A 103,037-nucleotide genomic window follows, 5' to 3' on the forward strand; every position below is an offset into this window, starting at 1 on the left:
AAAACCTTCACGCCATCCATTTCCATGATCACGTCGGACGGTTCGGGCGCCGAGACCAGTCCCATCATGTATTTGAAGCCGGAACAGCCACCGGATTCGACCATGATGCGGATGCCATCGACCGGGCCGGCTGCCCCTGCGATTGCCGAGCGAACGGCGTCACAGGCACTTGGCGTCAGCTGGATCATCGCGAACTCCTCTTTCCAAGAAAGGTTTGTTAGGGAGGACGCAAACACCGTGCCAAGAACGGACAGGAGGTATCGACCACTTCTCCGTACGGAATCTGTCCGGTTTACAACTTTGTCGGCTTCCTGACGTGTCCGGACGCGACAAATAAAAAAATCCCGGCTCAGGGCCGGGACCGGAATTTCCGTTGCGTTAAACGCGCGGTTCCTTATGCAACCTTGCCCGCCGCTATGCGCGCGAGCAGGCTTTCGCCGTCTTCCTCACCAAAGCACTGGTCGAAGTCGTCACATTCGTCACAGACGGGAGTGGAACAAATGCTGTAGCCCTCATCACGGCAGATGAGGCGGAAGAAGAATTTTTTCCATTTCATGTCCGCATCGTTCCGCCGCGCCAGCGGTTCGAAATGACGTTCAAGCAGCCAGGAGAGTTCTCGCCTGTGGCGCAACCCCAGATCCTGCCACAAATGATTGGGCTCCATCGCGCGGCGGGCGATCAGGGCGGAAACCAACTGCCCCCAGGCCGTATCCTCGCTGCTGTTGCCCCGGCGCAGCAGGTCGCGCAACGCGGCTTCGGTCTCATCCACCTCCGGCGCGGGCATTTCCATCAGGCGTTCGAAACGTTCCCTGGCGCCGGGCAGTGTCTTGCCGACCAGTTCGACCATGTCCTGTCCGCCCAGCCCGGTCAGTTGCGCAAGCGGGACCGACCGCTCACGCGCCTGAACCAGGGACAGCGCCAGAATGGATGCGACCACATGGGCATCGAACTGGTCGCATTCGCCCCCCGCGCTGCCGGCCATGAGCCAGCCGTAGATATCTGTGGCCTGCATTGCTTTTCTTCCGTCTTTTCGGGTTTCAGGCGGCTCCGTGCGCCTGGCAGTCGGTCGGGCATACCCGGGCGCATGCGCCGCAGCCTATGCAGGCACCGGCATCCGCCATCACCATCACGCGGCGTTCGACGTCTCCGTCATCCTCATCTTCATCATCGACGACATTCCCTTCATCATCAATTCCGCGCAGGGTCATGACACCACGGCCACAGACCTTGAAGCAGCGCCCGCAGCCGATACAGACCGCCGGGTTGATCGAGAGAAGATAATCCGGCTGCCAGGGCCGGCCGTCACGGGTTACGCAATCCATAATTATTCCCCTGCCTTTTCTTCAGCGGCTTTGAGCGCCTCGCGCTTGGCGGTCAGATCCGCATAGGCCTGATGGGCCCGTGCGGCGACCGCCGTGATTGTCTGCCAGTTGATGGGCAGATCCTCGGCCAGATCATGCAGATCCATCTTGGCCTGCGTTGCCCGCGCGGACAGCTTTTTCAGTTCCGCCTTCATGTCCGCAATCTGCACCATTATCTTCCTCCGTTATGCCCGAGCGACTTCGGGAAACTCTTCAATCTGCGCGATCGCCTGACGGACCGCCTTTTCGCCCTCACGCGCCAGCGCCGCCAGACTGTCAAATCCGAAACGATGCACATCGCGCAGTGACCTGGCCAGGACAACCAGCCGGCCGGTTGTCAGGATCACGCGACCGAAACCCTCATGGCTCATCTTCATCATCGGAGAGGCCATGAGCCCCGTCTCCTGCTCGATGGCCAGACCAACCGCCTGATAGAAGGTCTCGACCCGCGCCAGCGTGTCGGGATCCGGATCACTGATCATCGGCATGGCGCGGCGCTCTTCCTTGGTGACGATGTAATCGTCCAGCAGCGCCGTATCCTTCTTGCGCTCCCACGCACCGTACATGTCTTCCGCCCGGATACGCCCGATCAGCGCCTTCATGAACGGTGTCGCCATGGGATCATCAATGACTTCATTACCTGCCTGCGACATCGTCAGTCCTCCTCATCCAGAAAATCCATGGAACGTGGCGTCGCCGCGCCCATCGCCTTGCGCAGCCATGGCGGCGGGTTGCCGGTCATCATGGTCTGTACCCGTTCGATAACGGACGGGATGCTCTGTGCGGTGGGCAGCTTGACGGGATGAATGCGCGCACCGACAACCTTGGCCGCGGCCGGTCCGCCAATAGCCAGTACGAAAAGAAGGTTACAGCCGGTCAGGGCATCGACCTTGGGGCCGATCTTGTCGTCTCCCTCAACCTTGTGCGCGCCAGATTCGTCCGACACCTCATCAAAGCCCACGGCCTCGACAAAATGCGCCTCGTCCGGTGTGACGTCCCATACGGCAAACCGGCGCGCCGAGCCGAAATGCGCGTTCAGGGACTTCATATCCTGCGTCGCGATCGCGATACGCAGCCGGGGCACGGGTGCAGCCACAGCATCACCCGCACCGGCATCGGCTGGCGCGGGATCAATGAGCTGCAAGTGACGCGCTGTCATGCACAATCTCCTCGTTAAAAGGGGCAGTCCGCGCGGGCGCGAAATCGTCCGGCTTATGTTCATGCATCTGCCCCATGAACAGGTTGGCGACACGGAAAATCAGATCCCGCGTGCCACAATACCCGACCGTCTGCATATGAGCCGTGCCAAGGCGATCGAAAATGGGAAAGCCCACCCGCATCAGGGGGATACCCAGACGTTCGGCGGACTGCCGGCCATGGCTGTGGGTGACCAGCAGATCCGCCCCGCCCGCAGCGCGCACGGCGTCTTCCATATCCGTCAGGTCACCGATAATGACACTCTCGGTCGGAATCTGCGCCAGATTGGGGGAATTGGCGGTCGAGGACACGGCCGCCACGATTTTGGCGCCCATGCCGGTGAAGAACTGCGACAGGCTGAACAGCAGATCCGGGTCACTGGCAATGGCGATCCGCTTGCCACCGAAATAGAAGTGCCCGTCCAGCATCGCATCCAGAAGCTGGCTCCGCTGGCGCCGGTACCGCCCCGGCACCGCCTTGCCCGAAATATGCGAGAGCAGGGACAGCAGGCGGTCATTGGGCGCCAGCCCCGTCAGGGTGGGAAACACCGTGACCGGCACGCCCGTCAGGCTCCCGAGCAGATCGGCAGGCTGGCGCATGTGTTCGCCAATGGCGATGGTGTGGACGGCGCGCGCCATCTGCGCCACTTCTTCCAGCCGTGCGCCCCCCTGGGTTGTGGGGCACCAGTCCTCGGCTATGTGACCATCCAGCGAACCGGACAGATCGGGCAGGATGACCGGATACAGCCCGAAACTTTCGATCAGGTCACGCAGGTATTCAATATCGGCGGGTGTCTGGTTGACACCGGGCAGGACATTGACCTGCTGGAATGATGTGACGGCCGGGGACCATGGCGCCACGATGCCCTCGATCACGGCGCTGACGGCGGCGGCCCATCCGTCTTCCAGCGCCCCGATGTAATCGGGGGTCGATGCGAACACGACAGACGTGTCGGCCAGTTCGGGCTGCCGCGCCAGGATCAGCTTCAGATCCCCGACATAATCCTCACCGCGTGTTTCCACCAGGGCGGTGGAGGCGATCCCGATAAAGCGTGGCTTCATCCGGCGTTGCAGGTTCAGCAACGCTTCTTCCATGTTGCCCGCCGCGCCCAGGATGGTGGCGACCTCATCCATCGCGGTGGTCTGGAGGGGAATGGCCTCCTTGTAATGCCGGACGAGAAGGACAAGCGCAAAGGAAGTACAGCCCTGCGAACCATGAAGCAGGGGAACCGCCCCCTCCATGCCCAGATAGGCCAGGGCCGCGCCCAGCGGCGTGGAAGACTTGAGCGGATTGATCGAGACGGGTTTACGTGACTTGATGATTTCAGCCATTTATCCCTCCCTTGCCAAAGGTGTCAGGCGGGGCACGTTATCGTCCAGCCAGTCTTCCGTATCGCCCTCCTCCCATGGCGCCAGCCGCCGCACATCCGCCCAGACCGGATTGGACAGGGAACGATCGAGTTCCTGCACCAGCGTGACCATTCCGTCATATCCGGCATAGGCTTCGTGCCGTTCCTGATTGATGTCGAGCCATGGCACGCGCGCCTTCAGCGCGACAAACTGCGTGCGACCGCCCGACAGCAGGATATCGGCATCACCACGGCGGAGCTGGGCGTACATCTCACGCGGGGGGATGCTGTCGACCATGTGCGCGTCACCGCCCATGATGTCCTTGATCTTCTGCTTGTCGTTATCGGTGGATTTGCGGACCGAGGTGCCGACCACCACCATCCCCATTTCCTGCAGGGCCGAAACGATCGACCATGATTTGACGCCGCCGGTATAAAGCAGCACCCGCTTGCCCGCCAGACGCTGGCGGTACGGCTCGATACGTGCCCAGGCCCGGGCCTCCTCGGTGGCGACCAGTGCCTCGGTCCGCTCGATCAAGTCTTCCGGCGCGCCACGGGACACCAGCAGTTTCGCCACCGCACGCAGGGCCGTCGACGTATCGCTTATGCCGTAAAATGAACCTTCGAAATAGGGAATGCCCCAGCGTTCTTCCATCTTGCGCGCGACATTGATGAGTGCGGTCGAACACACCATCATATTCACTTTCGCGCGGTGCGCGGACGCGACTTCGCGATACCGGGCATCGCCGGTCACGCAGGCATGAACACGGATTCCCAGGGCCTCAAATAGCGGACGGACCTGCCACAGTTCACCGGACAGGTTATATTCACCCAGGATATTGATGTCGTAAGGGGTGCTGACTTCGGGCTCCATCGTGCCGATCACATGATCGAGCAGCGCCTCACCCGCCAGCTTGTTCCCCAGATTCTTGGACCCGACAAATCCCGGCGCGTCGACGGGTATGCACGGCGTGCCAAGTTTGTCGGATGCGTAGGCGCAGACCGCGCCGATATCATCACCGATCAATGCGGGAACACAGGTTGAATAAACGAAGACGGCAGGTGGCGCGTAACGTGCGATCACCTCCTTGATGGCTTTGTACAGCCGTTTTTCACCCGTCCCCATGACAATATCCATCTGGGACAGATCCGTCGTCGCACCCAGCCGGTACAGTTTGGGGCCGGAACTTGCCGCATGCCGGTTATCCCAGCCATTGCCCTCACAGGCCAGGGGCCCGTGAACAAGATGCACCACATCCGTAATCGGCTGGAGCGCGATCTTGGCCCCGTCAAACGCACAGCCGCCCGCAGCGGCGCCAGGCGTCAACGGCTTGGAGCAACCTTTTTTGCGTTCCTTCTCGCCTTTTGCCGCGTTTTTATCGCAGCCCGGCTCGTTGAACAGTTCGGCAACCTTCGCCTTCAAAGCGTCGCTCATCGTCCTCTCCAACCTATCTTCCCGCGCATCCGGGCGGCACGGGGCCGCCCGGCGCGAACATTAGCGTGTCAGATCAAAGGAATAATCCGTCACACCGGGGTCCATCGTATCGTCGTCCAGCTTGTCGAAGATCTTGTCCAGCAGCGTCACCAGAACACGCAGCGCGCCCTGATAACCCCACACCGGGAAGCGGTGATGGTGATGCCGGTCAAAGATCGGGAACATGAGACGGATCAGCGGGGTATCGGTGTCACGCTCCAGATACTTGCCATAGGAGTTGCCGATCAGCAGATCGACCTTTTCCGTCGCAAGCAGCGAACGCATGTGCCACAGATCCTTGCCGCCCCAGGCCTTGCAGCCGACGCCGAAGGGTGAGCTGTCAAACAGCTCCTGCATCTTGGCTTCCCATGCCTTGGTGCCATTGGTCGCCAGGCAGTGCTTGGGCTCGCCACCCGTTTCCATGATGAAACGCGCCATGCCGTAAACGAAATCGGGGTCACCGTAGATCGCGTAGGTCTTGCCATGCAGCCAGGACTGGCTGTCGGCCATCGCGTCGATCAGGCGGCCACGCTCCATTTCCAGCTCTTGCGGGATGGGCTTGCCGGACAGTTCGGAAATCGTCTGCAGCAGCTGGTCCGTACCCGCGACACCCAGCGGGTAGTTCAGCGCGGCTGTCTTCTGGCCAAAGCCATTGCAATATTCCAGCGTCTTGGGCGTGCAGTATTCCTGCAGCGAGATCGTGGCCGCCGCGTTGACCGCGTCACGCGCCGCTTCGATCTTGGTGCCGCCGTCATACATGCGGAACTCACCGTCCGACGGGGTATCGAACTGGTCCGACACATCCGACAGGATCGTGTATTCCACACCCATCAGGCCGAGAATACGCTTCAGTTCACGGTTGTTACCCACCGCGAAGCCGTCAAAGCCCGGAATGATGTTGATGGACGTGTTGGGAACGGCGGTCTTGCCCTTCCAGAAATGCTCCAGGATGCCCTTGAGCATGTTGTCGTAGCCGGTGACATGGCTACCGACGAACGCCGGCGTGTGCGCGAAAGGAACGTCATATTCCTTGGGCACCGAACCCTTTTCTTTTGCCGTCTCGATGAAGGCATGCAGGTCATCACCGATAACTTCCGCCATGCAGGTGGTCGATACGGCGATCATCTTGGGGTCGTACAGCTTGTAGGTGTTGGCCAGGCCATCCACCATGTTGTTCAGGCCACCGAACACCGCCGCGTCTTCCGTCATGGACGAGGAAACCGCGGAAGACGGCTCCTTGAAATGCCGTGACAGGTGCGAACGGTAATAGGCGACGCAGCCCTGTGAGCCATGCACGAAGCTCATGGTCCGTTCAAAGCCGGACGCCACGAAAACCGCGCCCAGCGGCTGGCAGGCCTTGGCCGGATTGACCGACAGCGACGTACGGGCAAAGTTCTTTTCACGGTAGTCCCAGCTTTTGGTCCAGTCCGCGATTTCGGTTACTTTCTCAGCCGGAGGCATGTTCTCCAGCTTCGCCTTTTCGGCCAGCATCTGCTTGTATTCCGGTTCACGGAATAGCGGCGCATGGTCGAGGATCTTATCAACATTTTGAGGCATGGTAATGGGAATCCTTTCACATACCCGCGTGCGCCATACGGCACGCGGGCCGCTTTATGGCCTCAGGCAGCTTTTTTCCAGGGAGCCTTGAACATGCTCCAGACCGGATTGTTGATGGCGAGATCCATGTCGCGCGCAAAGATGGCGAAACCATCATAGCCGTGATACGGACCCGAATAGTCCCAGGAATGCATCTGGCGGAAGGGGATACCCATCTTCTGGACGGGATATTTTTCCTTGATGCCGGAACCGACCAGATCGGGACGCATGCCTTCAATGAACTTTTCCAGTTCATAGCCGGTCACGTCGTCATAGATCAGCGTGCCTTCCTTAACGTAGTGGCCGGTGCGCTGGTAATCATCGTTATGAGCGAACTCATAACCCGTTCCGGTGATTTCCATGCCCAGGTCGTTATAGGCATTGACCACGTGACGCGGGCGCAGACCGCCGACATACAGCATGACCTTCTTGCCCTCGAGACGGGGACGGAACTTTTCCAGGACGGCATCGACCAGGGGCTGGTACTTCGCGATGACCCGCTCCGCACCTTCCATGATCTTGTCATCGAACAGCGCGGCGATCTTGCGCAGGGAAGCGGCAATCTGCGACGGACCGAAGAAGTTGTATTCCACCCAGGGGATACCGTACTTCTCTTCCATGTGGCGGCAGATGTAGTTCATGGAGCGATAGCAGTGGATCAGGTTCAGCTTCGCCTTGGGCGCGCGTTCCATTTCCGCCAGTGTCGCATCACCTGACCAGTTGCCAACCACGCGCAGGCCCATTTCCTCAAGCAGGATACGCGAGGACCAGGCATCGCCACCGATGTTGTAGTCACCGATCACGTTGACGTCGTAAGGCGTCGTCTCAAATTCTGGGGGGTTGTCGTTCTTGTCGAACACCCAGTCCCGGATCGCGTCGTTGGCGATGTGATGGCCGAGCGACTGGGAGACGCCGCGGAAACCTTCGCAGCGAACCGGCACGATGGTCTTGCCAGTCTCTTTCTTCTTCTTGCGCGACACGGCTTCGATATCGTCACCGATCAGGCCGATCGGGCATTCGGACTGCACCGAAATACCTTTGGCCAGCGGGAACAGCGTATCGATTTCGTCGATAATCGTTTCCAGCTTCTTGTCACCGCCGAACACGATGTCCTTTTCCTGGAAATCGGACGTGAACTGCATGGTGACGAACGTATCGACGCCGGTGTTGCCGATATAGTAGTTGCGGCGCTGCGACCAGGAATACTGACCACATCCGACCGGGCCATGGCTGATATGCACCATGTCCTTGATCGGGCCCCAGACCACGCCCTTCGAACCGGCATAGGCACATCCGCGGATGGTCATGACGCCGGGAATGGATTTCACATTCGACTTGACCGCGCAATCGCTGAGGAATTCACCCTCGGCGGTCTCTTCCTCGGTCGGGGCCTTCGCGACATTGAGATGCTTCTGCCGCCGCTTTTTGGCCTTGTCCGGGTACGCTTCCAGCACTTCCGCGATCAGGCGGGCGTGGAACTCGCTTTCGTTAACGTCTTTGTCCAAACTCATTTTCTTGGTCCCCTTCGTGGAAGCGGGAAACGATGTCCGGCGGTCTCCCGCCAGACATCCTGACAATCAGAGCGAAGCGGCGGCGGAGGCCTTGGCCTCTTTGGCTGCCAGTTCGGCAAGCGCCTGCTCGTCGGTTTTCATGATGCCGAATTCCAGCAGCATGTCTTCCAGCTCTTCCATGGTGATCGGGGTCGGGACCGTGCCCTGGCCCGAGTTCGCATGCACCTTCTCGGCCAGCGTGCGGTATTCGGCCGCCTGCTTGGAGTCCGGCGCGTACTGGATCACGGTCTGGCGGCGCAGTTCCGCATGCTGCACGATATTGTCGCGCGGCACGAAGTGAACCAGCTTGGAGTTCAGGCGCTTGGCCAGCGCGTCGGCCAGGTCGTATTCACGGTCGGTCTGACGCTCGTTGCAGATCAGTCCGCCCAGACGCACGCCGCCGGAATGGGCATACTTCAGAATACCCTTGGCGATGTTGTTGGCGGCATACAGGGCCATCATCTCGCCGGACATGACGATGTAGATTTCCTGGGCCTTGTTTTCACGGATCGGCATGGCGAACCCGCCGCAGACCACGTCGCCCAGCACGTCGTAGGAAACGTAATCGACGTCGTCATACGCGCCGTTTTCTTCCAGGAAGTTGATCGAGGTGATCACACCACGACCCGCGCAGCCAACGCCGGGCTCCGGACCACCGGACTCAACGCACTTGATGCCCTTGTAGCCGAGCTTCAGAACGTCTTCGAGTTCGAGGTCCTCGACCGAACCGGCCTCGGCCGCGAGGCTCAGAACCGTGTCCTGCGCCTTGGCATTCAGGATCAGACGGGTGGAGTCCGCCTTGGGATCGCAGCCGACGATCAGGATTTTCTGGCCCATTTCGACCAGCGCCGCGAGGGTATTCTGAGAGGTCGTCGACTTACCGATGCCTCCCTTTCCATAAAAGGCGATTTGGCGAAGCTTGCTCATGATATCGTCCTGTTTTCCGATAAATCGCATGACTGCGGACTCTTAGGCCCGCCAATAAGGACATCCGCAAACAGCGTGCCATCGTGGAAATATGAAAAAGAAAGGCTGTTTTACCTGCCAGCCGACAGTTTTTTGATTGTTTTGTCGTGCTTCATACAAAGGCGACAAAACAGGCGATCCCGTCACCCGCCCCCGTGTACCCATAAAAAAACCGCTGCGCAGGTAATATGCGCAGCGGCCTTAACAAAGCGAAAAAACCCCTCCCACCCGTCTGTTCAGGCGGCGAGCAGCTCCGTTATCGAGTCCAGGGAGATACAGACGGGGCGGATGCCGTTGATCTCCAGAAAACGTAATTCATTACGCGACATCACTTCGGGTTCCACCACGGCGTAGTACGGTCCGGCGGAGCGCTTCATGATCTGCCGCGCGTAGATGCGCAGCATCTGGTCATCAAAGCGACAACCCAGGAATACAAAGCCACATTCGGTACGCCGGAACCTGACAATGTCCGGAATCGGCGTCTGGATGTCGATTTCTGTCAGGACCTCAACATAATCGGAATCGGCAATCAGGTAATTATGGGCGGGCGTAACCGAGCCGTGCGGCTTGTACAGAATGGTCTTCCAGTTCTGCGCCTCTTCCACCGGCACTTCCTGCCCGGCCGCGTTATAGGCGCGGAACCACTGGAATTCACCGATACCCGCGCGGGTGATACCCTGGATCTCGCCCCATGCATCCGCCGGGCAACCCGTTTCCAGCGCCGTGCGCATGGCGCCGTCGTACCAGGTGTCGACAATCAGGGGCGGGGCGTAGGCGGCCAGCATTTCATGCAGGTCCACGGGCTTCACCGGCTCGGCATAGGCCTTGTCCATAAGCGCCGTAAGGGTGGAGCGATGGCGACGGCTTTCGATATACTGCGCCGCCGCCCACGGATTGCCCCGCGCCCGCTTGGGCAGGGCAACCTGGCTTCCCAGAAACGCGGCAAGATCGGCGGGGCTGGCGGGCACGTTGCTGGGTGGGCGCAATTCGCTCACGCCCGTGCCCAGGTACGGGATCAGGCGCCCGGCACGCAGGCCCGCGCTGATTTCGTGGGTGACGTCACTCATGTACCCTCCCCTTCCTCGCTCAGCTTACGGGCGTTGACCGTAATCGGCAGCCGGGGTTCCGCTTCCATTTCCGGCAGTTCAAGCACCCAGCCATTCTTGAGTTTGATCCATCCCCCCCACAGCGCATCATGCTGCTGGGCGACGACAGGCTCTTCCAGATCCTTTTTCGGTACATAAATCGACAATCCACGCGTATCCCGCCGCACCATGACCTTCATTTTACTGCCTCTGCCTCCAGGTTAAGTTCGCGCGCGCGCATGCCGACCACCGTCCCACGCTCGATAAATTCGACGGCGTAAATATAATAGCGTTGCAAAAAGACGCCGATGTCGCGCACGTAGCCGACATCGCCCTTGTGAACCAGCATTTCACCGATTTCCCGGCCCGCGAACGTCCCGTCGTTCTTCACGTAACGGGTCGCGCGCACTTTCGTGCCGGGCATGAAAACGGGCTGCTTCCTGATCTCGATTTCTTCTTCACGTCCCAGTCCCATCGGGGTGTTCCTTCCTGATATCTTCAGACAGACGACACTTGATCAGATCCTGAATGAGCGGTTCATCGTCATCGGCAAGTTCATGCAGCATGTCGGATGGCAAGCGCTCAATCGCGGTGTAACGGACGCGCAGGTCTTCATCGGTCGCCAGGATCGCCAGCAACGACGTCGGGACGCGCGTTGCCAGAATCTGGCGCACCGTAGGCTCGGGATCAGCCAGCATGGACGAAAGATAGGCCGGTGCGATACGGCGGGCGACCCACCGACGGACATCCGGGTCCACGTCCCGAACGGCTGTCAGCAGCATTTCCGGCGCAAGGCGACGCACCACCATGAGACGGACGCCCGCATCCGCATCCGCCAGCAGTTCGAGCAGTTCCTTGCCCTCCAGCCTGCTGGCCAGGGCAATCCTTACCCGACGGTCCGGGTCGGTGGACATGGGCAGAATACGTGCCACCGGCAACCGCAGGACCGCCCCCACCCTTACCTCCCCTTCCGGGTCGGCCAGCATGGGAGGCAGCCGGAATATGGTGCAGTACCTGACCGCAATGGCCCGGACTTCATCATAGGGATGATCGAGGTATTCATCCGCTACCGATGGATTATGGCGGAAGAACCTGTCCACACGCCGGGCCCGGCGGTCACGCACACAGCTACGTCCCCGCTGGCACCGGCCATCACGATGCATGGGTTCATGCCGGCAGTCGCGACAGCGTACCTGCTGCCCCTGCCAGTCCACGATTTCATTCGTAAAATCGGCAGGGGCGTCGGCTGCGTCGTGTTCCGGCGTGTCCTCATTCATGAGACAGCCCCCGGAACGGGTCAGGCCGGAATGCAGGTATTCGGGACGGGGCAGACTTCGGCGCACTGCGCCACGTCAAAATGCCCTTCGCATTCCGTGCACTTCTTGGGGTTGATCACATACAGGTCGTTCTTGAGGGTGATCGCGCCGTTCGGGCACTCAAATTCACAGGCGCCGCAAACCGTGCACTGGGACGTAACAATTTTGTAAGCCATGATTTTCTCTCCTGGGTTATGTTCAAAAGTTCCGGATTCAGGCTGTCTGCCGGATTTCCGTGCCGAAAGCGTTGGAATACCAGCCGGTGATTCCGGCCTCGATCCAGTCATGGGCATAGTCATGACTGACCTCGATCCCGGCCTCCTTCAGGCTGTCGCGCGGACAGTCGCCAACCTTGGCGCACAGCACGACGCGAACGCCCTCCAGGGCCTCGATCGTGCTGTCGAGCGTCGCGTCCTCACCCCACCCGCCTTCGCAATAGTTGTCTACCTTGCGATGGCCGGTGAATGTGATTCCGGATGCCGAGACTTCGTAGATCTGGAATTCGCGGGCATGACCGAAATGCTGGTTGATCCGTCCGCCCCCCTTGGTCGCGACCGCGACAAGGACCGGCGTTTCCGCATCAATCCCGGCCAGCATCGCCCCGGCCGCCTCGCGCTGCTTCATGTGCTCGCCGCGCTCCTGCGCCACGACCTCACGATAGGTTTCCCGGCGCGACGGATCGTAGGAGACCTCATCCGCCAACTGGTCCATCGTGAATTCCTGGCCACGATCCTCACCTAGCAGGCCGACCGCATCCGCCCGGCACTGGCGGCAGTGGCGCATGAGCTTGGTCCCGTCGGACAGGCGATCCTGCAACGCCTTGAGTTCCTGCGCCTTGGGTCCACGCTGCCCGGTCAGGCCATAATGCGTGCCATGCGCGGGGTCGGAAATGAGCGGCATGATGTTGTGCAGGAAAGCGCCCTTGGCCTTGACGACCCTGTTCACTTCAATCAGGTGCTCATCATTGACACCGGGGATCATGACGGAATTGATCTTGGTCAGGATCCCGCGCGCGGTCAGCATCTCCAGCCCGAGCATCTGGCGCTCGTGCAGGATCCTGGAGGCGTCCAGCCCCGTCCAGCGCTTGTTTTTGTAGAAAATCCACGGATAGATCTTCGTGCCGATTTCCGGATCAACCATGTTGATCGTGATCGTTACGTGATCGATGTTCATTTCCGCGATTTCATCGACATGCTCGGGCAGGGCCAGACCATTTGTCGACAGGCACAGTTTGATGTCCGGAATATCCTGCGACACCTGTGCGAAGGTTTCCTGCGTTTTTTTCCAGTCGTAACAGGCATCGCCTGGGCCGGCGATACCCAGGACGGAAAGCTGCGGCACCTCGTTGGCGACCGTAATGACCTTGCGCCGCGCCTGCGTGGGCGTCAGCTTTTCCGAGACGACGCCGGGGCGGCTTTCATTCGCGCAGTCATATTTGCGATTACAATAATTGCACTGGATGTTACACGCGGGCGCCACGGCCACGTGCATCCGGGCAAAATAATGATGCGCCTCTTCCGAATAGCAGGGATGATCCTTGACCTTTTCCCATATTTCCGGGGGAAGGTCGGACGGACCATCGGAACTTCCGCAACTGGATGAGGAACACCCGCTCTCACCGCTCAGGGCCGAACGCATATCCTGCGCATCCTGCGGTGCAAGCATATCCAGACTGATGAGCTGTGCCATTGCCATTCTCCGGACTGACTTTCGCTAATCAGGTCCGGCGCAAGAAACATGCCATGTCGGAAGGGCGGTGTTATCGGGGCCCTTCCGCCCCCCGCGTCAGGAGAGCGACAGGAATGTGCCAACCACGACAATTCCGACACTGGCTTTCCGTCAGAATTTTTTGATGGAAATCCCGTTCTTGCGCAGGGCGTAGCCGATCTGGCGCGGGGTCAGGCCCAGTATGCGCGCGGCCTTGGCCTGCACCCATCCCGCCGTTTCCATCGCCTCGATCAGTTCTTCGCGCTGTGCGCTCCATTCCCCCTGCGCGGCCGAACAGACCGAGGAAGACGGGCACGTCGCCGCCGGGTCGGGCGTTGGGGACACGGGAGGAGCGGCAACGACATCGTCAACCGGCAGGGACGGCACGGCGGGGGCTGGGGCCGGAACGTCGTCCCCGTCCATGGTATCGGGGCTGTCATGGGTCAGTTGCGGCCCGGCCGGCGGGGAGGCAGGCGTGGGATTGCGCCAGAAAATGGAGGAAAGGCACCCATCGCTCCGGCAGGCGAAATCCTGTGCGGTGATGACGTCTCCCTGCGCCAGGGTGGCCGTTCTGCGAATGCAATTTTCCAGTTCACGCACATTCCCGGGGAAATAGCAGGCAGTCAGCACGTCCAGCCCGGTGGAATCAATGGACAGGTCCATATGATTGCTCTCGTTGAAGCGACGCAGGAATTCTTCAGCCAGCAACGGAATGTCGGAAATGCGCTCACGCAGCGCGGGAAGGAAAATGGGGATCACGCTCAGGCGATAGTACAGGTCGGCACGGAAACGCCCCTTGCTGACCGCCTCTTCCAGGTTGCGGTTTGTCGCGGTCACGATCCGGACATTGACCTTGAGCGTACGGGTTCCCCCCACGCGCTCGAATTCACCATCCTGAAGCACGCGAAGCAGCTTGGCCTGGAAACTTGGCGAAATTTCGCCAATTTCATCCATGAACAGCGTGCCGCCATCAGCCAGTTCAAAACGCCCCTTGCGCTGGTTGAGCGCGCCGGTGAAAGCCCCCTTTTCATGCCCGAAAAGTTCCGATTCCAGAACGCTTTCCGGCAGGGCGGCGCAGTTCAGCTTGACGAACGGCTTGTTCTGCCGGGGCGAGGCCATATGAATGGCGCGGGCAAAGAGTTCCTTGCCCGTGCCCGATTCACCCCGCAGCAGGACGGTCACGTTACTCCGGGCCACGATCTCGATTTTCTTGAGCACGGCGCGCAGGGCCGGACTATTGCCGACAATGCCGAAATCGTTCCCGGTTTCTTCCCCTTCCGTCAGGATTTTGCGTTCATGCGCGACATCCTTCATCAGCCGTTCGCGATCACGCTGCACCAGGCGATGGAGCCGGAGCATCTGCCCCATGAGCCCCCCGACCATGGAAAGCAGGCTGACATCAATGCTGCCGACGACCGAATCCTCGGCAATGGCGGGCCGGTCCAGAATCAGGACACCGATGACCTGCTCACGGCTGATGATGGGCACGCCGATAACCCCGATGCGGCCGGGGCCGACCTCCCATGCCGGGGCCTTGGCGAAACCGTATTTGAGATCCAGCGCAACGTCGGGCACCAGCAGGGGCTGCTGGCTGGTGACGATCTGCCCGATCGCCTGTTCCGGCATGCTGTCAATATAGGTTTTCGCGGCCGTGGGGTCCGCATAGGTGCTGATGACCGTATCGTTATGTTCCGCGTCATCGAACAGGACGACGGCGGCGTTGTTCATATCAACGAAATTTTCAAGAACGGTCAGGACACTTTTGATGATTCCAGACGTTTCCGTCGGCGCGCATAAAATTTTTGAAATTTCATGCAATCCGAATAAAGCGCGCTCTGCCCATGTTGACTGGCCTGCCATGCTGACGGGCCGACAGGGAATGTGATCTGCAGGCATGTCTATTGCCTCCCCCCACTTCTCCAACTGCACCCAGATATGCCCTTTCGGAATGCATAGACATGACACTCCGGCACAAGAGTTACAACCTTCATTTTAAAAATATGAAACATATTATCATAGAATTCGATATCAAATTTCTCAGATTTTCTGTTTGCATTATTTTTCTGATGCTTACGGTCTCATCGTATATATTCGTTCTGGAATAGATATATGTTCCGTTTTATATAGACGCCCGTCGCTTTCACTCGGCATAACGTTCTTCGGGCATCCTTTCCGCCTGGCTGCGCACATGCAGATGCGCCCAGTCAAGCAGGCTTGCACTCCGGGGCGGCAGAACCGGCGCGGCATGGTCCTGACCGATAAACGCCTCCCACGCGGGCAGGTGGTTACGACTTACGACCACGACAATGGGAATGCCGCGGCAGATCGCCTCCGCTATTTCCGTGCGCAGGCCGCCGCCTTCCGCCTCACGCACGCCGAACCGGTTGACGAACAGCACATCGGGGTTCTGCTCGATCCGCGCGCGCAACGTAACGGCCAGCGCGCCCATCGCGTCCATATCCAGGGTGCAGGCGCGCGCGCCCGCGCCGCGATAGCGATCCAGCCGGATCAGGGAGCCATCGGTCAGGTCGTGCACATACATCTCATGGCGGCCATCGCTGCGCAGCCGGCCGCGCTTTTGCACGAACCCGCCCACTTCCAGCCCACGCGTCCGCAGGATGGTAATGGCATGCCACAGAGCCATTTCGACTTCCTGCGGATCACTGTCCTGCATGATGACCGCAATCGGATAGGCGTATGAACCTGCATGGTCTGGCATCCGTGTGCTCCCCTATCTTGATTGATAGCCTGGCTGCACGCAATTTTCGTGCCGCGATCTGCACCGGATTATGACAGAACTTTTTCAGTACCGAATATCACGCTGTATTTATATGTCGTTTCTATATCGTTCCGTTATATGGCATGGTTCTTGCTGGTATCCTGTCATCCCGGTTGTTTTCCGGGGCCTGTCGGGCATCCAGCGGACCTGAACCGCCACATCCCGCAGGATTCATGGCCCGGACCAAAGGTACTGCAATGCGCATACTCCGCTTGATCCTCCTTGTTCCCGCCGTCGTCATCCTGCTGTTTACCGCGCGACAGGGCGTGGCGGCCCCGCTCCGTCTGGCCGTCGCCGCGAATTTCACACAGACCGCGCAACAACTCGTGGCGGAATTTACACAAAATACTGGCATATCCGCGACAATCAGTTCCGGGTCGAGCGGACAGCTTTTCATGCAGATCACGCAGGGCGCGCCGTTCGACATCTTCCTCAGTGCGGATACGAAACGTCCGGCCGACCTGATCACCAGCGGGATGGGTGTCGCCGCATCCCGCTTTACCTATGCCATCGGTCAACTGGTCCTGTGGACGCCTACCACCCACACGCCCCCCAGTGAACAGGAACTGCGTCAGGCCACGTTCGCGCATCTGGCCATATGCAACCCCAATACCGCGCCCTACGGCACCGCCGCCATCGAGACGCTGGACAGGCTGGGGCTCTATGCCCAACTGAAGCCCAGGCTGGTCGTGGCGCAATCGGTCAGTCAGGCGCTGGAACTGGCGCAGAGCGGCAATGCCGAACTCGCCTTTGTCGCCCTGGCTCAGGTCCGTCCGCTGCAAGGGGGCGCGTACTGGCTTGTCCCTCCGGCCCTGTACACACAGATCCGTCAGGACGCGATCCTGCTCTCCACGGCGAAGGATGATGAACAGGCGCGGAAGTTCATGGTCTTCCTGCACGGCGCAAAGGCCGCAAGCCTGATCGGGGAGGCCGGTTATCTTACGGATGCGTCGACCAGAGAACCCACGCCATGAAGGTCCTGTCCCCCGACGTGACGGAAGCGGTGGTCCTGACGTTGGAACTGGCGGCCGTTACGACAACATTGCTGATTGCGATCGCGCTACCCATTTCATGGTGGCTGGCATGGCCCCGGCGGTGGTGGAAATCCGTTATCGGCGCGGTCATCTCATTACCCCTTGTCCTGCCGCCAAGTGTATTGGGGTTTTATTTTCTGGTCGCTTTCGGGCCGTCGGGGCCGGGGGGATGGGTCGCGCGGCTGTGGGGCGGCCGCACGCTTGCCTTCAGCTTTCCCGGCCTGGTGATCGGGTCACTGCTTTATGCCCTGCCCTTTGCCGTGCAGCCCATCCAGAATGCATTCCAGGCCATGGGGCGCCAGCCGCTTGAAGTCGCGGCGACCCTTGGCGCGTCACCGTGGCGGACCTTCCACAGTGTTGTCATTCCGCTGGCATGGCCCGGTATCGCAACAGCCATCGTACTGGGATTTGCCCATACCGTGGGTGAATTCGGGATCGTGCTGATGATTGGCGGGGACATCCCGGGCCATACGCGCGTCCTGTCGGTCGCCCTGTATGACTATGTGGAAAATGCCCGCTGGCATGACGCCAACATCATCGCAGCCGGTATGGTCGCCTTCTCATTCCTGACGATCATGCTCCTGTCCTCGCTCCAGCTTCGTACACGGGGGCGTGATTCATGAAGAGCGCGCAGGGTCTCCACGCCGCCTTTCAGGGCAGCATCGGCCATTTCCGTTACGATGTGGAATTTACCGCGCCCGCCCATGGCGTAACGGCCCTGTTCGGTCCCTCCGGCTGCGGAAAAAGTACGATCCTGCGTTGCGTTGCCGGGCTGGAACGGGCGCAGGGGGGATATTGTCACTTCAATGGCCAGATATGGCAGGACGGCCATCACTTCGTACCGACATGGAAACGGCCCATCGGTTTCGTGTTTCAGGACCCTTCCCTGTTCACGCATATGTCGGTCAGGCAGAACCTGCTCTTTGGCGTCCGTGGTGGCACGCATGCGCAGCAACAGGCCGATTTTTCCAAAACCGTTGCGATGCTGGATCTTGAACCTCTGCTTGGCCGCGGCGTGACCCATCTGTCCGGTGGGGAAAAACAGCGTGTGGCCATTGGTCGCGCCCTGCTGCGCCGCCCCGCGCTCCTGCTGATGGACGAACCGCTATCCGCCCTTGATCACGCCCGGAAGCAGGACATCCTGCCCTATCTCCACACGCTGTGCCAGAACGTCGGCCTCCCCGTTCTGTACATCTCCCACGACCCCGATGAAATCGCGTGCCTGACCGACCGCGTCATAACGCTGGACGCAGGCCACGTTACCGACAGGCCCACATGGGAAAACCGGGAGGCGTTCACTTACCGGCCACGCACCCCCTGTCCCGATGTTATGATGGGAATATAAAACCATGGCTACAGGTCATCGCCAGGAATTAGGCCAGCACCAGGGTCTGTTCATAAGCGTCCGCATGCGTCAGTCGCTTCAGATCCTGCAGTTCTCCAATGCGGAGCTTCAGGAATTTCTCACCAGCGAGATCGAGAAAAATCCCATTCTTGAACAGCCGCATGAGACGGAAGACGCGGCCCCGCCACCCGGGCGGAAAGAGACCGTCTCCTATTCCTCCATCCGTGAACCGGGCGCCACCGCCCAGCGCTGGACACCCGATAGCGGCCTGGATGACGATGGCATGGCCCGCATTGCCGACAACGCCCCCCCCTTGCGTGAGCGTATATTCGAGCAACTGGTGCTGTCGGGCTGCACCCTTGCCGAGCGTGAAATCGGCGCGCACCTGATCAGCGGGCTTGACGCCGTCGGTCGCCTTTCGATGCCGCCCGAAGAAATTGCCACCATGCTCGGCATTCCCGTCGCGCAGGTCGAAGCGGTGCGGCAACGGATGATGCGCCTGGACCCCCCGGGGCTGTTCGCGCAATCCCTGCAGGAATGCCTGATGGTCCAGTTGGAGGAACGGAACCGGATGGACCCGGCAATGGCGAAATTGCTGGAAAATCTGGACCTTCTGGGGCGTCATGACCTTAAACGGCTCTGTCAGGTCTGCAATGTGGACCTTGAAGACATGCAAGACATGGTTGCGGACCTGCGCGCGCTGAACCCGAAACCGGGAGCGGAGGCATTATCGGGCAATCCGGGCATCGCCATACCCGACATATTGATGGAGCATACGCCTGAGTCCGGCTGGATACTGGAACTGAACCCTGACACGACACCACGCGTCGTTATCAATAGTGCCCTCAGCACCCGTATTTCCTTGCGTGCCCATACGACGGAACGCGCCTTTCTGGCGGAACACCTGACCAGCGCGAACTGGTTGATCCGGTCCCTGCAGCAGAGAAGCATAACGATCCTGCGCGTGGCGACGGAAATCATGCGACGGCAGGAAAATTTCCTGACCCAGGGGCCGGCAGGTCTTGTCCCGTTGACATTACGCATGGTCGCGGAAAGTCTGGACATGCATGAAAGCACAGTCAGTCGTGTAACGGCGAACAAATACATTTCCACTATTCGCGGTATATTGCCGCTGAAGTTCTTCTTTGTCGCGGCCCTGTCCGGGCAGAATGGGGAAATGCATAGCAGCATCGCCATCCAGAACCAGATCAGGCAGATGATTCAGGGCGAACAGCCGACCGCCCCGCTATCGGATGACGCCATTGCCGCCCAACTGCGCGCCAAGGGGATAGAGGTTGCACGCCGCACCGTCGCGAAATATCGTGAAGGCATGGGATTTCCCAATTCGGTCCAGCGCAGACAGCGCGCCAGCAGTTCCATATCCCTTGCCTGAGCGAGGGAAACCCTCATAAAGAACTCTTTATATAAAACAATAAAAGTTTTTGGGTGCCGCCTTTTTTCAAAAAGGCGGCGTTTTCTGAAGCTTTTTGAAAAAAGCTTCACCAAAAACTTTATTTTATTTTTCGCAATTTTACTTCACCAGTACTTTTTCACACCCCTCCCGACAGAACAATTGTTCACAGTGAACATTCAGAGGTGATAGTAAATTCCGGCGCCCCCTTTATGGGGCGTAAGTCCCGGTTTTTTCCTAACTCTACTTTATGATATTTATATTGATGGAGATGCGGGGAGTATGAAATCGTCCTCGCGGTGACACATTATGCCGGGCGTTGCCCGAGCGTCCATGAGCAGGACCGATGACATGCCGATATGCGCCTTGAACTGCTCAGGGTGGAAAACCCGGATTACCGCCTTCGGCCATTTCAGAAACGCGGAACCCCTAAAGTAAATTACCTTGTTTGATGGCACTACGTGCCTTTTTATGAAAGAACAGGATTTATTCATGTCTCTTGCTACACCCGTGGCCCCGGTCCAGACAGAACAGTCCCTGCGCGAGGAACTGGCCGCCGCCTATCGTCTGATCGCCCATTTCGGCATGACGGATCTTGTGTACACACATCTGTCCGTCCGCCTGCCGGGGGGGCGGCATGAATATCTGGTCAATCCTTACGGTTTTCTGTTTGAAGAAATTACCGCCAGTTCCCTGGTCATTGTCGATGCCGATGGCCGCCCACGCCAGAAGACCTCCCACCCCATCAACCCGGCCGGATTTGTCATTCATTCCGCCATCCATGGCAACCGACCGGATGCGGCATGCGTCATGCATACCCATACGGTTCCCGGCATGGTCGTAGCCGCGCAGGACCGGAAGATTCTGCCCCTCAACCAGATCAATATCGAATTCTACGGCAATGTCAGCTTCCATGCCTATGAAGGAATTGCCGCGGATGACAATCTGAGTGAGCGTGAACGCCTGGTTCGTGATCTGGGCACCAATAATGCATTGATCCTGCAAAACCACGGTCTGCTGACCGTCGGCAGCACCGTGGCGCAGGCATTCTACCGCATGTATTATCTGGAACAGGCCTGCCGTATCCAGATTGCGGCACAGGCAACAGGCGTTCCGCTGCATATTCCATCGGAAGAAAAAATCATGCGGGCAAAAGCCCAGTTTGATGGGGACCCCGATGAGGGCCGCCTGATCTGGCAGGCGCTTCGGCGCAAGCTGGACCGCGAACAGCCTGATTATAAAAACTGATTAAACTGCCCCGTATGACAGTTCCCCTTTCCTGCGAAATGAAGGCGCTATCTTACGGGGCTGGAGCGCCGCCCTTTTGCAAAAGGGCGGCGTTTCCTGAAGCTTATTGAAAAAGCTTCACCCAAAATACCTCAATTGATTTGCGGACCATTCCTCAGGCTGGCTTTCCAAACCGCTTCCTGATGAAATTGATAGGATTTTTTCTCCTCCAGGTCCTGATTCCGCGACATGGCATGTACCAAAACCATCCATATGCCCGCGTTTTCGGGTCAGCCTGATACTTGATGGCACTTTATTTGCGTCAGGACATATGGAGCGTTGGAAATGGTTCTGTAAATGTCCTTAATCCATGCTCCAGCAGGTGAAGCATAAGCAGGGAGCGTATCGAACGGCCCATGTCAGACAGAAGCCGCTGACTGACTGCCGCACGACGCAAGGGACGAGGAGTATATACGACATCCGTAAATACCATGCCGAACATATCCGTTTGCATGGCCAGACCCGTTTTTGTCATGATTCCGACACGAGTATCGCGATGACCGTCAATACGGTCCATCAGGAAAACGGCATCCCCGACCGGCATTTTCCCTTCATTCCCTTGCCAAACAGGCACTTCAATCCGGAACACAAACGTTTTTTATGAATTTATTAATTATTCTGGAAAAGCATGGTAAGTTTGCTATCATTGCAGGGCTGCATGAATGGAGTGTGCACTTATCCCCCTCGCTTCAGTGACAATGGTCAAATGAATTTCCAAAAATCACTTTATTACAATGGATACCGGCCGTCAGATCAATAACATCCCTCGTAACGCAGGGGCGGCATGGATCACGATCATACCATCAAGAGTTTCAAACATACGTCTCCGGAGTATCCGATGCCGAATCCGCTGCGTAAAATAGCCGAAGCAGACAGAGTGAAGGCCGAAATCCTGGCCGTCAGTGAACGTCTGGAATTCATGCAGATGACACCGCAGAACTGCGCGGCGCTCCGTTCGCTCAAGGCGCTGGTTCAACGCGAATTACCCGTGGCACTCGATAAATTCTATGATCAGGTCCGCCAGAACCCCGAGACCAGGAAGTTTTTCTCATCAGAAAAAGATATTACTCATGCAAAGGAGGCCCAGGGCGTCCATTGGAGCAATATCTCGAACGGTAATTTCAATCAGGATTATGCCGCCAGAGTGCGCAAGATCGGCATGGTGCATGCACGGATCGGCCTTGAGCCCAGATGGTATATCGGTGGCTACGCCATCATCCTCGATCATCTTATCAAGGCGGCGATTGAAGCAAACTTTCCTAAACGGCGGCTGTTTTCCGAAGCGCGGATGAGTGCGGCCGAATTCGGTGAAGCTCTGGGCAGTCTGTCAAAGGCGGTCATGCTGGACATGGATCTTGCCATTTCCGTCTATATCGACGAGGCGGAAAGAGCGCGGCTGGCAGGACAGACAGACGCCACCACAAAGGAGCAGACACTCGTCTGCGAAAGCTTCGGCAAGGCCATGGCCAGCATCGCGGCCAAGGATCTGACCTGTGAACTGGCCGATGAACTGCCCGAAGCCTACCAGCCGCTACGGGCCGACTTCAACAACGCGGTCGGCACGCTGCGCCAGTCATTGCAGTCCGTGGCGCAGGTGACAGGGTCGATCGAAGGGGCGATCCGGGAAATCAGTTGTGCTGCCGACGACCTTTCGCGCCGCACGCTGCAACAGGCGGCTTCGGTTGAAAAATCCGCCGCGGCGCTGGACCAGATTACGGCCACCGTCCGCTCCACCGCGCAGCGCGCCGAGGATGTCGGCGCGCTGGTGGCCCGTTCCCGCGCCAGTATCGAACAGTCGGAAGCCATCGTTCACAAGACCATCGTCAGCATGGGGGCGATCGAACAGTCTTCCGGTTCGATCGGCAGCATTACCGATGTGATGGACGAGGTGGCCTTCCAGACGAACATCCTGGCGCTGAACGCCGGTGTGGAAGCCGCCCGCGCCGGTGACGCGGGCCGGGGCTTCGCCGTCATCGCCGCCGAGGTCCGGGTCCTGGCGCAGCGCTCCGCCGATGCTGCCAAGGAAATCAAGGCGCTGATCGCGAAATCGCGGGGCGAGGTCCGCTCCGGCGTTACCCTGGTGGGGGAAACCAGCAATGCCCTCAAGACGATCATCAGCGATGTGGGGGAAATCAACGAGCATATATCCGTGATCGTGGAAGCCTCGCAGGAGCAGGCCGCCGCGTTGCAGGACGTCAATTCGGCGGTCAGCGCCATTGACCACAATACGCAGCAGAACGCCGCCATGGTCGAGCAGACTTCCGCAGCAGGCCGGAGCCTGGCCGATGAGGCCGAACAGTTGAACGCCCTACTGGCCTCTTTCCAGCTTGAGGACAGGGGGGATGGCATAACCGGCATGATCGGGGGAAGTACCGCCCTGCATGGACGGGGAAGAGGGAGTAAACCAGCCTTACCTTCATCACGGTTTCGACTTGAATCGACCGTTGAAGGGTAACGCTGCGGTCGCGGGGCATGATCGTTGCCGGGCCCGCCATAATTCACCCTCCCTGAAATGATGACCGGCAAGGGTCTGCCTGAAAGACTGCCCAAAAAATATTCCGCAAAACATAAGGAAGTTTTTGGTGAAGCTTTTTTCAAAAAGCTTCAGGGAACGCCGCCTTTTTGAAAAAAGGCAGCACCCAAAAACTTTTATTGTTTTCCATAAATGAGTATTTCAAAGAGTATGTAAAACCGCATGTCAGGTTATTATCCTGTCCAGTGCCGCGCAGAATTTATCCATATCTGATCTGGAGCCGACCGTGATGCGCGAACAGGTCGGCCAGATTTTCCAGCTACGGCCAATAATTATCTTCTGCCTGGCAAAAGCCTCGCGCACCGGGGCGGCGGGCTTTTTCCAGTCGATGATGAACATATTCGCCACACTTGGAATATAGGCGACATTCCGCTTTTGCAGGTGGCTGAATGTCGCGGCCTGTATGGCCTGCATTTCCTTGCGCCTCTGGGCAATACGGGCGGCCTGCCCCACACTGGCAATTCCAGCCGCCACGGCCACGACAGGCAGCATGTAGGACTGGTTGAACCAGTCATAACGCAGCATTTTCTGGTGCAGGTCCGGGCGCGCCAGACTCAGGCCCAGGCGTAATCCCGCCATGCCAAACAGTTTTGAGAACGTCCGCAGCACGACAATATCACGCCCCGCCCGCACCAGGGATGCAGCACTTGGCGCATCGGCAAAGTGGATATAGGCCTCATCGACCAGCACGATGGAGCCGGCCGGTTTGTTGGCCAGCAGCCATTCAATATCTTCTAGCGGGGTCAATGTCCCGGTCGGGTTGTTAGGCGAGCAGATGTAATACACACCCGCATGCGGATCCGCCGCAAGCATGGCGCGCACGTCCGCCCTGTAACCATTACCGGGCTGCAGGGGCACTTTCTTCAGCGGTATTTTCAGCCATTCGGCTGTTTCCCATGCCGGTTCATAGGTCGGGTCCACTGTCACCAGCCCCCGGCGCGGCGAACAGAAGGTGACGATGGCGCGTGACAGGGGATCACTCGATCCCGGCCAGGCCATGATATGGTCCGCGGGCAGGTTCTCCACGGCGGCGACGCCGTCAATCAGGTTCTGACGCTGATGGAAAGGCCAGTAGCGGTTTCCCTGCGCCACCATTGCCGAACCTGCCGCGATGGCTTCCGGAAAAGGGCCGGTCCACCATTCATTACTGTCAATCTGCACATTATCAGGGGGCACCCCGTCCGCGACCAGATCTTCGGCCCGGCTGTTCCGCCCCGGCGCCATGGCCATGGCGGCGCCCAGACCAAGGAGAGCGCCGATCCGCCCGATCTGCCGCCGGGAATACCCCCGCGCCGTCAGGTCGTTCCTTGATTCGGTGGATAATGCGACGCTCATACGCTTCTCTCCTTGAAACCAGCCAGCAGCCGGGCCGGGGATCTGTTATTTATGGGTGGGCTCAGCTACGATCGAACCTGTCATCAGCCTGTAGAACGGCATGCAGAAGAACATTCGCACCCGCCGTGATGTCGTCCGGCTCCGCGCTTTCCGCCTCGTTATGGCTGATCCCGCCCAGACAGGGGACGAAAATCATCGCCGTGGGCAGGATACGGGCGACATAGGCCGCGTCATGTCCCGCACCCGAAACAATATCGCGCATGGAATATCCCAGCCCCTGCGCGCTTTCACGCACGCAGTCCACGCAGGCGGGGTCAAAGTGTACGGCGGCGGAATTCCATGTCGGCACGATCTCGACGGCAACATTGCACTGTGCGGCAACGCCCGCGATCCGGGTGCGGAAATCCGTCTCCATGGCTTCAAGCACGCGATCGGACGGGTTGCGCAGATCAACCGTAAACATGACCTCCCCCGGGATCACGTTGCTGCTGGCCGGGCGGCAGTCCACCACGCCAACCGTTCCCAACCCGTCGGGGCCATGATCCAGCGCCACGGCATGCACCGCGTCAATCATGCGCGCCGCCGCCCACATGGCGTCGGCCCGCATGCCCATGGGCGTTGTGCCGGCATGGGCATCCTGCCCGCTCACCCGCACATCGTACCAGCGCATACCCTGCACGCCGCGCACCACGCCGATGGTGCGGCCTTCCGCCTCCAGCACCGGTCCCTGTTCGATATGCAGTTCGAAATAGGCGGTTGCGGGGTGCGCGCCACATTGCTCATCCCCGACATAGCCCCCATGTTCCAGCGCCGCTTTCATGCTCACGCCGTCCCGGTCCTCACGCGCCAGGGCGAATTCCTCGGTAAAGACACCAGCGAATACGCCTGATGAAATCATGGGAGGTGTGAACCGTGCACCCTCCTCATTGGTCCAGTTGACCACTTCGATCGGGTGACGGGTCCGCATATCGGCCTCATGCAGGGCGCGCAGCAGGGCAACCCCGCCAAGGACACCCGTAATGCCATCGAATTTCCCGCCCGTGGGCTGGGTATCGAGATGACTGCCGATCATGATGGGTGGCAGTCCGTCTTCACTTCCGTTACGACGCGCGAACTGGTTGCCCATGGAGTCATGGCCAACCGTGCAGCCCAGGGCCGTACAGGTGCGTGTGAACCAGTCACGTACCTGCAAATCCTCATCGGAAAGCGCCAGGCGTCGTAGTCCCCCGCGCGGGGTGCCACCAAAAGCGGCGGTCTCCATCAGGTCACGCCACAGGGCCGCGTCATCTACCAAGAGATTACTCTGCCGCATCCGTATATTCCCGTATCCTGTCTGTTATCCGCACAAAACCTGTCATACCGACACTCAGTACCCCCGCGCCGGATCGCATATGAGGGCAGGCCGCTCATGGCGCTCCATCTGGCCGATGACATCGCGAACGTAACGGACCTGCGCCTCACGCGAGGCTTCGGAGGCCACGTGGGGGGTGATCGTTACGCGTTCGTGACGCCATAGCGCATGGTCCGCCGGCAGGGGTTCGGGGTCCGTGACATCAAGAACCGCGGCCCCCACCTGCCCTTCATCAAGCGCGCGCAGCAGGTCGTCCGTAATGACATGGTTGCCGCGCCCGACATTGATGAAGCCCGCGCCACGCGGCAGCGCCCCCAGAAGGGCATGATTGATCATGCCGCGCGTTTCATGGGTGCTGGGCAGGAGATTGACCAGTATGTCCAGTTCACCCAGAAAGGCCGGCAATGCATCATTGCCGGAAAAAACCTCAATTCCCGGCAGTTCGCGTGCCGAACGCCGCCACCCCGCCACGGTAAACCCGACATGATGGAGGTGTCGGGCCACATGCCCCCCCAGATGGCCCATGCCCATGATCCCGACCCGGGCTTCGCTACAGGTGCGTGAAATCCGGTTATTCTTCCACACGGCGCGCTGCTGCTGGACGGCCCATGTGCGGGAATCACGCAGCAGGCCCAGCGCCGCCCACAGCACGTAATCCGCCATGAGGGCCGCCGTCTGCTCACCGCCCATGCGCACAAGCGGGACATGCACGGGAAAGGCCGGGTCGTGAAGCAGGTGGTTGACACCTGCCCCGGTGCATATGATGCCCCTGAGATGCGCCATGCGGGCCAGGTCGGCCGATATGGGGTGCCAGACCAGCGCATAATCGACATGGGCCAGATCCAGCCCCGGCTCGTACCACGAGCAGACATCCAGCTCCGGCGCGATGCCGTGGAACGCATCGCGCCATCCCCCGGCCGCCGCCGGGCCGTCCGCGCTTATGACCAGCCTGACCATGTATCCCTATCCTTGCGCTGTGGCGTGTCAGCCGTTTTCGTCATCAGGCAGGATGCGTCAATATCGGCAAATCGCGAATACCCACAGGACCATTATCCGCGCCACACGTCATCCGCCCTTTATGCGGACTGCAACGACTTCCTGCGCAATGGCATGGTCATGCAATGCACGCTGCCGCCACCCTGGGAAAACTGGTTCAGTTCAGGATCGAACACCGTCAGCCCCTCGGCGCGCAGCATCTGGTTGATCCGTGTCGAGTGGTGCGGACTGACAATACGCCCCTGCCCCAATGCGAGTACGTTGCACCCCATATCGCGCATCGCTTCCTTGTAGGATACCGGAAGCAGGCGGATGCCCTGCTGGCGGAACCAGTCCAGATCCTCATCCGCGATGACATCCACCGCCGCGATTGCAAGATTTTCCGCCACCATTGTGAAAATGACATCCAGATGGAGGAAATGCTCGGGAAAGCGGATCATCCGGCAGGTCCATCCGGCTTCCTCGAACCAGCCGATGAACTCGGCGGCCCCGGCTTCATCCGTGCGGCCGCCACTGACCCCGACCGCCAGCAGTCCGGGGCGGATGATGTGGATGTCTCCGCCCTCGATATTCCCTTTGGTGCAGGTTTTCCAGATCTCGTCCGGGCTGTAGAAGGCGCGGATCTGTTCTTCCTCCCCCTTGCGCTCGGGGCGGGACAGACGCGTTACGACCGTGCCGAACGGGGTGGTCTGGGAACTGTCGCGGGTATAGACCTCATACGGCATGCCCTCCTTCGCCGTCAGGTAATGACAGCTTACCCCCGCCCCCTTCAGGGCATCGACCAGTTCGCCAAACTGCGCCTTCAGGGCCGCGCGGTCGATCCTGACGCCATTGGCCATGCTCTGGATGGCGATGTCATTGCTCGGGATCCACGAATAATAGTCGGGCGGGCACAGAAGGACATCGGCCAGGTCCCCGGTTTCACTGTCAATAAACCAGCGGTTCGCTACCATTATCTTGAAATCCTTAGCAAATGACCGGATAGATTATCCTCTGGATTTCGAAACGATACCCGAACATGCCGATCCGCCCAAATATCAATGGTTCATAGTTTACTTTGCATTTTCATTAATTTAGCCCGGCGTCATCATCCATGTGCGCCGCGCCGCCCCCATCACGATAGGCGCTGGGGGTCTGTCCGGTCCATGAACGGAAGGCGCGGTGGAAGCCCGAAACCTCCGTATAGCCAAGGGAAAACCCGATTTCCTTGATGGACCGGTTACTTTCACGCAGTAATTTGCGGGCAAGCTGGGCCTTGTATTCATTGACCAGATCCTGAAACCGCACCCCCTCCACCGCCAGCATGCGCCGCAGCGTGCGGGTTCCCATGCCCAGATCCCGCGCCACGACAGCCAGCGTCGGGCGTGGCTCAAGCGGGGAGAGGAACTGCGCGCTGATACTGTGGCGGACCCGTTCGCCAATACTGAGGCTGCCATTGATGCGCGCAAGCATGTTGTCGCAATATTCCGCCATGACATCGGCCGCGATGTCATTGGCCATTTCCGGCATGTCATCCAGATGGTTGCGCCGGATCACAATGCGGTTTTCACCACAGGCGAAGCGTACCGGGCATGAGAAATACCGCCTGTAAAGATCGGCATGGCCGGGCCGGGGGAAGGTCAACTGGATTTCAGCGAATTCAAGCCCGCTGCGTTCCAGCCACGCGCTCCAGTTTCCCAGCCATTCCTCCACCAGGTACATGGCCGTGCGCTGCGGCAGGTCCGCCAGCACATGGGAGCTGATCACGGCATGTTCCGCGTCCTCGCTCAGGCTCTGCCGCACGCGGATACCGTAGCCCAGAAGGGACTGGTAGCGGATGAACCGGCTTATCGCCTCCCGCCATGTGGGCGCGCTGATGCAGGCATAGCCCACCACGCCAAAATCGGCCGCGTTGATATGCCGCCCCGCAAGGAAGCCCAGCCCCGCCATATCGACATCAAGCAGGATGCCATCCAGGATCCGGACATAATCGCCATAAAGAATCTGTGACCCGCCCCGCCGCAGGTCCGCGCGGTCCAGGCCGAAGCGTTCGAGCACATGCGCGACCGAAAGCTGCCTGTCTTCCAGCACACCCAGCAGTTTATTAAGGTGCATGCCCGGAATCTGGATCATGACGCGATGCGGGTCATAGCCTCCGTCCGGACGCGGGGCGTGCGGATCAGGACAAAAAGGATCAACGGACAACACCTGCATCTATCACCGGCCCTCCTCTCTTCCCTGTGCCCGCAACCCTGAAAGTCGTTACGAAGCAGGATAATCAGGACAACCAATTGGCCATTTCTGCCAATGAGATTCCCCAACCATCTCCATACGCTTTGTTACTCTCCTGATAGCATCAGACGCATCCGTCTGCCTATGTCCTATGTTCGCTTACGAAGGAAACCGCCGCGCATGACACGCTCGCCATCCGTCGCATCGGTCAAGTCCTTTCCGGCGCGCCGCGCGGCGCGCGGCCACCGTGGTGGCGGCTTCAACGGCCAGATCGCCGAAGTGGACCTGCGCCTGTTGCGCGTGTTCCGCACCGTGGCGGAGCGCGGCGGTTTCTCGGCGGCGGAAATCGCGCTGGGCAAAAGCAAATCGTCCATCAGCATCGACATTTCCGCGCTGGAAAACCGGCTGAACCTGACCCTGTGCCTGCGGGGCCGCAGCGGCTTTTCCCTGACCGCCGAAGGCCGGATGGTGCTGGAAGCGACGGACCAGCTACAGGCTGACATAAGCCGGTTCCAGCAGCGCATCAACGACGCCAGCGGCGTTCTGTCCGGTCGGTTCTGCCTGTATGTGCCCGACAATACCCAGGTGCATGGCGAAACCGCGATCATCCGCGCGATCGAGACGTTCACCACCCGCCACCCCGATGTATTCATGGACGTACGTTCCGCCTCGACACGGGAGGTGGAGTTCGCGGTCCTGAACGGGCAGGCGACGGCGGGCATTACCCTGTATGCCCACCACCAGCCGGACATGCATGATACGACGCTGTTCACCGAACGGCTGAATCTCTATTGCGGCCAGCGCCATCCGCTCTTCACCGTTCCCGAGGCCGAGATCACCACCGCCACGCTGGCCGCGCAGAACATGATCGAGGTCTCGGACGCAGCCCAGTCGTTACGGTGGGAGGACATGCGCGACCGGATGACATTCGCGGCGGCGGCGGAAAACGTGGATTCCCGCGCGCTTTTGATCCTGTCGGGCAATTATATCGGTTTCCTGCCCGAAGCCTTCGCCCGCCCGCTGCTACGTGACGGGCTGCTGCGGCATATCAGCTTTGGTGACCTGCACCTGATCACCAGCTTCCATTTTCTTGTCCGTTCCTCCCCCGAAACCGGCCTGATGGTCGAAACGTTCCGGACGATTCTCGAAGATGCGTGCTAGTCCCCCTTCATCCACCCCTGACCCATCCGCCCGTTCCGGCACGGAGTAGCCTTTTCATGCCTGTCCCCCGCCCCCGCGCGTTCGTACGGAAATGTTTTCTGGTCCTGGCCAGCCTGATCACCCTGTCCCTTGTCAACACGCCTGCCCGGGCGGCGGACCAGCCGGAGTTTGTGCATGATGGCACGCTGACGGTCTGCACGAACCCCACCCTGCCGCCCATGACGTTCGTAAACGGCACGGACGCCACGGCCATGGCGGGGGTGGACATGGATCTGGCTCAGGCCCTGGCCCGGTACTGGAACGTGAAGCTGGTCACGACACCCATGGATTTTGTGGGCCTGTTCCCCAGCCTGGCCGCGCAGCGGTGCGGCATGGTCATAAGCGGCATCATCAAGCTGCCCGAGCGCGAGAAGAATTTCGACGCCATCACCTATCTGGACACGGCGCTGGTTGTGGTGGCGCGGGCGGGTACGCCCCGGATCACGTCCATGGCCGACCTGTCCGGCAAAGCCGTGGCCGTGCAGTCGGGCACCAGCTACGCGGCCCGCATCGGCCGCGAGAACGACCTGCTTGTCGCCGCCGGGCACGCGCCGATCACGATCCAGCAGTACCCGACCGAAGACGAAGTGGTCCAGCAGGTGCTGATCGGCCGGGTCTTTGCCTTTGCCAGCCAGGATGTCGAACTCTATTTTCGGCAAAAACAGCTGCACGGCAAGGTCAACATCATTCTGGAACCCGATTACCCGGAATACCGCAATTTCGCGATCTACATCCGCAAGAACGCCCATGACCGCCAGAGCGTCGAATCAGCCATCGCGACACTGGAAACCAGCGGTACGATCGCCGCGATCAAGAAAAAATGGGCCATAGGCGATAACGGCAGGGACGCGTTCACGCAGCCCGCGCAGGCGCCGGGCTTCCGCTGGGCGACCTTCCTGTCCGCCCTGGGCTCGGGCGCTTTCCTGCGCGGCGCGCTCATTACGCTGAGCGTGGCCGTGCTGTCCCATCTTACGGCCATCGTCATTTCCGTGCCGATGGCGATCACCCTTAATGGCCCGGACTCCATCCTCAAGCAGGCGCTACGGGTCTATGTCTCGATTTTCCGGGGCGCGCCGACACTGCTGCAACTGCTGTTCATCTGGAACGCACTGCCGCAGTTCTTTCCTGTGTTCCGTGAGGAATGGTTCACCCCGTTCCTGGCGACATGGCTGTCCCTGTCCATCAATGAATCGGCCTATCAGGTTGAAATCAACCGCGCGGCCCTGTCCGCGGTGGACAAGGGGCAGGAACAGGCGGCCGATGCGCTGGGCATGAACCGCAGGCAGGTCTATTTCCATGTCATTTTCCCGCAGGCGTTGCGGATCGCGCTGCCGCCCACCATCAACGAGTTCATCAACCTTCTCAAAACGACCTCGCTGGCTTCGGTCATATCGTTGCAGGAACTTCTGTCCGTAACCCAGATACAGGTCGCGCGCACATTCGAGTTTACCGAATATTATGCGGCTGCCCTGGTGTATTATCTGGCGATGGTCTTCTTCTTCCTGTTTGTCCAGAAGCGGGTCGAGCGCCGTTTTGCCTGGGCTGACCGTCACAAGGCGAGTGCAAATGAACCCTGATATTGATAACGATCCGTCCGTGATGATCTCGGTGCGCAATCTCAGCAAGCTCTACAAGGATTTCCTTGCCCTTGACCGGCTGAACTTCGATGTCCGGCGCGGAGAGAAGATTGTCGTCCTCGGGCCGTCCGGGTCGGGAAAATCGACCCTTATCCGCTGTTTCAACCGTATCGAGCCCCATTCCAGCGGCAGCCTGACCATCAATGGCAAACTCATCAATGAACATACCAGCCTGACACAACTGCGCGGCATGGTCGGGATGGTGTTCCAGAACTACAACCTGTTTCCGCACCTGAGCGTTATTGACAACTGCACCCTCGCCCCCCGGCTCGTACGCGCGACCAGCCGGACCGATGCCGAACAGATGGCGCGCCGTTTCCTGACACAGGTCAACATACTCGAACAGGCCAACAAATATCCGATCCAGCTTTCCGGTGGCCAGCAGCAGCGCGTGGCCATCGCGCGCGCGCTGTGCATGCAGCCCGATGTCATGCTGTTCGACGAACCGACGGCCGCCCTTGACCCGGAAGCCATTTCCGGTGTCGTCAGCATCGTGAACGACCTGGCCCAGCGGGGGATCACGACGCTCTGCGTCACCCACGAAATGGGGTTTGCACGGCATATTGCCGACCGTATCATCTTTATGGATCAGGGATGTATACTTGAGATTACACCGCCTGACGAATTCTTTACAAACCCGAAAACGGAACGCGCGCGCGCTTTTCTGGACCAGATGATACGTTGCTGAACAGTAACGTATGGCAAGGGACGAAAGTAAGATTTACAATATTTCAAACGAACGCCTGCGGTTTCATTGTTAAATAATAATGAAATATAACCACTGACGCTGCATCTCGGCGCACCATGCAAGGGATACCATGGCCAGGTCATTTCCCCCTCCCGCACAAGGCAGATATTTCCTGACCGGAACCAAGCCCACCATACGCCGCTTCCGCTCCCCCTCCCCCCACGACCACGCATAAGGGCTGTAGACATGAAAAGGCGTTCTCGTGCCCGGCATCTGCCGCGCCATATTTCCCTACCCCCCATGGTACAGTCCACGTATCAGCGCGCGTTGCTGGCATCGTTCCTGCTCAGTACCGTCTCGACCATTCCCGCCCTTGCCCAGTCCACCACCGCCGCAACGCACGGCGTACCCCACAGCCGGACGGCGCAACCCGGCCAGCATCCGGCGGCCGTGCGCTCCACCGCGCTGGAAACCATCCATGTCCAGCGCGCGCGTACCGCCCGGTTCCAGAACAAGGTCGGCACCGTCGATACGATGAGCGGGCAGGAACTCCAGGACCTGCACATCGTAAGCCCCAAGGAAATAGCGGCGTTCACACCCGGCGTGACCGCGGTCAACGCGACATCGGGCAGCACGCCGATCTTCTCCATCCGTGGCGTGGGGCTGGATGACTACAGCGGCACCAACATGGGGGGGATCGGCATCTATCTTGATGGTGTGTTCGCACCTTATCCCGCACTCTATAACGGGCAGATGTTCGATGTGGACAACATCAATATCGAAAAGGGGCCGCAGGGGTTCGAATCAGGCCGCAGCACGACCGGCGGCAGCATGAATATCGAATCCGTAAAGCCCACGGACAAATTCGGCGGCTATCTGGACTGGGGCTACAGCAGCTACAACACGAATACCGGCAAGTTCGCCATCAACGTACCGATTACCAAGCGCATCTTCAACCGGACCGCCTTCAGCTATGTCAACGGGGATGGCTGGCAGCATGACATCCATACGAACCAGCGCTATGGCGCGCAGGATCTGCTGTCAATGCGCAACCTGACGAAATTCGTTATCGACGATAAATCGTCCCTTCTGCTGAACCTTCATTACACCCGCGACCGTGGCACGCCCACTTCCCCGCAGGATACGGACCCCACCGTGGGCGTCGGGCCGAACCCCAGCTACAATCAGGTCAGCGTTGGCAACAATCGGGTGGGACGTAATGAAAACGGTGGCGGTGTCTCGCTGACCTTCAACCGTAACTTTGATTTCGGCACCTTCACATCCACCAGTGGCATCGATTTCTATCGTCGCTCGCTTTACGACAATTACGATGGTGAATCGGTCAATATTGGTGACTACCACTGGAATGACACCTACATCGCGCAGTCGCATGACATGCACCTGCAGACGAATATCGCCAGGATATTCCATCTGACAGTCGGCGTTTACGAATCATATGACAAGATCGATGGTGATTACACCAGCTATCGCGGTTATCTGGAAGGCGTGCCCGAGGCCAATTTCAGCGATCATTTTTCGCAGCAGAACCTGTCAACCGGTGTCTATGTAAATACCGTAACGAATATTACCAGGAAGCTCGACTTTATTGCCGCCGGGCGTTTTTCGTATGATGAGCGCGGTTTCCACGGGGGCACGACCGATGACAACGGTATCCTGAGCGGGGTGCCGGGATCGCACCTGTCCTATCTTGACCAGAACCATGAATATGAACGCTTCACCGGGCGGGTCGGCCTGCGCTACAAGATCGTTCCGGGTACGTTTGTATATGGCACCATCTCGAACGGGTACAAGGCGGGCACCTATTTCTCGGCTCCTGTCACCGCGCCCCAGGCGCTGGATTATGTGCGGCCCGAAAACCTGATCGCCTATGAAGTAGGTGTGAAATCAAGCCTGCTGCATGACAAACTGATTATCAACGGCTCCCTGTTCGATTACGAATACCATAATCGCCAGACGCTGTTTGTCGCGGAAATGCCCGGCAATGTGACATCCCTCAGCCTCGGGCCCATCCCGCGTGCGCGGACACGGGGCGGCGAACTGTCGGGCACCTGGCGCAACGTGATCCCCAACCTGGATCTGCGGGCCTCGTTTGCCTATCTTGACGCGCAGGCGATCAGCGCGGTGAGTTCAATCGGCGGCCTGCCGCTGCTGTCCAACGTCACCGCCCACTCCGCGCTGCCGTTCGCGCCACGCTTTTCATGGGACGCCGTGGTTCGCTACGGCATTGATATAGACCGTTACCGCATGACGCTGCAGGCCAGCTATACATGGAAAGACAACATGCTGGTTGACCTGGGCGACCCCAATGGCGAAAGCAGCAAGATCAGTTCGCTGGGGCTGCGCATGGAGTTCGGCCCCAAAACCGGAAAGTGGTCGGCATCCGTCTATGTGGACAACCTGATGAACAGGCATGGCGACATCTATTCCTTTACCGGAAGCGATAACAGCCGCGCCCAGTACCTCCAGACACCCCGCTGGGTTGGGTGCAACCTGCATTATAATTTCTAGGGGCGGTTACCACCTTCACTGGGCGGGACAGTATCCCGCGCCCTTTTGCTTACGAACTATTCAAAAGTTTCCGGGCGCCGCCTTTTTTCCAAAAGGCGGCGTTTCCCGAAGTTTTTTTGGAAAAAATCTTCACCAAAAACTTCCTTATGATTTATCGGGGGTCATAAGCGGTCCCTTATCTGGGAACCAGCAGGTGAAGCAGCGACGCCGCCACGAAAAATGCCGTGGTGCTCAGCGCCCAGATGGCGACAAACCATCCGATCCGCACGCCCAGATGCCGTGGCGCGCCATCTCCCCTTGCATGCATAATATCAATGATAGCCATCTGCTTCCGTCACCTTTCCCCGGAACACACGGTAGGAATAAATGGTATAGGTCAGGATAATCGGCAGCAGGATGACGGTACCGACTAGCTGAAAGAGCTGGCTCGACGGCGGGGATGAGACATCCCACAGTGTCAGCCCCGGCGGCACGGCATATGGCCAGACCGTGATCCCCAGCCCGGAAAGGCACAGGAAGAACCAGCCAAGGGCGCACAGGAACGGCACCCGGCTATGTCCGCGCCGCAACCCCCTGACAAGCAGGCCACCAAGCACGACAACCAGAACCGGCACCGGGGCGACAAGGATGATGTTCGGCCAGTCGGTCCAGCGGCGCAGATAGGGCGCATGCAGCAGCGGGGTCCACAGGCTGACCGCGACAATGCCGCAGAAGAGGCCGACCGCCAGCCATCCGGCCCAACGGCGGCAGGAAGCTTCCAGCACATCGGTCGTACGCCACACCAGCCACGTCGCGCCAAGCAGGGCGTACCCGCACATGACGGATAACCCGCACAGGACACTGAACGGCGTCAGCCAGTCGAGCGGGCTACCCGCGAAAGCGCCTTGGGTAACCGTAACGCCCTGAATGACCCCGCCAAGGATCGCACCCTGACAGAATGCCGCAACGGCCGATCCGGCCATGAAACCGACATCCCACAGCCCTTCATGCGCCCTGCCCCGGGTCATGACACGGAATTCGAATGCGACACCACGAAAGATCAGCGCCAGCAGCATAAGCACGATCGGCAGGTAGAAAGCGGGCAGAAGCGTTGCGTAAGCCCCGGGAAAAACCCCGTAAAGCACCGCGCCACCCAGCACCATCCACGTCTCGTTCCCATCCCACACCGGCGCGATCGTGTTGATCATCACGTCGCGGCGGCCCTCATGGCGTTCCAGCATGAACAGCATGCCGATGCCAAGGTCAAACCCGTCGAGAATGACATAGATGCTGATCGCGGCCACCAGAATCACGGCCCATACAATGGGGAGCCAGTATGCAAAGTCCATCATGGGTCAGGCTCCTTTGCCGGAAGAGGGGTCGATAACCGCCGGGTGCGTATGCGTCGCCAGAATGTCGGAGGCATGCGCGGGGCTGGTGACCGGCTCGCCTTCCTGCGGGGCATGCCCCAGAAGACGGACCAGAATGCCCAGGCCCGATCCGAACACGATCACATACACGACCACGAAGGCCGTTATCGTCACCGCCATGCTGGACAGGACGATGGGCGATACGCTGTCGGACGTTCTCAGCAGGCCATAGACGGTCCATGGCTGACGCCCCACTTCGGTGGTGACCCAGCCGCACAGCAGCGCCAGAAACCCGGCGGGCGCCATGCACACGACCACACGGTGGAAGGCGGGCGTGCGAAACAGAGCGCGCCTGCGCCGCAGCCACAGCGACCAGAACCCGACCAGCGCCATAAGGACACCAAGGCCGACCATGATGCGGAACGAAAAGAAAATGATCTGTGACGGCGGCCGCTGATCGCGCGGAAAGTCCTTCATGCCCGGCACCTTGCCGTCAAGGCTGTGCGTCAGGATCAGCGAACCCGCAAGCGGGATCCCTACAGCGTAATCCGTCCGTTCCGTTTTCATGTTCGGGATGCCGAACAGCAGTTCGGTGGCCCGCCCCCTGCTTTCCCAGTCCCCCTCCATCGCGGCGATCTTGACCGGCTGGTATTTCAGCGTGTTCAGGCCATGGGCGTCACCGGCCAGAATCTGCACGGGCGCGACAATGGCCGCCATCCACATGGCCATGGAAAACATGACCCGGACCGGCTCGCTTGCGATCCTTCCCTCCCGGCGCGCCCTGAGCATATGCCACGCCCCCGTGGCCCCCACGACAAACGCGACGGACAGGAAGGCCGCCAGCCCCATATGGACCAGCCGGAACGGAAAGGACGGGTTGAAAATGATGGCCAGCCAGTCAGCGGGCAGGAAACGCCCCGTGGCCGGGTCTATGGTATAGCCGCGCGGGGTCTGCATCCATGAATTCGACGCCAGAATCCATGTCATGGAAATCAGCGTGCCAACCGAGACGCAGCAGGTCGCGGCAAAATGCAGCCCACGCCCGACCTTGTTCATGCCAAACAGCATGACGCCAAGAAAGCCCGCCTCCAGAAAGAAGGCGGTCATTACCTCATAGGACAGGAGTACGCCGGTGATCGGCCCGGCCTTTCGGGAAAAGACCGCCCAGTTCGTGCCGAATTCATAGGACATGACCAGACCGGACACGACGCCCATGCCAAAGACAACCGAAAACGCCTTGATCCAGTAACGGTACAGGTCAAGAAAAACCTGGCGGTCGGTCTTCAGCCACAGCCCCTCCAGAACGGCGAGATAGGCCGCCAGCCCGATCGAGAAAGCCGGAAAGACAATATGGACGCCTACGGTAAAGGCGAACTGAAAGCGCGCAAGAACCAGCGCAAGATCATGAGCAGTGTACATCTATACTTTCCCAAAGGCGGGACACTGGCGTTTCTGCCGCACGACAGTCATCGGAAATCGATACCGTGGCGCGCTTCCGGCCACGCATGCGCCCGCAACCATATCCTGCCTGCCAGACATGCCCCGACGGTCCACGGTCCTTGCTAGGCTCGCCTGCCGCCATGCGTCCAAGACCTTCTGCTTATAATATTATGCATGCCGGTTATCACCGTGATGGATTTGTGATGGGTCCGGTTATTTTCCTGTATCCGTTACCTTGCCACGAATAATCATGCGCCTATGCTGGACGTCTCTCTATCTTGAGCGAACGCCACCTGCAGGAGTTTCAGTCCGTTGGCCACATCTCAACCCATTGATACGAAACTGACCCAGGCTGCGGTTTTTCTTGTTGCGACCCTCCATACGGACATATCGGCCAGCACGCAGGTCCGGGGGCTGCTGGGGGATCTCTCCTCTCTGGTACGTGGTGTCGGGTTCCGTATCCCCGATGGAAGGTTAAGTTGCATTACCGGCATCGGTTCGAATGCCTGGGATCAACTCTTTGGCACTCCACGCCCCAGCGAACTCCACCCGTTCGAGGAGATCCGGGGCGTGCACCATGCCCCCTCGACCCCAGGCGACCTGCTCTTCCATATCCGCGCGACGCGGATGGACCTGTGTTTCGAACTGGCCACGGCCATCGTCTCCCGACTGGAAGGGGCGGCGGACATCGTGGATGAAGTCCACGGATTCAAATATTTCGACGCGCGCGACCTGCTCGGCTTCGTGGACGGAACCGAGAACCCGTCGGGACAGGTCGCCCTTGAATCCACCATCATCGGGGATGAAGACCCCGCCTTTGCCGGGGGCAGTTATGTCATCGTGCAGAAATACCTGCACGACCTGAAGAAGTGGGACGCCATCCCGACCGAAGTGCAGGAGCACATCATCGGCCGCAGGAAGGTATCGGACATCGAGCTGGCGGACGCGGCCAAGCCCAGCTACGCCCATAACGTCCTCACCAACATCGAGGAAAACGGCCAGCAACTCCAGATCGTGCGCGACAACATGCCTTTTGGCGAAGTCGGCAAGGGTGAGTTCGGCACCTACTTCATCGGGTACGCGCGTTCCCCCGCGCGCACGGAACAGATGCTGCGCAACATGTTCATCGGCAAGCCGCCCGGCAATTACGACAGGCTGCTTGATGTCAGCATCGCTGTTACGGGCGCGCTGTTCTTCATTCCCTCCGCCGAATTCCTGGATAACGCACCGAACCTGCAAACGGACGGACAGCCCGCCGCCCCTGAACCCTCCCCCCTGCAGCAGGTCCCGCAGCCGCATGATGGCTCGCTTGGGATCGGATCATTGAAAAAGGACGCCTGACATGAACAATCTCCACAGACATCTGGCCCCCATTTCCAGCGCCGCCTGGACGCAGATCGAGGAAGAAGCCGCGCGTACCATCCGCCGCCATCTTGCCGGGCGCCGGGTTGTCGATACATCGGAACCCAGGGGAACGGACCTTGCCGGTATCGGCACCGGGCGGGGCACGCAGATCGACGCGCCCGGCGAGGGTATTCATGCCCTGCGCCGTGAAGTCCTGCCGCTGGTGGAACTGCGGGTTCCCTTTACCCTATCACGCCAGGAAATCGATTCCGTGGAACGTGGCGCGCTCGATGCGGACTGGCAGCCGGTCAAGGACGCGGCCCAGAGAATCGCCTTTTCCGAGGATCGCGCCATCTTTAACGGCTATACGGCCGCTGGCATTTCCGGCATCCGCCAAGGCACGTCGAACCCCCACCTGAAACTGCCCGCACAGGCCAGGGATTATCCGCATGTCATAGCCGAGGCCCTGAGCGCGTTGCGTCTGGCCGGGGTGAATGGCCCTTATTCGGTCGTGCTGGGGGCGCAGGCCTATCTGGCCGTCAATAGTGGTGACGAGGATGGATACCCCGTGCGCAGGCACATCGAAAGCATCATCGACGGCAAGCTCATCTGGGCCCCGGCTATCGAGGGGGCCTTTGTCATATCAATGCGCGGCGGGGATCTCGCCCTTGATATCGGGCAGGATTTTTCCATTGGTTATCTGGGGCATTCAGCGGAAACGGTCGAACTCTATCTTCAGGAAAGCTTCGTGTTCCGTGTCCTGACCAGTGAGGCGACCATCGCCATAGATTAAGGCACGCAGCGCCCGCCCGATCAGGTGGGCGCAACTGAACGATACGAACCCACCGCACGTTTCCCGCACGCCTGCCTGCTTTGGGCGCAAGGGAAACAATGCCATTGGACCGTACCGCATCCTTCAGGAACCGGCGGGAAGCAGGGCGTGCGCTGGCGACGGAGCTTGCCCCGCTGGCCGCGTCCCGCCCCGTGGTCCTGGCACTGCCGCGTGGCGGCGTGCCGATCGCATTCGAGGTGGCGAAAGCACTCCATGCCGACATGGATCTGCTGTTCGTACGCAAGATCGGCCTGCCCGGGCATGAGGAATATGGTTTCGGCGCCGTCGTGGACGGTATCGACCCACAGGTCGTTCTTGATGAATCCACAGTACAGAAATTTGGAATTGATGCGCAAACCATCCGGGGCATTGTAAAGCGGCAGCTTTCCGAAATCGAACGCCAGCGCCGCCTGTACGTGGAAAACCGGCAGCTCGCGCCGGTAACCGATCGGGTCGTGATTGTCGTTGATGACGGCATCGCCACGGGCGGCACGATGCAGGCGGCCCTTCGCGCCGTGCGCAAAAACCGGCCGGCCCGGCTTGTGCTGGCCGTGCCTGTCGCGCCATCCGACATCCTTGCGATGCTTGCCAGCGAATGCGATCAGATCGTATGCCTGCTGCAACCGCATCCCTTTTATGCCGTTGGCGCCTATTATCGGAATTTTTCGCAGGTGGAAGATACCGATGTCATCCGCCTTGTCGCGCAAATACATGCAGCGAGAGAACCGGGACAGCACCTTCCCGACCCAAAGCTTCCTGGCGCCGAAAACCATAATGAACAGGAGGAACAACCATGACGGACGTCAACAGGATTCCGCCAAAAACGGAAACCGAAACAGCCACCACTGCCGCCCCTTCTCCTTCCCGGCCGGTATTCGATACCCTGAGGCGGGAACTGGATCGTGTATTCGAGGATTTCCCCTCCACACTATGGCGACGGCCCATATCCGGCTTTGAACGCCTGTGGTCGCCACGGGAGGCCGCGTTCAATATCGTTCCCGCCATCGACGTGGTGGAAAAGGACACCGCCTACACCCTTGTCGCGGAACTGCCGGGAATGGATGAAAAGAACATCGAGCTCAAGGTCTCGGGAAATGTTCTGAGCATTCGCGGTGAAAAATGTGAAGAAAGCACGGAGGAGCAGAAGAATTACCATTATTCGGAACGCCGCTTCGGTTCATTCATGCGCTCGTTCCCGATCCCCGAAGGGGTCGATACGGCCAAAATAGACGCTTCATTCAGTAACGGGCTACTGACGGTCAGCCTGCCCAAAACCCCCGAAGCCCAAAAAGACGAAAAAATCATTCCCGTCAGGCCCGCACAGGCAAAAGAGGAATGATGCCGGGGGTGGGATCCCGCTCTGACCCCGGATAATTTTTACAATACCCGGCACACTGTATTTACCATGATGCGGCCCGACTGAACCATTACTGTTGGCGACGGTCTTCACTTGCGGCTTTTTCAAAAAAAGAAAACAAGGGTGTGTTCTCATGCAAATCAAGAACATCATGACGGCGCCAGCCATCAGCATAGAACCGACCGAAACCATCACGACGGCTCTGCGCCTTATGCTGTCGCATAAGATCAGTGGCCTGCCTGTAGTCACGCCGAACGGACAACTTGTGGGGGTTCTTACGGAAGGGGATCTCATGCGGCGCAGCGAACTGCAGACCGAAAAGAAACCATCATGGATACAGAGCCTGCTCCGATCTTCCGGAAAGCACGCCAGTGAATATGTCCACACCCACGGGCGCAGGGTCAGTGAAATCATGTCGAACGAACCTGTTACGATCTCCCCCGAAGCATCGTTGCACGAAGCCGTTGACATGATGACCCGCCACCATGTGAGACGCCTGCCCGTTGTCAGGAACGAACGACTGGTGGGCGTGGTGTCACGGGCGGACATGCTGCGCGCCCTGCTGCCTGTCATCAGCGATGAACCCAGGACCGTAGCCGATGAAACCATCAAGGAGTCGATCCTGCGTGAATACCGGACCCAGGACAGATGGGCGGGCGGCAACTTTATCAGCGTGGACGTAAAGAACGGGATTGTGGAACTGAATGGCGTGGTTACCGATGAACGCCTTCGCGTTGCGGCGCGCGTCGTGGCGGAAAACGTGCCGGGCGTTGTCTCGGTCATCGACAACATGACCTTTGTGGAGCCGTTCAGCAGCACGGAAATCCCCCCGCCCCTCTTTCCATGAGGACCAAGGAAAATGTTTGCACATCGTAACATCCTGATCGTTATGGCCGATGGCGAACATGCCCGGTTTGTGCAACCGGGTGAAAATCATGCCCTGCATACCGTTGCATCCTTCGATGCCATATCCGCCCATCAACGCACGTCAGATATGGGGCATGACGCGCCGGGGGCGTCCTACCATACAGGTTCCACCGCGCACCATGCCCTCAACCCACATCATGACCCCCATCATATGGCGATGGAGTCATTCGAGAGGTTTGTGGCCGGGCAGGTCAATGAACGGGTGTCTGACAATGAACTCCTGATCATCGCCCTTGCGCGCAGCAGTGCTGAAATCGTCAATCATCTCAGGCCAGGGGTTCGCGCCAGGGTAATTGATATTATAAAAAAAGACCTTATGAAAGTTCCTGATGATAAATTAATGGAACATATAAAGCATATTATTTGATTATTACTTTATTTTGTAATTATTATAAATATAATTGTGAATACTGCACCTGCGCATTCATGCAGCACCTTTTGCAACCAGCATTCCCGTTCAAACCCTTTGTACCGGGCCGCGCATGCGGATCGGGCAGGCATTCAGGCGTCCGCCCTACCCGTGGCGATTCCTGCTGGTCTGTTACAGGCGCATGGCAGACCGGATCAGGCTGGGGCTGATTCCTGGCCCCGTGGCTTCCCGCCCTCCGGGTCGAAATGGTCTTTAAAGATCGAAGCCCTGCCCATCCATTTGGTATGGCTATATATCTGTCAATGGAATGTGATGTTGAAATTGCAGCTTCCGACCTGTTTGGCTACGCATTTTTCTTCGTAGCTGCTAATAATGTTATTGCCCCTGACAGTCAGTATGACGTGGCAGTTCGCGCCTTCTTCTTCAGATGGGTTTAAAAGTACAATCACGTTTCCTTTTCTGGCATAGGAAACATTGGTTACTTCTTCCACACAGGATGATTTATCCATGGAAAGCGTGGCCGTCTGTTCGTTCAGAGCCAGTTGGCCATTCCCACCATCAAAATGTCCCCTGAAAACCTGCGGAGCAGCATGCGCAGTCCCGCCGGCAAGAAGAACACTGACAATGAAGAGCATATATTTCATTTCAAATACCATTAAGACAAACAGGGTGCTTATTACGATATATAGAAAAATCCGTAAACCACTAATGTAAATAACATATATGTGGTATATTCAAAGCATGTTTCCATAAGCCTCACATTACAGCGATCGGCTCTTATACAGCCCATTTTCCTATATCATATCTTATGATTCACCCCTGAAAACACCCCCGCGAACCTTCGACAGCCGGTTGCGCCATCCGCATGGTGCCGCCATGCCCTGCCTGTCAGATGATCCGGCGTGAAGGGATGTAACCGAAAGCCGGAATGGACAGCCCGCATCATGTGACGGGGCAACGGGACCAAAAAAGAAGTCCTTCAGCGCCATCGTGCCGGAACTTCCCTTCCGGCACGGCGTATAGCGATCAACAGGGGTTTCCGGCTTTCCTTACCCTGCCGGAAACCGGCATGGAGCCCATGCTCCCGCACCCTCCGCCATGCCGCGGCCATAACATCAATACTGAAAACCAGTACCCAAGACATCTCCGTACAGAATAAAACGAACATGAACGGAAGGCCCTGTCATGGAAAATGCTTCCGATATCTGGTCCGTGGTCATCTATGCCATTGCCGTAGGGGGCCTTGTTGCGTGCATGCTCGGGCTTTCCGCCGTGACGGGAACTCGACGGACCGGCGCCGCGCGGGGCCGTTCCCTGTCCATGCCTTTTGAATCCGGCATCATCCCGACCGGGTCGGCGCATCTGCGCCTGCCTGTCCAGTATTATCTGCTGGCCATGTTCTTTGTCATATTTGATGTTGAAACCGCTTTTTTATTTGCATGGGGCACGGTCGTTACCGAAACTGGATGGATCGGGTATGGCGCGGCCCTGTTGTTTATTATCTTTCTCGCCATCTCGCTCGCCTATCTGTGGCGGGCGGGCGCACTGGACTGGGGGCCCGCCCCGCGCCTTCGCACGCCCGCGCCCCGTGAAAAGGGAGTGGCGTCATGAACTGGTCCCTTTCTTCCCCCGCCGGCACGCCGGCAGGCCGGACACCCTCCAGCTTTACCGAGACCATACGGCGCAACCTTGTCATGGGGCGATTGCAGGATTTTGTCGCATGGGGGCAGAAGAACTCCATCTGGCCGCTGAATTTCGGGCTGTCGTGCTGCTATGTGGAAATGGCGACGGCGTTCACCAGCCGGTTCGACATTGCCCGCTTCGGGTCCGAAGTGCTGCGCGCCACCCCGCGTGAGGCGGACCTTATTGTCATCTCAGGCACCGTGTTCGTTAAAATGGCCCCGGTCATCCAGCATCTGTACGACCAGATGCTGGAACCGAGATGGGTGATCTCCATGGGCTCATGCGCCAATTCAGGGGGCATGTACGATATTTACAGCGTGGTGCAGGGCGTGGACAGTTTCCTGCCGGTTGATGTGTATGTACCCGGCTGCCCGCCCCGGCCCGAAGCCCTGCTGGAGGGGCTCTTGCTACTCCAGGAATCCATCGGCACGCACCGCCGTCCCTTAAGCTGGATGGTGGGCGGGCAGGGCATGGAATCCGTCACGCCGCCCAGCCTGCGCGATGCGAAACGGGACATGCGCCGGAACATGCGCGATCTCCGCACGCCGGATGGGATCTGACGCCCATGGTCGCGACCCTTTTCCCTTCATGCATGCGGGGCGACACGGGCGGCCTTGTGGAAAGGATTTCCACCCGGCTTTCCCCCCATGGCGTGCTGGCCACCCAGCCGGGGCGTGATGGCGTGTCCACCGTGTGGATTACGGCGGACGACCTCCGCCCCACCCTTGCCGCGCTGAAGGAACATGCCAGCGCATCGCTCATGCTCCTTGACCTGAGCGCCATAGACGAACGCGAACGCACCCACCGCGAGGGACAGCCGCAGGCCGCCTTCACCGTGGTCTATCACCTGATGTCCCTCACCACCCGTACTGATGAAGTGCGCATCAAGGTGCCACTGGGCGCAACCGCCCCCGGCCTTCCCACCATCAGCGACCTGTGGCCCAACGCCAACTGGTACGAACGCGAGGTATGGGATCTGTTCGGCATAAATTTCACGAACCATCCCTTCCTGCGCCGCATCCTCACACCGCCTACATGGACCGGCCACCCCCTGCGCAAGGACCATCATGCCCGCGCCACGGAAATGCCGCCCTACAGCCTGACCGAAGAAGAAGAAACGCACGAGCAGAACGCCCTGCGCTTCGATCCCGCCCGGTGGGGAATGAAGCGGCACAGCGCGCATAGCGATTTCATGTTCCTCAACCTCGGCCCCAATCACCCCAGCGTGCACGGGGTCTTCCGCATCGTGCTGCAACTGGAGGGCGAACGCATTGTCGATGCGGTGCCCGATATCGGCTTTCACCATCGCGGCGCGGAAAAGATGGGCGAACGCCAGTCCTGGCATACCTACATCCCCTATACCGACCGGGTGGACTACCTCGGCGGTGTCATGAACAATTTTCCCTACGTCATGGCGGTCGAGACGCTGGCGGGCATGACCGTGCCACCGCGTGCGCAGATGATCCGCGTCATGCTGGCGGAACTGTTCCGCATCGCCAGTCACCTCGTCTTCTACGGCACGATGGCGCAGGATGTGGGGCAGCTTTCCCCCGTTTTCTACATGTTCACCGACCGGGAGCGCGTGTTCGGGATCATCGAGGCGATATGCGGCTTCCGCATGCACCCGGCCTGGTTCCGCATCGGGGACGTGGCCATGGACCTGCCTGATGGGTGGGACGGACTGGTGCGCGCGTTCCTTGATGACCTGCCAAAACGGCTGGATGAATACGATGCGATGGTCATGCGCAACCCGATCTTTCGCGCCCGGACGCAGGGGGTGGGCGCCTACACCACCACCGAGGCCGTGGAATGGGGCGTAACCGGCCCGGGACTGCGCGCCACGGGGCTGGCATGGGATTACCGCCGCCATGCGCCCTATGCCTGTTACGACCAGCTTGAATTCGACATTCCCACCGGCGCCAGTGGCGACTGTTACGACCGCGTGGCCGTACACGTCGCGGAAATACGCCAGAGCCTGCGCATCATCCGCCAGTGCGTGGACAACATGCCCCCAGGCCCCATCAAGGCGGATCATCCCCTTGTATCCCCCCCGCCCAGGCCCCGGACGATGCATGACATAGAAACCCTGATCCACCACTTCCTCAGCGTAAGCTGGGGGCCGGTCATTCCACCGGGGGAAGCACGCTGCTGCATTGAAGCCACGAAAGGCGTGAACGCCTACACCCTGATCAGCGATGGGGGGACGACTTCCTACCGCACCCGTATCCGCACGCCGTCCTTTGCCCATCTGCAGATGATCCCGCTGCTCGGCCGTGGCGTCATGATCGCGGATCTGATCGCGATTCTGGGCAGCATTGATTTCGTGATGGCCGATGTCGACCGCTGATCCCCTGCCCGCCGCCCTGCGGGCGGATATCGTCGCCCTTGCCGGGGCGGAGCTTCACCCGCGCGGGGCGGCGGTCTCCGCCCTGCGGCTGGTGCAGGAGCATTTCAGATGGATCAGTACGGCGCACCTGCATGAAGTGGCGGACCTGCTGGGCATGTCGGCGGATGATCTGGATGGCGTCGCCACCTATTTCAACCTGCTGTTCCGCAGGCCGGTCGGGCGGCACGTCATCATGCTGTGTGACAGTGTTTCGTGCTGGATGATGGGGCGCGATCCCCTGTGCGCCCATCTGTGCCGGACGCTGGGCATCCAGCCGGGGGAAACCACGGCGGATGACGCCATCACGCTGCTGCCCACGGTGTGCATAGGACATTGCGACCACGCCCCGGCCATGCTGGTGGATGACGCGCTGCATGGGGATGTGGACACCACGACCCTCGACCGCCTGATCGCGGCCCTGAAGGAGCAGCCGTAATGCCGCCTTCCGATCGTCCCCTGACCGCCATGATCGACCCCGCCGCCGGGCCGCCGGACTGCGCGGCCTATGAACGTGGTGGCGGCTGGCAGGCCACGCGCAAGGTAATCGGAACCCTTGCGCCTGCCGATGTCATTGACATCGTGACGCGCTCGAAACTGCGCGGGCGGGGCGGGGCGGGGTTCGGGACCGGGCAGAAATGGAGCTTCGTGCCACGGGAGCCCGCATCCGCGCGCCGCAAATACCTCATCGCCAATGCCGATGAAATGGAACCCGGCACCTTCAAGGACCGCTGGCTCATGGAAGGCAACCCGCTCCAGCTTGTCGAGGGGATGATCATAGCCGCCTACGCCGTGCAGGCCGGGCATGGCATCATTTTCCTGCGTGGGGAATATCACCTGGCCTGCGCACGCCTGCAACAGGCCATAGGCGAAGCCCGGCGGCAGGGCTGGCTGGGGGACAACATCCTGGGCTCCGGCTTCGGTTTCGACATCCACGTCCATTCCAGTGCCGGACGCTACATATGTGGTGAGGAAACTGCCCTGCTGACCGCGCTGGAGGGCCGCCGCGCCACCCCGCGCAGCAAGCCCCCCTTCCCCCAGACCGGCGGGTTATGGGGCGCGCCAAGCGTCGTGAACAATGTCGAGACCCTGAGCAACCTGCCCCACATCATCACCAACGGGGCGGAATGGTTTCTGGCCCTGGGCAGGGGGGAGGATGGCGGCACCAAGATCTATGGCGTGAGCGGCCGGGTCCGGCGGCCGGGAGCATGGGAACTGCCCATGGGCACGCCACTGCGCCAGATTATCGAGGAATGCGCCGGTGGCATGCGCCCCGGCTACGGGCTGCGCGCGCTGCTGCCCGGTGGGGCCTCCACCGCGTTCGTGGATACGACGGCGCTGGATGTGCCCATGGATTATGGCGCGATGGAAAAAGCCGGAAGCCGCCTTGGAACCGGCATGGCCATTATCCTGGATGACCGCACCTGTCCCGTCGGCATGCTTCACAATCTGGAACATTTCTTTGCACAGGAATCCTGCGGGTGGTGCACGCCCTGCCGGGATGGGCTGCCATGGGTGGAGCGTCTTCTGGCCGCGATCGAAGCCGGCACGGGTACGCACGAAGATATTGAACAGCTAGGTCGCCATACCCGCATGCTGGGGCCGCCGGGGCGGACCTTCTGCGCGCATGCCCCCGGGGCCATGGCGCCGCTGGCCAGCGGGCTGAAGCTTTTCGCGCGGGATTTCGCCGCCCATATCGCCCAAGGGCGCTGCCCGCTGCGCCACGCCGCCTGAATGCCGCCCGGGGGAACGCGATCATGACCAGCATCCGCATCGATGGAAGGGACCACCCCACCCGTTCCGGCATCAACCTGTTACAGGCCTGCCTGGAAGCAGGAGAGGCGCTGCCCTATTTCTGCTGGCATCCCGAACTTGGTTCCGTCGGGGCGTGCCGCCAGTGCGCGATCCGGCAGTTCAGTGGTCCCGACGACACGACAGGCCGTATCGTGATGGCCTGCATGACCCCCGTGAGCGATGGCGCCATCGTGTCGATCGCGGATGACGAGGCCCGGGAATTCCGCGCGGGCGTGATCGAATGGATGATGGTCAACCATCCGCATGACTGCCCGGTCTGTGAAGAAGGCGGCGAATGCCACCTGCAGGACATGACCGTGATGACCGGGCACAATATCCGCCGCTACCGCTTCACCAAGCGCACCCATCGCAACCAGGACCTTGGCCCGTTCGTGAAGCATGAAATGAACCGCTGCATCGCCTGTTACCGCTGCGTGCGGTTCTACCGCGACTATGCGGGCGGAGACGATCTGGCGGCCTTCGCATCGCATGACAACGTCTATTTCGGGCGGGCGGGCGATGGGACGCTGCAAAACACCTTCAGCGGCAATCTGGTGGAAATCTGCCCTACCGGCGTGTTTACCGACAAACCCTTCTCCGCCATCTATACCCGCAAATGGGACATGCGCGGCGCGCCCTCCGTATGCGTGCATTGCGCGGTGGGCTGCAACACCATCGTCAATGCGCGTGAGGAAACCCTCCGCCGCGTTCTCAACCGCTACCATGCCGACGTCAACCGCTACCTCCTGTGCGACCGGGGGCGGTTCGGGCACGGCTTTGTCAATGCCGGCTCACGCATCCGCACGGCCATGCACACCATTGCGGGACAGTCCGCCTGCATGCCCGTGGCCGATGCGCTGGCGGCGTTCGCGCGCATGGCGGCGCAGGGGCCGATGGTGGGCATAGCCTCGCCCCGCGCCGCGCTGGAAACCTGCTTCAGCCTGCATGCGTTCGTGGGGCCGCAGAATTTCTGCACCGGCCTGACGCAGCAGGAGCAGGTATGTACGGAACTGGTCCATACCCTGCTGCGCGGGCATCCAGGCCCCGTTCCCACCCTGCACGACATGGAAAGTGCCGACGCCGTTCTGGTACTGGGCGAGGATGTATGCGCCACCGCCCCCCGGCTTGGCCTCAGCCTGCGCCAGTCCGTCCGGCAGGCTTCCTTTCACGCCGCCGATGCGGCCAGGGTTCCACGCTGGATGGATGCGGCGGTGCGCACTCTGGGGTGCGACTGCCCCTCCGGCCTGTATGTCATGACCCCCGCCCCGACCGATCTGGATGACGTGGCGGCACGGAGCTTTCGCGCTGCCCCCGATGATATCGCGCGCCTTGGCTTCGCCATCGCCCACCTGATCGACCCATCCGCCCCGGCGGTGACAGGACTGGCGGAGGAAGAAAGCCTGCTGGCGGAACATATCGCGGCCACGCTCATGGCGGCGCAAAAGCCCGTTATCGTATCGGGCATGCATTATGGCGCGCCCGCGCTGTTGCACGCGGCGGCCGGTATCGCAGCCGCCCTTGCGCGGCGCGGGCCGCCAGCCGGACTGTCGCTGGTACTGCCGGAATGCAACAGCATGGGGCTGGCCATGCTTGGCGGCCTGTCGCTCGATGCAGTGGTGGAACGGGCGAAGGCGGGGGAAATTGCCACCCTCGTCATTGCGGAGAATGACCTGACCCGTCACCTGCACCCGGCGGCGGTGGCCGAACTCGTGGCTTCCGTGCCGAATATCGTCATTATGGACCATACGCTCACGCCGCTCTGCCAGCATGCGGGCCTTGTGCTGCCCGTCGCCGCCTTTAGCGAGTACAGCGGCACGCTGGTCAGCCACGAAGGCCGGGCGCAACGTTTTTTCCAGGCGGTTTTCCCGGCCGCTCCCCTACAGGCGGGCTGGCGCTGGGTGCAGGCCCTTGCCCGCAGCACGGCGCAACCCCAGCCAGCGGGGCTGACCGACTGGCAGTGCCTTGATGATGTCATTGCCGCATTGGGCCGGGCGTTTCCCGCCCTTGCCGCCACCGTAAACGCGGCCCCCGGCGCCGATTACCGCCTGGATGGCCAGAAACTGCGCAGCCAGACCTACCGCGCCAGCGGGCGCACCGTGATCCGGTCCTACATAAGCGTGCATGACCAGCCGCCGCCCGCCAGCCCGGACACACCCTTCAGCAGTTCGATGGAAGGGGCTTACGGCCCGGACATGCCTGCCCCGCTGGTGCCGGGGTATCAGGTGCCATCATGGAACTCGGTGCAGGCGCTCAACCGCTTCCAGGGCGAAATCGGGGGCGCGCTGCGTGGCGGGGAATCCGGTATCCGGCTGTTTCCCGCAACCGGGCGCGACGGCGCCCCGGATGCGCCCTATCCCTACAGCACCGACATTCCACCCCCGTTTGTGGCGCGTGAAGACAGCGTGTTGGTACTTCCCGATGCGCGCGTGTTTGGCAGCGAGGAACTGAGCATGCTCTCCCCCCCCGTCGCGGCCCGCGCATCCGCCCCCACCCTGCGCGTGCCCGTGGGGTTCGCCCCGGCCACCCACATGACACTCCATCTGGAGGACGGGGCGCATGTCCTGCCTGTCGAACCTCTCCCCGGACTGCCCCCCGGCCTTGTGCTGTGCCCGGCCCACATGGTGGCGCGCGCCTTTCGCTTTCCCCGTCGGGCGCAACTGGACGGCGCGGTCGGGGCGGGAGGCGGGTCATGACACGGCTGTCCCTGTTGCCCATCATTCTTGCGCCGCTTGCGCTCCTTGGCCTTTCCACCCTGCTGACATGGGTCGAGCGGCGGCTGCTCGGGTTATGGCAGGATCGTCATGGCCCCAACCGCGTGGGGCCGGGCGGGCTGTTCCAGGCCGTGGCGGATGGCGTCAAGATCCTGTTCAAGCAGGACTGGGTGCCCCCATTCGCGGACAGGGGCGTGTTCATCCTCGCCCCCACCATCGGCATGATGACGGTGCTGCTGTCCTTTGCCGTCATTCCCGTAACATCCGTGGCGGGCATCGCGGGCGGGCTGAATGTGGGGCTGCTGTTCATCGTCGCCATGATGGGGCTGGGGGTTTACGCCGTTGTCCTGGCCGGGTGGGCGTCCAACAGCAAATATGCGCTGCTGGGCGGTATGCGGGCGGCGGCGCAGATGATCAGCTACGAAGTCTTCATGGGGATTTCCCTGCTGGGCGTGGTCATGGCCGCCGGTTCCTTCAACCTGCGCGCGATCGTGGCCGCGCAGGCGGGCATGTGGTTCATCATCCCGCAATGCCTCGGGTTTGGCGTGTTCGTACTTGCCGGCATTGCGGAGACACACCGGCTGCCCTTCGACCTGCCCGAAGGTGAAAACGAACTGGGGGCAGGCTTTCACACCGAATATTCGGGCATGAAGTTCGGCATGTTCTTTCTGGCCGAATATGCCGGGATCGTTCTGGTCTCGGCCCTTGTCACCACGCTCTATCTGGGAGGATGGCAGGGGCCGGTACTGCCCGCCGCCCTGTGGTTCACGCTCAAGGCGGGCGGCATGGTGGCGTTTTTCATCCTGCTGCGCGCGGCCCTGCCCCGCCCGCGCTACGACCAGTTGATGGCGCTGGGGTGGAAAGTCCTGCTGCCGCTCTCGCTCCTCAATGTCATGGCGACCGGAACTCTCATGATGCTGCGCGCAGCCCCCTGACGCGCCCACCGCAAAGGCATGCCCCATGCTTGATACCCTGCGCACCGTGCTGCTGACCTTCCTCCATGCATTCCACCGGCGCGCGACCGTGCGCTATCCGGAGGAGCAGCCCTACCTGCCCCCGCGTTACCGGGGGCGGATCATCCTTTCACGCGATCCCGATGGCGCGGAACGCTGCGTTGCGTGCAACCTGTGCGCCGTCGCCTGCCCGGTGGACTGTATCAGCCTGCAGAAGACGGAGGCGGAGGGGCGGTGGTATCCGCAATATTTCCGGATCAATTTCTCCCGCTGCATATTCTGCGGCTTCTGCGAGGAAGCCTGCCCCACCTACGCCATCCAACTCACGCCCGATTTCGAGATGGGCGAATACGCCCGCCCCAACCTTGTATATGAAAAGGAAGACCTGCTGATCAGCGGCACCGGGAAGTATCCCGGCTACAGTTTCTACCATGTCGCCGGCATTCCCGTGCCCGGCAAGGACCGGGGCGCATCCGAACACGAGCGCCCCCCGGTCGACCTGCACTCCCTGCTGCCGTAGCGCGCCATGCATGCCCTGGCCCTCTTTTCCGCCGGTATGACGCTTGTGGGGGCCATCATGGTCATCACGCGGCGGGTGGCCGTGCATGCCCTGCTCTATCTGGTCGTGACGCTGCTGGCGCTGGCGGTGGTGCTGGCCCTGCTGGGTGCTGCGTTCGCGGCGGTGCTGGAAGTCATCATCTACGCGGGCGCCATCATGGTGCTGTTCGTGTTCGTGATCATGATGCTCAACATGGGCCAGCCCGACACCGCGCGGGAGAAGGAATGGCTCAGGCCGCGCGCGTGGCTTGGGCCGGGGGTGCTTGCGGCCTTTCTGTGCGGGGGGCTTCTCACCACCATCGACCCCTTTTCCGGCCCTGCTTGGCCCCTTTCTCCCATCGGGGCGCATGATGTGGGACTGAGCCTGTTCGGGCGCTACGTGCTGATGGTCGAACTGGCGTCATTCCTTCTTCTTGCCGGTCTCGTCTCGGCCTTTCACATCGGGCGCAACCGCATGGAGGACCGCTGACATGCCTGCCCTTTCCCTTGGTGAAAGCCTGTTCCTGGCCAGCGTGCTCTTTTCGGTGGGGCTTGCCGGGGTGCTGGTGCGGCGCAACCTCGTGTTCATGCTGATGTCACTCGACATCATGCTCAATGCCACGGCCCTGCTTTTCGTCGCCGCGGGCGCGCGCTGGCATGATGCATCGGGGCAGGTGATGTTCCTCATGATTCTGGCGCTCGCCGCCGTGGAAACGGCGGTGGGGCTTGCCATCATACTCTGCCTGCATGCCCGTGGCCGCCCCACGCTCGACGCCGATACCGGCAACCTTCTGCAAGGATAGGATCATGGCCGCCCCTTTCCTTCCCCTGCTTGTTCTGTGCCCGCTTGCGGCCTCCCTCATCGTATTCGTGTCCGCCGGGCGGCTGTCCGCGCGTGGGGTGGGGTGGGTGGCGTGTGGCGGCGTGGGGCTTGGCGCCTTTCTCAGCATCGTACTGGCGGCCGGGCTCGTATCGGGACCGCAGGACGGGGTCGTGCGCGCCAACCTGTGGGAATGGATGCATGTGACCGGTTTTTCAGCGGATATCGCCTTCATGCTGGACCGGCTCTCGCTGGTCATGATCCTTGTCGTCACGGTCGTGGGCCTGCTGATCCATGTCTATGCCGCGCGGTACATGGCAGGGGATCCGGGCATTGCGCGCTTCTTCGGGTGCATGACCCTGTTCGTGGCCGCCATGCTTGTGCTGGTGCTGGCTTCCGACCTGCTGTGCCTGTTCATCGGGTGGGAAGGGGTGGGGCTGTGTTCCTACCTGCTCATCGGGTTCTGGTATGACAACCCGGCCAATACGGCAGCCGCACGCAAGGCCTTCTTCATGACCCGCATCGGGGATACCGCGATGCTGTGCGGCCTGCTGCTGCTGGCCACCGTAACCGGCACGCTGCGGATCGGGTCCGTGCTGGCGGCCACCATGGCGGGTCAGGTGCCACAGCCCGCCCTTGCCGCGGCGGCGGTGTTCGTGCTTGTCGGCGCATTGGCCAAATCGGCCCAGATCCCGTTCCAGACATGGCTGCCCGACGCCATGGCCGGGCCGACGCCCACTTCGGCCCTGATCCATGCCGCCACCATGGTGACGGCGGGGGTCTACCTGCTTGCGCGGCTGCATGTCCTGTTCGCGGCTGTCCCGGCGGTCATGGCGCTTGTGGCCGTGATCGGAACGCTCACACTTCTCATGGCGGCATGCACGGCGCTGGTGCAGTCCGATCTCAAGCGTATTCTTGCATGGTCCACCATCAGCCAGCTTGGCTACATGTTTCTCGCGCTGGGGTGCGGGGCGTGGCAGGCCGCGCTCTTTCACCTGATGACCCATGCCTTTTTCAAGGCGCTGCTCTTTCTCGCGGCGGGTGCGCTCATCATGCGCGTCGATCATGAACAGGATATTTTCCGCATGGGGGGGCTGCGCCGCACTTTGCCGGGTATTACCGCCGCCTTCGTGGCCGGGGCATCCGCGCTGGCGGGGCTGCCACTGGTCACGGCGGGCTTCTACAGCAAGGAAATGATCCTGAGCGGCGTGTGGCACGCCCGGCTTGAGCTTACGCCCCATATCATCGTGTCCGGACGCATCATGTGGGGGATGGGACTGCTGGGCGCTTTCCTGACCACGCTTTACATCTTCCGCTGCGTTTTCATCGTCTTTTTTGGGGATGCGAAAACCGCCGTCACCAGCCGGACACCCGGGCTCATGGCTGTTCCGCTTGCCTGTCTCTCCTTCCTCAGCGTGTTTGGCGGGGTTATTGAAATGCCCGATACCATTGCACCCGTTCATCTGTTTACAGCACTGCTTTCTCCCGGCGCACCCCCTTCACCCGCGCACGAACCTGCATGGCTTGTGCTGGCGGGGGCGGTCGTTCCCCTTGGCGGTCTTGCGGTGGCATGGGTGCTGTGGGGGCGCGTCTCTCCCATCATGCGCGAAATGCCGGGACAGGCCGCCATTATCCGCCTTGCCCGAACCGGGCGGGGCATGGATGTGCTGTATGACCGCCTGTTGGTGCAGCCACTGCGCCTGCTGGTCTGGCTTGCACACATAAGAAAGGACCTGCTCGACACGGTGGCCGCGCGAACGGTCATGATGACGCGCGAAGGAAGTCGCCTTCTGGCCTGGGTGCAAAATGGCCGCGTGCGCTGGTACGCGGCGTGGGTTGCGGGCGGGCTGTGCGCGGCATTCGCGGCGGTGATGCTGTCATGAGCCCGCTTCCCGCACTGGTGATGCTGCCGATCCTGGGTGGGGGTGTAGCATGGCTGGCTGACCGCCCACGCCCGGGCGCGGCGTGGCGGATCGCGCTTTTGACCCTGGTGCTGGAAACAGTGCTGCTGCTGGTCACGACTTTCGCCCATCCCACCCATGCGGGACCATGGCGGGAACATTTTTCCATGCCCTGGATCCCGGCGCTGGGAATTGCCATCCGGCTTGACATGGACGGGCTTTCGCTTTCGCTGATCTGGCTGTCCCTTATCCTGTGCTTTCCGTGCGTGTTCCTTGCCACACGCCAGGTCACGGGCAATACGGGGGCGTTCCATTTTACCATGTTCGCGGCGCTTACGGGTATTATCGGGACGTTCCTTGCGACCGATCTTTTCGTGTTCTTCTTTTTCTGGGAACTGATGCTGGTGCCGATGTTCGTCCTGATCGCCGCATGGGGGCATGAGGACAGGCAGCGCGCCGCCATGAAATTCTTCCTGTTCACGCAGGGCAGCGGACTGCTCATGCTGCTGTCCATCCTTGGTCTTGTCACCGCGCATTACCGTGCGACCGGGGTGCTGACATTCGACTATTTCACGCTGGCCGCGACACCGCTGTCCCCCGGCCTGTCCATGCTGCTCATGATGGGGTTCTTCATCGCCTTCGCCGTCAAGCTTCCCGTCGTGCCGGTCCATGTCTGGTTGCCCGACGCCCATACGCAGGCCCCCACGGCGGCGAGCGTGCTGCTGGCGGGCATCCTGCTCAAGACCGGCGGCTATGGCATGATCCGGTTCAATGTCATGCTCTTTCCCGATGCGGCCACCCGTTTCGCCCCGGTGGCCATGGGACTGGGCGTGGCCGGGATCCTTTATGGCGCGTGGCTGTCCTGCGCGCAGGATGATGTCAAACGCCTGATCGCCTATAGCAGCATCAGCCATCTGGGTTTTGTGCTGCTTGGCATCTTTACCGGTTCGCGCATGGGCATGCTGGGCGCAATTGTGCAGATGCTGGCGCATGGCCTGAGCACGGGCGCGCTTTTCCTGATTGCCGGTTCCATTCAGGACCGCCTGCACACGCGCGACATGTACCGCATTGGCGGGTTGTGGGGGGCCATGCCGCGCCTGTCCAGCATGGGGCTGTTTTTTGCGGTGGCCTCACTCGGCATGCCGGGACTAGGGAATTTCGCCGGGGAATTCCTTGTCCTGCTCGCGACGTGGCATGTCAGCCCGCCCATTGCGGTACTGGCTTCCACCGGGCTGGTTCTGGCCGCCATCTACGCGTTGCGGATGGTCAATCGCATTTTCCTGGCCCCGCCGCAGGCCAGCCTGCCCCCCGTAACGGACCTTGCCGCAGGGCAGGTGACGATTTTCGGCTGCATCATGGCTTTTCTGGTGGTGCTTGGCCTTTATCCGCAACCCTTCATGACGTTTGCCTCCCCCTCTCCCCTGTCCATTGCGGCGGCAAGCAGCCGGGGGGAGGCTGCGCCATGATCGTGCATGACCTGTTTCTGCCCCTTCCCCTGCCCGTGCTCTCGGCGGGGATCATGCTCATGCTGGCGGACATGGCGTGGCGGCGTTCGGTTGCGCGCGGCCTTTCGCTTGGGCTCGTCACGTTACTGGCCGCCCTTGCCACGGTGACCTGTCATGTCGGCGCATTGCCCCATGACGGGGCGGGGCTGTTCGTTCAGGACCGCTGGACAGCCTGCACGGGCCTGCTGGTCCTGTTCTCCGCGCTATGTATCCTTCTCATGTCATGGCGTGATGTGGCATGCGGGAAAATGTGCCCGGGGGGGGAATATTCCCTGCTGCTGGTGTTAGCCACGCTTGGCGCGACCGCCATGGTGTTCAGCGCGAACTACATCCCCTTTTTCCTGGGGCTGGAAATAGTGGGCATGTCCCTTCTGGGGCTTCTGGCCTTTCGCCATCATCACTTCATGCAGGCCTGTGAAGCGGCGATGAAATACCTCATCCTTTCGGGCCTGTCTTCGGCTATCCTGCTTTTTGGCATGGGTCTGGCCTACGCCTGCACGGGTTCGCTGCGGTTTGCCCCGCCCGTCCCGGTCGAGGGCATGCCCCCCGCCATGGCGATGGTCGCGACGGTCATGATCCTTGTCGGTATGTTCTTCAAACTTTCGGCCGTTCCGTTCCATATGTGGCTTCCGGACGTTATGGAAGGCGCGCCGGTTCCCGTGGCGGCTTTCATTGCCGTTGTCTCGAAAATTGCCATGTTCAGCGCATTTGTGCGGTATTTCGGGGCGGGGGCTGTGCCCCCCTTCCTCAACAGCGTGCTGAGCGCCGTTATTATCCTGACCATTCTCGGCGGGAACCTGCTGGCGCTGCGCCAGGGCAGCCTGATGCGCCTTATGGCCTGTTCGTCGATTGCGCATGTGGGCTATCTTCTCATCGCCTTCTTTTCCCCCGGGCCGCTGCAATCGGGCGCCATCACGGTCTATCTGGTCGCCTACACGGTCAGCACGCTGGGCGTATTCGCCATCATGAGTGCATTTGCACCCCCCACGGGCCCCGACGGGACTGCCCTTGCGGACTGGAGGGGAGTGTTCTCCACCCGCCCGTTTCTGGCCACGGCCATGTCGCTCATGCTGCTTTCGCTTGCGGGTATTCCGCCCGGCATCGGTTTTTTTGCGAAATTCGAGATCGCGGCAACCGGCGTTGAACACCAGCGCGACCTGCTGCTGTGCGTTCTCGTGGCCGGAAGCGTGATCGGGCTGTATTATTACCTGAACATCATCCGGATCATGATCGGCGCGACGACTTCGCCCCGCGCGAACATGGGCAGGCGCACGCAACCGGAACTGACTGCGCTGATCATCGTTCTGAGCATGATCGTGGTTATTGGAGGGCTCTTTCCCGCCCGTATCATCCAGCCGCTTCTTCTGCCCCCCTCCGGCGGTACCATGCGGCCCGGTGAATGAGGGTCTCCCGCATATGGCCCCTGCGGGTTCCCGCCTGAAAACATGAAAAAGGATTGTCCCATGTCCTCCCGTGTCTTTCATATCCTTGCCCGCAAGGGCCACACGGTCATTACCGTGCGCGAAGATGACCCGATCCCTGCCGTGGCCGACATACTGGCGCAGCACAATATTGGTGGCGCGCCCGTTATCGGTCCCGATGGCGGGATGGTCGGTCTTGTGTCGGAAAAGATGATCGTCAATGCACTGGCACAACGGGGGCCGGACATTTCCTCCGTGCGGGCAAGGGATATCATGCGCACGGATATTCCCACCGCGACACCTGATGACAGTATCTATGATATCGCCTGCCGCATGACCTATTCCCGCAGTCGGCATATGCCGGTTCTGGAAGATGGAAAGCTGGCGGGTCTGGTCAGCATCGGCGATATTGTCAAACTCCGCGCGGAAAATGCCGAACAGGAAGCCGCGGAACTACAGGATTACGTGACGGGAAGCGACCATGCCGCCGTCCAGTCGCAGGAAAGCACACCCCTTGTGCACTGCGGGAAGAAAGACGCATAGTCGCATGATCGCAGGTGTCACTTCCCCCGGGAATCAGAGATCGGCGCTGATGGAGAATTTGAAGGTCTCGGGATCTCCCATGACCAGATCGCTCTGGTAGACCGAAGCCCAGTAACGCTGGTTACCGATGTTATCCACCTCAAAACGCGCGGTCAGCGGCTTCTGGGCGGCAAGGAACGTGTAGCGTGCCCCAAGATCGAAACGTGACCATGCCGGCAGGTGCGCCGTATTGGCATTGTTGAACTGCTGCTTGCCCGTACTGATGACACGCCCGACCAGTGTCAGGCCCTTGATGAACGGTACGTCATATTCAAGGTTGCCGTTGATGGTATAGTTCGGAATGCCGATAACGGTCTTGCCGTTATAGGTTCCACCAGCCGTATGCATCTGCTTGGCATCAATAAGTGTCAGCCCGCCATTAAAGCGCAGGCCGCGCACGATCTCGCCGTTTAATGTCAGTTCCATGCCCTGGTTACGCTGCCTGCCATCCTGGGTATAGATGGACTGCCCCGTATTCCCGTAGGCTTCGGTCAGCCCATAGGGCATGGAGGTCTGGAAAAAGGCGACACCCGCGGCAAAGCGACCGACATCATACTTGGCGCCGACTTCGTACTGGGTGCTCTGGTAGGGGGCGAAAACCTGTCCGGCATTGACATAGGTTGACCCGACGGTCTGCCCGGCCGACAGGCCCTGGATACGATTGAAGTAAAGGGAAACATTGCTGACCGGATGAATCACAAGACCAATGACCGGGGAAAACGCCGCCGCATTGTAATGCGTGTTCAGCTTGCCGGAACCGTAGTCAAATGAATCGGAAAGAATATCCTGATAACGGAAGCCACCCGTCAGCGCGATGCGGTCATGCCAGAAGGTCATCGTATCCGACAGGAACAGGCTGTAGAGCTTGTTCCAGGCCACGCGCCCGGGGTTGCTCAGGTTGCCCCCCGTAAAGGTTTCGGCAGGTGTGAACTGCGTGGGATGGTAGATGTTGCCCGCCTGGGGGGTCAGGCTCATGGCGTAGGCGGAATCCGATTCTTCCCAGATCGCGGATCCACCTGCATTGAACTCATGTCTGATGGGACCGGTCGTGACATGCGCGCGCACACCGGCCTGCGTCGCCTGGTTCATGACATTATACGCATCGGCCATGGCGCCGACCGTGCCGTCGCCGGTATGGGAATTCGTAAGCGTGGTGGTCGCGTAATTACCCATTTCGTTGCCGCTCTGGGCCCCGAATTTGCCGTAGGCGGTTATGTGCTCCCCAAAATCATGTTCGATGTTCAGCGTTCCGAACAGATAGGCCAGATCCGTATAGGCCCAGCGCTGCCCCCAGTTTTCAGATGGGGCGGTCGCCCTGGGTGCTGGCATGCCCGCCGCCAGGCTGGAGACAATGATCGCGCTTCGACCACCAAAAACCTGCTGTTTCTGGTAGTTCATGTTCATGTTGATGCGCGTGTCCTCATTGTGCCAGTCGAATTCGGCGCCAAGGGCCACGTCATCATGGCGTTCGCCCTTGATCGGCGTCTCACCATCCATGCCCGCCGCGTTGAACCGGAATCCGAATGCGTGGTCCTTCCCAAACCGGCGGCTTATGTCGAATGCGCCCCCGCCCTGGCCACTACTCGTATAATCGCCTGTAATGCGGGTAATATCCGTCGCGGCCGCCCGTTTGGGGATCAGGTTGACATTGCCGCCAATGGCCGAGCCACCGGGTGCGGCCCCGTTCAGGAATGCGCTGGCGCCGTTGAGAACCTGCACTGAATCATAAAGCTGCGGGGATACGAGCTGTCGCGGTGTAACGCCGTATAGTCCATCAATCGCGACATCATCGCCATAAAGGGTGAAACCACGGATCTGGAAAAGCTGGGCATAGTTGCCGTAGCCCATCGTCGTACGCACGGTGGGATCGTTCAGTAGCACATCCCCCAGTGTCTGTGACTGCTGGTTCAGGATCAGGCTGGAATTGTAGCTGCGGATGTTGAAGGGCACATCCAGCCCCTTCTTGTTACCCAGCGCGCCCAGATCACCGCCGCTGGTTACATACATGCGGTTTTTGCGGGCGGCGGTGACGACAATATCCTCATGCCCGCCTGCGTCCGCATCCTTTGCATCCTTGGGAGCCGTGTCTTTTTTCGGGCTGGCGGCAGGCTGCGCCCCGGACGCGGAAGCGGTTTTCGCCTTCTGCTGCACAGGGCTGGCCTCGCTTGCGGAAGCAACGGAAACCGCCGGGCCGCGGGTACCAGCCAGCAGGCTGGAGATGCAGATGGTGCTCAGGCAAAGCGCGCGAAGACTCATTTCAAAGCTCACATAGTGACATTACCCGATCGCTTATTTAGCAAATGATAGTGAATTGCAATATCAAATAGCCCCTCTCTCCTGATAAAAATCCTGACCTCCCTTCGCGTTGCCGGGCTTCCCCTCTGGCGCGGCCGGTTCATCTTGATGGTGAAGTCATTACTGAACCCGGTGAACAGATCCGGGCCCATGAGATGATGACGCCAGGCGTCAAAGACGTGCCGCTCCAGATCCTCGCGGCGCATGTGGGCCGTTACCGCAAATGCCCTTGCTGCGTACCGTCGGGCAGGCCAGCAGTACGCCCAGGGTCATCGAATACCAGTGCCGTGCGCCCGGTTGTCATTTATGGTCGAGAAGCCCCGGCGGTGACTTCCGCTGCTGCTCCCGCTTCATGACATGACCCTGTTACTGTTCAGGCAAGACGGGCGCGGAACGGCCTCATGCCCTCAGTTCTCCGTGTTCATTCCCGGCCTTCCATGACCATGCACCAGCCTCCAGGTCCGCCATCCATTGCGGAAGGGGCGATCCGCCCTCCATGGCATGATCGATCAGCATATCCTGTGCTTCCGCCGGATCGACATCGGGCAGCAGGAACTGTCCGATCAGGGAATTCAGTTTATGGCTTTCATCCACGATGCTTCTGGATGTGGCGCTGAACTGTTCGGCCACGGCGGCATTCTGCTGGGTTGCCCCATCCAGGGCAGCAATGGCGGTATTGATCTCGTCCAGACTTATGGACTGCTCGTGGGAGGCAAGGGCGATCGCATCAAGGTTCCCGCCTATCTCAGCAATGAATTCTACAATGACACGCAGGGCCTCGCTGCTGTCGCGAACCCGGCTGGCGCCTTCCTGAATGTCGGATGCGGTGCTGAGGACCAGCGCGCGGATATCCCGGGCGGCTTCCGTGCTTTTTTCAGCAAGGGAGCGCACTTCACTGGCCACCACCCCAAATCCTCGCCCGACTTCGCCCGCGCGCGCGGCTTCCACGCTGGCGTTCAGGGCCAGTATATTGGTGTGAAAAGCGATATTATCGATCATCTCAAGGATGGAGACGATACGCCCTGAGCCTTCCTCGATCCGTTGCATGGCGTTGGCGGTCTCATCGGTAATCCGGGCGGAATCCGATGCGGTTTCGCGTGCCGTAATACCAATCTGGCGGGCCGCGTCCGAACGCCGCGCCGATAGCGCGACACTTTTGGCAATGCCTGCCACAGCCGCCGCTGTCTGCTCCAGCGAGGCGGATTCCTGTGCCGTTCGCCGGGCAAGATGCTCGGCGCCTGTCGCCATTTCCTGAATGCCGTCATCCACCGTAAGGACGGAAGTGGACATGGCGGAAAATGTACTGGCCAGTTGCGTAAGCGCTTCGTTGAAATCGCGGCGCAGCGGCTCGAATTCCGGGGAAAATGGGGTTTCGATCCGGAATGAAAGATCTCCCCCGACCATCCGCTTGAGCGCATCGGCCATGCCGCCCGTCGCCTGTTTCAGATGGGCACGGGCATTCGCTTCCGCCCTGTCCTGAATGACGCGTCGGTTGATTTCGGCCTGCTCGCGTTGGTGTTCGGCTTCTTTCTGAAGGGTTTCAGCGCGGATCGTGGCGCTGCGGAACACTTCCAGCGAGCGCGAGATATCGCCAATCTCGTCCCCCCTGTCGCCATAGGGGAATGCAAGCGTGGTATCGCCCCCCGCAAGTTGCTTGATGGTGGCGTTTATTCTTTTGAGCGGCCGCAGGATATTACAGTACACGACCAGTACGGACGCCGCCAGAACCACGAACAGGACCAGATAGGCCCCGTAAACGCGCTGGAGTGTAATGCTGTAGGTTTGCTCCGCTGCCCGGGCGTACGACCCGGCACGCACCGTGTTAATGGTTGTCAGGGATGACAGCGTGGCGGACATGGCCTGCTGCTGGTCCAGAAGCCGCGCGTTGGCGGTTGTCGCCGTGGCGCTGTCGGTAAACCGGGTCGGGTCGGCAAAGGTTTCGGCATGGCTGGCGCGGTACTGCTGCCATTCCGAACGGAGATTACGGAAAAGCGCTTCTTCCTGATGGGAACCGACCAGCGGCGCATAGGCTTCGATGGCATCGGTTTCGCCCTGCGCGATCGGCCCGATCATCGCTTCCAACGAACTGACGGCTTCGGGCGTGGTGGCGGCAAGCTGATCGCTTTCAGTGGACCGGAACGCCCGAAGCTGCTCCCCTATTGTGCCGATGGCCCGGATGCTGCCCAGAGATTTATGGTTGATCTGGTCTATGTGGTTGTTGACGCTGCTAAGGCCCCGGACCGAACAGATGCCAGCCGTGATGCAGGCGGCCGCAATACAGATCTGCACAAGACCTATGGAAAATTTAATACTAAAGTATTTCAAATATCACCTTTGACATTTTGCAGTATTATATTTTCAAGAATCACAATCATACCATGTAATTTTATTTTATGGACGGTAGTTACTGGCCATAATACGTAGTATCGTGACGTTTGGCATAGCAGAAAGATGTTAAAGTTTTATGTCACCCGCTCACTGGGGCCTGAATCTGGTTAACATTCGCCCGATAGGGCGAAGCGACGTGCGGTTATTCATGGGAACACCCGCGCGATGGGACCGTTAAGTCAGGATCAGGCTGCGCCGGGCGCTACATGCTTTGCGCAACCTTTCACAGAAATGACGGGGAACAGTCATGGCAAGCCATGAATGCAGCACGGACCGCAGTGATGGGATACAGGCCACGCCCTCCACACCGAGCACTCAGTCCACGGAGGGTAAAGATGTCCTCGCGGGGCGCACCATCGCCGTACTTGCCACTGATGGCGTTGAGGAAGTGGAACTGACCGAACCCGTCGCGGCCCTGCGAAAGGCAGGGGCGCGTACGGTTCTCGTCTCGCCACATAGCGGCGAGATTCAAGCCATGCAGGCAGATGTAAATCCTACCCGATGCTATCGTGTCGATACATCTGTCGGGCAGGCGGACGCCGCGAAGTTCGACGGTCTCGTCCTGCCCGGTGGCACCACAAACCCCGATCATCTACGCATGGATGCCGAAGCCGTGCGCTTCGTGCGGGAATTCGTCCAGTCCCACAAACCGATTGCCGCCATCTGTCACGGTTCGTGGACCCTGATAGACGCTGATGGCGTACGTGGCCACACCATGACATCCTGGCCCTCGCTCCGTACCGACCTGACCAACGCTGGCGCACATTGGGTGGATCAGGATGTGGTGACGGATGGCACGCTGGTCACATCACGTAATCCGCATGATCTCAAGGCATTCTGCCCCGCGATCATTGCCCTGTTTGCCGCAGCTCCCCGCCACGCGGGGCTATGATACGGAACGGATGAAAGCGACACGACCCGATGGGTCGCATGCAAGATGATCCCGTATTTGTCATACTGCTCTGGCTGATATCGGGCCTGACGGAATGGTGGTGCATCGACGCACGGATATCGAACATACCACGGGCCTGTGAGCAGTCAGGCAACCCCACCCAGTCTCCATGCTACAGCCGGTAGCTGAATTCGCCGCCGAACATCGCCGGATCGCCAAGTTGCCCATAGAACACGGCGCCGGCGGCAAGGGGGGTCATGGTGATGAAATATCGTTTGTCCAGCATGTTGTGCCCCCAGAAGCTCAGATCCCATTTGCCGGATTCCGGGCGGATGCCGATATGGCCATCGAGCAGCCCGTACGGCCTGATGCGCGTATAGGCGGATTCGGATGCATCGGCATAATAGCTGCTGCGATAGGTATAATCAGCCCCGACAAAGAAGATGAGCCGCCTCCAGAACCGGCTGGATGGATTGCCGATGTTTCCAAGCCGGGTGGTATATTCCAGCCCGGCGGACAGGTTCCATCGCGAATTCAACGGGATCTGATTGCCCGTCAGGCTGTAGAGGCCCGGCACGTTGGAGGATTCGAGCGGATGAGACGCGTTGTTGAACGATGCGAAGAACGCATCGGTATAGGATGCCGACAGGCGGCCTTCGAGACCCGGCAGGATGGTGCCCCGTGTCTCAAGTTCGAAGCCACGGGAAACGACGTGCCTGGCATTTGTCAGATACGAAATCGTGGTGCCGGCCGAGGTGTAGTACGCGGCACTGGTGATATAATCATGCACGTTGTTCCAGAATGCATCGAAATTGACTAAAAGCCGCCTGTTGAAAAACGCATTCTTGCTCCCGACCTCGAACATATCGTCGATTTCCGGTTTCACGTCAGGATTGGCGCCCTGGGCAATGTTCAGGCTGACCAGATTGATGCCGCCATTCCTGAGCCCCCGGCTATAGGTCGCATAGACGAAATTGTCGCCAGTGGGACGGTACACAAGGCTTAACGTGCCACTGGGTTCGTTTTCCCGATGCGATGCGTGATAGGATGTCGCAGCCCCCAGCACACCCGCGGCAAGTGCGGGGTTGGATGAGTTGACGATGGTTGACGTATAGCTGCCGGACTTCGTAACGAAGGAGTACCGGAATCCCCCCTCGAGCGAGAGTTTCGATGTTATGTCGTATCGTGCGCGTACATAACCCGCGAGATCGTTGGTGATCGGATTATCCGACGATGTGAACAGCGCACCGTTATAGGCGGAATTGTACGTGGCGGGTGACAGGCCATAGCCGTAATATTTCGCACCCTGGGCCGAAATCTGCCAGCGCGTATAATCAGGCACTTCCTCATACATGTAGAAAGCGCCAGCGGATACGTGAAAACGGCGTCCTTCCGGTGATGATATCCTGATCTCCTCGGTGGCGTGCTGTTCATAGACCTGATTATTGCCCGCCGTCAGTGTCCGCAGGCCCGGCGTGGTGCCAAGACCGCCGGAAAAACCGTTATGCGGATACCAGAACCAGGCGTGCCACGCCGCGATGTTTTCCAGCTTCCACCCATGGGACAGACGGTAGGTGACATCCAGCGAAAGACCATATGTTTCCTGATCGACGGCCTGGCTGCCAGTGGCAGGCAGGGCGACCAGCATGTCCCGGATTCCGTGCGCGGGCAGCGGTTCGGCGCCAGCGAAGGCGGCACGCTGCCAGTAATTTCCCATCACGGTAGCCCCGTTGGCATAGTGCGTAAGCGCCGTGGAGAAGGGTGTGACGCAGCAGCTTTCCCTGAGGTGCGAATAATCGGCGATCAGCCGGAGCGTCAGCCTGTCGGTAGGAACCGCCAGCAACTGCCCCTTGACGCCGAGATCGTGATAATCCTGATAGTCGCGGCCGGTCGTGACGTTTTTGACGTAACCGTCATGATTGATCGAAAACCCTGAAAGGCTGAAGGCGACCTTGTCACTGGAACCGACTGGCCCGGTGGCCCGGAGCCGGACATTGGCGGTGTTGTAGCTGCCGTAATCACCCGTGACGGAGTAACCGCGTGTAAAGGAAGGTGCGAGCGTGGTGATGTTGATCGCGCCGCCATCGTTATCCACGCCGCCGCGCGTCGCCTGCGGCCCCTTGAGCACCTCCATGCCCGACAGGTCGCTTATATCACCAAGAACGGCGCCGGGACGTGTCTGGTACACGCCGTCGATATAGACGGCCGTACCGTTTTCCAGCCCGTCCTGCGCGCTGGAACTGAAATTGCCAAGGCCGCGCACATTGATGGCCGTATTGCGTGGATTGGTGATCTGAAGCGAGACCGCGGGCAACAGTTTCACCGCCTGCTGTATGTTGGTGATCTGGTGCGATTGCAGGTCATGTTCGGTGATGGTCGTCACCGCCACGGGATCGTTCTGCCGCATGAGGATCTGACGCCGCGACAGCGTGCGCGTGGCGGTGACTTTCATTTCCTCGGGGTGGGAGGCGATCACGGATGCCGGGCGGGCCGTGGGGGAACGGGTGCCGACGGATTTCGTTGCATGCCGGGGGTGGGCACGGTGGGCGGCGGCATATCCCGGGCGGGTGACACCCGTGGTCAGCAGCAGCGAGAAAGCCAGAGAGCAGTGGGCGACCCGGCGCCTGTCCGGTGAAGTCCATCGCAATCCCTGCTGTCCGTCCGGTCTGGCGCGCATCGCAATCCCCAATAAACGAATCGTATGGTTATATGTTAATATCACGACTATCAGTCGTTCATATGTTTTGTTTCGAGTCAATACAACAGCTCGCGTCTGTTAATTATTATCCCGACCGGGCCGGGAGCAAGGGATGCATACGGATAAAAGGCGCGGAATGACGCGCCGGAATTTATCCACGACTCGTGCCGTATAAAATATATTGAACTACGACTTCATATGTGGAATCATTCCACTATCGTTTATCGTAATAGAATCCGCAAAACTACAGTTGGTGATCGTATGTCCGAGACTTCCCTGCCCACGGGTATCCGCATGCATGGTCTGGCGGCGAATGGAGTGTTCGCGATTCCACCCGGACGTGGCCGCCTGCCACGATGGCGGGATGTCTCGCGTTACGTGTCGCCGCTGGCGCTCGTGGCGCTGTGGCAGGTCTGCTGTTCGGCGGGCTTTCTCTCGACACGCCTCGTCGCCTCACCCGCCCAGATCGCCATGACGGCCTGGTCGCTGACACGTGACGGCACGCTGGAGGCCAATCTTGGCATCTCACTGCTCCGCGCGGCAGCGGGGCTGTCGCTCGCATTGCTGGCGGGAATCGGTCTCGCCCTGGTTTCAGGACTGTCCCGCGCGGGCGAAGATATCGTCGATGCGCCCCTGCAGATCATGCGCACGCTGCCGGTGCTGGCGCTGGTGCCGCTGTTTATTCTCTGGTTCGGGATCGGGGAGACGCCAAAGGTGCTTCTGGTCGCACTTGGCGCGACTTTTCCCGTCTATCTCAACCTTCACAAGGGTATCCGCACGGTCGATCCGAAACTGCTGGAAATGGCGCGTACACTGGGGCTTTCACGCGGGCAGACAGTGCGCGACGTCATTCTTCCCGCCGCCTTGCCCGACCTTCTGGTCGGGGTGCGTTATGCCGTGGGGGTCGCATGGTTGATGCTGGTCGTGGCCGAACAGATCAACGCTGAAAGCGGCATCGGGCACATGATGATGGATGCGGAAGATTTCTTGCGCACCGACATCATCCTGGTGGGCCTGATGGTGTACGGCCTGCTTGGCCTGCTGTCCGATAATCTGGTCCGGGGGCTGGAAAGGTGGCTGCTGGCCTGGCGTCCGCTTTCGCCGCGACGTGGAGAGAGCGCATGAACACGTTTTCAATGCCGGAACAGGCGCGCCCCGAACCAACGGCGCAATCCGCCGCTGCCGCCGTCATGGTACGCGGTCTGACCCGCCGTTTCGCCAGTGGTCCGGCAGTGCTTGACGGGCTGGACCTGCGTATCGCACCGGGCGAGTTTGTCGCGCTGCTGGGGCGGAGCGGATCGGGAAAATCGACATTATTGCGCACGCTGGCGGGGCTTGACCCGGTAACGGCCGGGACGGTCCACCGCCCGGACGATGTGGCGGTCGTGTTTCAGGAAAGCCGGCTGCTGCCATGGCGGCGTGTCTGGCAGAATGTTGTCCTGGGACAGAAAAAAGACGCGCAGGCCCGCGCAAGGGCGCAGGCCGTTCTGGGGGAAGTGGAACTGGCCCATCGCAGCGAGGCATGGCCGCTGACCCTGTCCGGCGGTGAGGCCCAGCGCGCGGCGCTGGCAAGGGCGCTGGTGCGCGAACCGGATTTTCTGATGCTGGACGAACCCTTCGCGGCACTTGATGCGCTGAGCCGGCTCAAGATGCAGCGTCTGGTCGCCGCGCTATGGCAGCGCCATCGCTGCGCCGTTCTGCTGGTCACGCATGATGTGGATGAGGCGGTCCTGCTGGCGGACCGGGCGGTGGTTCTTGAGGCGGGGCGTATCCGGACGGATCTTCCCATCCCGCTGGACCGGCCCCGCCGGCACACCAGCCCCGGTTTCGAACGCTTCCGCCAGACATTGCTGGACGCGCTGGGCGTTCACGACGATTGACGCGCCGGGCAGGCGATATTGCAAGGGAGACGGGATTTGCTGTTTTCAAGACGTCATGTCATGGCCGCGCTGGCGGCCCAGGGGGTCATGGCCGGTATCCCGTGGCGCGCGCGCGGCGCGACCCGGACGATCCGGGTCGGCTACCAGAAATACGGCACGCTCATCCTACTGAAAACGAAGGGGTTTCTTGAAGATGCGCTGCGCCCCGCCGGAATCGGGGTGGAGTGGGCCCAGTTCCCCGCCGGGCCGCCGCTGTTGCAGGCGCTGGTGGCCGGTGCGCTGGATTTCGGGCAGACGGGGGATCTGCCGCCCGTCTTCGTCCAGGCGTCATCGCCCGATGCACTGGTCTATGCCGGGCATGAAGCGCGCTGTGGCGCGAGCGAGGCGATCATCGTTCCAGCCACAAGTACGATCCGCTCGGTTGCCGATCTGAAAGGCAGGCGCGTTGCGGTCACGCGGGGGGCGGATGCCCACTGGCTGCTTGTTGCCTCACTTCATAAACATGGCCTGAGCCTTGGTGATGTTTCCGTATCCTATCTTCTTCCTGCCGCGGCGCGACCGGCCTTTGAGACGGGACAGGTCGATGCCTGGGCCATCTGGGATCCTTACCTGTCCGGCGCGGACGCGGGCACCCGGACGATCGCCACCGGCGATGACGTGGAGGGAGGCACCGCGTTCTATCTCGCCCGCCGTGGATTTTTCGAGGAGAGTCCCGATCTGGTGCGCTCCGTCCTTGCGGCGGTGGCGAAATGCGATGACTGGGCCGCGAACCACAGGGATGAAGTCATCGCCCTGCTTGCACGCAGTACGGGTCTGGCACCGGATGTGGTCGCCCGTTCACTCGCGAAGCTGCGGTACGGCCTTCTGCCCATGACGCCCGACGTGGTTGCGGGCCAGCAGGCAATCGCTGACGGTTTTCACGCAGCGGGCCTGCTGGCCACGATACCGGACGTTGCCGCCGCGGCACCCAGAATCCTTTGACGGACTCTCCGGTTTTTAAAATTGAAGCATGAAGGGGTGAATTGGGTCCGGGAGGTCTGGGCGATACTTCCTTCGGTAAACAACAGTGAATAACCGTTGTTTTTCACGATAATGATATAGATACATAAAAATACGTAAATATGTTTGATTATACAAGAATCACGTTGACTCATGATGATTCATGAGGGACGATAATCGAAATAAACTATATCACACAGTGGAATACGAAGCGTTCCCTGCCAGCGGATAAATCGAAGCCGGTAGTACTGTTTGGGGAACGCCAGATGGTTTCGTGACATCGATTGCCCCGGGGCGAACCCTACGGCTTCGTCCTTCTCGCCCAGACCTTTCCGCCGTTACGCGGTGCCGCGCGGCGGTTCCTGACAATATCCAGTTTCATGAGAGTGTATGATGGTTCAGGCTCCTGAAAAGATAAATGTCCTGTGGTTTCTGCCCACACATGGTGAAACACGTTACCTGGGCTCGGCGGAGGGGGGCCGTTCGGTCGATCTGGCCTATCTGCAGCAGGTTGCCCGCGCGGCGGACAGCCTGGGCTTTTATGGCGTGCTGATCCCCACCGGCCGCAGTTGCGAGGATTCCTGGGTGGTGGCCTCCGCCCTCGTACCGACGACCGAGCGGCTGAATTTCCTGATCGCCCTGCGCCCCGGTCTGCTCTCCCCCACCCTGGCCGCCCGGATGACGTCGACGCTTGACCGCCTGTCGGGCGGGCGGCTGCGGATCAATATCGTCACCGGCGGCGACCCGAAAGAGAACGCCGGGGATGGGGTCTTCCTCGATCACGCGGAACGTTATGCGGTCACGGACGAGTTCCTTGATATCTATTCGCGGCTGATGCGCGGCGAGCAGGTGACGCATCACGGGAAGCATTTCCATATCGAGGACGGTCACCTGCTCTTTCCCCCGCACCAGAAGAATGGCCCCCCACTGTATTTCGGCGGTTCGTCGGATGAAGGCATCCGCGTTGCCGCCAGACGGGTTGATAAATACCTGACCTGGGGCGAGCCTCCTGCGCAGGTTCGTGAAAAGATCGCCCGTGTCCGCGCGGCGGCGGAGAAGGAGGGGCGGGAACTGAGCTTTGGCATCAGGCTGCACGTCATTGTCCGCGAGACCACGGCAGAGGCCTGGGCGGCCGCGGACCGGCTGATTTCGCGACTGGATGACGCGGCGATCGCGAAAGCGCAGGCGATCTTCTCGCGTATCAGTTCGGTGGGGCAGCAGCGAATGGCCGCCCTGCACGGGGGGCGGCGCGACCGGCTGGAGGTCAGCCCCAACCTGTGGGCGGGCGTGGGGCTGGTGCGCGGCGGGGCGGGCACGGCACTGGTAGGCGACCCGGCAACCGTTGCCGAGCGGATTGACGAATATCGCAGGGCCGGTTGTGACAGCTTCATCTTTTCCGGCTATCCGCATCTGGAGGAAGCCTGGCGTTTCGGTGAACTCGTTCTTCCCCTGCTACCCACGGCGCATGCCACACGCCCCGCGGCCAGCGTGAACAATACCGGCCCGTTTGGGGAGAGCATCGCCAACACCATCCCGCCCTTGCAGGCGGCGTCCTGACGGAAGCAGTTTCGCATGTCGTGCTGAATGTCACGTTTGCCGTGCGGTCGCACCGACCGCGCGGCAGGGGTGGCATCAGACGCTTTGCGTAACGGTACGTGCGCTACATCCTGTATGCATCGCTGCCCCGCGTTTGAACCCCTGCAAACCGTCCTTTCGCAACCCCACGTCCATAACTGAAAATGCGTAACCAGCATTGGACGATGTCGGGTTGACCGACAGGATTTTATACAAGGTGGATACGCCCCGGAGCTGGCGCGCAGGATAAAGCCTGCGATCGGACATAAGGAAGAAAATCATGACCACACATCACGAACCCTCCGCTACGGCTCTTGCTCACCGACTGAAGGAGGTGGAGCGCGATCTGGCGCGCGCGGAGAAGGATAATCCGGAACACGTCCACGCCCTGAACGCGGAAAAGAAAAAGCTTGAAGAACAACTCGCCCGGCGTTGATGGCAACTCTGCTCCTTTGAAGTCGCTGACCTGTCCCGCAGTCTGATGCAGGCGGACAGGTCGGCCCAGACCATCACACACAGGCTCATCCTCCACGAGGATCTGTGAATCATAGATTACCAGGTCCTGAGTCTAAAAACCCATGCCTATAGTTTAGGCTCCGCAGTGGTTGCCGAGGCGGTGTTCTGCTTGGTTGGCTCGTTATACTGTGTCGCGCTCACAACAAGGTTGCGATTAGGTGAAATGCCGTTGATTTCTGCGGTAATTTCAACTTCAGGCCCGGACGGATCCGCTGGATCATGACCCAGCCAAATCCGCAGGTCACCGTCGTTTTCTATGGATATGGGGGGGCCATATTTCGCGTCGAGCCTAGCGCGCAAACCCGCCGTGTCGATGTCGTTAGCTAGATGCTGCTCACTCGCGATACGCGTCAGGTGACCCGATTTCCCGTCAAGCGCCATGCAATTCTCGAAAGCAGGAGGTTCTTCACCCTGTGCCCTCGCATCGAAATCCTCCCTGCCAATCTCTCTACCCGCGCAGATTGCCCATTCAGCGGGCGGCTTAGACGTAGCAGAGGCTCCGACCATTCGCGGGTATTGCTGGGCCAGTGTCTTGCTGGTGTTGGCGAGACCGTTGAACAGGAGCACAATACCACCATCCTCAAAGCTTCCAAGTTGCTTGGTCCAACCGGCTTTTCCGGCTGACAAAGCCGCGTCGGTCGATGTTGTTAACCCAATCCCCTGAATGTCTGCTGCCTTCAGGGTCGATGGAATGCTCGGCATTGGGACAGCATCAATTGGAAAATTGTACATCTCCTGGCCCGACTGTGTAAGAAGTCGCCCAGCCACAATAACAGCGTTCACCATGCTTGGCCCATTTTCCTCCAGGGAAGGTGGGACGCTATCGAGATGATATGCCAGTTCGAGGACTACGTAACCGGCGTCGCTACCTTGAGTAGTGGAGAGGTTGAAGCGCTTAGCAAATGCCTCGGCCTGAGGAACAGTCATTGGCACTTGCGCGATTGCGGCGCGATTCCGGAACTGAATCCCGTATTGGTGGAAGATGATGTTATCCTCTACCGGAATATACGATGATTCCCCAAAATCGACCATGTATGCCTGGTTATCGACTTGATACTGCAGCAATTGCACACCAATTCTGACAGAAAAAATCGAGTTTTTGCTGATCTGATCGAATCTCGTCTGTAATGCCTGTATTTTCTGTTGGAGTACTGCATCCCGGTTGAAAGTCGTCGATACACGATATGCGCCCGAGTTCTGGGCATATTTCTGAAAGTCCGGGACAGTTCCCTCCATCCGGTCATACAGGAAGGACATCGTCGTTCCATCAAGTTTTGGTTGTATATAGACCGAATCCGGTGCAGAAAAAGCGCTGATCGGTAAAAGACAAAAAAATAATAATACAAAATAACCTGCAATGAATTTTACACGATACCTCAATATCATAGGAAATATTCCTCTTCGGTTACTACTCCTTATCCCGGATTGAGCAATCCAAACAAGGAAGTCACTGGGTAATATTGCCCTTCAAATATTCCAGCAACCTTTTCATAATTATATCCAGGATCTTCCCGGGACAACCAGGAGACGGACGTTTTCGTTGAATGCTTATGCCAATTCCGCTGTGTTCGAACCCATACGACCATGCGACCAGCCTCAGAAGATCGCCGCCTTGTCTCCCTTGCATGTGCTTACCAGTCCCGTCCGCTTAGGAGAGAGGGTAAGGCAGGAAAACAGAAGGCCAGCTTGCGAATCATAACGCGGACTTATATAGTCCGCGTATGACACTTTATGGCGCAAGCACCGAATATGTCCTGCACAGCCTGCTATGGCTGGTCGATAATCCTGAACCTGTCAGCAGCCTTGATCTGGCGGAACTGCAGGATATCCCTGCGGCGTTTGTCGCCAAGCTGCTTCCCAAGCTGGAAAAGGCAGGGGTTCTCGCCGCGTCCGAAGGTCTGAAAGGCGGTTACAGGCTGGCCAGGCCGGCCGGGGAAATCAGCGTGCTGGCCATTGTGGATGCGGTTGAAGGCCAGAAGAGCCTTTTCAACTGCCAGGAAATCCGTGGTCGCTGCGCCCTTTTCGATCAACGGCCACCCGAATGGGCGACACGGGGCGTGTGCGGAATTCATGGCGTTATGCTGCGGGCCGAGCAGGCCATGCGGCGGGAGCTGGCGGAGACATCGCTTGCCGATCTGGCCAGATCAGTCCGCAACAAGGCCCCTGCCCCCTTCTTTGGAGAGGCACAGTCATGGTTCGACGAACGTGTTCAGACCCGTCGGACCCGCAAGGTCAGGCAACGCAGAAGATCAGCGAACTCCTGAAACATCATAAGCCTCTCGCAACAGGAACATCGAATATGCGTAAGTTTATTGCTCTGGGTGCCATAGCTGCAAGTTTCTGCACCCATTCCCTTCACGCGGCCACCAGGGTCACGCCCCTGACAGCACATGATCTGCAAGGCATTCCCGGCAGGGAAGGTGCCATGCTGACAGTCGATTACGGGCCCGGAGATTCAGATCCGATCCACAGGCACAATGCCTCGGTATTTGTGTATGTGCTGAAAGGAACCGTCATCATGCAGGTCAAGGGCGGGGAGCCCGTTACGCTGAAAGAAGGGCAGACATTCTTCGAAGGACCGAACGATGTCCATCTCGTCGGACGCAATGCCAGCCAGACGGAGCCCGCCCGTTTCCTTGCGTTCTTCGTCAAGGACAAGACTGCGCCCTTCGTTTTTCCTGCAAATTGATCTGAAGGATATCAAAGCATCATGAAGGTTCTTGTCGCTGGCGCCAGCGGCGCATTGGGTCGCCCGCTGATCACGCGCCTGCAGGACGCGGGGCATGAAGTCTGGGGACTGGCCCACCGCCCTGACAGCCTTGAAGCAATTGAAAGGCTTGGCGCATGTCCCGTGAAGGCCGATGCGCTCGACCGGGCTGGCATTTTCACACTTGTCGAGCAAATTCGCCCGGAAGTGGTCATCGACCAGCTTACCTCCCTTCCCGCCAGCCCTTTCGATCTGTCCGCACGCATCCCCGCCGACTGCAGGCTGCGTCTGGAAGGGGGCAGCCATCTGTTCGATGCTGCCCGGACCTGGCACGTGCGGCGCTATATCCAGCAGTTGTCAGGATTTTATCTGGATGGCGGAGAGGAACTGGCGACGGAGGCTTCGCCGCTGAGGGTCAATGCTCCGGGCACGATCGGTGAAAGTGCCCGCATGTATGCGGCACTGGAAAAGCGGGTTATGAGTGCGCCGATGATGGAAGGCATCGGGCTCCGTTACGGGTTCTTCTACGGCCCCGGCACCTGGTACTGGCCAGATGGCGCGTTCAGCCGCCATCTTGAACAGGGCGAAGTTTCCCTGATCGGCGCGGGCCGCAGCATATTTTCTTTCATTCATGTGGACGATGCTGCCCGGGCGACGGTAGCGGCACTAACAGCCCCAACGGGGATCTACAACATTGTCGACAGTCAGCCGACAAAAATATCCGAATGGTTGCCAGCCTATGCAGACTGGATCGGCGCAAATGTTCCGTCCAATCTGGGCGAGCAGGAGGCCCTGCGCCTGATAGGCGAGGAAAGCATCTATTACCAGAACAGTCTGACGGGCGCGTGCAATCGAAAGGCCCTGAATATGCTGGGTTTCCATCCGCAGCGGCTTCCGTGGCTCGATAGGTGAATCGAGGCGTATTCCCTTCAGGTGGAATATATCACGTCCGTTCATGGTATAGCCTCGTACGTCTCATCAAGCTGGCGCGCGGTCTGATCAGCGGATAGGGGCAAGGGGGCCAAGGACTTTCGGGTTCGTAGCCCGCGCTTTCAGGAAGGCAATGTCGAACATAATCTGGCCCTTGTGGAAACATTGCGCAAAATTACCACCACCAAAGGCGCGAGCATGGCCCAACTGGAAATCCCCTTGGTATCCTTGCACACATCGCGCGGAATGGCGGCGCAGGCGATCTCGAAACTATCCCCGGCGACGGTCATGATGCCTGTGACCCGGTCGGGATCAGCTTTACGTTCGGGGCGGTTGGTCCCGTTCGCATGACACGCCCAAAGATGAAGCGCATCTCGGGTCCGTGGCTGAACGGGTAATGTCCGAAATCACGCCGATAAATGACATGCGTTCTACGGCTGCTTACTGCACCCGCAGCATCTCAAGGCCGAAACGCAGCAGACCGGCGCAATCATACGGGTAGTCCGGATGGTCGCGCAAGAGGACAAATTTCAGATCCGGGGCCTACCCCCAGTCCACCACGCACAGCTCATCATCATAGGCCCGTCCCACACCGAAGCCGTTGAGCAGCAGGTAGAATTTTGCGAAAGAGCAGATGGCCGTGGCGCAGTTGGTAAACATCTCCATATTGCGATGTGGCTGTGCGCTGTCACCATGCCGGAGATGACACCCCGAAGTGAGCAACCTTCCGTGGCGATGGCGTTACGGAGTTGCATGATCTCCGGGCCCTCCACCGTGGCCAGCAGCCCGGCATTGCCTTCGGCCACTCGGTCGGCAACGCGCCCGAAATTCTCCCGGTCAGCAGGGCGGAATACGGCGCGGCGACCGACCGCCCTGCCCGCCGGTAAACAGCGAAAAATCTCGGTCCACACACCGGCTATATTATGCGGGCAAGCATGGTCCGTCTTTGGGACCACAGTCGCTCATATTGTGTCTATGGATACATAGTGACAGCGGCCGCACCTTCCTGATCGCCGTCACCCGCAGTTTTTCCTGATATGCGCCCCGATTTTTTTTGGCTTCTGCTGGAGTGCCTGCCAGAAGAATCATTTCGGTCACTTCGAACGCCTGAGGGGCGACGTAATCGTCCTAGGGGAGACCACGCAAAAATGATCACGCACACGTGAAATCAAGCAAAACTACGCTGGAGTTTCGCTCCCGATTGCATCCTATACGCATCCTGCGGAATTTTCCGGGCACAAAAAAAGCCACCCTTATGGGTGGCTTTTGTGTCTTTTCAGACGGATATGATTTGGTTGCGGGGGAAGACAACCAACGATATTTGCGATTGATGGACCGCGAGATACCCCGTCTCGCCGCATGACAGAGGCACCATGCCAAAGCGCATGGGCGTATCCAACTGGAATCCTTGTCATAGGCAATCCGCCTCATATATGATCCCATATCATGGTCAATATATGAGGCACGCCGTCATGTCCGAGATCACATTCCTCGCCGACGCCTTCGATCCATCAGGGCTGATCGCGGCGGAACGGCTGAGCAATATGCTACACATCACGAGGAGTGAACTGGCCGCCACGCTGGGCCTGTCACGTGACGCCGTCTCCAAAAGCGCCCGCCTCGGCCGTCCCGCCACCCAGGCGAGGCTGCGAGACATGGTCGAGATCCTCAATCGCGTCCGACCATGGGCCGGTTCAGCCCAGCAGGCTTTTGCCTGGTACCGATCACAACCCTTGCCCTCCTTCGGTGATCAGACTGCCGAGGCGCTCGTCCGGGAGGGACGCGCCGATGCCGTCCGACGTTACCTGGATCGGATTGCGACCGGCGGTTACACGTGAGATTTACCGGCCGGGTATTCCGGGCTCATAATCCCCGCTGGTCTTTCACCGCATTATCAGGCGACGGTGCGGCGCTTCATGGAGGTCGGTTCAATCCGGTCGGCATACCTGCCCTTTACACATCACTTCGGATGGAGACAGCCTGGCTTGAAGCCCAGCAGGGTTTTCCATTCAAGCCGCAGCCTCTCAATATCTGTGCCTATGATGTCGATAGCGAGCCTGTCCTCGATCTGACCGACCCGTCCAATCTTGATAATCTCGGTTTCTCCTCCTTCGCCCTCGCCTGTCCCTGGGAAGACCTTTCCGACCAAGGCAAGACGCCGCCGTCATGGGAACTGGCAAAGGCGCTCATAACCGGCGGGATGGCTGGCATTATCGTCCCGAGCTTTGCCCCTGGAGCGACGGAAAATGACAGAAATCTCGTCTTCTGGAATTGGTCAGGCGATCCTCCCTCCCGCGCGGCTGTCATTGACGACGAGAGCGCCTGCCGGCAACCGCAGCCTCATGGCCATAAACGGACGAGAGAGTGAAATTGCCGAATGGTAGTCGCCCAGCGCCCCGGCTTGGTGACCGGCTTTATGGGGGATGCGGGAGGTCTGCTTCTGGAACGCCAGCACATGAAAACAGACATCCCTGTATCCGGCGTTGGCGAACGACCCGCCCCTACATACTCGGGTCAATCTCTCTTCCCGCCTGCACCTCGGGATCGTTTTCAAAGGCATGCAGAACGGCTGACCAGAACGCCCGCAGGTTAGGAAAACTGCCCCAATTCGGTGGTTTTTCAGGGGCAACGGTGGGGTTTATACCGAGCACAACCCAACTGACGCGCTCAATATCCTCGTCACTATAGATCAGGAAATTCCTTAATTCGCCGATCGTTTGTATTTTGAATGGCAAATCCCGCGTTTGTGGTTCGTGCTGAATAACTTCACGTAACGTATCGCCAAAGATATCAGCATCTTCGCCGAATGTGCCGCCACCAAGATTTTTTATACGCGGAAACATATCAAGGATGTCATCATTGGTACAGTTTAACAGTCTGGACATAATAGGTCATCCCATTGTGTTCTTTTTTAGTAATTGTAACTTGAATGCGGCGTGCAACTTTGCGTATCCGATCAGCACTCTCGACAACAATAGCTCCACTCCCGGAGATATATCCTTCAATATCTATCTTTGTTTCTGTCCTTGCGTTCTTTAGCCAGTCATCAATTTTATGGGAGTTGGTTCTAAGAGCCTGTTTGGAAAATCACGGGTGAACGTTTCTGCGCATGAGATTGGCCCCCATGGCGACGAGAATCATGGCCTTTGACACGTCGATGCGACGTTCGTAATCCCAAACCAGGCGCCGCCATCTGGTCATCCAGCCGAAGGTTCGCTCCACGACCCATCGGCGCGGCAGTACCTCAAAACCTCTCGCGCCCTCGCGGCGGCGGATGATTTCAAGAACGAAGTCGAGATAAGCCGCCTTATCCATGAGCCTGAGCCGATCGTAGGCGCCATCGGCGAACAGGTGCTTCACCCAAGGCCAGCGTTTGCGGATGGCATCCAGGATTATCTGGGCACCTGCACTGTCCGAGATGTCGGCAGAGGTAAGATTGATCATCAACAGGCGTCCATCTGTATCGACGGCAATGTGGCGCTTGCGGCCGACGACCTTCTTGCCGGCGTCGTAGCCTCTTGTTTCCGCGTGAGGCGCCTTGATGCTTTGGCTGTAGATCACTGCTGCCGTAGGGCTGGCGTCGCGGCCTGTCTGAGCCCGGTCCATCATCAGTTCCACGTCATGGATGGTCTGGAACAGAAAGCGTCGGGCCAGTTCACGGAACCAGCCGTAAACAGTCCGCCAGTGCCCGAAGTGGATCGGCAGCATCCGCCAGCCACAGCCCGAACGCACCAGATAGCGCACCGCGTTGATAACCTCGCGGAACTCAATTTCGCGCGGCCTTCCACGACGTCCGGGACGTGGCATCAAAGGCGCGATCCGCTCCCATTCCTCGTCCGTCATGTCAGACGGATAGCGTTTCATCTTTCGGATGATCCTGGCCATCCGGCCCCTCTGCTCTGACGTCCACATCCTGAGCTTGAATCACATCAGACCGATTTTTCAAACAGGCTCTTAGAGCCTGGTGAATAGCATGTTCGGCTTCTTCCTTCGACGTGAAGAATGAAACAACAAGATGTTTATCCTTTGTGAACCGGCGTTCGATATATTCGTCGGTTGGATCGACGTGCTTGAGCAAGACATGGCCGCCTCCCTTTTTACGGTCATGTAACGGCGCTTCATGGTGGTCGAGATTGAGCCACTTCTGTCGATGGGGTGAGAGAAGGTTCTGGTTGGTAGGCGGTCTTGGCGGTTGAGGGGTATATGGCGAAGGCCGGTGGAAGTGCTCCGTCGTGATGTCGGCATGCCGGGAGGTCAGTCGGCCTGCATCCGCTGAGGCCACGCGAATGGCCCGAGTGGCCGCGAAAGACCCCGCTGCATGAAGCGGTCCGCCCGGGATCAGGGCGTCCGCAGCCGCACCTGCCAGATTGGCAATAGCAGGGGGCGCATGCGCCTTCAGGGCCGCGGCGCGGACCGCATGTTCGGTCCGGGTCTGTGGTGGTGTGCCGGTGTTCCATGCACGCCGTCCGGCGGTCATCATGTCAACGCCGTGGGCGGCAAGCGCAATGCCGCCCACTTTGCTGAGCAACGGTTCCGGGGCGGCCAGCAGGCCCGTGGCCCCCGCCATTTCCGCAACCCCGAAGCCGATCGTGCTGATGTTCGCTCATAACAAATGTCAGAGCGGGATGCTGGGTTGGTATTTGGCATGGCGTGTCATGAAATGAAGACACAAAAAAACCCGCCGGTGAGGGCGGGCTTTACGTGTCGCATGGGTGATCCACGCCGTGGCCTATGTCATAGCGCTTTTGGGGAGAATCATGATTTGTGGGAAAGCCCGGATCAGTGAACATCACTATCCGAACTATAGCTCTTATATAGCAAAAACTGCGCGCGGATACCAGATGGAAAACAGGTCGACTGGATTCCACCAATGTCCGGTTTTGCAAAATCGTTAACCGCATACAGATGTCCGAAATGAGGGCGGTTGCTGCCTGTCTGATTCCGCATCGTAGATCAGACAGGCAGTTCAGGTTACTCAGCCGCTCATGCCGGACATCATTATGGGTTTCCCTGATACGCTTCTACGGGCCGAACCGGCGTTAGTGTCGTGTTTTCGATGAAGTAGCCACCCTTCGCTCGAAAGTAGAAAGACCACGCGCCATGTGCGTCGCGTGGTACCTGCACCTTCCAGCCGTTCCCGCTCAGGCGCTTATATAGAGCATCGACGTCCTCGCGAGACTTTTGGATGAAACCAATGTACAGGATGTCGAATTGCTTGGGATAATCGAAGCCTTCGAGCTTGTTGTCGAAATGATTGACGATCAGCACCAGCCCATCATTGTCCTGCATGATGGCCATCTTGGTTCCTCGCACAACGAGAGTGCGCAGGCCGAAATACTGTTCGAACATTGCGCGATCAGCCTCAGTATCGTGGCTGTAGAGGTTGATGTGGTTCAGCTTCATGACTGTGCCTTTCCGTTGGTGAGACGGACATGAGCCGGTCGCAACATGGACAACAACGACCGACCACGGACGAGGCCAATCCTCGTCGTGTCCGGCCAAGGCCAAGAGCGGTCTTACTCGCTCAAGCGTGACTGTCTCTGAAGAGACCACAGGTTGTCACCATACCTGCATCGCTGTCTTTTTAGGCAAAATCAACCTTGCTGACGCCGGCTGCAGCGGTCAAGCGGCATCTTCCGTCATGTCCGCTTCGTAGAAGCTTATTGAATGACGAAAACGACCAATAATGGGCGAAATTGAGCGAGAGCTGCCAATCTTCTTAATTTTTGAAACCGACAGACAATTTTGTACGTGGTGGTAGAAATCTGGCTTTACTGTTGGCTAGGAGAGCAAGCAAGCCAACCAATTATTGAACGACAGGCTGGCAGTGCCCCCGATGAGGTTGCACGCGACCTCCGGGCGGCGATGATGTCGAATCCATGAAAATTCGTATCTCTTTCTTTTGGCATTCTGAGCGGTGAATAGAAAAGAATCGCGCCATGGCTGATATGAACCGGAATAAAGTGGACGTGCTTTAGGCTCAGGTAATGGTGTTAGACCCAAGCACCAACAGAGGCTGCGTGCGCCAACATGGCTATAGTCAGGGGTTTGGGATCTGCTTTAGAACGCTTTCTATTCAGAAAGCCGAATAGCAGTGCGCCTATGATTCCTTCACCCTCTTCTGGGAAATATTTTTCGAAATCAAAATTTTGAGCGCTTACATCAAAGCGCTCAAAATAACGGCACATTAGCTTCTCAGCGTCATCGCTGTGCATACGAAGATCGCCTCGCAGTGTCGTATTTTCTGTCAATTCGCGGGGTTTCGGGCCGGGAACTTGCTCAGAGATAAATGACAAGATTTCAGATAGCGCGTCTTCGTAAGATTTTACCATGCTATTTGGTCCTCCGACTTGACCAAAGCGTTATAGCGCCTAACTGATTTCAATAACCTCCCTCGTCATGACGACATAGCTAACGAATGGGATGGTTCGGCCTACCCGTGCTCCTTGTCACTGGACAGTAGGAACTGAACCCAGAGGTAAACCGGGATCATCTGGGATATGCGGGGATTTCGTGGGCTGGAATTGTGGTTTCCTGCCGGATGCGGCAATTGCAAGGGCCACGATGTGGATAACTATCGGAGACAGACAGAATGGAACTTGTCCCATGTTATTCACAGATCGCGACAGTAAGAATGGAACCTGACTGTCAATTCGGCAGGAGCCTTCTGAACGTCTCTTAGAACGCTCTTAGGGCATGCTGTGGAAGCGAACAATCACACGCCCGATAATGGCGGTCGGATGGTCTTCATCCGCCTGTCCCCACCGAATTGAGTCGAGAGGAACCTCCTCCGGGGGATAGATTGGATTGTCGCTGGTAATGAGCAGAGTGCCTCCAGCTCTCACCGATAGGCGCTTGACCAAGACAGTGCCATAGACGCTCAGGACATAGATACCAAACAATTTATCTGATGGCGTCGTATCAATAAAAAGACCATCACCACTGCTAATGGTTGGTGTCATGCTATCACCTGTCGCATGCATGGAAACAATATTGTTTCCATGAACGCCGAAAGCGGCACCCAATACAGAACGTGGTATAAGTATAACGTCTTTTGCGGCCTCGGTATCGCAGAGTGTTCCGAATCCAGCTGAAGCGCGGACGCCATAATACCGAACGGGAACTAGGTCTTGGTCTCCAAAGCTCTGCGCCGATGTGATCGTGGGTATTTCATTGGGCTTCTCTGGCCCTTCGCCTGTAGCGAGCCAATCCAGAGAGACACCACAGGCTTTTGCAAGCGCAATCATCGCGCTTGCCTTCATGTCACGACCCGCGATGTAGTTATTTAAGGTGCCTAGGTTTATCTGCGCACGAATAGCCACTTGTGCATTTCCCCCAGCTCCCTTGACCGCCACCCGCAAACGTTCTGCGCGCTCTTTTACGGCCAAGTCCCTATCTTCGGGGTGGAAATCTTCAGGCTCTGGCAGCTGCTCGGGCATAGTGGCAAAATTTCTATTTAATTTCAGATGGATATACGTTTATGGATGAACATTACCGATAATTTAGGTTTGAAACGTACGTTTGTGGTTTCGTGAAATACATATTCGTATATTCTTCGGCATGTCGTTCGGGGAGAAGTCTCCGAACGACGGTTGAAAAGAAAGGGCGGTTGCAGCCGCCCTGAATCGAGTTAGGAGTATGAGTATGGCACAGAAGCCATGCGGAATGCACGTGGAAGACATCAAGGCCGCGCTGCGCCAGCAGTACGGCAGTCTTGTCAGCATTTCCCAGCAGTTGGGCCTGAACCCCAACGCCATCAGCGCAACCCTTTCCCGCCCAGGCTATTCCGTCAAGACGGAGCGGCGCATTGCCCAGCTTCTGGGCATGAAGCCCCATGAGCTTTTCCCTGATCGTTTCCATGCGGATGGCTCCCCGATTTCGTATGTCGTTGATCGGAAGCCTACCCGCCGGATTCCGGCCAGTCTGCGTCAAAACGGGGTGGCAGCATGAACGTCAAAAGGATCAAGCTGGCGGACATTGATCCCCGGATTGAGGGGCGCATCCGTCCGATCAATGAAGGCTATGCCGAGATACTGGTAGGCAGCTTCAAGGAGCGCGGGCAGGATACCGCCATTGAGGTCCGCCATGGATCGGGTGAGGAAGGCGCGCCCAAGTATATTCTGGTTGCCGGTGGCCATCGCTTCCGCGCAGCGGAACTGGCGGAATGGACTGACATCAACGCCAGCATCAGCAAGCTGAATGCCGATGAAGCGCGGCTCAAGGAGATTGATGAAAACCTGTTGCGGCAGGAACTGGATGTGCTGTCGCGGGCGCGGAGCCTGTATGAGCGGAAGGAGCTTTACCTCAAGCTGCACCCGGAAACCCGCGATGGGGTGAACCGACATTCTAGGTTTGCAACCGTTGCAAACCCTGCCCCCCGCTTCGCCGTTGATGCTGCCGACCGCATGGGCGTGAGTGAACGCACCATTCATGGGTATATTTCGCTGTATCGCGCTCTTCAGCCGGAAACCGTGAAGGCATTGCAGGGCACTACACTGGCCGACGACCGTGCGGAACTGCTGTATATTGGCAAGATAGAAAGCCCAATCGAGCAGGTTTCCATCGTTAAGAAGGCGCTCGAAGCCGAAAAAAAGCCGTCTGAATTAGCTGTTGCACCCACGCCCATCCCGACCGAAGCGATGTGGATCAAGCTGGGCAAGAAAGAAGCGGCCCGCGTGCTGAGACTGGATATGTCTGCGCGGCGCGTCCTTCTGGATGAACTGGTCAAGGCCAAGGTCATCACCCGCGATCAGATTGTTATGGAAGGTGCGGCATGACCCGGCATTCCGATACACCGCAGCAGCTTTCCCTGCTGGATTGGGTTCCACCCAATCCGGTGGTGCGGTTCGACCCGCGCCTAATCCGGGCCAATCAGTTCACATCCCGCCTTTCGCGCGCCATTTCCGTTTCTCTGGAAACGTGCGGACGGACGCGGGAGCAGATTGCGGCGGAAATGTCCGCGATGCTGGAAAAACCCGTCAGCATCAACATGCTGAATGCCTATGCCAGCGTGCAGCGTGAGGGTCACCAGATCAGCGTGCCCCGGTTCGATGCGCTGATTTCCGCCACGCAGGACCGGCGGTTGCTGGAATTCATGGCGGAGCCGTTCGGTTGGGCTGTGATTGAACGGCGCTACCTGCCTGCCATCGAACTGGCGGCGGTTTCTGAACACAAGAAAGAACTGACGCGGCGGGAAAATGCCCTGCGGCGGCAGGCTATGCGTGGGGGTAGTTGGTGATGATTGATATTCGTGTTGAGACCGTAAAAAACGAAGATAAGGAAGAAAACGTGCTCCGTGTTCTTGGTCTCGTCGTGCGGGACGACGAGACCTTCGGCCTTAAAATTATGAATAAGCCGAATATCGAACGACCAGTTACGATTTCTTTTGAACAGCTTCAGCTTTTAGCCAGGCTTGCTCTATTTGCTTTGCAACCACCGCGCGAAGGTGTGCGTGAAGCTGATCTGGCGTCATGGGCAGAAGGATATCGAGCAGGACTGAAATCTTGCCTCCCAATTCCTCTACGGAATTAGTCGGATTGCATTTGTATTGTGCTGAAACTTTCCATTTCTGGTTTTCTTCGACAATGACAATATCCTCAATAGATAGACATGGTGTGCCATTTGGCACATTCAGTAATGATTCTGACACTAATTCCTCCATGGTTATGTCCAATTCCATGGTGGAACGGGCGGTCCGAGTCTGGCAATTTGCTGGCCGGACCGCTGATTTCCGGCAGGTGGCAACATGCTGACGCGGGAATGGGCAACCGTCCGTGAAATGGCGGACATGGGACTGCCCGGTATTCCTGATGCACGAGCAATGCAGGAGCGGGCCAATAGGGCCGGATGGAAGCGTCCCGAATGGCGCAATATCTCATGGCGTCCGCGCGAGGGTTCGGGCGGTGGCGTGGAATACCACTATCAAGTTCTGGATCGTGTCGCCCAGTTGGCGTGGGTCACGCGGTTTCAGGATATGTCCGAGGCCAACGAACGGGCGCGTATTGCTGATGACGACCAGCGGTATGCCGAGGAATGGCGCTGGTTCGAGCAGAAGCATGAGGGGCAGAAGGCCAAAGCGCTGACGATCCTCGGCTATCTGGATCGCATCGAGCGCCTGACCGACAGCGGCCTGTCAGTCGAGGAAGCGGTGCATGAGGTCCGCCTTGCGGCCAACCTGTCGCGCACCACGGTCATGAACTGGCGGCGTCGGGTGGCTGGCGTGCCGCGTCCCCACTGGCTTCCGTTCCTTGTCAGCAAATGCCAAGGCAATCCCGGCAGGCGTGCCCTGTGCGATGAACGGGCACTGGACATCTTCAAGTCATTGTGGCTCCGGCCTGAAAAGCCGACCATTGCGGCCTGCTATGATGATCTGAAACAGATCGCGAAAGCCGAGGGGCTGACCGTTCCCAGCCAGCGGACCTTTGCCCGCTGGATGAAGGAACTGGACCCGATGGTCGTGACGCTGGCGCGTGGCGGCAGAGAGAGCCTGAAGGAGATGCTGCCAGCGCAGGAGCGTGACCGTTCCTACATGCACGCACTGGAAGCGGTGAATGCCGATGGCCACAAGTGGGACATATTCGTCCTGTGGCCGGATGGGACCATCGCACGCCCCATGATGGCCTGCTGGCAAGACCTGTATTCCAACCTGATCCTGTCATGGCGCATTGACAAGTCTGAGAATACCGACGTGATCCAGCTTGCGCTGGGTGACATGGTGGAGAAATGGGGCATCCCGAACGAGGCATATCTCGATAACGGCCGCGCCTTCGCATCCAAACGCCTGACAGGCGGTGCAAAGACGCGCTTTCGGTTCAAGGTCACGGAAGACGAGATCAACGGTATCATGACCGTGCTGGGGATCAAGATACACTGGACCCAGCCCTATTCCGGCCGGTCAAAGCCGATTGAACGCGCCTTCGGGGATATGGAAAGCCGGATTTCCAAGGATGTACGGTTCTCTGGTGCATATGTGGGCAAGAACCCGCTGGCCAAGCCGGAGAACTACCGTTCCAGGGCGATCCCGCTTGAGGAGTTTCTCAAGATCGTCTCAGAGGGCATTCAGAAGCACAATGCACGCCCTAACCGGAATACGGCAGTGTGCGCCGGGAAAAGGAGCTTTCTGGATGCGTTCATGGAAAGTGTGGCGGTCCACCCGGTCAAGCGGGCAACGGAAGCGCAGCGGCATCTATGGCTGCGTGCGGGGCATAAGGTCACGACCCACAAGAAGGATGGCTCCATCCAGTTCATGCGCAGTCGTTACTATGCGCCTTTCCTTGCCGAACACCTAGGCTCAGGACCTATTAATTTGTTGAATTGAGCTGAGTTTCATGATTCACAGGCATTCGGGAGGATGAGCCTGTGAGTGATGTGTTTTTGCTGTCTGAGAGCCAGATGGAGAGAATTACCCGTATTTTCCTCTGGCTCACGGAGTCCCACGCGTGGATGACCGGCGTGTTCTGAGCGGAATCGTTTATGTGATCCGCAACGGTCTTCAGTGGAAAGATGCTCCGAAAGCGTATGGCCCGCACAAGACTTTGTATAATCGCTTCATCCGGTGGAGCCGCCTGGGCGTCTTTGACAGGATCCTTGTCGCCCTGACTGAACAGGCAGGCCGTTCAAAGCGCCTGATGATCGATGCAACACATCTCAAGGCGCACCGGACATCGGCCTCCCTGCTCAAAAAGGGGCTTTTCCCCGCCATATCGGACGGACAAAAGGTGGCCTGAACTCAAAACCCCATGCCGTGTGCGATGGTCTGGGCCGGCCTGTCCGCCTTCATCTGACTGCGGGACAGGTCAGTGAGTTCAGAGGCGCAGACGTGCTGCTGGCAGATCTCTCCGACGAGACAGAAGAAGTCATCGGGGACAGAGGCTATGACAGCAACCGGATCAGGTTATCGCTTGCAGAACGCAATATCACTGCCTGTATTCCCCCGAAAAAGAACCGGAAATCAAAGCCGCCTTACAACTGGCATCTGTATAAAAAGCGTCATCTGATCGAAAACATGTTCGCAAAGCTGAAAGACTGGCGACGTGTGGCGACCAGATACGACCGCTGCGCTCATACATTCATGTCTGCAATCCACATCGCAGCAAGCTTCATCTTCTATCTTAAGGAATGAGTCCTGAGCCTAGCTGCTTGATTGCCGATCCGATGCTGCCGACCGGGCTCATCGCTTCTTCGATTACTCGCTGCGCTTGGCTAACAACGCTCGCTAACGGCAGATCGATATTGAGTGGCTGCACGCCTTGAATCGCCGCACTCACCTTTGGGTCGATTGAGGGGATGATCCCGCCGATCGAGACGAACTTGGCATGGTCGATGGCTAATGGCTGTATCGCATTGAGTGACTGTTTGAAAAGTCCCAAATCAGCCTAAAAAGGCGAGTCATAGTAAGGCAACTTGTCAAGTTTTCGCCTATAGGCACCCTTTACCACGAATGACATTAATTCGTTTCATTAATAAGTTTAGGGGGAAAGATCACTGATTTTTCCCCCGCATGTAATTACAACCCAAGTCGATCAGACAATGCCCCAAGGGGATTGTTGATTATCTTCTTCGCTAGGTTTTCCTTGGGCCGTTGCTGCGTCGTCATTGGAGTAGCAGGCGCGGTTTGTTGTTGTGGTTGGTGATCGTGAAAGTATGTAGGCGTAACGGCTTGCAACACCGTGACCTGATATATTCCCGAGTAGTGCTGCACATTCCATACGGCCACAGTATCCATTCGAGGAGTACTTACCTTTCCCGTGCAAACAGGTGTTCCATCATTGAGTTCATTGGGTTCTACGTTGGAAAGCTGCACGGCTTCCAAGTCATCCCCTACACCCGTTCCGCCATAGGCGCGCGAAAGAGAAGCTCGGGCCTCCTGAATAGCGTTGGGATTGGTGCAGTTATTGGTAGCCGCGTGGGCTATTGGTGCCGTAGCTATTATTGCCACCGCGACAAGGATAGTTTTCATTTTAAAAATCTCTTTTAATTATCGCTAAAATTATCAAACTCACGGGTGCCATGCCGTCGTCTGGATTTCTGCACAGTATCCCTAATTAATTCACGAACACGACGAGGGTTTTTAATGGCTTTTACATAAAGATAATTACCTCCGACTTGGGTAGAGGTAATTTCAATATTTCCTATGCCCATCATCCTCTCAAAAAGAGAGGCTCGATAATGTACATCCTTAATTCGATACAACTCGATTTCGTCCTCATGTTTGGACAAAACCCCGATTTCGATCCTCAATCGCTGGTCGGTCAAGGTGTAGCGCCGTAAAGCGGGCAACCAAACCATAAATAGGCCAGCACAAAAACGTACCGGCCCTGTCAGATAGTAGCGATTTGAAAAAGAAAACTTTATGATCTCTCTTTCATCATGATCTTCGTCATTTTCCATTGATTTCTACCGTATTTCATTGCCCTGCCAAGGACATAGCTACGCCACCGACGCCTCCTGGTGTCGGGCGGTTGGCAGCGTGTGAAACAAGGTGAACTCACGCCCTGCCTATTCCCCAGACGATAAACAGCACTCACTGTTCACCGCTGGACCATAGTCCGGGTGTTGTATTCGGCAGGCCACCCGACATAGGGGCCGCCTTGTTTCAAACGCGCTGCCAAGCGCAACCAAAGCCTAGCACATGCGGCATTGCGCTACCACAGGCAAAGCTAATAGACTGTTTTATAACGACATTACAAAAATGTAACTTGATTTTTGACCCGTATTCATTATGATAGTGGAATGATGTTTGAGTTGTGTTCATACTGATGGGCTACGACACGGACCTCACTGACGAACAGTGGAGGCTAATCAGGCGTCACATCCCAAAGGCGAAGCATGGTGGTCGTCCGAGGGAAACCAGTATGCGCCGGGTAGTCGATGCCATCATGTATGTGGTGACGCATGGCTGCAAATGGCGTGGGTTGCCTAAGGATTTCCCACCGTGGCGAACGGTTTACGGCTACTTTGCTGACCTGCAAAAGCGTGGCCGATGGCGGAAAATCCACTACGACCTATACAGCATGGTGAGAAAAGCCGCCGGTAGGGATGAGCAGCCCTCTTTACTCGTAATTGACAGTCAAAGCGTCAAAACGGGCAAATGCGCCAGCGCCGAGACCCGAGGGTATGACGGCGGCAAGCGCGTGAAGGGCCGTAAGCGATTCATTGCGACCGATAGCCTTGGCCTGTTGGTTGATGTTTCCATGACCACGGCCAACCGCCACGATACCAAGGGCGGGAAGAAGGTTTTGGACAAATACCGAAAGCGGGTGAAGAAATCCCGTGTCGAAAAGGTTGTGGCTGACAAGGGTTTTCGAGGGAATCTCCTCACTGGCTTTGTCAAAAGCGCCTTCAAAGCCGTGCTGGAGATAGGGCAAAACCATACCACGGCCAAGACCGGGTTCGTGCCCGCCAAAAACAGATGGGTGGTAGAACGAGGCTTCGCTTGGCTTGGTGATTACCGGCGGTTAACCATAGATTATGAGCGGAAACTTGCTCATAGTTGTACGATGGTGCGACTGGCCTTCATACGCTTGATGCTGAGAAGGCTGGTGCCCGTGTAGAAATCGGAGTGTCTTATGCCTGATGTCATACCTGCCAACTTCACCATAAAAAGTATTGCTGCGACAGGGGCAGTGTCCACCACAGGTAATAGGGATTTTTTTGTGGAAATAAATATTTCCACACCCGGTGTTGCGCCAATTAATCTTTCTCTAGGTGTCCAAGCACAGAGCTACGCGTTAGTGCCTTCATCTGCATATTTGGCTCTAAAGAAATTTGTTCGCGCTCTTCAGCTTGGGGTTGATTCACTGGGCGAAGATCTAAATAACCGCTGATTGTCATTGGTGTTACGGTAGCGTCAATGTAAAGTTTGCTTTTAGTTTTCATATTCCCACTCCATTCGTAACAAGCAGGGCGCAAATTGCGCCCTGCTTTATTTACCCCAATGCTTACAATTAGTTAGCACGCTAACTATTGTGAGGTAGTTACCCGAAACCTTGAGAAGTTGCCTGACCTTGACTCAAGGTTTCACCCTGTTTTGGTACTTTTCAAACAGTCACTGAGCGTCTCCGTCAGCGCAGTAGCTGGTTCGAGCATCTTGCGCATTGTTTCCATATGCGCGGTCTCTGCGACGCTAAAGGCCGGGCTAAGCCCGAGCGCGGCCTGTTTGGCGAGTTGCTGTGCAGGTGAGTTGGCGTATTCGCGGGCGAGCTCTGTCGTTGGTGACGCGTAGAGCTCCCGCGCCAGTTTGACCGACGGTGCTTCCAAGTACTCGCGGGTAAAACGCTCGGACGTGAGTTCACGCCCGCCGCGTACGATCTCTTCGACAGCCGTTAGCGGCTTGCCCCGCGGGATTTTCGAGAGCCTGTCAGCAAGGGGTTCGCCACTTGCTTTGTTGTCGTCATCCATCGCTACTAACTGTTGTTTGCTTGCACTTCGCTCGGCTGCCGTGGGCTGTCTTGTCTAAATACAGGCCCGTGTCCAAGGCACACGTTGCCATTACAACAACGATCAGACATAGAGCGGAACGTTATAACGTTTGCGTCGAGCATCTCAAGCTCGGGAAGCTCAAGACCGAAACGTCCGGAAAGGACACCTTGGGCAGATTGAGTTCTCGATTGCGCCTGCTCAGACAAAGTGCATAACACACTCTGGCTAAACAGGCCGAGATGGGGGGATTCTTGCCTGTCTTCTTTCGGGAGAAAATTGGCAATAGCAGCCCTATATATGGATACTTCCCTCCGATAATTATTTTTCTTTCAAAAATATATCTAAAAAATTTTCATATTAAAAAATAAAACAGTATTAATCATTTGCATTTCTCCATTACCTCTAAAATAAACGTTTTCATATTACCTTCTTCGTTATCAAGATTCATTAACGCTGCTCGGTTCTTGACATGATAGAAAGGGGCTGGCCTTCCAGATGCTCCAATATTTGTTCGCTCAATCAGGAGCTCATGTTTTATCATCAAATCCTTTAGGAACGGCCAATTGTCATCATCGAGAATGCGACGAGCCCCCCTTTCGTCGTTATCCTTGATCCAAAAAGGCTTGTAACGGACGACTCTTGTAAGAAGATTTAAGAGAGCACAACTACGCAACATCTCATTTAGATGATGATTAGGCTGCAGATGAGAAACATGACGACGTCGAATCATCCAGTCGGATATCTCTGCAGGGTCATAAGTCGTTATTTCTGGAAGCGATATCACAGCTGGTTTTGGGCACGTATCATTAAATATCGTTCCATCATCACCAACAAAAGATACAATAGAACTGTTTTTATCAAAATATATACCTCGCATATCGACGCCATTAGCAGTAATTTGATTAATAAAAACTCTTTCAAGTTTTATATTTGATACTGTTTCCAAAAGGAATACTTCATCGATCGACATATCCTTGAATACGGGAGTATCAACTGGTGTGTAAACGCAGCATGCACTCATAACAAGCGATCCGAGATTTTGCCTAGCTCGGTCCTGCTCGCCGAGAGTTTCGATATTGTCTAATGCCTGTTGAATAAATCGATCAGATTGCTCGCAAGTTATTAGACGAAATACATCAACAAAAGCTTCGAAAAAATCTATACCAAGAATATTTCTACGGATAAATTTAGGTATTTCACCTTCGACTATAGCTCGAATAGTTACACGCGCAAGAAAATAATTGTAAACCTGCTCATGAACGAAGCTCTTATAGCCACGCCGGTCATCATCTTTAAGGAACGCTAGAACTCCCGAACGATTTTTCAGGATACCAAAAAGACTGTCTGGTACAATCTTTTCTGCTGATATTTCTGCTAGCCAAAAAATTGTTTCAGAAGGAATGGCGCTTGTTTGGTTCTCTGCTATGTCACGCGCTATCTCTTCCATTAATCGAGTAATGAATTCAGAACGACTTTCTTCTGTAGTAATATTTTCAACGTCTCGGCCGAATTTCGTTGCCTCACGTTTTGTCATCGCTCCAATTAGAAAGGGGAGGAGATCACCAACGTCACCGTCTTGTATCTGCTGAGCCAAGCCATCTCGGGCTAGTTCGGATAGAAAAAATGGACGAAGAGCGTAGGAAGTCGGTTCAAAAAGTGGTTCAACTGCCTCTGAATCAAGTAATTCCTCTGACCATCCCCTGTCAGCGAGCCAAGAACGAGCCGTATGGGGTTTGATGGAGTGTAAAGTATAGGCATCAAGTTGATCAGTTGCTTCGTCAAGGGCAGTTAAAGCTTTCTTCATACGTTCACGACCAATGAACGTTTCCCGCCCAGCGAGAATGATCTGCCCTTGGCCTCGTGCTTCAATAACGAGGTCGTTTACCTGTGCCCATGCTAAATCATAACCATTCGGGTCCCCCAACTCGTCAAACCCATCAATAGCAAGCGTAACAAGTCCATGCCTTACTAACACAGGAACTTGGTCGTAAGTTACAGAACTCCGCAATGTCTGAAGGCTAAAGGCTATCAAATCAGTAATATTTTGCAGCATCCTGCCGCGACTTTCCACATGAAGTATCAACGGACGTTGAGTGCGCCGAAAGTTGACAGCTCGATGGTAGGCAAGTGAACGGATCAAGCTCGTCTTACCTATACCAGCAGGCCCATCAATTAGCAGAACAGTGGTACGGGGTTGATGCTCGCCACTCCTATTCGGTACAAGAGCGTCATCAACAAGAGTAAGATCACCTGTTTTCTGGCTTTGCGCAAGCCTTCCCTCAATCGGAATCGTATCTCCTTCAATACGCCGCTGTAAAAGTGTACTCTGGGTGTCCGCCCACTTACCGAGATTGGCCCAGTTTGATGACGCTAGAAGCGCTCGAAAGTTTACATGATGACGCTCATCACCTGTTTCCACGTTTTCTCGGATGCGTCCGTTAGCTTCTATAATGAGCGTTACATATTGGCCTTCTCGGCAAAGTCTGACTACACATGAATTATCAGCCTCAACCAACTCAGGAGGAGACGTACCAATATCCGCAAACACCGATAGGTCATTCAATAGGGCTTCGTGGATCATGATGGTGCATACCTCAGTTGATCTAATTTAAGAAATGGGGTTTCTTTTCGTTTTCGAATAAGTAGCACCTTCCCCTTTTCTCCTTTTTTTTCCTCGCGAACACCTTCAGCGACGTAAATCGGCGGTACTAAATCATCATCTTCACCAATTAACATAAGCCAACGATGAGGTTCACGATGGGCGAGATCAACCAATTCACTAGCAATTGCAGTATCGACCATCTTCTCTACAATTGTGTTTTTATTGTTGATGTCTTTACGCAACGTATTTGGTAGGTTGCATCCTAACTTAGGGAAACAACGTGCCGTTATCGCTGATGTAAGAGCGTCACCAAAGTTTAACGAAGGACGGATGACTACATTAGTGCGTGTCGAAAGAGATACAAAATCAGCTGCCGCAAATACTTGAATCATCGCTTTCCGACGGGAGGTAGCTTCAAAGCCCTGATACCATCCATGGTAAAGCCTTAGCGTCACATCGAAGCGTCTAGCATTATCAATGCCGGTAAGCACTCGGCCAATTGTACGCCCAACATAACTAAGAGTATGGCGTGTTAATTCGACCGCTGATGCGGTTGGTAATGCACATGCTGCATGGATCTGCGAGTTCCAGTCTATAAAGGCCGTTACCATTGTGATACGTCGAGATTGATTCATTGCTAATAATCTAACGCGATATATGACCTGCGACTAGTAGCTGCTTTCGGGAAACCGTTAAACCCGCCTGTATGACCGATATGAGGCGACTGCTGCCTGTCCGCTCTGCTTCTGCTATGCCGACAGGCAGGTTGCTGCAGGAATTGTCCATAACGCTTCGCCGTTAATCTCAATCAGCAGCTGTGTTCCGCTGGACAGAATGGGCATAGCGGTCCCCCCACGTCTTGAGCGCCTGAATGACCGGCTTCAGCGTCTTGCCCAACTCGGTCAGGGCGTATTCCACATGCGGTGGCACCTCGGGGAAGACGGTGCGTGACACCAGGCCGTCGGCCTCGAGTTCGCGCAACTGGTTGGTCAGCATCCGCTGCGTGACATTCGGCAGGCGGCGGCGCAGTTCGCCGAACCGCAGCACCCTGTCCTCGAACAGGTGATACAGGATCAGCGCCTTCCACTTGCCCCCGAACAGTTCGAGCGTGGCCTCCACCGTGCAGCCGGGGCTGCAGGCCAGCGTGGTGTGACGGATGCGGGGCATGGTATCATTCCTGACACTAGTGGCGGTTTATGCGCGTTCTTGCGCACACCGCAGGCTGGGTCAATGTTTACATGCGGGCCGGACAGATGGCCTGTATTTGTGAACAAGGTTGATTATATCTTCATCTTCGTTATTCGGTCCCGTGCGACTGGGCGACCTTCCCCTTGAAAACCGGATCTTCCTGCCGCCACTGACACGCTGCCGCAGTACCCAGCCCGGAGACATCGCCAACGCGTTGATGGCCGAATATTACGCGCAGCGCACTCGGGCGGGTTGCCTGATTACCGAAGGCACGCAGATCGAACCCCGCGGACAGGGTTATGCGTGGACGCCGGGCATTTACTCCCCCGAACAGATCGCAGGCTGGAAACTCGTCACCGACGCGGTGCACGCAACGCGGCGGCCCATCTTTGCACAATTGTGGCATGTCGGCCGCGTCTCCCACCGCGCATTGCAGCCCGGTCATGAGGCACCGATCGCCCCGGCCGCCGTCGCGGCAACAGGCGTAAACGTGTTCATCCCCACGGGACCGGGCACGGGAAAGCTGGTCCCACCCGACATGCCGCGCACACTTTCCGTCCCCGAAATCCATGAACTGGTGGAGATGTATGCGCAGGCGGCGCGTAATGCGCTGTCCGCAGGCTTCGATGGCGTGGAGATCCACGCCGCCAATGGGTATCTGATCAACCAGTTCCTATCCGAACGCGCCAATTTCCGCACCGATGCTTATGGCGGCAGCCTGTCCAACCGCCTGCGCTTCCTGCGCGAGGTGGTGGAAGCCGTCTCCGCCGTGGTTACGCCTGACAGGATGGGCGTGCGGTTTTCCCCGCTGTTTGGCACGACCACACAAGAGCGCGTCTATCTCGGCCTGCTGGAGGACAATCCGGCGGAGACCTACACGCAGGCCGTACGCGTGCTGGCCGAGGCAGGCATCGCCTATGTCTCGCTGGCCGAGGCTGATTGGGACAACGCACCCGAAATGCCGGACGCCTTCCGCGCCAGCGTGCGCGACATCTTTGGCGGCCGCATCCTGTGCGCGGGTCGGTACGACCTGCACAAGGCGCAGCATGTGCTGGGCCATGGATGGGCGGACATGATCGGCTTTGGCCGGAAGTTCATCGCCAATCCGGACCTGCCCGCGCGGCTGGAACATAACTGGCCGCTCAATCCGCTGGACCCGGCGACGATGTATGGCGGCAGCGCGCATGGCTACACCGACTACCCTTTCCATAACCAATAAACAGGGAAACGGACCAATGAGTTTTTACCAGACCCTCAACCCGACCACGGAAACCGTGGAACGCACGTTCGAACTGCACACCGCCGCGCAGATGAAGGCGATTGTCGATCGCGCGGACCATGTGTGGAAGACCGACTGGAAGAAGCGCGATATCGCCGCTCGCAAGGTCATCATGTCGAAGGCCGCCGACCTGCTGCGCCGCGACCGGGTGGCCCATGCGCGCCTGATCGCGACCGAAATGGGCAAGGCCCTGCCTGACGCGCTGGAAGAAATCGACATCACCGCTGATATCCTGTCCTTCTATGCCGATGGTGCGGCAGAATTCCTTGCCCCCACGCATCTGAAGGTTAAGGAAGGCCATGCGAAGATCATCAACCAGCCTCTGGGCCTGATCTACTGTATCGAGCCATGGAATTTCCCCTATTACCAGCTTGCCCGCGTGGCGGGGCCGAACCTGATGGCGGGCAACGTGGTCATCGCCAAGCACGCGCCCAACGTGCCGCAATGCGCGCTGGCCTTTGAAAAGCTGTTTCATAACGCGGGCGCGCCTGCTGGCGTCTATACCAATATCTTCCTCGACAACGATCAGTCGGCCGAACTGATCAGGGATGTCCGCATCCGTGGCGTCGCCCTGACCGGCAGCGAACGCGCGGGCCAGACGGTCGCGGCCGAAGCGGGGGCGGCGCTGAAGAAGGACACGATGGAACTTGGCGGCAGCGACGCGTTCATCGTGCTGGATGACGCGGACCTTGAACTGGCGGTCAAGTGGGCGACGTGGGGCCGGTTTGCCAATAACGGGCAGGTCTGCACGGCGGCCAAGCGCATGATCGTGCATGAGAAGGTCTATGACGCCTTCCTCGCGGGCCTGAAAAAGGCGATCACGCAGTTCCGCATTGGTGATCCGCTGGCCGAGGGCACCACCCATGGCCCGATGAGCAGCAGGAAGGCACTCGACACCGCACTGGCGCAGACCGACGAAGCGGTCAGGGCAGGAGCGACGCTGGTGGCCGGGGGCAAGCGGATGGAGCGGACAGGCTTCTTCATGGAACCGACCATCCTGACCAATGTGTCAAAGGACAACCCGGTCTTCTATCAGGAGATTTTCGGCCCCGTTGCGGTCGTACACAAGGTTGTATCGGAACATGAGGCCATTGAACTGGCCAATGACTCCCCTTACGGCCTTGGCGGTTCCGTGTTCTCCCGCGACCTTGGCCGGGCGGAACGGGTAGCCGAAGCGGTCGAGACAGGCATGATGTTCTTCAACACAGCCACGGCCGCAGCCCCCGAACTGCCCTTTGGCGGGATCAAGAATTCAGGCTTTGGCCGCGAACTGTCCTTCCTGGGTATTGAGGAGTTCATCAACCGTAAGCTGATCCGCCTCGCCTGAAGATTAGGCGAACGCTGCTTTCTTTCCCGGATAAAATCCTGTCCGGGGCAGAGGTGTGCTACTCATCAAGTTAAATACCACCTGCGGCTCAAGTGATACGAAGAAATGGTATATGCCTGCTTTGGCAACCGCACGATTAGTCATCGAATGACCGGGACAAGGCCGATTACTGACTGCCTGCTTTCTACCCCTATCGAGCAGACAGTCTGATTCGCATTTTATTACCTTTCTATGGCCCTGCACCTTCATAGCGGCAGGCTTGCGGCGCGCATCTACGTGGCCATCATCGTCCGTGTTTTTGCCCGCGCGCAATGTGTCTACACAAAACGCAGCAATCAGCCAAGTTTCACAGACAGTTCGACGTCCCCGTCAAACGGCAGCGATAGATACCCGGCGGCCGGAGAGCGCACCCGCGCCAGATAATCCGGACTGTAATCAGCATTGTCCGCAACAATCATCGCGCCAGGGCGCAGCCTGCTTTCCAGCAGCGCAAGGATATCAGGATAAAGCGGCTTGGCACCGTCGAGCAGCACAAAGTCTATGGTCTCGGGCGGATTGGTGGCGAGCGTGCTCAGGGCATCCCCCTCGCGTATTTCCACAAGATCGGCCAGCCCGGCTTCTTCAACATGCTGCCGCGCACGGACGATCTTGGAAGGTTCGAATTCGGTGGTAATCAGTTTGCCACCTCCATTGTCGCGCAGGGCAGCAGCAAGATGGATTGTCGAAACCCCGAAGGATGTTCCGAACTCCACAATGTGCTGCGCCCGCATGGCGCGGGCCAGCATGTACAGGAGCATGCCTGTTTCGCGTGAGACAGGAAGCCACAGGTCTTTTGCGAGACCGTAGAATTTCACATAGTCAGCCCGGCTGCTGACCAGACGCTGCAATTCTTCTGGAGCCAGATTGGAGACGGCAGGGCTCGTGGTGGCATCCGCCTCGGCGAACAGCCGGTCGAGCAGCGGAACGACTGGTGGGCTCATCAGGGTGGGAGCTTTATCAGGGGTCATGATGTGATCTCTGTTCCGTAACGGAGGTTGCTGCGCTTTACCTTGCGCATCCCGCAAAAATACGATTAATTCATCGCGTTTTCTATTCGCATTCCCCGCCCCCCCATGACCGATCGCCGCAACCCAAGGATTTCCGTCCGCAAACAGCCCGGCCAGGCACGTTCGGCAGCACTTGTCGCCACGATTCTGGAAGCGGCTGTTCGTGTTCTGGCCGAGGAAGGCGCCACACGCTTCACCACGGCCCGTGTGGCGGAGAAAGCCGGTGTCAGCATCGGTTCGCTCTACCAGTATTTTCCCAACAAGGCCGCCATCCTGTTCCGGCTCCAGACCGACGAATGGCTGGAGACGACCGCAATGCTGCGCAATACGCTTGAAGATGCTGGCAAACCACCGCTGGCGCGTTTGCGAGTACTGACCCATGCTTTCATCCGTTCGGAATGCGCAGAAGCATCCGTCCGTATAGCACTCGACGATGCCGCCCCCCTCTATCGGGATGCACCAGAAGCCGCAGAAGTGCGACAGGCGGGGAATAACATCCTCCAGCGCTTTATGCGCGAGGTCCTGCCGAACGCCACGAACGACGAGCGCACCCTGGCAGGTGACCTCATCAGGATGACTTTCGGTGCGGTCGGCAAGGCGTTCTCGGAGACACCCCGAAGCGACGTGGAAATCAAAGCTTATGCCGATGCCATGGCCGATATGTTCGAAGCGTATCTGCTCCGGCTCTCCGGAAACATCTGATCGGAATCTGTCATCCGAATGTCGGCCGCTCTACGAGCGTCAGACCACCTTTCGGCTCAGTCAGAAGACGTCCCAGCTTACATTCACACACTTGTGACATTCGACAAAAATGCGCCGGATTACCTTTCCGTCTGTTTCCTATGTGTTTCCTGCGGTGGAAATTTAGACGCAAAAAACCCGCCTTTGGGTGGCGGGTTTATCGTGTCCTATGAAGGACTTATTGTATGGTTGCGGGGGCAGGATTTGAACCTGCGGCCTTCAGGTTATGAGCCTGACGAGCTACCGGGCTGCTCCACCCCGCGATTGTGAGGGGGATTGGAAGACCTGGCGGCGACCGACTTTCCCGTGCCTTAAGGCACAGTATCATGGGCGCTGGGGTATTTCACGGCCGAGTTCGGGATGGGATCGGGTGGATCATTCCCCGCCATGGCCACCAGGTCATCCAGTCCCCCTGATTGAGGGGAGAGGATGTGGATGGGTTGGTGTGTTTTGTATGAGTGTTGAGAGTGGATGACTGCTGTGCATGTATGTTGCCACGATTGTGGCGATGGAATGAGCCTATTGGGCGATTAGGACCAGTTAGCTGCACGCATTACTGCGCTTCCACACCTGGCCTATTGACGTGATGGTCTATCACGGCCCTTGGGGAGACCTTGTTTTGAGGTGGGTTTCCCGCTTAGATGCTTTCAGCGGTTATCCCGTCCACACTTAGCTACCCGGCTGTGCCGCTGGCGCGACAACCGGTGCACCAGAGGTATGTTCATCCCGGTCCTCTCGTACTAGGGACAAATCCTCTCAAGTCTCCAACACCCACGGCAGATAGGGACCGAACTGTCTCACGACGTTCTAAACCCAGCTCACGTACCACTTTAATCGGCGAACAGCCGAACCCTTGGGACCTGCTCCAGCCCCAGGATGTGATGAGCCGACATCGAGGTGCCAAACCTCCCCGTCGATGTGGACTCTTGGGGGAGATCAGCCTGTTATCCCTAGAGTACCTTTTATCCGTTGAGCGATGGCCCTTCCACGCGGGACCACCGGATCACTATGGCCGACTTTCGTCTCTGATCGAGCTGTCACTCTCACAGTCAGGCGGGCTTATGCCATTGCACTCGACAGCCGGTTTCCGACCGGCCTGAGCCCACCATCGCGCGCCTCCGTTACACTTTGGGAGGCGACCGCCCCAGTCAAACTGCCCACCATGCAGGGTCCCGGACCTGGCTAACAGGCCTCGGTTAGACATCAGAAACAGTCAGGGTGGTATTTCAAGGATGGCTCCACCGGAACTGGCGCCCCGGTTTCAAAGCCTCCCACCTATCCTACACAGAATGTCTCTGATGCCACTGCAAAGCTGCAGTAAAGGTTCATAGGGTCTTTCCGTCTGACCGCGGGTACCCCGCATCTTCACGGGGAATTCAATTTCGCTGAGCCGATGCTGGAGACAGCGGGGAAGTCGTTACGCCATTCGTGCAGGTCGGAACTTACCCGACAAGGAATTTCGCTACCTTAGGACCGTTATAGTTACGGCCGCCGTTTACCGGGGCTTCAATTCGGTGCTTGCACACCTCCTCTTAACCTTCCGGCACCGGGCAGGCGTCAGGCCGTATACGTCGTCTCTCGACTTCGCACAGCCCTGTGTTTTTACTAAACAGTCGCTACCCCCTGGTCTGTGCCACCCACCAATGGTTGCCCACTGATGGGTCTTGCTTATCCCGAAGTTACGCAAGTAATTTGCCTAGTTCCTTCAGCATCGTTCTCTCAAGCGCCTTGGTATTCTCTACCAGTCCACCTGTGTCGGTTTCGGGTACGGTCTATATGCCAGAGCTATTTCCTGGAATGCGCCAAAAGCCGGATCAATCCGTTAAGACCCGACAACATATTGCATTCGTCACTTCTGGCAGGCCCGGGAATATTTGCCCGGTTTCCATCGACTACGGCTTTCGCCCTCGCCTTAGGGGCCGGCTCACCCTGCGCGGATTAACCTTGCGCAGGAACCCTTGGACTTTCGGCGACAGTGTTTCTCGCACTGTTTGTCGCTACTCATGTCAGCATTCGCACTTCCGATATCTCCAGAGAGGGTCACCCCGTCTCCTTCACAGACCTACGGAACGCTCCGCTACCGCGCATATCATAGATATGCACCCACAGCTTCGGCACGTGGCTTGAGCCCCGTTACATTTTCGGCGCAGGGTTTCTAATAGACCAGTGAGCTATTACGCTTTCTTTAAAGGATGGCTGCTTCTAAGCCAACCTCCTGGTTGTTTTGGAATCCCCACATCCTTTCCCACTTAGCCACGATTTAGGGGCCTTAGCTGGTGGTCTGGGCTGTTTCCCTCTCGACAATGGACCTTAGCACCCACTGTCTGTCTGCCTGGCTCATACTTCCGGGTATTCGGAGTTTGGTTAGGTTTGGTAAGGCTTTGGGCCCCCCTAGCCCATCCAGTGCTCTACCCCCCGGGGTAATACCAGACGGTCTACCTCAATAGATTTCGCGGAGAACCAGCTATTTCCGAGTTTGATTGGCCTTTCACCCCTAGCCACAGCTCATCCCCGACTTTTTCAACAGGCGTGGGTTCGGCCCTCCAGTGCGTGTTACCGCACCTTCAGCCTGGCCATGGCTAGATCACTCGGTTTCGGGTCTTCTGCCAGCAACTCGTCGCCCTGTTCAGACTCGCTTTCGCTACGCCTACACCTAACGGCTTAAGCTTGCTGCAAACAGAAACTCGCTGACCCATTATACAAAAGGTA

Annotated in this window: 103 protein-coding genes, 1 tRNA gene, 2 rRNA genes and 1 pseudogene (2 of these 107 only partly in view); 53 read left to right on the forward strand and 54 right to left on the reverse strand. The window is 58.6% G+C overall.

Annotated features, from left to right (window positions below; all coding sequences use genetic code 11):
• From LDL28_RS06520 to LDL28_RS06610, 19 genes are all read right to left on the reverse strand, one after another.
• On the reverse strand, window positions 1-188 hold the 5' portion of the coding sequence (locus LDL28_RS06520; RefSeq protein ID WP_025812239.1) for an iron-sulfur cluster assembly accessory protein. The gene continues 133 nt to the left of window position 1, outside the view; the window shows 188 of its 321 coding nt (coding positions 1-188); its start codon is at window positions 186-188; the stop codon falls past the left edge of the window.
• 206 nt (window positions 189-394) lie between these two features.
• Window positions 395-1,012, reverse strand: a complete 618-nt coding sequence (locus LDL28_RS06525) for a nitrogen fixation protein NifQ (RefSeq protein WP_233057823.1) — start codon at window positions 1,010-1,012, stop codon at window positions 395-397.
• 25 nt (window positions 1,013-1,037) lie between these two features.
• Complete coding sequence (gene fdxB, locus LDL28_RS06530) at window positions 1,038-1,322, reverse strand: ferredoxin III, nif-specific (RefSeq protein WP_233057824.1); 285 nt, start codon at window positions 1,320-1,322, stop codon at window positions 1,038-1,040.
• Between the two features lie 2 nt (window positions 1,323-1,324).
• The gene (locus LDL28_RS06535; protein WP_233057825.1) at window positions 1,325-1,534 is read right to left on the reverse strand and encodes a CCE_0567 family metalloprotein; all 210 of its coding nucleotides are present in this window, start codon (window positions 1,532-1,534) and stop codon (window positions 1,325-1,327) included.
• A gap of 12 nt (window positions 1,535-1,546) precedes the next feature.
• Complete coding sequence (locus LDL28_RS06540; protein WP_233057826.1) at window positions 1,547-2,014, reverse strand: NifX-associated nitrogen fixation protein; 468 nt, start codon at window positions 2,012-2,014, stop codon at window positions 1,547-1,549.
• 2 nt (window positions 2,015-2,016) lie between these two features.
• A complete protein-coding gene (gene nifX, locus LDL28_RS06545; RefSeq protein WP_233057827.1) occupies window positions 2,017-2,520 on the reverse strand; it encodes a nitrogen fixation protein NifX in 504 nt (167 codons plus the stop codon).
• Window positions 2,492-3,889: a nitrogenase iron-molybdenum cofactor biosynthesis protein NifN gene (nifN, locus tag LDL28_RS06550; RefSeq protein WP_233057828.1), complete on the reverse strand. Its 1,398-nt coding sequence runs from the start codon at window positions 3,887-3,889 to the stop codon at window positions 2,492-2,494. The genes nifX and nifN overlap by 29 nt, the downstream gene beginning before the upstream one ends.
• Window positions 3,890-5,341, reverse strand: a complete 1,452-nt coding sequence (nifE, locus tag LDL28_RS06555) for a nitrogenase iron-molybdenum cofactor biosynthesis protein NifE (RefSeq protein WP_233057829.1) — start codon at window positions 5,339-5,341, stop codon at window positions 3,890-3,892.
• 60 nt (window positions 5,342-5,401) lie between these two features.
• Window positions 5,402-6,937, reverse strand: a complete 1,536-nt coding sequence (nifK, locus tag LDL28_RS06560; RefSeq protein WP_233057830.1) for a nitrogenase molybdenum-iron protein subunit beta — start codon at window positions 6,935-6,937, stop codon at window positions 5,402-5,404.
• A 62-nt stretch (window positions 6,938-6,999) separates the two neighbouring features.
• On the reverse strand, window positions 7,000-8,487 hold the full coding sequence (nifD, locus tag LDL28_RS06565) for a nitrogenase molybdenum-iron protein alpha chain (protein ID WP_233057831.1): 1,488 nt from the start codon (window positions 8,485-8,487) through the stop codon (window positions 7,000-7,002).
• 66 nt (window positions 8,488-8,553) lie between these two features.
• A complete protein-coding gene (gene nifH / locus LDL28_RS06570) occupies window positions 8,554-9,453 on the reverse strand; it encodes a nitrogenase iron protein (RefSeq protein WP_233057832.1) in 900 nt (299 codons plus the stop codon).
• Between the two features lie 275 nt (window positions 9,454-9,728).
• Window positions 9,729-10,559: an SIR2 family protein gene (locus LDL28_RS06575; RefSeq protein ID WP_233057833.1), complete on the reverse strand. Its 831-nt coding sequence runs from the start codon at window positions 10,557-10,559 to the stop codon at window positions 9,729-9,731.
• Complete coding sequence (nifT, locus tag LDL28_RS06580; protein ID WP_233057834.1) at window positions 10,556-10,777, reverse strand: putative nitrogen fixation protein NifT; 222 nt, start codon at window positions 10,775-10,777, stop codon at window positions 10,556-10,558. The genes LDL28_RS06575 and nifT overlap by 4 nt, the downstream gene beginning before the upstream one ends.
• On the reverse strand, window positions 10,774-11,052 hold the full coding sequence (locus LDL28_RS06585) for a nitrogen fixation protein NifZ (protein WP_233057835.1): 279 nt from the start codon (window positions 11,050-11,052) through the stop codon (window positions 10,774-10,776). Before LDL28_RS06585 ends, nifT begins: the two co-directional genes overlap by 4 nt.
• The gene (locus tag LDL28_RS06590; RefSeq protein WP_233057836.1) at window positions 11,036-11,854 is read right to left on the reverse strand and encodes a 4Fe4S-binding leucine-rich repeat protein; all 819 of its coding nucleotides are present in this window, start codon (window positions 11,852-11,854) and stop codon (window positions 11,036-11,038) included. Before LDL28_RS06590 ends, LDL28_RS06585 begins: the two co-directional genes overlap by 17 nt.
• Window positions 11,855-11,874: 20 nt before the next feature.
• Window positions 11,875-12,069, reverse strand: coding sequence for a 4Fe-4S binding protein (locus LDL28_RS06595; RefSeq protein WP_025812209.1), 195 nt, complete (start codon window positions 12,067-12,069; stop codon window positions 11,875-11,877).
• 37 nt (window positions 12,070-12,106) lie between these two features.
• On the reverse strand, window positions 12,107-13,582 hold the full coding sequence (gene nifB, locus LDL28_RS06600; protein ID WP_233057837.1) for a nitrogenase cofactor biosynthesis protein NifB: 1,476 nt from the start codon (window positions 13,580-13,582) through the stop codon (window positions 12,107-12,109).
• Window positions 13,583-13,732: 150 nt separating this feature from the next.
• On the reverse strand, window positions 13,733-15,496 hold the full coding sequence (nifA, locus tag LDL28_RS06605; RefSeq protein WP_233057838.1) for a nif-specific transcriptional activator NifA: 1,764 nt from the start codon (window positions 15,494-15,496) through the stop codon (window positions 13,733-13,735).
• A gap of 244 nt (window positions 15,497-15,740) precedes the next feature.
• Window positions 15,741-16,319, reverse strand: a complete 579-nt coding sequence (locus LDL28_RS06610) for a DUF2478 domain-containing protein (RefSeq protein WP_233057839.1) — start codon at window positions 16,317-16,319, stop codon at window positions 15,741-15,743.
• Between the two features lie 272 nt (window positions 16,320-16,591).
• Here LDL28_RS06610 and modA point away from each other — a divergent pair, with 272 nt between their 5' ends.
• From modA to LDL28_RS15660, 7 genes are all read left to right on the forward strand, one after another.
• Window positions 16,592-17,353, forward strand: a complete 762-nt coding sequence (gene modA, locus LDL28_RS06615) for a molybdate ABC transporter substrate-binding protein (protein ID WP_233057840.1) — start codon at window positions 16,592-16,594, stop codon at window positions 17,351-17,353.
• Window positions 17,350-18,036, forward strand: a complete 687-nt coding sequence (gene modB / locus LDL28_RS06620; RefSeq protein ID WP_233057841.1) for a molybdate ABC transporter permease subunit — start codon at window positions 17,350-17,352, stop codon at window positions 18,034-18,036. The genes modA and modB overlap by 4 nt, the downstream gene beginning before the upstream one ends.
• A complete protein-coding gene (locus LDL28_RS06625; protein WP_233057842.1) occupies window positions 18,033-18,758 on the forward strand; it encodes a molybdenum ABC transporter ATP-binding protein in 726 nt (241 codons plus the stop codon). Before modB ends, LDL28_RS06625 begins: the two co-directional genes overlap by 4 nt.
• Window positions 18,759-18,762: 4 nt before the next feature.
• Complete coding sequence (gene rpoN, locus LDL28_RS06630) at window positions 18,763-20,151, forward strand: RNA polymerase factor sigma-54 (RefSeq protein WP_255663105.1); 1,389 nt, start codon at window positions 18,763-18,765, stop codon at window positions 20,149-20,151.
• A gap of 510 nt (window positions 20,152-20,661) precedes the next feature.
• On the forward strand, window positions 20,662-21,417 hold the full coding sequence (locus LDL28_RS06635) for a class II aldolase/adducin family protein (RefSeq protein WP_233057844.1): 756 nt from the start codon (window positions 20,662-20,664) through the stop codon (window positions 21,415-21,417).
• Window positions 21,418-21,766: 349 nt separating this feature from the next.
• Window positions 21,767-22,060: a hypothetical protein gene (locus LDL28_RS06640; protein WP_233057845.1), complete on the forward strand. Its 294-nt coding sequence runs from the start codon at window positions 21,767-21,769 to the stop codon at window positions 22,058-22,060.
• Between the two features lie 234 nt (window positions 22,061-22,294).
• Window positions 22,295-23,911 carry a methyl-accepting chemotaxis protein gene (locus tag LDL28_RS15660; RefSeq protein WP_305069283.1) on the forward strand — a complete coding sequence of 539 codons (1,617 nt, stop codon included), beginning with the start codon at window positions 22,295-22,297 and terminating at the stop codon, window positions 23,909-23,911.
• A 243-nt stretch (window positions 23,912-24,154) separates the two neighbouring features.
• Here LDL28_RS15660 and LDL28_RS06655 read toward each other — a convergent pair whose 3' ends face one another.
• The 5 genes from LDL28_RS06655 to LDL28_RS06675 all read right to left on the reverse strand — a co-directional run bounded on the left by LDL28_RS06655 (window position 24,155) and on the right by LDL28_RS06675 (window position 29,765).
• The gene (locus LDL28_RS06655; protein WP_233057846.1) at window positions 24,155-25,324 is read right to left on the reverse strand and encodes a pyridoxal phosphate-dependent aminotransferase; all 1,170 of its coding nucleotides are present in this window, start codon (window positions 25,322-25,324) and stop codon (window positions 24,155-24,157) included.
• 61 nt (window positions 25,325-25,385) lie between these two features.
• The gene (locus LDL28_RS06660) at window positions 25,386-26,636 is read right to left on the reverse strand and encodes a M20 family metallo-hydrolase (protein ID WP_233057847.1); all 1,251 of its coding nucleotides are present in this window, start codon (window positions 26,634-26,636) and stop codon (window positions 25,386-25,388) included.
• 54 nt (window positions 26,637-26,690) lie between these two features.
• Entirely contained in the window at window positions 26,691-27,632 is a 942-nt protein-coding gene (locus tag LDL28_RS06665; RefSeq protein ID WP_233057848.1) for a glyoxylate/hydroxypyruvate reductase A, read from the reverse strand.
• A gap of 119 nt (window positions 27,633-27,751) precedes the next feature.
• Window positions 27,752-28,624, reverse strand: coding sequence for a dimethylarginine dimethylaminohydrolase family protein (locus LDL28_RS06670; protein WP_233057849.1), 873 nt, complete (start codon window positions 28,622-28,624; stop codon window positions 27,752-27,754).
• A 115-nt stretch (window positions 28,625-28,739) separates the two neighbouring features.
• Window positions 28,740-29,765, reverse strand: coding sequence for an AraC family transcriptional regulator (locus tag LDL28_RS06675; protein ID WP_233057850.1), 1,026 nt, complete (start codon window positions 29,763-29,765; stop codon window positions 28,740-28,742).
• A 297-nt stretch (window positions 29,766-30,062) separates the two neighbouring features.
• Here LDL28_RS06675 and LDL28_RS06680 point away from each other — a divergent pair, with 297 nt between their 5' ends.
• The 4 genes from LDL28_RS06680 (at window position 30,063) to LDL28_RS06695 (ending at window position 35,936) form a co-directional block, all read left to right on the forward strand.
• A complete protein-coding gene (locus LDL28_RS06680; RefSeq protein WP_233057851.1) occupies window positions 30,063-31,043 on the forward strand; it encodes a LysR family transcriptional regulator in 981 nt (326 codons plus the stop codon).
• A gap of 56 nt (window positions 31,044-31,099) precedes the next feature.
• A complete protein-coding gene (locus LDL28_RS06685) occupies window positions 31,100-32,659 on the forward strand; it encodes an ABC transporter substrate-binding protein/permease (protein ID WP_233057852.1) in 1,560 nt (519 codons plus the stop codon).
• Window positions 32,649-33,407, forward strand: a complete 759-nt coding sequence (locus tag LDL28_RS06690; RefSeq protein ID WP_370636262.1) for an amino acid ABC transporter ATP-binding protein — start codon at window positions 32,649-32,651, stop codon at window positions 33,405-33,407. Before LDL28_RS06685 ends, LDL28_RS06690 begins: the two co-directional genes overlap by 11 nt.
• A 246-nt stretch (window positions 33,408-33,653) precedes the next feature.
• Window positions 33,654-35,936, forward strand: coding sequence for a TonB-dependent receptor (locus LDL28_RS06695; RefSeq protein WP_233057853.1), 2,283 nt, complete (start codon window positions 33,654-33,656; stop codon window positions 35,934-35,936).
• Between the two features lie 175 nt (window positions 35,937-36,111).
• Here the strand turns inward: LDL28_RS06695 and LDL28_RS06700 are convergent, their stop codons facing one another.
• Genes LDL28_RS06700 through LDL28_RS06710 form a run of 3 tightly spaced genes read right to left on the reverse strand, consistent with a single transcriptional unit; the run spans window position 36,112 to window position 38,704 of the window.
• On the reverse strand, window positions 36,112-36,261 hold the full coding sequence (locus tag LDL28_RS06700) for a DUF2474 family protein (RefSeq protein WP_233057854.1): 150 nt from the start codon (window positions 36,259-36,261) through the stop codon (window positions 36,112-36,114).
• A complete protein-coding gene (gene cydB, locus LDL28_RS06705) occupies window positions 36,248-37,267 on the reverse strand; it encodes a cytochrome d ubiquinol oxidase subunit II (RefSeq protein WP_233057855.1) in 1,020 nt (339 codons plus the stop codon). Before cydB ends, LDL28_RS06700 begins: the two co-directional genes overlap by 14 nt.
• Before the next feature lie 3 nt (window positions 37,268-37,270).
• A complete protein-coding gene (locus LDL28_RS06710; RefSeq protein ID WP_233057856.1) occupies window positions 37,271-38,704 on the reverse strand; it encodes a cytochrome ubiquinol oxidase subunit I in 1,434 nt (477 codons plus the stop codon).
• 333 nt (window positions 38,705-39,037) lie between these two features.
• On the opposite strand from LDL28_RS06710, the gene LDL28_RS06715 reads away from it, so the two are divergent.
• The 6 genes from LDL28_RS06715 (at window position 39,038) to LDL28_RS06740 (ending at window position 43,552) form a co-directional block, all read left to right on the forward strand.
• On the forward strand, window positions 39,038-40,066 hold the full coding sequence (locus tag LDL28_RS06715; RefSeq protein ID WP_233057857.1) for a Dyp-type peroxidase: 1,029 nt from the start codon (window positions 39,038-39,040) through the stop codon (window positions 40,064-40,066).
• 1 nt (window position 40,067) lies between these two features.
• A complete protein-coding gene (locus LDL28_RS06720; protein ID WP_233057858.1) occupies window positions 40,068-40,862 on the forward strand; it encodes a family 1 encapsulin nanocompartment shell protein in 795 nt (264 codons plus the stop codon).
• A gap of 98 nt (window positions 40,863-40,960) precedes the next feature.
• Window positions 40,961-41,698: a phosphoribosyltransferase gene (locus LDL28_RS06725; RefSeq protein WP_370636263.1), complete on the forward strand. Its 738-nt coding sequence runs from the start codon at window positions 40,961-40,963 to the stop codon at window positions 41,696-41,698.
• Window positions 41,695-42,240 (forward strand): Hsp20/alpha crystallin family protein, encoded by a 546-nt coding sequence (locus LDL28_RS06730; RefSeq protein WP_233057860.1) that lies wholly within the window; start codon window positions 41,695-41,697, stop codon window positions 42,238-42,240. Before LDL28_RS06725 ends, LDL28_RS06730 begins: the two co-directional genes overlap by 4 nt.
• A gap of 151 nt (window positions 42,241-42,391) precedes the next feature.
• Window positions 42,392-43,105 carry a CBS domain-containing protein gene (locus LDL28_RS06735; protein WP_233057861.1) on the forward strand — a complete coding sequence of 238 codons (714 nt, stop codon included), beginning with the start codon at window positions 42,392-42,394 and terminating at the stop codon, window positions 43,103-43,105.
• Between the two features lie 12 nt (window positions 43,106-43,117).
• Window positions 43,118-43,552: a host attachment protein gene (locus LDL28_RS06740; protein WP_233057862.1), complete on the forward strand. Its 435-nt coding sequence runs from the start codon at window positions 43,118-43,120 to the stop codon at window positions 43,550-43,552.
• Window positions 43,553-43,854: 302 nt separating this feature from the next.
• Here LDL28_RS06740 and LDL28_RS06745 read toward each other — a convergent pair whose 3' ends face one another.
• Window positions 43,855-44,199, reverse strand: a complete 345-nt coding sequence (locus tag LDL28_RS06745; protein ID WP_233057863.1) for a hypothetical protein — start codon at window positions 44,197-44,199, stop codon at window positions 43,855-43,857.
• Window positions 44,200-44,740: 541 nt separating this feature from the next.
• Here LDL28_RS06745 and LDL28_RS06750 point away from each other — a divergent pair.
• From LDL28_RS06750 to LDL28_RS06815, 14 genes are read left to right on the forward strand one after another with little or no spacing between them, the layout of a single operon-like run.
• The gene (locus tag LDL28_RS06750) at window positions 44,741-45,166 is read left to right on the forward strand and encodes an NADH-quinone oxidoreductase subunit A (protein WP_233057864.1); all 426 of its coding nucleotides are present in this window, start codon (window positions 44,741-44,743) and stop codon (window positions 45,164-45,166) included.
• On the forward strand, window positions 45,163-45,798 hold the full coding sequence (locus LDL28_RS06755; protein ID WP_233057865.1) for an NADH-quinone oxidoreductase subunit B family protein: 636 nt from the start codon (window positions 45,163-45,165) through the stop codon (window positions 45,796-45,798). The genes LDL28_RS06750 and LDL28_RS06755 overlap by 4 nt, the downstream gene beginning before the upstream one ends.
• 32 nt (window positions 45,799-45,830) lie before the next feature.
• Entirely contained in the window at window positions 45,831-47,585 is a 1,755-nt protein-coding gene (gene nuoC, locus LDL28_RS06760) for an NADH-quinone oxidoreductase subunit C/D (RefSeq protein ID WP_370636367.1), read from the forward strand.
• Window positions 47,572-48,060, forward strand: coding sequence for an NADH-quinone oxidoreductase subunit NuoE (nuoE, locus tag LDL28_RS06765; protein ID WP_233057867.1), 489 nt, complete (start codon window positions 47,572-47,574; stop codon window positions 48,058-48,060). The genes nuoC and nuoE overlap by 14 nt, the downstream gene beginning before the upstream one ends.
• Complete coding sequence (nuoF, locus tag LDL28_RS06770) at window positions 48,060-49,355, forward strand: NADH-quinone oxidoreductase subunit NuoF (RefSeq protein ID WP_233057868.1); 1,296 nt, start codon at window positions 48,060-48,062, stop codon at window positions 49,353-49,355. The genes nuoE and nuoF overlap by 1 nt, the downstream gene beginning before the upstream one ends.
• Before the next feature lie 23 nt (window positions 49,356-49,378).
• Window positions 49,379-52,108 carry an NADH-quinone oxidoreductase subunit NuoG gene (nuoG, locus tag LDL28_RS06775; RefSeq protein WP_233057869.1) on the forward strand — a complete coding sequence of 910 codons (2,730 nt, stop codon included), beginning with the start codon at window positions 49,379-49,381 and terminating at the stop codon, window positions 52,106-52,108.
• The gene (nuoH, locus tag LDL28_RS06780) at window positions 52,105-53,061 is read left to right on the forward strand and encodes an NADH-quinone oxidoreductase subunit NuoH (protein ID WP_233057870.1); all 957 of its coding nucleotides are present in this window, start codon (window positions 52,105-52,107) and stop codon (window positions 53,059-53,061) included. The genes nuoG and nuoH overlap by 4 nt, the downstream gene beginning before the upstream one ends.
• A gap of 25 nt (window positions 53,062-53,086) precedes the next feature.
• Window positions 53,087-53,599, forward strand: coding sequence for an NADH-quinone oxidoreductase subunit NuoI (gene nuoI, locus LDL28_RS06785; RefSeq protein ID WP_233057871.1), 513 nt, complete (start codon window positions 53,087-53,089; stop codon window positions 53,597-53,599).
• A gap of 6 nt (window positions 53,600-53,605) precedes the next feature.
• Window positions 53,606-54,106: an NADH-quinone oxidoreductase subunit J gene (gene nuoJ / locus LDL28_RS06790; protein WP_233057872.1), complete on the forward strand. Its 501-nt coding sequence runs from the start codon at window positions 53,606-53,608 to the stop codon at window positions 54,104-54,106.
• A gap of 1 nt (window position 54,107) precedes the next feature.
• Entirely contained in the window at window positions 54,108-54,419 is a 312-nt protein-coding gene (nuoK, locus tag LDL28_RS06795) for an NADH-quinone oxidoreductase subunit NuoK (RefSeq protein ID WP_233057873.1), read from the forward strand.
• A 4-nt stretch (window positions 54,420-54,423) separates the two neighbouring features.
• Window positions 54,424-56,319, forward strand: a complete 1,896-nt coding sequence (gene nuoL, locus LDL28_RS06800; RefSeq protein WP_233057874.1) for an NADH-quinone oxidoreductase subunit L — start codon at window positions 54,424-54,426, stop codon at window positions 56,317-56,319.
• Entirely contained in the window at window positions 56,316-57,803 is a 1,488-nt protein-coding gene (locus LDL28_RS06805) for a NuoM family protein (RefSeq protein WP_233057875.1), read from the forward strand. The genes nuoL and LDL28_RS06805 overlap by 4 nt, the downstream gene beginning before the upstream one ends.
• A complete protein-coding gene (locus tag LDL28_RS06810) occupies window positions 57,800-59,245 on the forward strand; it encodes an NADH-quinone oxidoreductase subunit N (RefSeq protein ID WP_233057876.1) in 1,446 nt (481 codons plus the stop codon). The genes LDL28_RS06805 and LDL28_RS06810 overlap by 4 nt, the downstream gene beginning before the upstream one ends.
• Window positions 59,246-59,305: 60 nt before the next feature.
• The gene (locus LDL28_RS06815; protein WP_233057877.1) at window positions 59,306-59,806 is read left to right on the forward strand and encodes a CBS domain-containing protein; all 501 of its coding nucleotides are present in this window, start codon (window positions 59,306-59,308) and stop codon (window positions 59,804-59,806) included.
• Window positions 59,807-59,839: 33 nt separating this feature from the next.
• On the opposite strand, the gene LDL28_RS06820 is transcribed toward LDL28_RS06815, so the two are convergent.
• The 3 genes from LDL28_RS06820 to LDL28_RS06830 form a co-directional block, all read right to left on the reverse strand.
• Entirely contained in the window at window positions 59,840-62,101 is a 2,262-nt protein-coding gene (locus tag LDL28_RS06820; RefSeq protein WP_233057878.1) for a TonB-dependent siderophore receptor, read from the reverse strand.
• A gap of 8 nt (window positions 62,102-62,109) precedes the next feature.
• Window positions 62,110-62,346, reverse strand: coding sequence for a hypothetical protein (locus tag LDL28_RS06825; RefSeq protein WP_233057879.1), 237 nt, complete (start codon window positions 62,344-62,346; stop codon window positions 62,110-62,112).
• 193 nt (window positions 62,347-62,539) lie between these two features.
• Window positions 62,540-64,429: a methyl-accepting chemotaxis protein gene (locus LDL28_RS06830; protein ID WP_233057880.1), complete on the reverse strand. Its 1,890-nt coding sequence runs from the start codon at window positions 64,427-64,429 to the stop codon at window positions 62,540-62,542.
• 346 nt (window positions 64,430-64,775) lie between these two features.
• Here LDL28_RS06830 and LDL28_RS06835 point away from each other — a divergent pair, with 346 nt between their 5' ends.
• Window positions 64,776-65,420: a type 1 glutamine amidotransferase domain-containing protein gene (locus tag LDL28_RS06835; RefSeq protein ID WP_233057881.1), complete on the forward strand. Its 645-nt coding sequence runs from the start codon at window positions 64,776-64,778 to the stop codon at window positions 65,418-65,420.
• Between the two features lie 172 nt (window positions 65,421-65,592).
• On the opposite strand, the gene LDL28_RS06840 is transcribed toward LDL28_RS06835, so the two are convergent.
• On the reverse strand, window positions 65,593-68,097 hold the full coding sequence (locus tag LDL28_RS06840) for a TonB-dependent receptor (RefSeq protein ID WP_233057882.1): 2,505 nt from the start codon (window positions 68,095-68,097) through the stop codon (window positions 65,593-65,595).
• Between the two features lie 282 nt (window positions 68,098-68,379).
• Here LDL28_RS06840 and LDL28_RS06845 point away from each other — a divergent pair, with 282 nt between their 5' ends.
• The 5 genes from LDL28_RS06845 (at window position 68,380) to LDL28_RS06865 (ending at window position 73,008) form a co-directional block, all read left to right on the forward strand.
• Entirely contained in the window at window positions 68,380-69,243 is an 864-nt protein-coding gene (locus LDL28_RS06845) for an ABC transporter permease (protein ID WP_370636265.1), read from the forward strand.
• A gap of 11 nt (window positions 69,244-69,254) precedes the next feature.
• A complete protein-coding gene (locus LDL28_RS06850; RefSeq protein WP_233059219.1) occupies window positions 69,255-69,998 on the forward strand; it encodes an ABC transporter ATP-binding protein in 744 nt (247 codons plus the stop codon).
• Window positions 69,999-70,034: 36 nt separating this feature from the next.
• Entirely contained in the window at window positions 70,035-70,979 is a 945-nt protein-coding gene (locus LDL28_RS06855) for an aliphatic sulfonate ABC transporter substrate-binding protein (protein WP_233057883.1), read from the forward strand.
• A gap of 408 nt (window positions 70,980-71,387) precedes the next feature.
• Window positions 71,388-72,554 carry an FMNH2-dependent alkanesulfonate monooxygenase gene (gene ssuD / locus LDL28_RS06860; protein WP_233057884.1) on the forward strand — a complete coding sequence of 389 codons (1,167 nt, stop codon included), beginning with the start codon at window positions 71,388-71,390 and terminating at the stop codon, window positions 72,552-72,554.
• Window positions 72,555-72,852: 298 nt separating this feature from the next.
• A complete protein-coding gene (locus LDL28_RS06865; RefSeq protein ID WP_233057885.1) occupies window positions 72,853-73,008 on the forward strand; it encodes a hypothetical protein in 156 nt (51 codons plus the stop codon).
• A 146-nt stretch (window positions 73,009-73,154) separates the two neighbouring features.
• Here the strand turns inward: LDL28_RS06865 and LDL28_RS06870 are convergent, their stop codons facing one another.
• Window positions 73,155-74,468: a hypothetical protein gene (locus LDL28_RS06870; RefSeq protein WP_233057886.1), complete on the reverse strand. Its 1,314-nt coding sequence runs from the start codon at window positions 74,466-74,468 to the stop codon at window positions 73,155-73,157.
• Between the two features lie 341 nt (window positions 74,469-74,809).
• Between LDL28_RS06870 and LDL28_RS06875 the strand changes: the two genes are divergently transcribed.
• The 3 genes from LDL28_RS06875 to LDL28_RS06885 are packed head-to-tail and all read left to right on the forward strand — an operon-like array spanning window position 74,810 to window position 76,707.
• On the forward strand, window positions 74,810-75,352 hold the full coding sequence (locus tag LDL28_RS06875; RefSeq protein WP_233057887.1) for an Rrf2 family transcriptional regulator: 543 nt from the start codon (window positions 74,810-74,812) through the stop codon (window positions 75,350-75,352).
• A 35-nt stretch (window positions 75,353-75,387) separates the two neighbouring features.
• Entirely contained in the window at window positions 75,388-75,777 is a 390-nt protein-coding gene (locus LDL28_RS06880) for a cupin domain-containing protein (protein ID WP_233057888.1), read from the forward strand.
• A 21-nt stretch (window positions 75,778-75,798) separates the two neighbouring features.
• A complete protein-coding gene (locus LDL28_RS06885; RefSeq protein ID WP_233057889.1) occupies window positions 75,799-76,707 on the forward strand; it encodes an NAD(P)-dependent oxidoreductase in 909 nt (302 codons plus the stop codon).
• A gap of 140 nt (window positions 76,708-76,847) precedes the next feature.
• Here the strand turns inward: LDL28_RS06885 and LDL28_RS06890 are convergent, their stop codons facing one another.
• Together LDL28_RS06890 and LDL28_RS15600 are read right to left on the reverse strand one after the other, a co-directional pair.
• Complete coding sequence (locus tag LDL28_RS06890; RefSeq protein ID WP_233057890.1) at window positions 76,848-77,015, reverse strand: hypothetical protein; 168 nt, start codon at window positions 77,013-77,015, stop codon at window positions 76,848-76,850.
• Window positions 77,016-77,268: 253 nt separating this feature from the next.
• Entirely contained in the window at window positions 77,269-77,391 is a 123-nt protein-coding gene (locus LDL28_RS15600; protein ID WP_255663108.1) for a hypothetical protein, read from the reverse strand.
• Window positions 77,392-77,474: 83 nt separating this feature from the next.
• On the opposite strand from LDL28_RS15600, the gene LDL28_RS06895 reads away from it, so the two are divergent.
• The 3 genes from LDL28_RS06895 (at window position 77,475) to LDL28_RS06905 (ending at window position 79,093) form a co-directional block, all read left to right on the forward strand.
• The gene (locus LDL28_RS06895) at window positions 77,475-77,612 is read left to right on the forward strand and encodes a hypothetical protein (protein ID WP_233057891.1); all 138 of its coding nucleotides are present in this window, start codon (window positions 77,475-77,477) and stop codon (window positions 77,610-77,612) included.
• A 585-nt stretch (window positions 77,613-78,197) separates the two neighbouring features.
• Window positions 78,198-78,563: an antitoxin Xre/MbcA/ParS toxin-binding domain-containing protein gene (locus LDL28_RS06900; RefSeq protein ID WP_233057892.1), complete on the forward strand. Its 366-nt coding sequence runs from the start codon at window positions 78,198-78,200 to the stop codon at window positions 78,561-78,563.
• The gene (locus tag LDL28_RS06905; protein ID WP_233057893.1) at window positions 78,560-79,093 is read left to right on the forward strand and encodes an RES domain-containing protein; all 534 of its coding nucleotides are present in this window, start codon (window positions 78,560-78,562) and stop codon (window positions 79,091-79,093) included. Before LDL28_RS06900 ends, LDL28_RS06905 begins: the two co-directional genes overlap by 4 nt.
• A 133-nt stretch (window positions 79,094-79,226) precedes the next feature.
• On the opposite strand, the gene LDL28_RS06910 is transcribed toward LDL28_RS06905, so the two are convergent.
• The 7 genes from LDL28_RS06910 to LDL28_RS06940 all read right to left on the reverse strand — a co-directional run bounded on the left by LDL28_RS06910 (window position 79,227) and on the right by LDL28_RS06940 (window position 84,164).
• Window positions 79,227-79,568 carry a hypothetical protein gene (locus LDL28_RS06910; protein WP_233059220.1) on the reverse strand — a complete coding sequence of 114 codons (342 nt, stop codon included), beginning with the start codon at window positions 79,566-79,568 and terminating at the stop codon, window positions 79,227-79,229.
• Between the two features lie 13 nt (window positions 79,569-79,581).
• Window positions 79,582-79,776: a hypothetical protein gene (locus LDL28_RS06915; protein WP_233059221.1), complete on the reverse strand. Its 195-nt coding sequence runs from the start codon at window positions 79,774-79,776 to the stop codon at window positions 79,582-79,584.
• Window positions 79,777-79,812: 36 nt separating this feature from the next.
• Window positions 79,813-80,637, reverse strand: a complete 825-nt coding sequence (locus tag LDL28_RS06920) for an IS5 family transposase (RefSeq protein WP_233057894.1) — start codon at window positions 80,635-80,637, stop codon at window positions 79,813-79,815.
• Window positions 80,570-81,292 carry an RNase A-like domain-containing protein gene (locus LDL28_RS06925; protein ID WP_233057895.1) on the reverse strand — a complete coding sequence of 241 codons (723 nt, stop codon included), beginning with the start codon at window positions 81,290-81,292 and terminating at the stop codon, window positions 80,570-80,572. Before LDL28_RS06925 ends, LDL28_RS06920 begins: the two co-directional genes overlap by 68 nt.
• A 431-nt stretch (window positions 81,293-81,723) precedes the next feature.
• A complete protein-coding gene (locus tag LDL28_RS06930; RefSeq protein ID WP_233057896.1) occupies window positions 81,724-82,128 on the reverse strand; it encodes a VOC family protein in 405 nt (134 codons plus the stop codon).
• Between the two features lie 590 nt (window positions 82,129-82,718).
• Window positions 82,719-83,057: a DUF1493 family protein gene (locus LDL28_RS06935; RefSeq protein ID WP_233057897.1), complete on the reverse strand. Its 339-nt coding sequence runs from the start codon at window positions 83,055-83,057 to the stop codon at window positions 82,719-82,721.
• 357 nt (window positions 83,058-83,414) lie between these two features.
• Window positions 83,415-84,164 (reverse strand): XRE family transcriptional regulator, encoded by a 750-nt coding sequence (locus LDL28_RS06940; protein ID WP_233057898.1) that lies wholly within the window; start codon window positions 84,162-84,164, stop codon window positions 83,415-83,417.
• A gap of 205 nt (window positions 84,165-84,369) precedes the next feature.
• On the opposite strand from LDL28_RS06940, the gene LDL28_RS06945 reads away from it, so the two are divergent.
• From LDL28_RS06945 to LDL28_RS06955, 3 genes are read left to right on the forward strand one after another with little or no spacing between them, the layout of a single operon-like run.
• Complete coding sequence (locus tag LDL28_RS06945) at window positions 84,370-84,675, forward strand: helix-turn-helix transcriptional regulator (protein WP_233057899.1); 306 nt, start codon at window positions 84,370-84,372, stop codon at window positions 84,673-84,675.
• Entirely contained in the window at window positions 84,672-85,502 is an 831-nt protein-coding gene (locus LDL28_RS06950) for a ParB N-terminal domain-containing protein (protein WP_233057900.1), read from the forward strand. The genes LDL28_RS06945 and LDL28_RS06950 overlap by 4 nt, the downstream gene beginning before the upstream one ends.
• The gene (locus LDL28_RS06955; protein ID WP_233057901.1) at window positions 85,499-85,963 is read left to right on the forward strand and encodes a hypothetical protein; all 465 of its coding nucleotides are present in this window, start codon (window positions 85,499-85,501) and stop codon (window positions 85,961-85,963) included. The genes LDL28_RS06950 and LDL28_RS06955 overlap by 4 nt, the downstream gene beginning before the upstream one ends.
• Window positions 85,964-86,098: 135 nt before the next feature.
• On the opposite strand, the gene LDL28_RS06960 is transcribed toward LDL28_RS06955, so the two are convergent.
• A complete protein-coding gene (locus LDL28_RS06960; protein ID WP_233057902.1) occupies window positions 86,099-86,386 on the reverse strand; it encodes a hypothetical protein in 288 nt (95 codons plus the stop codon).
• An 84-nt stretch (window positions 86,387-86,470) separates the two neighbouring features.
• On the opposite strand from LDL28_RS06960, the gene LDL28_RS06965 reads away from it, so the two are divergent.
• Both LDL28_RS06965 and LDL28_RS06970 read left to right on the forward strand, forming a co-directional pair.
• Window positions 86,471-88,042 carry a transposase domain-containing protein gene (locus LDL28_RS06965; protein ID WP_233057903.1) on the forward strand — a complete coding sequence of 524 codons (1,572 nt, stop codon included), beginning with the start codon at window positions 86,471-86,473 and terminating at the stop codon, window positions 88,040-88,042.
• Between the two features lie 41 nt (window positions 88,043-88,083).
• A pseudogene (locus tag LDL28_RS06970) lies at window positions 88,084-88,846 on the forward strand (IS5 family transposase).
• Here the strand turns inward: LDL28_RS06970 and LDL28_RS06975 are convergent.
• The 3 genes from LDL28_RS06975 to LDL28_RS06985 form a co-directional block, all read right to left on the reverse strand.
• Window positions 88,836-89,093: a hypothetical protein gene (locus LDL28_RS06975; protein ID WP_233057904.1), complete on the reverse strand. Its 258-nt coding sequence runs from the start codon at window positions 89,091-89,093 to the stop codon at window positions 88,836-88,838. The pseudogene LDL28_RS06970 and the gene LDL28_RS06975 overlap by 11 nt on opposite strands.
• Window positions 89,094-89,230: 137 nt before the next feature.
• Window positions 89,231-89,683, reverse strand: a complete 453-nt coding sequence (locus LDL28_RS06980) for a hypothetical protein (RefSeq protein ID WP_233057905.1) — start codon at window positions 89,681-89,683, stop codon at window positions 89,231-89,233.
• A gap of 14 nt (window positions 89,684-89,697) precedes the next feature.
• The gene (locus LDL28_RS06985) at window positions 89,698-90,114 is read right to left on the reverse strand and encodes a PH domain-containing protein (RefSeq protein ID WP_233057906.1); all 417 of its coding nucleotides are present in this window, start codon (window positions 90,112-90,114) and stop codon (window positions 89,698-89,700) included.
• Between the two features lie 368 nt (window positions 90,115-90,482).
• Between LDL28_RS06985 and LDL28_RS06990 the strand changes: the two genes are divergently transcribed.
• Both LDL28_RS06990 and LDL28_RS06995 read left to right on the forward strand, forming a co-directional pair.
• Window positions 90,483-91,277: an IS5 family transposase gene (locus LDL28_RS06990; RefSeq protein WP_233057907.1), complete on the forward strand. Its 795-nt coding sequence runs from the start codon at window positions 90,483-90,485 to the stop codon at window positions 91,275-91,277.
• Window positions 91,278-91,292: 15 nt separating this feature from the next.
• Window positions 91,293-91,550, forward strand: a complete 258-nt coding sequence (locus tag LDL28_RS06995) for a hypothetical protein (protein ID WP_233057908.1) — start codon at window positions 91,293-91,295, stop codon at window positions 91,548-91,550.
• A gap of 193 nt (window positions 91,551-91,743) precedes the next feature.
• Here the strand turns inward: LDL28_RS06995 and LDL28_RS07000 are convergent, their stop codons facing one another.
• The 4 genes from LDL28_RS07000 to LDL28_RS07015 form a co-directional block, all read right to left on the reverse strand.
• Complete coding sequence (locus tag LDL28_RS07000; RefSeq protein WP_233057909.1) at window positions 91,744-92,124, reverse strand: hypothetical protein; 381 nt, start codon at window positions 92,122-92,124, stop codon at window positions 91,744-91,746.
• A 400-nt stretch (window positions 92,125-92,524) separates the two neighbouring features.
• Window positions 92,525-94,726, reverse strand: coding sequence for a hypothetical protein (locus LDL28_RS07005; protein WP_233057910.1), 2,202 nt, complete (start codon window positions 94,724-94,726; stop codon window positions 92,525-92,527).
• Window positions 94,723-95,358 (reverse strand): hypothetical protein, encoded by a 636-nt coding sequence (locus LDL28_RS07010; RefSeq protein WP_233057911.1) that lies wholly within the window; start codon window positions 95,356-95,358, stop codon window positions 94,723-94,725. Before LDL28_RS07010 ends, LDL28_RS07005 begins: the two co-directional genes overlap by 4 nt.
• 193 nt (window positions 95,359-95,551) lie before the next feature.
• Window positions 95,552-95,914, reverse strand: a complete 363-nt coding sequence (locus LDL28_RS07015; protein WP_233057912.1) for a helix-turn-helix domain-containing protein — start codon at window positions 95,912-95,914, stop codon at window positions 95,552-95,554.
• Between the two features lie 115 nt (window positions 95,915-96,029).
• Between LDL28_RS07015 and LDL28_RS07020 the strand changes: the two genes are divergently transcribed.
• The gene (locus LDL28_RS07020; protein WP_233059139.1) at window positions 96,030-97,154 is read left to right on the forward strand and encodes an alkene reductase; all 1,125 of its coding nucleotides are present in this window, start codon (window positions 96,030-96,032) and stop codon (window positions 97,152-97,154) included.
• 16 nt (window positions 97,155-97,170) lie between these two features.
• Window positions 97,171-98,541, forward strand: coding sequence for an NAD-dependent succinate-semialdehyde dehydrogenase (locus LDL28_RS07025; RefSeq protein WP_233057913.1), 1,371 nt, complete (start codon window positions 97,171-97,173; stop codon window positions 98,539-98,541).
• Window positions 98,542-98,876: 335 nt separating this feature from the next.
• Here the strand turns inward: LDL28_RS07025 and LDL28_RS07030 are convergent, their stop codons facing one another.
• Complete coding sequence (locus tag LDL28_RS07030; RefSeq protein ID WP_233057914.1) at window positions 98,877-99,548, reverse strand: O-methyltransferase; 672 nt, start codon at window positions 99,546-99,548, stop codon at window positions 98,877-98,879.
• A 105-nt stretch (window positions 99,549-99,653) separates the two neighbouring features.
• Here LDL28_RS07030 and LDL28_RS07035 point away from each other — a divergent pair, with 105 nt between their 5' ends.
• Window positions 99,654-100,289, forward strand: a complete 636-nt coding sequence (locus tag LDL28_RS07035; RefSeq protein WP_233057915.1) for a TetR family transcriptional regulator — start codon at window positions 99,654-99,656, stop codon at window positions 100,287-100,289.
• Window positions 100,290-100,514: 225 nt separating this feature from the next.
• On the opposite strand, the gene LDL28_RS07040 is transcribed toward LDL28_RS07035, so the two are convergent.
• The 3 genes from LDL28_RS07040 to LDL28_RS07050 form a co-directional block, all read right to left on the reverse strand.
• Window positions 100,515-100,591: transfer RNA gene (locus LDL28_RS07040), tRNA-Met, on the reverse strand.
• 20 nt (window positions 100,592-100,611) lie between these two features.
• Window positions 100,612-100,727 (reverse strand): 5S ribosomal RNA (gene rrf, locus LDL28_RS07045).
• 110 nt (window positions 100,728-100,837) lie between these two features.
• Window positions 100,838-103,037: ribosomal RNA gene (locus LDL28_RS07050) — 23S ribosomal RNA — on the reverse strand (it continues 543 nt past the right edge of the window).

Origin of the sequence: Komagataeibacter sp. FNDCR2 (assembly GCF_021295395.1) — a bacterium.
GTDB lineage: Bacteria > Pseudomonadota > Alphaproteobacteria > Acetobacterales > Acetobacteraceae > Komagataeibacter.

Bases quoted from the DNA above. Each gene is read 5' to 3' on its own strand.
- LDL28_RS06525 (WP_233057823.1), bottom strand. From the start codon at position 1,012: ATGCAGGCCACAGATATCTACGGCTGGCTCATGGCCGGCAGCGCGGGG.
- fdxB (WP_233057824.1), bottom strand. From the start codon at position 1,322: ATGGATTGCGTAACCCGTGACGGCCGGCCCTGGCAGCCGGATTATCTT.
- LDL28_RS06535 (WP_233057825.1), bottom strand. From the start codon at position 1,534: ATGGTGCAGATTGCGGACATGAAGGCGGAACTGAAAAAGCTGTCCGCG.
- LDL28_RS06540 (WP_233057826.1), bottom strand. From the start codon at position 2,014: ATGTCGCAGGCAGGTAATGAAGTCATTGATGATCCCATGGCGACACCG.
- nifX (WP_233057827.1), bottom strand. From the start codon at position 2,520: ATGACAGCGCGTCACTTGCAGCTCATTGATCCCGCGCCAGCCGATGCC.
- nifN (WP_233057828.1), bottom strand. From the start codon at position 3,889: ATGGCTGAAATCATCAAGTCACGTAAACCCGTCTCGATCAATCCGCTC.
- nifE (WP_233057829.1), bottom strand. From the start codon at position 5,341: ATGAGCGACGCTTTGAAGGCGAAGGTTGCCGAACTGTTCAACGAGCCG.
- nifK (WP_233057830.1), bottom strand. From the start codon at position 6,937: ATGCCTCAAAATGTTGATAAGATCCTCGACCATGCGCCGCTATTCCGT.
- nifD (WP_233057831.1), bottom strand. From the start codon at position 8,487: ATGAGTTTGGACAAAGACGTTAACGAAAGCGAGTTCCACGCCCGCCTG.
- nifH (WP_233057832.1), bottom strand. From the start codon at position 9,453: ATGAGCAAGCTTCGCCAAATCGCCTTTTATGGAAAGGGAGGCATCGGT.
- LDL28_RS06575 (WP_233057833.1), bottom strand. From the start codon at position 10,559: ATGAGTGACGTCACCCACGAAATCAGCGCGGGCCTGCGTGCCGGGCGC.
- nifT (WP_233057834.1), bottom strand. From the start codon at position 10,777: ATGAAGGTCATGGTGCGGCGGGATACGCGTGGATTGTCGATTTATGTA.
- LDL28_RS06585 (WP_233057835.1), bottom strand. From the start codon at position 11,052: ATGGGACTGGGACGTGAAGAAGAAATCGAGATCAGGAAGCAGCCCGTT.
- LDL28_RS06590 (WP_233057836.1), bottom strand. From the start codon at position 11,854: ATGAATGAGGACACGCCGGAACACGACGCAGCCGACGCCCCTGCCGAT.
- LDL28_RS06595 (WP_025812209.1), bottom strand. From the start codon at position 12,069: ATGGCTTACAAAATTGTTACGTCCCAGTGCACGGTTTGCGGCGCCTGT.
- nifB (WP_233057837.1), bottom strand. From the start codon at position 13,582: ATGGCACAGCTCATCAGTCTGGATATGCTTGCACCGCAGGATGCGCAG.
- nifA (WP_233057838.1), bottom strand. From the start codon at position 15,496: ATGCCTGCAGATCACATTCCCTGTCGGCCCGTCAGCATGGCAGGCCAG.
- LDL28_RS06610 (WP_233057839.1), bottom strand. From the start codon at position 16,319: ATGCCAGACCATGCAGGTTCATACGCCTATCCGATTGCGGTCATCATG.
- modB (WP_233057841.1), top strand. From the start codon at position 17,350: ATGAAGGTCCTGTCCCCCGACGTGACGGAAGCGGTGGTCCTGACGTTG.
- LDL28_RS06625 (WP_233057842.1), top strand. From the start codon at position 18,033: ATGAAGAGCGCGCAGGGTCTCCACGCCGCCTTTCAGGGCAGCATCGGC.
- rpoN (WP_255663105.1), top strand. From the start codon at position 18,763: ATGGCTACAGGTCATCGCCAGGAATTAGGCCAGCACCAGGGTCTGTTC.
- LDL28_RS06635 (WP_233057844.1), top strand. From the start codon at position 20,662: ATGTCTCTTGCTACACCCGTGGCCCCGGTCCAGACAGAACAGTCCCTG.
- LDL28_RS06640 (WP_233057845.1), top strand. From the start codon at position 21,767: ATGCTCCAGCAGGTGAAGCATAAGCAGGGAGCGTATCGAACGGCCCAT.
- LDL28_RS15660 (WP_305069283.1), top strand. From the start codon at position 22,295: ATGCCGAATCCGCTGCGTAAAATAGCCGAAGCAGACAGAGTGAAGGCC.
- LDL28_RS06655 (WP_233057846.1), bottom strand. From the start codon at position 25,324: ATGAGCGTCGCATTATCCACCGAATCAAGGAACGACCTGACGGCGCGG.
- LDL28_RS06660 (WP_233057847.1), bottom strand. From the start codon at position 26,636: ATGCGGCAGAGTAATCTCTTGGTAGATGACGCGGCCCTGTGGCGTGAC.
- LDL28_RS06665 (WP_233057848.1), bottom strand. From the start codon at position 27,632: ATGGTCAGGCTGGTCATAAGCGCGGACGGCCCGGCGGCGGCCGGGGGA.
- LDL28_RS06670 (WP_233057849.1), bottom strand. From the start codon at position 28,624: ATGGTAGCGAACCGCTGGTTTATTGACAGTGAAACCGGGGACCTGGCC.
- LDL28_RS06675 (WP_233057850.1), bottom strand. From the start codon at position 29,765: ATGCACCTTAATAAACTGCTGGGTGTGCTGGAAGACAGGCAGCTTTCG.
- LDL28_RS06680 (WP_233057851.1), top strand. From the start codon at position 30,063: ATGACACGCTCGCCATCCGTCGCATCGGTCAAGTCCTTTCCGGCGCGC.
- LDL28_RS06685 (WP_233057852.1), top strand. From the start codon at position 31,100: ATGCCTGTCCCCCGCCCCCGCGCGTTCGTACGGAAATGTTTTCTGGTC.
- LDL28_RS06690 (WP_370636262.1), top strand. From the start codon at position 32,649: ATGAACCCTGATATTGATAACGATCCGTCCGTGATGATCTCGGTGCGC.
- LDL28_RS06695 (WP_233057853.1), top strand. From the start codon at position 33,654: ATGAAAAGGCGTTCTCGTGCCCGGCATCTGCCGCGCCATATTTCCCTA.
- LDL28_RS06700 (WP_233057854.1), bottom strand. From the start codon at position 36,261: ATGGCTATCATTGATATTATGCATGCAAGGGGAGATGGCGCGCCACGG.
- cydB (WP_233057855.1), bottom strand. From the start codon at position 37,267: ATGATGGACTTTGCATACTGGCTCCCCATTGTATGGGCCGTGATTCTG.
- LDL28_RS06710 (WP_233057856.1), bottom strand. From the start codon at position 38,704: ATGTACACTGCTCATGATCTTGCGCTGGTTCTTGCGCGCTTTCAGTTC.
- LDL28_RS06720 (WP_233057858.1), top strand. From the start codon at position 40,068: ATGAACAATCTCCACAGACATCTGGCCCCCATTTCCAGCGCCGCCTGG.
- LDL28_RS06725 (WP_370636263.1), top strand. From the start codon at position 40,961: ATGCCATTGGACCGTACCGCATCCTTCAGGAACCGGCGGGAAGCAGGG.
- LDL28_RS06730 (WP_233057860.1), top strand. From the start codon at position 41,695: ATGACGGACGTCAACAGGATTCCGCCAAAAACGGAAACCGAAACAGCC.
- LDL28_RS06735 (WP_233057861.1), top strand. From the start codon at position 42,392: ATGCAAATCAAGAACATCATGACGGCGCCAGCCATCAGCATAGAACCG.
- LDL28_RS06740 (WP_233057862.1), top strand. From the start codon at position 43,118: ATGTTTGCACATCGTAACATCCTGATCGTTATGGCCGATGGCGAACAT.
- LDL28_RS06745 (WP_233057863.1), bottom strand. From the start codon at position 44,199: ATGAAATATATGCTCTTCATTGTCAGTGTTCTTCTTGCCGGCGGGACT.
- LDL28_RS06750 (WP_233057864.1), top strand. From the start codon at position 44,741: ATGGAAAATGCTTCCGATATCTGGTCCGTGGTCATCTATGCCATTGCC.
- LDL28_RS06755 (WP_233057865.1), top strand. From the start codon at position 45,163: ATGAACTGGTCCCTTTCTTCCCCCGCCGGCACGCCGGCAGGCCGGACA.
- nuoC (WP_370636367.1), top strand. From the start codon at position 45,831: ATGCGGGGCGACACGGGCGGCCTTGTGGAAAGGATTTCCACCCGGCTT.
- nuoE (WP_233057867.1), top strand. From the start codon at position 47,572: ATGTCGACCGCTGATCCCCTGCCCGCCGCCCTGCGGGCGGATATCGTC.
- nuoF (WP_233057868.1), top strand. From the start codon at position 48,060: ATGCCGCCTTCCGATCGTCCCCTGACCGCCATGATCGACCCCGCCGCC.
- nuoG (WP_233057869.1), top strand. From the start codon at position 49,379: ATGACCAGCATCCGCATCGATGGAAGGGACCACCCCACCCGTTCCGGC.
- nuoH (WP_233057870.1), top strand. From the start codon at position 52,105: ATGACACGGCTGTCCCTGTTGCCCATCATTCTTGCGCCGCTTGCGCTC.
- nuoI (WP_233057871.1), top strand. From the start codon at position 53,087: ATGCTTGATACCCTGCGCACCGTGCTGCTGACCTTCCTCCATGCATTC.
- nuoJ (WP_233057872.1), top strand. From the start codon at position 53,606: ATGCATGCCCTGGCCCTCTTTTCCGCCGGTATGACGCTTGTGGGGGCC.
- nuoK (WP_233057873.1), top strand. From the start codon at position 54,108: ATGCCTGCCCTTTCCCTTGGTGAAAGCCTGTTCCTGGCCAGCGTGCTC.
- nuoL (WP_233057874.1), top strand. From the start codon at position 54,424: ATGGCCGCCCCTTTCCTTCCCCTGCTTGTTCTGTGCCCGCTTGCGGCC.
- LDL28_RS06805 (WP_233057875.1), top strand. From the start codon at position 56,316: ATGAGCCCGCTTCCCGCACTGGTGATGCTGCCGATCCTGGGTGGGGGT.
- LDL28_RS06810 (WP_233057876.1), top strand. From the start codon at position 57,800: ATGATCGTGCATGACCTGTTTCTGCCCCTTCCCCTGCCCGTGCTCTCG.
- LDL28_RS06815 (WP_233057877.1), top strand. From the start codon at position 59,306: ATGTCCTCCCGTGTCTTTCATATCCTTGCCCGCAAGGGCCACACGGTC.
- LDL28_RS06820 (WP_233057878.1), bottom strand. From the start codon at position 62,101: ATGAGTCTTCGCGCGCTTTGCCTGAGCACCATCTGCATCTCCAGCCTG.
- LDL28_RS06825 (WP_233057879.1), bottom strand. From the start codon at position 62,346: ATGCGCCGCGAGGATCTGGAGCGGCACGTCTTTGACGCCTGGCGTCAT.
- LDL28_RS06835 (WP_233057881.1), top strand. From the start codon at position 64,776: ATGGCAAGCCATGAATGCAGCACGGACCGCAGTGATGGGATACAGGCC.
- LDL28_RS06840 (WP_233057882.1), bottom strand. From the start codon at position 68,097: ATGCGCGCCAGACCGGACGGACAGCAGGGATTGCGATGGACTTCACCG.
- LDL28_RS06845 (WP_370636265.1), top strand. From the start codon at position 68,380: ATGTCCGAGACTTCCCTGCCCACGGGTATCCGCATGCATGGTCTGGCG.
- LDL28_RS06850 (WP_233059219.1), top strand. From the start codon at position 69,255: ATGCCGGAACAGGCGCGCCCCGAACCAACGGCGCAATCCGCCGCTGCC.
- ssuD (WP_233057884.1), top strand. From the start codon at position 71,388: ATGATGGTTCAGGCTCCTGAAAAGATAAATGTCCTGTGGTTTCTGCCC.
- LDL28_RS06865 (WP_233057885.1), top strand. From the start codon at position 72,853: ATGACCACACATCACGAACCCTCCGCTACGGCTCTTGCTCACCGACTG.
- LDL28_RS06875 (WP_233057887.1), top strand. From the start codon at position 74,810: ATGACACTTTATGGCGCAAGCACCGAATATGTCCTGCACAGCCTGCTA.
- LDL28_RS06880 (WP_233057888.1), top strand. From the start codon at position 75,388: ATGCGTAAGTTTATTGCTCTGGGTGCCATAGCTGCAAGTTTCTGCACC.
- LDL28_RS06885 (WP_233057889.1), top strand. From the start codon at position 75,799: ATGAAGGTTCTTGTCGCTGGCGCCAGCGGCGCATTGGGTCGCCCGCTG.
- LDL28_RS06890 (WP_233057890.1), bottom strand. From the start codon at position 77,015: ATGACCGTCGCCGGGGATAGTTTCGAGATCGCCTGCGCCGCCATTCCG.
- LDL28_RS15600 (WP_255663108.1), bottom strand. From the start codon at position 77,391: ATGGAGATGTTTACCAACTGCGCCACGGCCATCTGCTCTTTCGCAAAA.
- LDL28_RS06900 (WP_233057892.1), top strand. From the start codon at position 78,198: ATGTCCGAGATCACATTCCTCGCCGACGCCTTCGATCCATCAGGGCTG.
- LDL28_RS06910 (WP_233059220.1), bottom strand. From the start codon at position 79,568: ATGTTTCCGCGTATAAAAAATCTTGGTGGCGGCACATTCGGCGAAGAT.
- LDL28_RS06920 (WP_233057894.1), bottom strand. From the start codon at position 80,637: ATGTGGACGTCAGAGCAGAGGGGCCGGATGGCCAGGATCATCCGAAAG.
- LDL28_RS06925 (WP_233057895.1), bottom strand. From the start codon at position 81,292: ATGGCGGGGGCCACGGGCCTGCTGGCCGCCCCGGAACCGTTGCTCAGC.
- LDL28_RS06930 (WP_233057896.1), bottom strand. From the start codon at position 82,128: ATGAAGCTGAACCACATCAACCTCTACAGCCACGATACTGAGGCTGAT.
- LDL28_RS06935 (WP_233057897.1), bottom strand. From the start codon at position 83,057: ATGGTAAAATCTTACGAAGACGCGCTATCTGAAATCTTGTCATTTATC.
- LDL28_RS06940 (WP_233057898.1), bottom strand. From the start codon at position 84,164: ATGCCCGAGCAGCTGCCAGAGCCTGAAGATTTCCACCCCGAAGATAGG.
- LDL28_RS06945 (WP_233057899.1), top strand. From the start codon at position 84,370: ATGGCACAGAAGCCATGCGGAATGCACGTGGAAGACATCAAGGCCGCG.
- LDL28_RS06950 (WP_233057900.1), top strand. From the start codon at position 84,672: ATGAACGTCAAAAGGATCAAGCTGGCGGACATTGATCCCCGGATTGAG.
- LDL28_RS06955 (WP_233057901.1), top strand. From the start codon at position 85,499: ATGACCCGGCATTCCGATACACCGCAGCAGCTTTCCCTGCTGGATTGG.
- LDL28_RS06960 (WP_233057902.1), bottom strand. From the start codon at position 86,386: ATGGAGGAATTAGTGTCAGAATCATTACTGAATGTGCCAAATGGCACA.
- LDL28_RS06965 (WP_233057903.1), top strand. From the start codon at position 86,471: ATGCTGACGCGGGAATGGGCAACCGTCCGTGAAATGGCGGACATGGGA.
- LDL28_RS06980 (WP_233057905.1), bottom strand. From the start codon at position 89,683: ATGAAAACTATCCTTGTCGCGGTGGCAATAATAGCTACGGCACCAATA.
- LDL28_RS06985 (WP_233057906.1), bottom strand. From the start codon at position 90,114: ATGGAAAATGACGAAGATCATGATGAAAGAGAGATCATAAAGTTTTCT.
- LDL28_RS06990 (WP_233057907.1), top strand. From the start codon at position 90,483: ATGGGCTACGACACGGACCTCACTGACGAACAGTGGAGGCTAATCAGG.
- LDL28_RS06995 (WP_233057908.1), top strand. From the start codon at position 91,293: ATGCCTGATGTCATACCTGCCAACTTCACCATAAAAAGTATTGCTGCG.
- LDL28_RS07000 (WP_233057909.1), bottom strand. From the start codon at position 92,124: ATGGATGACGACAACAAAGCAAGTGGCGAACCCCTTGCTGACAGGCTC.
- LDL28_RS07005 (WP_233057910.1), bottom strand. From the start codon at position 94,726: ATGATCCACGAAGCCCTATTGAATGACCTATCGGTGTTTGCGGATATT.
- LDL28_RS07010 (WP_233057911.1), bottom strand. From the start codon at position 95,358: ATGGTAACGGCCTTTATAGACTGGAACTCGCAGATCCATGCAGCATGT.
- LDL28_RS07015 (WP_233057912.1), bottom strand. From the start codon at position 95,914: ATGCCCCGCATCCGTCACACCACGCTGGCCTGCAGCCCCGGCTGCACG.
- LDL28_RS07025 (WP_233057913.1), top strand. From the start codon at position 97,171: ATGAGTTTTTACCAGACCCTCAACCCGACCACGGAAACCGTGGAACGC.
- LDL28_RS07030 (WP_233057914.1), bottom strand. From the start codon at position 99,548: ATGACCCCTGATAAAGCTCCCACCCTGATGAGCCCACCAGTCGTTCCG.
- LDL28_RS07035 (WP_233057915.1), top strand. From the start codon at position 99,654: ATGACCGATCGCCGCAACCCAAGGATTTCCGTCCGCAAACAGCCCGGC.